The 113,816-nt window shown below is 70.2% G+C and carries 108 protein-coding genes and 9 pseudogenes (2 of these 117 cut by a window edge); 71 read left to right on the forward strand and 46 right to left on the reverse strand.

Going from position 1 to position 113,816, the window contains the following annotated elements:
* Window positions 1–773 carry the 3' portion of an FAD-dependent oxidoreductase gene (locus tag ACSMXO_RS24445; RefSeq protein WP_455413921.1) on the forward strand. Its footprint begins 646 nt before the window's first position, so the window shows 773 of its 1,419 coding nt (coding positions 647–1,419); its start codon lies off the left edge, out of view; the stop codon is at window positions 771–773.
* Window positions 774–918: 145 nt separating this feature from the next.
* On the opposite strand, the gene ACSMXO_RS24450 is transcribed toward ACSMXO_RS24445, so the two are convergent.
* Window positions 919–1,701 carry an LLM class flavin-dependent oxidoreductase gene (locus ACSMXO_RS24450; RefSeq protein ID WP_455413922.1) on the reverse strand — a complete coding sequence of 261 codons (783 nt, stop codon included), beginning with the start codon at window positions 1,699–1,701 and terminating at the stop codon, window positions 919–921.
* On the opposite strand from ACSMXO_RS24450, the pseudogene ACSMXO_RS24455 reads away from it, so the two are divergent.
* A pseudogene (locus ACSMXO_RS24455) lies at window positions 1,668–1,757 on the forward strand (DUF7919 family protein); the annotation flags it as partial. The gene ACSMXO_RS24450 and the pseudogene ACSMXO_RS24455 overlap by 34 nt on opposite strands.
* Window positions 1,758–1,955: 198 nt before the next feature.
* Here ACSMXO_RS24455 and ACSMXO_RS24460 read toward each other — a convergent pair.
* Window positions 1,956–2,207, reverse strand: a complete 252-nt coding sequence (locus ACSMXO_RS24460) for a hypothetical protein (RefSeq protein WP_455413923.1) — start codon at window positions 2,205–2,207, stop codon at window positions 1,956–1,958.
* Window positions 2,208–2,519: 312 nt separating this feature from the next.
* Between ACSMXO_RS24460 and ACSMXO_RS24465 the strand changes: the two genes are divergently transcribed.
* Entirely contained in the window at window positions 2,520–2,735 is a 216-nt protein-coding gene (locus ACSMXO_RS24465; protein WP_455413924.1) for a hypothetical protein, read from the forward strand.
* Here ACSMXO_RS24465 and ACSMXO_RS24470 read toward each other — a convergent pair.
* From ACSMXO_RS24470 to ACSMXO_RS24515, 10 genes are all read right to left on the reverse strand, one after another.
* The gene (locus ACSMXO_RS24470; protein ID WP_455413925.1) at window positions 2,724–3,377 is read right to left on the reverse strand and encodes a hypothetical protein; all 654 of its coding nucleotides are present in this window, start codon (window positions 3,375–3,377) and stop codon (window positions 2,724–2,726) included. The genes ACSMXO_RS24465 and ACSMXO_RS24470 overlap by 12 nt on opposite strands.
* 111 nt (window positions 3,378–3,488) lie before the next feature.
* A protein-coding gene (locus ACSMXO_RS24475) for an IS3 family transposase (RefSeq protein WP_455413926.1) occupies window positions 3,489–4,690 on the reverse strand; the annotation gives its coding sequence in 2 pieces (ribosomal slippage) (window positions 3,489–4,453 and window positions 4,453–4,690; 1,203 coding nt in all).
* Window positions 4,691–6,022: 1,332 nt separating this feature from the next.
* A complete protein-coding gene (locus ACSMXO_RS24480) occupies window positions 6,023–6,217 on the reverse strand; it encodes a flavin reductase family protein (RefSeq protein ID WP_455413927.1) in 195 nt (64 codons plus the stop codon).
* A gap of 205 nt (window positions 6,218–6,422) precedes the next feature.
* On the reverse strand, window positions 6,423–7,559 hold the full coding sequence (locus ACSMXO_RS24485; RefSeq protein WP_455413928.1) for an MsnO8 family LLM class oxidoreductase: 1,137 nt from the start codon (window positions 7,557–7,559) through the stop codon (window positions 6,423–6,425).
* Window positions 7,560–7,596: 37 nt separating this feature from the next.
* Complete coding sequence (locus tag ACSMXO_RS24490; RefSeq protein WP_455413929.1) at window positions 7,597–8,961, reverse strand: NtaA/DmoA family FMN-dependent monooxygenase; 1,365 nt, start codon at window positions 8,959–8,961, stop codon at window positions 7,597–7,599.
* 36 nt (window positions 8,962–8,997) lie between these two features.
* Window positions 8,998–10,203, reverse strand: coding sequence for an LLM class flavin-dependent oxidoreductase (locus ACSMXO_RS24495; protein ID WP_455413930.1), 1,206 nt, complete (start codon window positions 10,201–10,203; stop codon window positions 8,998–9,000).
* A 283-nt stretch (window positions 10,204–10,486) separates the two neighbouring features.
* The gene (locus tag ACSMXO_RS24500) at window positions 10,487–11,233 is read right to left on the reverse strand and encodes a GNAT family N-acetyltransferase (protein WP_455413931.1); all 747 of its coding nucleotides are present in this window, start codon (window positions 11,231–11,233) and stop codon (window positions 10,487–10,489) included.
* Between the two features lie 84 nt (window positions 11,234–11,317).
* Window positions 11,318–12,286: an ABC transporter substrate-binding protein gene (locus tag ACSMXO_RS24505; RefSeq protein WP_455413932.1), complete on the reverse strand. Its 969-nt coding sequence runs from the start codon at window positions 12,284–12,286 to the stop codon at window positions 11,318–11,320.
* 37 nt (window positions 12,287–12,323) lie between these two features.
* The gene (locus tag ACSMXO_RS24510) at window positions 12,324–13,088 is read right to left on the reverse strand and encodes an amino acid ABC transporter ATP-binding protein (protein ID WP_455413933.1); all 765 of its coding nucleotides are present in this window, start codon (window positions 13,086–13,088) and stop codon (window positions 12,324–12,326) included.
* On the reverse strand, window positions 13,085–14,098 hold the full coding sequence (locus tag ACSMXO_RS24515) for an amino acid ABC transporter permease (protein WP_455413934.1): 1,014 nt from the start codon (window positions 14,096–14,098) through the stop codon (window positions 13,085–13,087). The genes ACSMXO_RS24510 and ACSMXO_RS24515 overlap by 4 nt, the downstream gene beginning before the upstream one ends.
* A 397-nt stretch (window positions 14,099–14,495) precedes the next feature.
* Here ACSMXO_RS24515 and ACSMXO_RS24520 point away from each other — a divergent pair, with 397 nt between their 5' ends.
* Together ACSMXO_RS24520 and ACSMXO_RS24525 are read left to right on the forward strand one after the other, a co-directional pair.
* Window positions 14,496–14,651, forward strand: a complete 156-nt coding sequence (locus ACSMXO_RS24520) for a hypothetical protein (protein WP_455413935.1) — start codon at window positions 14,496–14,498, stop codon at window positions 14,649–14,651.
* Window positions 14,652–14,659: 8 nt separating this feature from the next.
* Window positions 14,660–14,899, forward strand: coding sequence for a hypothetical protein (locus tag ACSMXO_RS24525; protein WP_455413936.1), 240 nt, complete (start codon window positions 14,660–14,662; stop codon window positions 14,897–14,899).
* Window positions 14,900–15,332: 433 nt separating this feature from the next.
* Here ACSMXO_RS24525 and ACSMXO_RS24530 read toward each other — a convergent pair whose 3' ends face one another.
* Window positions 15,333–16,658: a diaminopimelate decarboxylase family protein gene (locus ACSMXO_RS24530; RefSeq protein ID WP_455413937.1), complete on the reverse strand. Its 1,326-nt coding sequence runs from the start codon at window positions 16,656–16,658 to the stop codon at window positions 15,333–15,335.
* Entirely contained in the window at window positions 16,655–16,999 is a 345-nt protein-coding gene (locus tag ACSMXO_RS24535; protein ID WP_455419303.1) for an Lrp/AsnC ligand binding domain-containing protein, read from the reverse strand. Before ACSMXO_RS24535 ends, ACSMXO_RS24530 begins: the two co-directional genes overlap by 4 nt.
* Before the next feature lie 473 nt (window positions 17,000–17,472).
* Here ACSMXO_RS24535 and ACSMXO_RS24540 point away from each other — a divergent pair, with 473 nt between their 5' ends.
* Window positions 17,473–18,534 (forward strand): FAD-binding oxidoreductase, encoded by a 1,062-nt coding sequence (locus ACSMXO_RS24540; protein ID WP_455413938.1) that lies wholly within the window; start codon window positions 17,473–17,475, stop codon window positions 18,532–18,534.
* 210 nt (window positions 18,535–18,744) lie between these two features.
* Here the strand turns inward: ACSMXO_RS24540 and ACSMXO_RS24545 are convergent, their stop codons facing one another.
* Together ACSMXO_RS24545 and ACSMXO_RS24550 are read right to left on the reverse strand one after the other, a co-directional pair.
* A complete protein-coding gene (locus ACSMXO_RS24545; protein WP_455413939.1) occupies window positions 18,745–18,882 on the reverse strand; it encodes a hypothetical protein in 138 nt (45 codons plus the stop codon).
* Complete coding sequence (locus ACSMXO_RS24550; RefSeq protein ID WP_455419304.1) at window positions 18,840–19,085, reverse strand: hypothetical protein; 246 nt, start codon at window positions 19,083–19,085, stop codon at window positions 18,840–18,842. Before ACSMXO_RS24550 ends, ACSMXO_RS24545 begins: the two co-directional genes overlap by 43 nt.
* 179 nt (window positions 19,086–19,264) lie before the next feature.
* Here ACSMXO_RS24550 and ACSMXO_RS24555 point away from each other — a divergent pair, with 179 nt between their 5' ends.
* The 4 genes and pseudogenes from ACSMXO_RS24555 to ACSMXO_RS24570 all read left to right on the forward strand — a co-directional run bounded on the left by ACSMXO_RS24555 (window position 19,265) and on the right by ACSMXO_RS24570 (window position 22,006).
* Window positions 19,265–19,669 carry a winged helix-turn-helix transcriptional regulator gene (locus tag ACSMXO_RS24555; protein WP_455413940.1) on the forward strand — a complete coding sequence of 135 codons (405 nt, stop codon included), beginning with the start codon at window positions 19,265–19,267 and terminating at the stop codon, window positions 19,667–19,669.
* Between the two features lie 75 nt (window positions 19,670–19,744).
* Window positions 19,745–20,584 (forward strand): annotated as a pseudogene (locus ACSMXO_RS24560) (sulfatase-like hydrolase/transferase); the annotation flags it as partial.
* Window positions 20,585–21,037: 453 nt separating this feature from the next.
* Window positions 21,038–21,661 carry a lactate utilization protein gene (locus ACSMXO_RS24565; protein ID WP_455413941.1) on the forward strand — a complete coding sequence of 208 codons (624 nt, stop codon included), beginning with the start codon at window positions 21,038–21,040 and terminating at the stop codon, window positions 21,659–21,661.
* 162 nt (window positions 21,662–21,823) lie between these two features.
* The gene (locus ACSMXO_RS24570; RefSeq protein WP_455413942.1) at window positions 21,824–22,006 is read left to right on the forward strand and encodes a hypothetical protein; all 183 of its coding nucleotides are present in this window, start codon (window positions 21,824–21,826) and stop codon (window positions 22,004–22,006) included.
* A 426-nt stretch (window positions 22,007–22,432) separates the two neighbouring features.
* On the opposite strand, the gene ACSMXO_RS24575 is transcribed toward ACSMXO_RS24570, so the two are convergent.
* Window positions 22,433–23,497, reverse strand: coding sequence for an LLM class flavin-dependent oxidoreductase (locus ACSMXO_RS24575; protein ID WP_455413943.1), 1,065 nt, complete (start codon window positions 23,495–23,497; stop codon window positions 22,433–22,435).
* A gap of 642 nt (window positions 23,498–24,139) precedes the next feature.
* Here ACSMXO_RS24575 and ACSMXO_RS24580 point away from each other — a divergent pair.
* From ACSMXO_RS24580 to ACSMXO_RS24640, 13 genes and pseudogenes are all read left to right on the forward strand, one after another.
* Entirely contained in the window at window positions 24,140–24,370 is a 231-nt protein-coding gene (locus tag ACSMXO_RS24580) for a hypothetical protein (RefSeq protein ID WP_455419454.1), read from the forward strand.
* A gap of 664 nt (window positions 24,371–25,034) precedes the next feature.
* Complete coding sequence (locus tag ACSMXO_RS24585) at window positions 25,035–26,687, forward strand: ABC transporter substrate-binding protein (protein WP_455413944.1); 1,653 nt, start codon at window positions 25,035–25,037, stop codon at window positions 26,685–26,687.
* Between the two features lies 1 nt (window position 26,688).
* Window positions 26,689–27,627, forward strand: coding sequence for an ABC transporter permease (locus tag ACSMXO_RS24590; RefSeq protein ID WP_455413945.1), 939 nt, complete (start codon window positions 26,689–26,691; stop codon window positions 27,625–27,627).
* 2 nt (window positions 27,628–27,629) lie between these two features.
* On the forward strand, window positions 27,630–28,520 hold the full coding sequence (locus ACSMXO_RS24595) for an ABC transporter permease (protein ID WP_455413946.1): 891 nt from the start codon (window positions 27,630–27,632) through the stop codon (window positions 28,518–28,520).
* On the forward strand, window positions 28,520–30,160 hold the full coding sequence (locus ACSMXO_RS24600; RefSeq protein ID WP_455413947.1) for a dipeptide ABC transporter ATP-binding protein: 1,641 nt from the start codon (window positions 28,520–28,522) through the stop codon (window positions 30,158–30,160). Before ACSMXO_RS24595 ends, ACSMXO_RS24600 begins: the two co-directional genes overlap by 1 nt.
* Before the next feature lie 77 nt (window positions 30,161–30,237).
* Window positions 30,238–30,492, forward strand: a complete 255-nt coding sequence (locus tag ACSMXO_RS24605; RefSeq protein WP_455413948.1) for a hypothetical protein — start codon at window positions 30,238–30,240, stop codon at window positions 30,490–30,492.
* Window positions 30,493–30,494: 2 nt separating this feature from the next.
* Window positions 30,495–31,901, forward strand: coding sequence for an NtaA/DmoA family FMN-dependent monooxygenase (locus tag ACSMXO_RS24610; RefSeq protein ID WP_455413949.1), 1,407 nt, complete (start codon window positions 30,495–30,497; stop codon window positions 31,899–31,901).
* Window positions 31,898–32,965 carry an LLM class flavin-dependent oxidoreductase gene (locus tag ACSMXO_RS24615; protein WP_346263110.1) on the forward strand — a complete coding sequence of 356 codons (1,068 nt, stop codon included), beginning with the start codon at window positions 31,898–31,900 and terminating at the stop codon, window positions 32,963–32,965. The genes ACSMXO_RS24610 and ACSMXO_RS24615 overlap by 4 nt, the downstream gene beginning before the upstream one ends.
* Before the next feature lie 33 nt (window positions 32,966–32,998).
* Complete coding sequence (locus ACSMXO_RS24620) at window positions 32,999–33,166, forward strand: LLM class flavin-dependent oxidoreductase (RefSeq protein WP_455419305.1); 168 nt, start codon at window positions 32,999–33,001, stop codon at window positions 33,164–33,166.
* Window positions 33,167–33,195: 29 nt separating this feature from the next.
* Window positions 33,196–33,276: pseudogene (locus ACSMXO_RS24625) on the forward strand (hypothetical protein); the annotation flags it as partial.
* Between the two features lie 330 nt (window positions 33,277–33,606).
* Window positions 33,607–33,816: pseudogene (locus tag ACSMXO_RS24630) on the forward strand (LLM class flavin-dependent oxidoreductase); the annotation flags it as partial.
* Window positions 33,773–33,919 carry a hypothetical protein gene (locus ACSMXO_RS24635; protein WP_346263123.1) on the forward strand — a complete coding sequence of 49 codons (147 nt, stop codon included), beginning with the start codon at window positions 33,773–33,775 and terminating at the stop codon, window positions 33,917–33,919. The pseudogene ACSMXO_RS24630 and the gene ACSMXO_RS24635, both read left to right, overlap by 44 nt.
* Window positions 33,920–33,940: 21 nt before the next feature.
* Window positions 33,941–34,114, forward strand: a complete 174-nt coding sequence (locus ACSMXO_RS24640; RefSeq protein WP_346263122.1) for a hypothetical protein — start codon at window positions 33,941–33,943, stop codon at window positions 34,112–34,114.
* A gap of 270 nt (window positions 34,115–34,384) precedes the next feature.
* Here ACSMXO_RS24640 and ACSMXO_RS24645 read toward each other — a convergent pair whose 3' ends face one another.
* Together ACSMXO_RS24645 and ACSMXO_RS24650 are read right to left on the reverse strand one after the other, a co-directional pair.
* Window positions 34,385–34,540 carry a sigma factor-like helix-turn-helix DNA-binding protein gene (locus tag ACSMXO_RS24645; RefSeq protein ID WP_455413950.1) on the reverse strand — a complete coding sequence of 52 codons (156 nt, stop codon included), beginning with the start codon at window positions 34,538–34,540 and terminating at the stop codon, window positions 34,385–34,387.
* A gap of 467 nt (window positions 34,541–35,007) precedes the next feature.
* On the reverse strand, window positions 35,008–35,208 hold the full coding sequence (locus ACSMXO_RS24650) for a hypothetical protein (protein WP_455413951.1): 201 nt from the start codon (window positions 35,206–35,208) through the stop codon (window positions 35,008–35,010).
* A gap of 584 nt (window positions 35,209–35,792) precedes the next feature.
* Between ACSMXO_RS24650 and ACSMXO_RS24655 the strand changes: the two genes are divergently transcribed.
* The 4 genes from ACSMXO_RS24655 (at window position 35,793) to ACSMXO_RS24670 (ending at window position 39,415) form a co-directional block, all read left to right on the forward strand.
* Window positions 35,793–36,140 carry an AbrB/MazE/SpoVT family DNA-binding domain-containing protein gene (locus ACSMXO_RS24655; RefSeq protein WP_455413952.1) on the forward strand — a complete coding sequence of 116 codons (348 nt, stop codon included), beginning with the start codon at window positions 35,793–35,795 and terminating at the stop codon, window positions 36,138–36,140.
* On the forward strand, window positions 36,137–36,958 hold the full coding sequence (locus tag ACSMXO_RS24660; RefSeq protein ID WP_455413953.1) for a tyrosine-type recombinase/integrase: 822 nt from the start codon (window positions 36,137–36,139) through the stop codon (window positions 36,956–36,958). Before ACSMXO_RS24655 ends, ACSMXO_RS24660 begins: the two co-directional genes overlap by 4 nt.
* 334 nt (window positions 36,959–37,292) lie before the next feature.
* The gene (locus ACSMXO_RS24665; protein ID WP_455413954.1) at window positions 37,293–37,967 is read left to right on the forward strand and encodes a response regulator transcription factor; all 675 of its coding nucleotides are present in this window, start codon (window positions 37,293–37,295) and stop codon (window positions 37,965–37,967) included.
* On the forward strand, window positions 37,964–39,415 hold the full coding sequence (locus ACSMXO_RS24670) for a HAMP domain-containing sensor histidine kinase (RefSeq protein ID WP_455413955.1): 1,452 nt from the start codon (window positions 37,964–37,966) through the stop codon (window positions 39,413–39,415). The genes ACSMXO_RS24665 and ACSMXO_RS24670 overlap by 4 nt, the downstream gene beginning before the upstream one ends.
* Before the next feature lie 206 nt (window positions 39,416–39,621).
* Here the strand turns inward: ACSMXO_RS24670 and ACSMXO_RS24675 are convergent, their stop codons facing one another.
* The 3 genes and pseudogenes from ACSMXO_RS24675 to ACSMXO_RS24685 form a co-directional block, all read right to left on the reverse strand.
* Window positions 39,622–41,769, reverse strand: coding sequence for an MMPL family transporter (locus tag ACSMXO_RS24675; RefSeq protein ID WP_455413956.1), 2,148 nt, complete (start codon window positions 41,767–41,769; stop codon window positions 39,622–39,624).
* 132 nt (window positions 41,770–41,901) lie between these two features.
* A pseudogene (locus ACSMXO_RS24680) lies at window positions 41,902–42,499 on the reverse strand (transposase); the annotation flags it as partial.
* A gap of 156 nt (window positions 42,500–42,655) precedes the next feature.
* Window positions 42,656–42,871 carry a hypothetical protein gene (locus ACSMXO_RS24685; RefSeq protein WP_455413957.1) on the reverse strand — a complete coding sequence of 72 codons (216 nt, stop codon included), beginning with the start codon at window positions 42,869–42,871 and terminating at the stop codon, window positions 42,656–42,658.
* A gap of 122 nt (window positions 42,872–42,993) precedes the next feature.
* On the opposite strand from ACSMXO_RS24685, the gene ACSMXO_RS24690 reads away from it, so the two are divergent.
* The 11 genes and pseudogenes from ACSMXO_RS24690 to ACSMXO_RS24740 all read left to right on the forward strand — a co-directional run bounded on the left by ACSMXO_RS24690 (window position 42,994) and on the right by ACSMXO_RS24740 (window position 56,126).
* Window positions 42,994–43,191 carry a transposase gene (locus ACSMXO_RS24690; RefSeq protein WP_455413958.1) on the forward strand — a complete coding sequence of 66 codons (198 nt, stop codon included), beginning with the start codon at window positions 42,994–42,996 and terminating at the stop codon, window positions 43,189–43,191.
* Between the two features lie 356 nt (window positions 43,192–43,547).
* Window positions 43,548–43,709 (forward strand): annotated as a pseudogene (locus ACSMXO_RS24695) (transposase); the annotation flags it as partial.
* Between the two features lie 365 nt (window positions 43,710–44,074).
* Window positions 44,075–47,107 carry a BTAD domain-containing putative transcriptional regulator gene (locus tag ACSMXO_RS24700; protein ID WP_455413959.1) on the forward strand — a complete coding sequence of 1,011 codons (3,033 nt, stop codon included), beginning with the start codon at window positions 44,075–44,077 and terminating at the stop codon, window positions 47,105–47,107.
* A gap of 361 nt (window positions 47,108–47,468) precedes the next feature.
* Entirely contained in the window at window positions 47,469–48,335 is an 867-nt protein-coding gene (locus ACSMXO_RS24705) for an esterase/lipase family protein (protein WP_455413960.1), read from the forward strand.
* Between the two features lie 124 nt (window positions 48,336–48,459).
* Window positions 48,460–49,965, forward strand: coding sequence for a glycoside hydrolase (locus ACSMXO_RS24710; RefSeq protein ID WP_455413961.1), 1,506 nt, complete (start codon window positions 48,460–48,462; stop codon window positions 49,963–49,965).
* A gap of 654 nt (window positions 49,966–50,619) precedes the next feature.
* Window positions 50,620–50,988 carry a hypothetical protein gene (locus ACSMXO_RS24715; protein ID WP_346263888.1) on the forward strand — a complete coding sequence of 123 codons (369 nt, stop codon included), beginning with the start codon at window positions 50,620–50,622 and terminating at the stop codon, window positions 50,986–50,988.
* 385 nt (window positions 50,989–51,373) lie between these two features.
* The gene (locus ACSMXO_RS24720) at window positions 51,374–52,327 is read left to right on the forward strand and encodes an alpha/beta hydrolase (RefSeq protein ID WP_455413962.1); all 954 of its coding nucleotides are present in this window, start codon (window positions 51,374–51,376) and stop codon (window positions 52,325–52,327) included.
* 382 nt (window positions 52,328–52,709) lie between these two features.
* Complete coding sequence (locus tag ACSMXO_RS24725; RefSeq protein ID WP_455413963.1) at window positions 52,710–53,555, forward strand: ABC transporter ATP-binding protein; 846 nt, start codon at window positions 52,710–52,712, stop codon at window positions 53,553–53,555.
* Complete coding sequence (locus tag ACSMXO_RS24730; RefSeq protein WP_455413964.1) at window positions 53,552–54,343, forward strand: ABC transporter permease; 792 nt, start codon at window positions 53,552–53,554, stop codon at window positions 54,341–54,343. The genes ACSMXO_RS24725 and ACSMXO_RS24730 overlap by 4 nt, the downstream gene beginning before the upstream one ends.
* Window positions 54,301–55,509 (forward strand): sensor histidine kinase, encoded by a 1,209-nt coding sequence (locus ACSMXO_RS24735; protein WP_455413965.1) that lies wholly within the window; start codon window positions 54,301–54,303, stop codon window positions 55,507–55,509. The genes ACSMXO_RS24730 and ACSMXO_RS24735 overlap by 43 nt, the downstream gene beginning before the upstream one ends.
* Window positions 55,506–56,126 (forward strand): response regulator, encoded by a 621-nt coding sequence (locus ACSMXO_RS24740; RefSeq protein ID WP_455413966.1) that lies wholly within the window; start codon window positions 55,506–55,508, stop codon window positions 56,124–56,126. The genes ACSMXO_RS24735 and ACSMXO_RS24740 overlap by 4 nt, the downstream gene beginning before the upstream one ends.
* A gap of 59 nt (window positions 56,127–56,185) precedes the next feature.
* On the opposite strand, the gene ACSMXO_RS24745 is transcribed toward ACSMXO_RS24740, so the two are convergent.
* Window positions 56,186–56,677: a transposase family protein gene (locus ACSMXO_RS24745; protein WP_455419306.1), complete on the reverse strand. Its 492-nt coding sequence runs from the start codon at window positions 56,675–56,677 to the stop codon at window positions 56,186–56,188.
* A 238-nt stretch (window positions 56,678–56,915) separates the two neighbouring features.
* Window positions 56,916–57,395 (reverse strand): hypothetical protein, encoded by a 480-nt coding sequence (locus ACSMXO_RS24750; protein ID WP_346263595.1) that lies wholly within the window; start codon window positions 57,393–57,395, stop codon window positions 56,916–56,918.
* A gap of 156 nt (window positions 57,396–57,551) precedes the next feature.
* On the opposite strand from ACSMXO_RS24750, the gene ACSMXO_RS24755 reads away from it, so the two are divergent.
* Both ACSMXO_RS24755 and ACSMXO_RS24760 read left to right on the forward strand, forming a co-directional pair.
* Entirely contained in the window at window positions 57,552–57,911 is a 360-nt protein-coding gene (locus tag ACSMXO_RS24755) for a transposase (protein ID WP_455413967.1), read from the forward strand.
* Window positions 57,908–58,834: an IS3 family transposase gene (locus ACSMXO_RS24760; RefSeq protein WP_455413968.1), complete on the forward strand. Its 927-nt coding sequence runs from the start codon at window positions 57,908–57,910 to the stop codon at window positions 58,832–58,834. The genes ACSMXO_RS24755 and ACSMXO_RS24760 overlap by 4 nt, the downstream gene beginning before the upstream one ends.
* Before the next feature lie 11 nt (window positions 58,835–58,845).
* Here ACSMXO_RS24760 and ACSMXO_RS24765 read toward each other — a convergent pair whose 3' ends face one another.
* From ACSMXO_RS24765 to ACSMXO_RS24780, 4 genes and pseudogenes are all read right to left on the reverse strand, one after another.
* Window positions 58,846–59,082 carry a hypothetical protein gene (locus tag ACSMXO_RS24765; protein ID WP_455413969.1) on the reverse strand — a complete coding sequence of 79 codons (237 nt, stop codon included), beginning with the start codon at window positions 59,080–59,082 and terminating at the stop codon, window positions 58,846–58,848.
* Between the two features lie 247 nt (window positions 59,083–59,329).
* A complete protein-coding gene (locus ACSMXO_RS24770; RefSeq protein ID WP_455413970.1) occupies window positions 59,330–60,718 on the reverse strand; it encodes an IS701 family transposase in 1,389 nt (462 codons plus the stop codon).
* Window positions 60,719–60,772: 54 nt separating this feature from the next.
* A pseudogene (locus ACSMXO_RS24775) lies at window positions 60,773–62,054 on the reverse strand (IS701 family transposase).
* A gap of 366 nt (window positions 62,055–62,420) precedes the next feature.
* Window positions 62,421–63,119 (reverse strand): alpha/beta fold hydrolase, encoded by a 699-nt coding sequence (locus ACSMXO_RS24780; protein WP_455413971.1) that lies wholly within the window; start codon window positions 63,117–63,119, stop codon window positions 62,421–62,423.
* A gap of 118 nt (window positions 63,120–63,237) precedes the next feature.
* Here ACSMXO_RS24780 and ACSMXO_RS24785 point away from each other — a divergent pair, with 118 nt between their 5' ends.
* On the forward strand, window positions 63,238–63,576 hold the full coding sequence (locus ACSMXO_RS24785; protein WP_455413972.1) for a winged helix-turn-helix transcriptional regulator: 339 nt from the start codon (window positions 63,238–63,240) through the stop codon (window positions 63,574–63,576).
* Entirely contained in the window at window positions 63,516–64,052 is a 537-nt protein-coding gene (locus ACSMXO_RS24790; protein ID WP_455413973.1) for a transposase, read from the forward strand. The genes ACSMXO_RS24785 and ACSMXO_RS24790 overlap by 61 nt, the downstream gene beginning before the upstream one ends.
* A 533-nt stretch (window positions 64,053–64,585) precedes the next feature.
* Here the strand turns inward: ACSMXO_RS24790 and ACSMXO_RS24795 are convergent.
* A pseudogene (locus ACSMXO_RS24795) lies at window positions 64,586–64,825 on the reverse strand (IS1634 family transposase); the annotation flags it as partial.
* 171 nt (window positions 64,826–64,996) lie between these two features.
* On the opposite strand from ACSMXO_RS24795, the gene ACSMXO_RS24800 reads away from it, so the two are divergent.
* A protein-coding gene (locus tag ACSMXO_RS24800; RefSeq protein ID WP_455413974.1) for an IS5 family transposase occupies window positions 64,997–65,865 on the forward strand; the annotation gives its coding sequence in 2 pieces (ribosomal slippage) (window positions 64,997–65,348 and window positions 65,348–65,865; 870 coding nt in all).
* Here ACSMXO_RS24800 and ACSMXO_RS24805 read toward each other — a convergent pair.
* The 3 genes from ACSMXO_RS24805 to ACSMXO_RS24815 form a co-directional block, all read right to left on the reverse strand.
* Window positions 65,860–66,177, reverse strand: coding sequence for a hypothetical protein (locus ACSMXO_RS24805; RefSeq protein WP_455413975.1), 318 nt, complete (start codon window positions 66,175–66,177; stop codon window positions 65,860–65,862). The genes ACSMXO_RS24800 and ACSMXO_RS24805 overlap by 6 nt on opposite strands.
* A 193-nt stretch (window positions 66,178–66,370) precedes the next feature.
* Window positions 66,371–67,546 carry an IS701 family transposase gene (locus ACSMXO_RS24810; protein ID WP_455413976.1) on the reverse strand — a complete coding sequence of 392 codons (1,176 nt, stop codon included), beginning with the start codon at window positions 67,544–67,546 and terminating at the stop codon, window positions 66,371–66,373.
* 214 nt (window positions 67,547–67,760) lie between these two features.
* Window positions 67,761–68,393 carry a DUF4386 family protein gene (locus tag ACSMXO_RS24815; RefSeq protein ID WP_455413977.1) on the reverse strand — a complete coding sequence of 211 codons (633 nt, stop codon included), beginning with the start codon at window positions 68,391–68,393 and terminating at the stop codon, window positions 67,761–67,763.
* 211 nt (window positions 68,394–68,604) lie between these two features.
* Here ACSMXO_RS24815 and ACSMXO_RS24820 point away from each other — a divergent pair, with 211 nt between their 5' ends.
* Window positions 68,605–69,279 carry a TetR/AcrR family transcriptional regulator gene (locus ACSMXO_RS24820; protein ID WP_455413978.1) on the forward strand — a complete coding sequence of 225 codons (675 nt, stop codon included), beginning with the start codon at window positions 68,605–68,607 and terminating at the stop codon, window positions 69,277–69,279.
* Window positions 69,280–70,084: 805 nt separating this feature from the next.
* Here the strand turns inward: ACSMXO_RS24820 and ACSMXO_RS24825 are convergent.
* The gene (locus ACSMXO_RS24825; protein WP_455413979.1) at window positions 70,085–70,744 is read right to left on the reverse strand and encodes a TetR family transcriptional regulator; all 660 of its coding nucleotides are present in this window, start codon (window positions 70,742–70,744) and stop codon (window positions 70,085–70,087) included.
* A 96-nt stretch (window positions 70,745–70,840) separates the two neighbouring features.
* Here ACSMXO_RS24825 and ACSMXO_RS24830 point away from each other — a divergent pair, with 96 nt between their 5' ends.
* The gene (locus ACSMXO_RS24830; protein ID WP_455413980.1) at window positions 70,841–71,743 is read left to right on the forward strand and encodes an SDR family oxidoreductase; all 903 of its coding nucleotides are present in this window, start codon (window positions 70,841–70,843) and stop codon (window positions 71,741–71,743) included.
* A gap of 301 nt (window positions 71,744–72,044) precedes the next feature.
* On the opposite strand, the gene ACSMXO_RS24835 is transcribed toward ACSMXO_RS24830, so the two are convergent.
* Window positions 72,045–72,977: an AraC family transcriptional regulator gene (locus ACSMXO_RS24835; RefSeq protein ID WP_455413981.1), complete on the reverse strand. Its 933-nt coding sequence runs from the start codon at window positions 72,975–72,977 to the stop codon at window positions 72,045–72,047.
* A 78-nt stretch (window positions 72,978–73,055) separates the two neighbouring features.
* On the opposite strand from ACSMXO_RS24835, the gene ACSMXO_RS24840 reads away from it, so the two are divergent.
* Both ACSMXO_RS24840 and ACSMXO_RS24845 read left to right on the forward strand, forming a co-directional pair.
* Window positions 73,056–73,727, forward strand: coding sequence for an NADPH-dependent F420 reductase (locus tag ACSMXO_RS24840; protein WP_455413982.1), 672 nt, complete (start codon window positions 73,056–73,058; stop codon window positions 73,725–73,727).
* A 2-nt stretch (window positions 73,728–73,729) separates the two neighbouring features.
* Complete coding sequence (locus ACSMXO_RS24845; protein WP_455413983.1) at window positions 73,730–74,674, forward strand: quinone oxidoreductase family protein; 945 nt, start codon at window positions 73,730–73,732, stop codon at window positions 74,672–74,674.
* Window positions 74,675–74,768: 94 nt separating this feature from the next.
* Here the strand turns inward: ACSMXO_RS24845 and ACSMXO_RS24850 are convergent, their stop codons facing one another.
* The gene (locus ACSMXO_RS24850) at window positions 74,769–74,960 is read right to left on the reverse strand and encodes a hypothetical protein (protein WP_455413984.1); all 192 of its coding nucleotides are present in this window, start codon (window positions 74,958–74,960) and stop codon (window positions 74,769–74,771) included.
* 19 nt (window positions 74,961–74,979) lie between these two features.
* Between ACSMXO_RS24850 and ACSMXO_RS24855 the strand changes: the two genes are divergently transcribed.
* From ACSMXO_RS24855 to ACSMXO_RS24870, 4 genes and pseudogenes are all read left to right on the forward strand, one after another.
* Window positions 74,980–75,546, forward strand: coding sequence for a hypothetical protein (locus ACSMXO_RS24855; RefSeq protein ID WP_455413985.1), 567 nt, complete (start codon window positions 74,980–74,982; stop codon window positions 75,544–75,546).
* Window positions 75,547–75,910: 364 nt separating this feature from the next.
* Complete coding sequence (locus ACSMXO_RS24860) at window positions 75,911–76,276, forward strand: cyclic-phosphate processing receiver domain-containing protein (protein ID WP_455413986.1); 366 nt, start codon at window positions 75,911–75,913, stop codon at window positions 76,274–76,276.
* Between the two features lie 77 nt (window positions 76,277–76,353).
* Window positions 76,354–76,994: pseudogene (locus ACSMXO_RS24865) on the forward strand (DUF6000 family protein).
* A 42-nt stretch (window positions 76,995–77,036) separates the two neighbouring features.
* Complete coding sequence (locus ACSMXO_RS24870) at window positions 77,037–77,399, forward strand: hypothetical protein (protein WP_455413987.1); 363 nt, start codon at window positions 77,037–77,039, stop codon at window positions 77,397–77,399.
* A gap of 1,224 nt (window positions 77,400–78,623) precedes the next feature.
* On the opposite strand, the gene ACSMXO_RS24875 is transcribed toward ACSMXO_RS24870, so the two are convergent.
* The 5 genes from ACSMXO_RS24875 to ACSMXO_RS24895 all read right to left on the reverse strand — a co-directional run bounded on the left by ACSMXO_RS24875 (window position 78,624) and on the right by ACSMXO_RS24895 (window position 82,299).
* On the reverse strand, window positions 78,624–79,085 hold the full coding sequence (locus ACSMXO_RS24875; protein ID WP_346263090.1) for a DUF6924 domain-containing protein: 462 nt from the start codon (window positions 79,083–79,085) through the stop codon (window positions 78,624–78,626).
* A 467-nt stretch (window positions 79,086–79,552) separates the two neighbouring features.
* Window positions 79,553–80,083, reverse strand: a complete 531-nt coding sequence (locus ACSMXO_RS24880) for a pyridoxamine 5'-phosphate oxidase family protein (RefSeq protein ID WP_455413988.1) — start codon at window positions 80,081–80,083, stop codon at window positions 79,553–79,555.
* 349 nt (window positions 80,084–80,432) lie between these two features.
* A complete protein-coding gene (locus ACSMXO_RS24885) occupies window positions 80,433–81,362 on the reverse strand; it encodes a hypothetical protein (RefSeq protein WP_346263092.1) in 930 nt (309 codons plus the stop codon).
* Between the two features lie 199 nt (window positions 81,363–81,561).
* Window positions 81,562–81,792, reverse strand: a complete 231-nt coding sequence (locus tag ACSMXO_RS24890) for a hypothetical protein (RefSeq protein ID WP_455413989.1) — start codon at window positions 81,790–81,792, stop codon at window positions 81,562–81,564.
* Window positions 81,793–82,002: 210 nt separating this feature from the next.
* Entirely contained in the window at window positions 82,003–82,299 is a 297-nt protein-coding gene (locus tag ACSMXO_RS24895; RefSeq protein WP_455413990.1) for a transposase, read from the reverse strand.
* A gap of 305 nt (window positions 82,300–82,604) precedes the next feature.
* On the opposite strand from ACSMXO_RS24895, the gene ACSMXO_RS24900 reads away from it, so the two are divergent.
* On the forward strand, window positions 82,605–83,042 hold the full coding sequence (locus ACSMXO_RS24900; protein WP_455413991.1) for a DUF2330 domain-containing protein: 438 nt from the start codon (window positions 82,605–82,607) through the stop codon (window positions 83,040–83,042).
* A 299-nt stretch (window positions 83,043–83,341) separates the two neighbouring features.
* Window positions 83,342–83,896: a hypothetical protein gene (locus tag ACSMXO_RS24905; protein ID WP_455413992.1), complete on the forward strand. Its 555-nt coding sequence runs from the start codon at window positions 83,342–83,344 to the stop codon at window positions 83,894–83,896.
* A gap of 153 nt (window positions 83,897–84,049) precedes the next feature.
* Here ACSMXO_RS24905 and ACSMXO_RS24910 read toward each other — a convergent pair whose 3' ends face one another.
* On the reverse strand, window positions 84,050–85,342 hold the full coding sequence (locus ACSMXO_RS24910) for a COG1470 family protein (protein WP_346262932.1): 1,293 nt from the start codon (window positions 85,340–85,342) through the stop codon (window positions 84,050–84,052).
* 203 nt (window positions 85,343–85,545) lie between these two features.
* Between ACSMXO_RS24910 and ACSMXO_RS24915 the strand changes: the two genes are divergently transcribed.
* From ACSMXO_RS24915 to ACSMXO_RS24940, 6 genes are all read left to right on the forward strand, one after another.
* A complete protein-coding gene (locus ACSMXO_RS24915; RefSeq protein WP_346262933.1) occupies window positions 85,546–86,169 on the forward strand; it encodes a helix-turn-helix transcriptional regulator in 624 nt (207 codons plus the stop codon).
* A gap of 157 nt (window positions 86,170–86,326) precedes the next feature.
* Complete coding sequence (locus ACSMXO_RS24920) at window positions 86,327–89,359, forward strand: hypothetical protein (protein ID WP_455413993.1); 3,033 nt, start codon at window positions 86,327–86,329, stop codon at window positions 89,357–89,359.
* 20 nt (window positions 89,360–89,379) lie between these two features.
* On the forward strand, window positions 89,380–90,084 hold the full coding sequence (locus ACSMXO_RS24925) for a DUF4255 domain-containing protein (RefSeq protein WP_455413994.1): 705 nt from the start codon (window positions 89,380–89,382) through the stop codon (window positions 90,082–90,084).
* A complete protein-coding gene (locus ACSMXO_RS24930; protein WP_455413995.1) occupies window positions 90,081–92,231 on the forward strand; it encodes an ATP-binding protein in 2,151 nt (716 codons plus the stop codon). The genes ACSMXO_RS24925 and ACSMXO_RS24930 overlap by 4 nt, the downstream gene beginning before the upstream one ends.
* A gap of 16 nt (window positions 92,232–92,247) precedes the next feature.
* Window positions 92,248–94,029, forward strand: coding sequence for an eCIS core domain-containing protein (locus ACSMXO_RS24935; RefSeq protein WP_455413996.1), 1,782 nt, complete (start codon window positions 92,248–92,250; stop codon window positions 94,027–94,029).
* A 125-nt stretch (window positions 94,030–94,154) separates the two neighbouring features.
* The gene (locus tag ACSMXO_RS24940) at window positions 94,155–95,975 is read left to right on the forward strand and encodes an eCIS core domain-containing protein (protein ID WP_455413997.1); all 1,821 of its coding nucleotides are present in this window, start codon (window positions 94,155–94,157) and stop codon (window positions 95,973–95,975) included.
* A gap of 40 nt (window positions 95,976–96,015) precedes the next feature.
* Here ACSMXO_RS24940 and ACSMXO_RS24945 read toward each other — a convergent pair whose 3' ends face one another.
* On the reverse strand, window positions 96,016–96,960 hold the full coding sequence (locus ACSMXO_RS24945; RefSeq protein ID WP_346262939.1) for an alpha/beta hydrolase: 945 nt from the start codon (window positions 96,958–96,960) through the stop codon (window positions 96,016–96,018).
* Between the two features lie 238 nt (window positions 96,961–97,198).
* Between ACSMXO_RS24945 and ACSMXO_RS24950 the strand changes: the two genes are divergently transcribed.
* From ACSMXO_RS24950 to ACSMXO_RS24965, 4 genes are all read left to right on the forward strand, one after another.
* Window positions 97,199–98,746: a phage tail sheath family protein gene (locus ACSMXO_RS24950; protein WP_346262940.1), complete on the forward strand. Its 1,548-nt coding sequence runs from the start codon at window positions 97,199–97,201 to the stop codon at window positions 98,744–98,746.
* 62 nt (window positions 98,747–98,808) lie between these two features.
* Window positions 98,809–99,252, forward strand: coding sequence for a phage tail protein (locus ACSMXO_RS24955; protein WP_203869023.1), 444 nt, complete (start codon window positions 98,809–98,811; stop codon window positions 99,250–99,252).
* A 108-nt stretch (window positions 99,253–99,360) separates the two neighbouring features.
* Entirely contained in the window at window positions 99,361–99,828 is a 468-nt protein-coding gene (locus ACSMXO_RS24960; protein ID WP_455413998.1) for a hypothetical protein, read from the forward strand.
* Window positions 99,825–99,983, forward strand: a complete 159-nt coding sequence (locus ACSMXO_RS24965) for a DUF6760 family protein (protein ID WP_346262942.1) — start codon at window positions 99,825–99,827, stop codon at window positions 99,981–99,983. Before ACSMXO_RS24960 ends, ACSMXO_RS24965 begins: the two co-directional genes overlap by 4 nt.
* Window positions 99,984–100,558: 575 nt before the next feature.
* On the opposite strand, the gene ACSMXO_RS24970 is transcribed toward ACSMXO_RS24965, so the two are convergent.
* Window positions 100,559–100,714, reverse strand: coding sequence for a hypothetical protein (locus tag ACSMXO_RS24970; protein ID WP_455413999.1), 156 nt, complete (start codon window positions 100,712–100,714; stop codon window positions 100,559–100,561).
* A gap of 3 nt (window positions 100,715–100,717) precedes the next feature.
* On the reverse strand, window positions 100,718–101,575 hold the full coding sequence (locus tag ACSMXO_RS24975) for a hypothetical protein (protein WP_455414000.1): 858 nt from the start codon (window positions 101,573–101,575) through the stop codon (window positions 100,718–100,720).
* 1,119 nt (window positions 101,576–102,694) lie between these two features.
* Between ACSMXO_RS24975 and ACSMXO_RS24980 the strand changes: the two genes are divergently transcribed.
* The 8 genes from ACSMXO_RS24980 (at window position 102,695) to ACSMXO_RS25015 (ending at window position 110,308) form a co-directional block, all read left to right on the forward strand.
* Window positions 102,695–103,141, forward strand: coding sequence for a phage tail protein (locus ACSMXO_RS24980; RefSeq protein ID WP_455414001.1), 447 nt, complete (start codon window positions 102,695–102,697; stop codon window positions 103,139–103,141).
* A gap of 41 nt (window positions 103,142–103,182) precedes the next feature.
* Window positions 103,183–103,950 carry a CIS tube protein gene (locus ACSMXO_RS24985; protein ID WP_346262946.1) on the forward strand — a complete coding sequence of 256 codons (768 nt, stop codon included), beginning with the start codon at window positions 103,183–103,185 and terminating at the stop codon, window positions 103,948–103,950.
* 5 nt (window positions 103,951–103,955) lie between these two features.
* Complete coding sequence (locus ACSMXO_RS24990) at window positions 103,956–105,773, forward strand: VgrG-related protein (RefSeq protein ID WP_455414002.1); 1,818 nt, start codon at window positions 103,956–103,958, stop codon at window positions 105,771–105,773.
* Window positions 105,774–105,808: 35 nt separating this feature from the next.
* Complete coding sequence (locus tag ACSMXO_RS24995; RefSeq protein ID WP_346262948.1) at window positions 105,809–106,153, forward strand: PAAR domain-containing protein; 345 nt, start codon at window positions 105,809–105,811, stop codon at window positions 106,151–106,153.
* Window positions 106,154–106,158: 5 nt separating this feature from the next.
* The gene (locus ACSMXO_RS25000) at window positions 106,159–106,581 is read left to right on the forward strand and encodes a GPW/gp25 family protein (RefSeq protein ID WP_203869014.1); all 423 of its coding nucleotides are present in this window, start codon (window positions 106,159–106,161) and stop codon (window positions 106,579–106,581) included.
* Complete coding sequence (locus ACSMXO_RS25005) at window positions 106,581–108,530, forward strand: putative baseplate assembly protein (protein ID WP_346262949.1); 1,950 nt, start codon at window positions 106,581–106,583, stop codon at window positions 108,528–108,530. Before ACSMXO_RS25000 ends, ACSMXO_RS25005 begins: the two co-directional genes overlap by 1 nt.
* Window positions 108,531–108,561: 31 nt before the next feature.
* A complete protein-coding gene (locus ACSMXO_RS25010; protein ID WP_346262950.1) occupies window positions 108,562–109,140 on the forward strand; it encodes a phage tail protein in 579 nt (192 codons plus the stop codon).
* A gap of 235 nt (window positions 109,141–109,375) precedes the next feature.
* Window positions 109,376–110,308, forward strand: coding sequence for an NADase-type glycan-binding domain-containing protein (locus tag ACSMXO_RS25015; protein ID WP_455414003.1), 933 nt, complete (start codon window positions 109,376–109,378; stop codon window positions 110,306–110,308).
* 16 nt (window positions 110,309–110,324) lie between these two features.
* On the opposite strand, the gene ACSMXO_RS25020 is transcribed toward ACSMXO_RS25015, so the two are convergent.
* On the reverse strand, window positions 110,325–111,143 hold the full coding sequence (locus ACSMXO_RS25020; RefSeq protein WP_346262952.1) for an AfsR/SARP family transcriptional regulator: 819 nt from the start codon (window positions 111,141–111,143) through the stop codon (window positions 110,325–110,327).
* A 338-nt stretch (window positions 111,144–111,481) separates the two neighbouring features.
* Window positions 111,482–113,816 carry the 3' portion of a helix-turn-helix transcriptional regulator gene (locus ACSMXO_RS25025; protein WP_455414004.1) on the reverse strand. 542 nt of this gene lie beyond the right edge of the window, so 2,335 of the gene's 2,877 nt are visible here — the last part of the coding sequence; its start codon lies off the right edge, out of view — the gene reads right to left on this strand; the stop codon is at window positions 111,482–111,484.

The raw sequence follows: 113,816 nt of genomic DNA on the forward strand, positions 1-113,816 counted from the left end.
TGGCCAAACTACTCGACCGGCTCCCCGAGCAGGACGTCATCGTCTTCGGCGGGTTCACCCGCGCACTCGCCGAAGCCAGACAAGCGGGCACCATCGATGTACCAGCCACCCGCGTCGTTGGCGTCAAGACCCACCCCACCGACGAGTTCGCGGCCGTCAGCACGAAAGTCGCCGACTTCGATCCCACCGACACCGCCGCGATCAGCCGGGCCTACACCGAGGCCTACGCCCAGATTCCACAGCTGCTCGCGTTCTTCACTAAGGCGATCCCCGGCTTCGCCGGTTGCCGCCTGCTTGAGATCGCACCCATGCTCGGTATCCGGGAGAGTCGGCGTGTCCACGGCGACTACCTGCTCACCACCGACGATGTCAGCACCGGAGCGACGTTTCCTGACGCTGTCGCCATCGGCGCCTACCATATCGACATCCACCGCCCGGACGGCTCATGGGTCGACTCCAGGAGTGTACGGCCCTACGACATCCCGCTGCGCTGCCTGACCGCCAAAGGGATCGAGAATCTCCTCATCGCTGGAAAGTGCGTGTCCGCCAGCCACGAGGCCTTGGCGTCCACCCGCGTCATACCAACCTGCATGGCCCAGGGCCAGGCCGCAGGCACCGTCGCCGCACTCGCCGCCGCCCGGGACACAGGCCCCCGCGAGGTTCCGTACAGCTCCCTGCTAAACCGCCTTCGGCACGACGGAGCGCAGCTGCGAGAGACACTCCCACCCGCCGACCCCGCCCTGATCGAACGGTACGGAGCACTGCCCACCTGACCGGAAGTGTGTCGATTTCCGTGTTTGGGCCCGTCGCGTGATCGAGGTTGTTAGAGCGGCGAACTTCCTCATCGAGGCCACCGGCTGGCACCGTGGCGTCCGGCGATAGCACGGCCTACGCCCCGGTCGCCGGCCCGGCGGCTGGCTATCCTCGCGAATCGCGCCTACCACCGCGACCTTGCCTCGCGGGCGGCCGAGAGCGGCTCCAAGCTGGAGCTGCGCCTCGTCGCTGCCGCACAGGCCACTTTGAGCGGCGCCAGCCAGTCGGCGTCCCCAGCGGGCGTGCGCCGTGTTGGAGTGGGGTCCGGCGTCGACCAGGTGGTAGCCGTAGGGCGGTCGCCCGCCGAGGTGCCGAACCTGATCGCGGGCTTGCGCGCGCATGGCCATCATGGTGCGGAACCGGGCACGGAGCACTTCCCGTTTCGACTGGTGCCCAAGCAGCATGACCAGGGCCTGGTGGGTGGGGTCGTTCAGGTCGACGGGGCCGCAGGTCTCGGGAAGCCACAAGCGCGGCGGGACTGTTGCCGCCGATCCAGATCGGGGGGTGTGGGACGCGGGCCGGGCGGGACGCGGGATGGACGTTGTCGAAGTAGACGGTTTCGCCGTGGAAGGACGCCAGGTCGGTGGTCCAGAGTTCGCGCAGGGCGAGGAGACATTCATCGGTGAGTTTGCCGCGCCGGGAGAACGGAATACCCAGGGCATCGAAGGCGTCTGTCGCCCAGCCGATTCCGACGCCGAGGATCAGCCGGCCACCGGAGAGCTGGTCGAGGGTGGCGGTGACGCGGGCCAGCTGTAGTGGGTGGCGTTGGGGCACCACCGCGACACTGGGCCCGAGTTCGATGCTGTGGGTGTGGGCGGCCAGCCACGCCAGGGTGGTGAACGCCTCGTAGAACGGTGCCGTCAGGGCCGGGCGCGATGTTCGCTGCACCGTCGCTCATCTGGCATTACGTCACTGCCCATTCCTACCGACCGCCGGCTGAGTTCATCGAGGCCGTGGGGCAGTATGACCAGGGCTGGACTTCGGGAGCAGGCCCCTGGATACCCCACGATGCCGCGGCGCATCACGTTCGACTGACCCGAGGCGCTCGTTGGCGTCGCGCCCATCGCGTAAGATCCGGACGCTGTCGGCAAGTCCGCTCGTGGCGACAGCCAGTCCATTGCCGGCCGGAGCCTGGTCCGGCGTCAAACGTCGAGCCGGCCCGGGACGGCGTCACCTCGGCCGGAGGTCAGTACCCTGCGCAGGCCCCGACCAAGAAGATTCAATTGGTGCGCGGGCATGTCGAGGACGAAACGCTGTTCGACCGGCAGGCCCAATATGGCGGCTGCTTCCTGGTCGAGCACGAGCCGCAGCTCGCGGTCCCTGATCTCGCATTCGCGCACTCCGCCGTAATGCGTGGCCTGGCCTGGGTCGACCACCAAGCAGTACGTATCCATGCCGAGCTCGATCTCTTGATCGTCGTCGGCGCCGTAGCTGTCGGCGTACGGGCTTCGGCGCAGAGCCAGGTACGCCAGACGTACACACCCCGGGAGGTCTGCCGCTTCGGCTCCGTCGGCCGCCTGCTGACCCCGTGATCTTCAAGCCGCTGCTCACGCTGGCTTACCACTGAAGTCGGTCGGCGCCCGGATCGCGACTAGAAGCGGATGTTGTAGGAGATCTCGGCCAATCATCTGAGCGGGGCTGCCCGGACATTGCGGGTAGGCGCTTCGATAACCCAACGTCTTTCCTAGATGTGCGATGCTCCAGGCATGAGGATCACGGCTGCAATCGTGGTGATCGTCCGATTGCTGGCGCTCGCCGTCCTGAGCTGGCTTCTGGTGGCCTTCGCCTCCCCGACACCGGATCCGTTCGTTGTCGGCGTTGGCTGGCTTCTGGCGATGGGGGTTGTGCTAACTGTCCCCCAGTCCCGCCGCTTCGTGGTGCGATGGGTGGGCACCGGCCAGCTGACGCGCTCATCCCAGTAGCCCTTTACACCCGTCAAGCATACGCACGTCGGCATGATCGGACGGCGCGCCAGCCGTACGACGCCCACGCTCTGTGACCCGTGCGCACCCACCGCCGCGCGTGCTCTGCGGCAGAAGCGGACGCCGAGACTGACGTGCGACGTCGGGCGAGGTGCCGATATAGTCGCCGCCCTGAATCCGTGAAGCGTAGGGACAGTGATGCACAGGACTCTTCGAGCTATCGGGTACCGGCGTGATTCGTCGGCGTCGGACAGCTTGCCGGACGTTCGTGACTTCGTCGATGAGAGCGTGCCTGCTGACGCGCGCACTGCCGTGGTTGGTATCTCCGGTCGGGCACCTGCTTCGTCGCGACGGCAGGGTTTTCGCGGTGCCGGATCTGCGGGGTGGCCAACGGTAGTACTGACTTGACTGATGGCTGCACGGCAGGAACTGGGCCTCGAAGACCGGCTCGAGCACGATCTTCACCGCCGCCTGCACGATGCGGTCACAAACCGCGGGAATCGACAACGGCCGCTGTTCATTGGTACCCGGCTTCGGGATGAACACCCGACGCGCCGGCAACGGCCGCCAGCTACCGTCCCGCAGTTCGCTGGCCAGCTCGTCCAGCAGCCAGGCCACCCCGTACTGCGCGACCTGGTCCAAAGTGGTCCTATCGATGCCCGGCGCACCGTTGTTCCGGCGAACCGCGACCCACGCACGCCACAAGACGTCCCTGCGGAAGACTGAGGTTCCCCCCGGGATGTGGACACCGGGTTATGCCGCGATCTGTTGCAGGGTAGCCGGTGTGAGGGTTTGTTCGTAGTCGGCGGGGCTGAGGTAGCCGAGTGCGGAGTGGCGGCGCCGGTGGTTGTAGAAGGCGATCCACCGGAACACGTCGCGGCGGGCGTCGGGTTCGGTGGTCCAGCGGTGGTGGTCGACATCCAACTCTCGTTTGAGGGTGGCGAAGAACGCCTCGGCCAGGGCGTTGTCGTACGAGGATCCGATCCGCCCCATCGAGCGGCGGATGCCGTGCCGTTGGCAGGCGTCGGCGAAGTCGCGGCTGACGTATTGGGCGCCCCTGTCCGAGTGGAAAATCACGCCGTCGACTCGGCCGCTCCGGGCGGCGACTGCGGCGTCCAGGGCGTCGATGATCAGGCTGGTGCGCATGTGGGTGTTGATCGACCAGCCGATCAGGCGGCGGGTGGCGATGTCGATGACGGTGGCCAGGTAGAGCCAGCCGCCGCCGACGCGGAGGTAGGTGATGTCGCCGCACCACCGCTGGTCCGGTGTCGTGGCGGTGAAGTCCCGGCCGATCAGGTCCGGCGCCGGCGGGGCGGCCGGATCCGGGATCGTGGTGCGTTTGCGGCGGCGTAGGTGCCGGCCCACGATCTCCCGCTGCCGCATGATCCGCTCGACTCGCTTGCGGTTGACCCGCACACCCCGGTCGCGCAGCTCGACGGTCACCCTCGGGGACCCATAGGCGCCACCGGAGTCGGCGTGGATGATCCTGATCTGCTCGGCGAGGGCGTCCTCGGCGGCGGCGCGGGCCTGCCGTGCGGGTTCGCTGGCGGCCCAGCGGTAGAACCCGGAGCGGGACACGGCCAGGATCCGGCACAGCCGCTTGACGCTCCAGGTGGCGCGGTGGGTGGAGATGAACCGGAAGCGGCTGGTCACCGATCCATCTCCTTCGCGAAATACGCGGCTGCCTTGCGCAGGATCTCCTTCTCCTGCCGCAGCTCAGCCACCTCACGCCGCAGCCGGGCGATCTCCGCGTCCTTGTCCGCCACCGACAGAGCGTCCCCACCCGATGCCGGACCCGTGCCGGTTTGCCGCTCCTGCTTACGGACCCAGTTCCGCAGCGTCTCGTGACTCATCCCCAACTCGCGGGCGACCTGGTTGATCGGCCGACCCGACGAACGGACCAGGTCAACCGCGTCACGCTGGAACTCTTCCGTGTACTTCGATGGACGCCCCAACGGGGACACCCCTTCCTCTGGACCAACGTCCAGTTTCAGGGTGTCCACATCTCAGGGGGAAGCCCAGACCTTGTCTCGCAGCGCATGGAACCGACGCCCGGGATCGGCCTTGGCCGCCCGGTACAGCGCATGCTGCAAAGCTCGGACCGGATCCAGCACGGACCCCGAAGCGGCGGAACTAGCCGAAACGGCACTCACCGGGCACCCCTTCATCAGCAGTACGCATCGACGAAGCAGCGGCCCTTCCCTCACCGGCGGTTATGTTGTCCACTCGGCTCAACCAGTACTACGGCCGCCTCCGACTCCCTCCCGGCACGGGATCCACTTCCCGGCGCGAACCGGTTATAGGACCCGACTCTCCGACGCGCATCCGCAGCACCCCGGGCCGGGGAGGGCCTCCCCAGTTCCCGCCGCCACCATCCGAACGTTCCGCGCCCCATACGCCGGGGAGTTCCTCGCGGCTGCAATCCAGGAACTACACCGCTTCCACGGCCTTCACCCTGAATTCGGGGGCTCGGCACTCCCTCTGCCCCACCCCAACGGGCAGGACCTCTAACGACGCCGCAGGCTTCGCGTCAAGCTACGGACCGCTCAGTCGCTCCCCCTGACAGGGCCTTCGACGCTGCGCTTCGACACCGGCCGTTTCCAACCGATGCCGGCAGCCTGCTACCGGGCCTCCTGGCAGCTACCCGGACCGGACTTCCACCGGCAAGCGACGACGAGCTTACGACCACGATGAGCTACACACTCACCTCCAGGTCCGCTGGGCGCACGAAAGACCGAGGCTAGTAGCAACCAGCATCGACATCCTCACCGGCGAACCTTGACAAACCAGATACCGGCCTAACTAAACGGCGTTGCGACTAGCGCGGCTCCAACTGGATGATGACGTTGCCATGCAGGGCGACGCCGGCCAACCGGCTACGCCCGACACCGCGCGCTGGCCGGACCGGATTCGGTCAGGCGCACGGCGGATGGGTGATGGTGAAGTGCGACGAGGTGCCGCCCCAGCCACCGTTGGGCTCCGCACAGCCCGACCAGCGCTGCCCGAGGATCTGGGACATGTGCGGCGTGGCGTACTAGGTCACGAGAAACCGGGTGTCGGCGGCGTCCGCCGCCGGGGCGGCCGGCGGGGACACGACGAGCGGTCCGACCAGGACGGTGACGAACCCGACAACGCCGAGTCTCCACATCGCCGTCAGGGCTAACCTAACTCGACACACAACCATCGATCCTCCTCGGAGCCGGGACGTCGCGTCGACGCCGCGCGGGACGACGGCTACCGGACGGCGGGCGTCCCCGCGCGGGACAGTTCCCAACGCAGTTGGACCGTCACCGTTCGAGGCTGCGGTACTGGCTGGCGTGGAAGACCAGCGGCGCGATCTCGACGTCGCCACCGAGGTCGTGCACCCGGAGCAGGACAATGTCGTGGTCGCCGGCGGTGATCTGCTCCAGCAGGGTGCAGTCCAGCCACGCGCTCGCCCCGTCGAGGAAGACCGCACCCCGGTCGGAGACCCGTCGGCGCACCGTCGACGACGGCGGCGATCGCGACGACGCCGGTGGGAAACGTGGAGAAGACCCGCCGCAGTTCGCGGTGGTCCAACGCCTGCCCCAGACTCATCCGAGGCTCCGGACCGCCGGCACCCGACACCCGTCCGGACGCTGCCACGACGTGTCGACGATGGTGATGAGATCCATGACTCCCCTCTCAACGCGTCGGCGAAGGTACCGGTCAGCCGTGCCGGCGTTGCCACTCCTGGGCGAGCAGCCGGTAGGACCGCACCCGGTCGGCGTGCTCGTGGGTGATGGTGGTGATGATCAGCTCGTCGGCGCCGGTCGCCTCGCGCAACAGGTCGAGCTGGTCGGCGACCTGTGCCGGGGTACCGACGAACTGGGTGTCGACGCGGTCGGCGACCAGCTCGCGGTCGGCGTCGGTCCAGGAGTAGGCCCGGGCCTGCTCCGGGGTCGGGAACGGGATCGCGCCCTCGGCGGTCCGGATGCTGCGTACCCAGAGCCCGTAGCCCGAGGCCAGCTCGCGGGCCTCCGCCGCGTCCTCGGCGACGACCACGTCGGCCGAGACGCTGACGTACGGCCGGTCCAGCTCCTCGGAGGGCCGGAAGGCCGCCCGGTATGCGTCCGCGGCTTCGAGGACGGTACCGGGGCTGACGTGGTAGTTGGTGGCGAACCGCAGCCCGTTCTCCCCGGCGACGCTCGCGCTCTCGCCACCGCTGCTGCCGAGGATCCAGATCTGCACCTGCGCACCCTCCCCCGGCACCGCGTGGGCCTCCTCCCCCTCGGCCGACCGGTAGGTGCCGTGCAGCAGGTCGAGGATGTCCCGGATCTGTTCGGTGTAGTTCTGCGACTGGGCACCCGGCAGGTGCAGCAGCGTCTTCTGCAACGCGAAGCGCGGCGACGTGAGCAGGTGCGCGAAGGAGAACTTCGGTGGGATCAGCAACCCGTTCGGGGCCCGACCGCCGACGACCCTGCTGCCGCCGACGAGTGCCGGTTCGGCCTTCGGTTCGGTCGGGCGTCCGCCGGACCGACCGAGACCGAGGTCCAGCCGACCCGGGTGCAGGGCGTCGATCAGCCCGAACTCCTCCACTGTCGACAGCGCGGTGCGGTGGCCGAGCTGCACCGCACCGGATCCGATCCGGATCGTCGAGGTGGCCGCCGCGGTGAGCGCCAGCAGCACCGCCGGCGACGTACCGGCGACCCCGGGATTGAGGTGGTGCTCGGCGAACCAGTAGCGGGCGTACCCGAATCGTTCGGTCTGCTGGGCGAGGTCGATGCTGTTGCGCAGCGCCTCGGTGGCGGTCGATCCCGAGGAGATCGGGACCAGGTCGAGTACGGCAAGTGGTGGAACGGTCATGGCAGCACCCTTCTCCGACGGCCGGTACCAGGAACGTTCATCGATCCACCCCGACGGCCACCGGGGCGCCGAGGCCGAGATGGTCGCGCAGGGTCTCGCCCTGGTAGTCGGTGCGGAACACCCCCCGCTCCTGGAGCAGCGGGACGACCCGGTCGGCGAACCCGTCCAGCCCGCCGGGGGTGATGTGCGGGACCAGGATGAACCCGTCGCTGGCATCGGCCTGCACCAGGTCGTTGATGCCGTGCGCCACGGTCTCCGGCGCCCCGACGAACGTCTGCCGGCCGGTCACCTCGATGATCAGTTCCCGGATCGACAGCTTCTTGGCCTCGGCGCGTTCACGCCACTCTCGGGCGGTGGCGATCGGGTCGCGGTACATCCGCACGCTGGCCCGGCCCCGGGAGACGGTGTTCTCGCCCGGGTCGGGGTCGATCTCGGGCAGCGGCCCGTCCGGGTCGTAGCCGGAGAGGTCCCGGTTCCAGAGCTGCTCCAGGAACTTGATCGCGGTCTGCCCGCTCACCTGGCGCAACCGCACCTCGTGCGCGAGTTCCTGAGCCTCGGTGTCGGTGTCGGCGAGTACGAAGGTGGAGGCCGGCAGGATCAGCAACTGCTCCGGCGTACGCCCGTATCGGGCGAGCCGGCCCTTGACATCGGAGTAGAACGCCTGACCGGCGGCGAGGGTGTCGTACCGGCTGAAAATCGCGTCCGCCGAGGAGGCCGCGAACTCGCGTCCCTCGTCGGAGTCGCCGGCCTGGAGGATGACCGGCCGCCCCTGGGGGCTGCGGGGCACGTTGAACTGCCCGGTGATGTCGAAGTCCGGGTCGGTGTGGTGGAAGGCCCCCGGCCGCGCGTCGCGGAGGAAGACGCCGCTCTCCTTGTCCGCGACGATCTCGTCGCCGTGCCAGGAGTCGAAGAGTTTCCAGGTGGTCCGCAGGAAGTTGCGGGCCCGCTCGTAGCGCCGTTCCTGGGGCAGGAAGCCGCCGCGCCGGAAGTTCTCGCCGGTGAACGCGTCCCAGGAGGTGACGACGTTCCAGCCGGCCCGGCCGGCGGAGAGATGGTCGAGGCTGGCGAACTGCCGGGCGACCTCGTACGGCTCGTTGAAGGTGGAATTGATCGTCCCGGCCAGCCCGAGCCGCTCCGTCACCGCCGCGAGCGCGGCGAGCACGGTGAAGGTGTCCGGCCGGCCCACCACGTCCAGGTCGTAGATCTGGCCGTTCTGCTCGCGCAGCCGCAGCCCCTCGGCCAGGAAGAGGAAGTCGAACTTCGCCCGCTCGGCGGTACGGGCGAGATGGGCGAACGAACTGAAGTCGATGTGGCTGCCCGCCTCCGGATCACTCCACACCGTGGTGTTGTTGACGCCGGGAAAGTGGGCGGCCAGGTGGATCTGCTTGCGTGGTCTACTCATGGTCGATGACCCCTTCCGCGATGCTCGGCACAGCGGTCACACGGCCGCGTAACGGTTGACGGGTCGGGCGAGGCCGAGCAGCCCGCGCAGGGTCTTCGCCTCGTACCCGCGGCGGAACGCCTGCCGCCGTTGCAGTTCCGGCACGAGTACCCGGGTGATCTGCTCCAGGTCGTGCGGCACGGTGCCCGGCCGCAGCCGGAAGCCGGCGAGCCCGGCCGCCTGCCATTGGCCCAGCAGGTCCGCCAGGTCGCCGGGGGTGCCGACGAACACCTCGGCGTCGCTGGAGAACTCGCCGCCGGAACGCTCGTCGAGACGCGCCCTGCGGGCCCGCGCGCTCGCCGCCGAGTCGTCGAGGAAGACGACCAGATCGGCGAAGACGTGTACGGTCTGTTCGGCCCGGCCGGCGGCGGCCTGCTCGGCGCGGATCTCGGCGACGATCGCCCGGGCCTGCTCCGGATCGTGCGGGGTCACAAAACCGATGTCGGCGCCGCGCCCGACCAGGCGGTACGGCACGCTCTGGTGTGCCAGCGCGCCAACCACCGGCTGCCCCTGCGGCGGGCGCGGTGTGATCGACGGGCCCTTGACGCCGAACCAGCGCCCCTCGAAGTTGATGTAGTGCAGCTTCTCCCGGTCGACGAACCGCCCGGTGGCGACGTCCCGGATCTCGGCGTCGTCCTCCCAGCTGTCCCAGAGCCGCCGGATCACCTCGACGTAGTCGGCCGCCTCCTCGAACAGGTCGGCGATCAGCCCCTGCACCGCCGGGCCGGTGAACTCCTCGGTACCAAGCCGGGGCAGCGTACGGCGACCGAAGTGCGCCGCCTCGTCCGATCGGACCGACACCCGTACCTGCACACCGGCCCGCCCGGTGGAGACGTGGTCCAGGGTGGCGATGGCCTTGGAGAGGTGGAACGGCTCGGTGTGCGTGACCACCGCCGTGGGGATCAGGCCGACGTGCCGGGACAGCGGGGCCACCCGCGCGGCGACCAGTACGGCGTCGAGGCGCCCGCGCACCTGGTCGGTACGCCCGTCCGGCTCGGTGTGGCGCGACGACTGCAACCCGAGCGAGTCGTCGATCGTGACGAAGTCCAGCAGGCCCCGTTCCGCCTCGGCCACCAGGTCGGCCCAGTAGCGGGCGGTGAGCAGCTCCGCCGGGCGGGCCCGTGGTTCCCGCCACGCCGCGGGATGCCAACCCGCACCGTCGAGCGCGACGGCGAGATGCAGTGGGTGCGGTGAATCGGCCATGGTGCTGCTCAACTTCCTGCTCGGAGGTGGCCACCGGACGCGGTGCCGCGACCGGTGGCCGGTCGCGGCACCGACCTGGGACGCCGTCGGGTGGCGGGGGCAGGGGCGGGCGCGGTCGGCTTCGCCTTGGCGGGCACGTCCACGATGGCGGTCACGCGTGCGCACCGGACGTGTCGTAACGGGCGCGCGACACACCGCGGTCGGTTGGCAGGCATCGGAGACTCTCCTCTCGGCCGTCGCACCTGATCCAACTCCGCCGCATTGCCTACTATTCCGATAGGCATTATTTGGGTGTCCGGGCCGCGGTGTCGGCGGGTACGCGCGCCCGGTCGGGCGTACGGACCGCGCTGAACCACGTGTGCCGGCGCAGCGTGAACCCGAGCGAGCGGTAGAGGCGGATCGCCCCGCTGTTGGCGGCCGACGCGTGCAGGAAGGGGATCTCGCCGCGCTCGCGGATGCCGGCGGCGACCGAACGGACCAGCCGGGACCCGAGACCGAGCCGACGGTACGCCGGATCGGTGCAGACCGCGCTGATCTCGGTCCAACCGGGGGGATGGAGGCGCTCGCCTGCCATCGCCACGAGCCGGCCGTTGATCCGGATGCCGAGGTACCTGCCCAACTCGATGGTGCGCGGCCGGAACGGCCCCGGCTCGGTACGCGCCACCAGGTCGAGCATCTCCGGCACGTCGGCCGAGTCGAGACGTACCGAGTCCGGGTCGGGAGCCGCCGCCAGGGTGGTGGCGACCATCTGGACGCCGGGGATCCGCTCCACGACCTCCCAGTCGGCCGGCGGGGTCGCGTCCACCCCGGCCAGTGGCACCACCGTGGCCGGACCGGCCAGCGCGGCCAGGTCGGCCCAGGCCCGCTCGTCGTGGTCGGCGGCCAGGGTGGCGAACGGCGCGACGTCCAGGTGGTAGCGGGCGGCCTGACCGCGCATCTCGGCCAGGTGGGCGTGCTGGCCGGTCAGCGCCGCCCAGACCGGGTTGTCCAGGATGTGCGTCGCGGTGTCATCGTGCAGGCTGCGGGTCACGGCGCCTCCCAAGGTGGTGTGCCGCCGGACGACGGCACCGGATGCCGGAATCGGAACGCGCGGCGGTGCCGGCGAGTGTCGACGTCACGAGCGGGGCAGCCCGGGCGGGTTGACCTGCGAGGTGGGGATGGCCTCGCTCTCCAGCCCCCACCGGGCCAGCACCTCGCGGTACTTTCCGTTCGTGATGACGGTGTTGAGCGCCTCGCCCAGCGCCTGGACCAGCTTGTTGTCCTTCTTGGTCATCGCGGCGATCTGGGCCGGCACCTCACCGCCACCCGGCACCAGGCCGACGATCTTGGTCTCCCCGCTGACCGCCGCGTGGTAGACCACCGCCGGGTTCGGCCCGAAGTAGGCGTCGATCCGCCCGGAGCGCAGGGCGAGTTGGTACTCCGTCGGACGCTGGTAGTAGACGATCTTCGCCGCCGCCAGTCCGGCGGCCTTGTTCTGGGCGTCCCAGCGCAGCAGGACCTGCTCCTGGTTGGTACCGGAACTGACCGAGACGGTGAGCCCGGCGATGTCGGCCGGCTTCTCGATCTTGTCGATCTTGCCGTCCTTCTTCACCTCCCAGCCGAGCGAGTCGACCCGGTACGACGCGAAGTCGTAGATGTCCTTCCGCTCCTCGGTCACGGTGATGTTGGAGAACCCCACCTCGTTCTGGCCTGAGCGGACCACCAGGAAGAGGTTCTCCCACGAGGTGGGTTGCAGGTCCAACTCCAGGCCGAGAACATCGGCGACCAACTGCGCGATGTCCGGCTCCACACCGATCAGCGTGCGGTCGTCGTCGGCCCGGAACGCCAGCGGTGGCGATCCTTCGCCGCTCACCCCGACGGCGAGCTTGCCGTCGGCGCGGATCGCCTCCGGCACCGTGGCCGCGATCGCCTCTACCTTCTCCGTCCGGACCCGCTTCTGGTCAGGGCTGGTGTTGATCACCTGTCCGCCGGCGCTCGCGGACGGGTCGACCGGCACGGCCCGCTCGTCGTCCGGGGTGCCACAGCCGGTCACCGCCAGTACGCCGGCCAGGGACACCAGGACGGCGTGCCGCCATCGGGGCATGGAGGACCTCCTTGGCTCGAAGGGCTTTCGGGGTTGCTCAGAGGACCTTCGCGAGGAAGGCGCGGGTGCGTTCATGCCTCGGGTCGTCGAGGACCTGAGGGGGTGAGCCCTGCTCGACGATGCGACCGTCGTCCATGAAGACCACCGTGTCGGCGACCTCGCGGGCGAAGCCGATCTCGTGCGTGACGACGATCATGGTGGTGCCGCCCCGGGCCAGGTTCCGCATCACGTCCAGGACCTCGCCGACCAGTTCAGGGTCCAGCGCGGAGGTGGGCTCGTCGAAGAGCACCACCTTCGGCTCCAGCGCGAGTGCCCGGGCGATGGCGACCCGCTGCTGCTGACCACCCGAGAGCTGGCGCGGATAGCTCCGCGCCTTGTCGGACAGACCGACCCGGTCCAGCAGCCGGGTGGCCAGCTCGACCACCTCGCGCCGACCCCGACCCTGCGCGGAGACCGGCGCCTCCACGACGTTCTCCAGCACGGTCAGGTGCGGGAAGAGGTTGAAGTTCTGGAACACGAAACCGATGTCGGTACGCTGCCGCAGCACCTCCCGCTCCTTCAGTTCGCGCAGCCGCCCGCCGGCCTGGCGGTATCCCACCAGTTCGCCGTCGATGCGCACGTACCCCCGGTTCACCTTCTCCAGGTGGTTGATGCTGCGCAGCAGCGTCGACTTGCCGGAGCCGGACGGGCCGAGGATCACGACCACCTCACCGGCCCGGACCAGCAGGTCGACGCCGCGCAGCACCTCCAGCGGGCCGAAGCTCTTGTGGATGCCGCGCAGCTCCACCATGGGCCGGCTCATCGATCTGCTCCCCCGTCGAGTTCGGCCGCGAGCCGGTCCCGGTCGGCCCGACGCTGGCGGCGGGCCGCCGCGAGGTCGTCGGCGAACCTACGGACCCGCTGCCACGGCGTCGGCGCCAGCGTGCGTACTGCGCCGCGCGCGTAGTGCCGCTCGACGTAGTACTGGACGATCGACAGCACGGTGGTCAGAGCCAGATACCAGATCGCCGCCACCAGCAGCAGGGCGATCACCCGGCCGTTGCGCGAATAGATCACCTGGACCTGGTAGAACAGCTCCGGAATGGCCATGATGTAGACCACGGACGTGCCCTTGACCAGGCCGATGATCTCGTTGCCGGCGGTCGGGATGATGGTCCGCATCGCCTGCGGCAGCAAGATCCGCCGGATCTGGCGCCGCCTCGGGATGCCGAGCGCCGTCGCCGCCTCCAGCTGCCCCTGGTCCACCGAGAGGAACCCGGACCGGACGATCTCCGCGCAGTACGCCGCCTGGTGCAGCGCCAGGCCAAGGGTCGCCGCGGTCAGCGGCCCGACCAGATCCTGGGTGCCGATGTCGAAGAAGGACGGTCCGAACGGGACACCGACGGAGATCCGGTCGTAGAGCAGGGCCAGGTTGAACCAGAACAGCAGTTGCAGGATCAACGGCACCGAGCGGAACAGCCACACATAGCCCCAGGAGATGGCCTGTAGCAGCGGGCTGCCGGACAGCCGCATGAGCGCGAGCACCGTGCCCAGGGCAAATCCGAGCAGGATGCCGAGGGCGGTCAGTTGCAGGGTGACGCCGACCGCTCGGAGCACCGTCTCGTAGAACAGGTACTGGCTGACGACGTGCCACTCCCAGGCCGGGTTGGTGACCAGTGCGTGCAGTGCCATCGCCAGCAGCACCGCCACCACCGCGCTCGCCACCCACCGCCACGGATGGCGGGCCGACACCACCTTTAGCGACCGCAGGTCGTCCGGGTCGTGCGGCGGGGTCCGCACGCCACTGACCGATGCCTCAGAGATCGCTGTCATCCCGGCTCCTCATATAGCCTAGTATCCCGATAGGAATAGGAGGAGACAAGATCTCTCGACGCTCTTGCCGTCAGGCGGTTGTCGTCGCGGTGGCCCCGGAGACCCAGCCCGGCGGCCCGGGACGACGACCGAACAGCGGCGCGGGTGGCCCCGGGAACGATCAGCTCGGACGCAACCGAAACCCGGCGACTCGGCGCGGAACGGGCGCCTCTACCGGGACGGACAGGTTTCCGACATCGGTCGACCGTGGCCGACCGGCGCCACCACGACCGGTCATCCGTCGCCCGTCATGGATGTCCGGGTGTCGGGGGCACCCCGCCGCCGGCAGTAGCCGAGAGCGAGGACCGTCATGCGCAATCGTCCGTCCCGAGTGGCCCGTTGGCTCCGTATCCTGCTCGTGTCCACCCTCGCCGCCGTCCTGACCGCCGCCTCCGGCACGGTCGGGTACGCGGCGGCGGAGCCGGCACCCGCCTGTGGCGTGCGGTACCAGGTCACCGGAGCGTTCCCAATCCTGCCCGACCATCGCCTCGTCGGCGCGGCGGAACCGCACTGACGAGGCAGATGACCACAGGGGGCGCTACCTCTGCTCGGGTTCATGCGAGCCTGCCCGCCGATGCCGATGGCCGGGCCGGGTCGTTCGGCCACCCAGGCCCCGGCGGATCGATCGGATTCACCGACCCCGACGCTGGTGTCGGCTTCGGCTACGTCACGAACCTCTGGAACTTCCGGCCCGACGACCCACGGGCGTCGAACCTGGCCAAGGCCGTCCGAACCTGCCTCGATGACGGGAAACTCGCGTGACGGAACCCCAGGCGGCGGTGCAGGAATGGTAGGCCGCAGCGGCATCCCGGCCCCGGGGTGGGCGCCGTCGAGGACGGACCGATCGAGGCCGAGACCGCCGGCAGCGCAAACCTGAACAGCGTGTCCGGCGTCACGATGACGCCGGACACACCGTTCCTGACCGGCCCGATCACCAGGGTCTGGGTCACGAAGCTGCTCATACTCTTGGTCGAGACGGATCTGGCGGATCTCGACGACGACACCGTCGAGGTCCGGGCCAGCAGTTCTGGACGACGGCATGATCCGCCGCGCCTGATCGATCCCGACCCGCGGCGACACCCTCCACACGACGAGAGACCAGGTAACGGGCCCTTCGCCGAGGCGTCGCCGGATCCGTCGGGTCGGTGGTTGGGCGCCCGCGTCGGCGCGACGGTGCGGCCATGTGGGTTTCGGCTCAGTCGAGGGTGTCGAGGTCGCGGGCGAGCACGTCTTCGGTGGTTTCGCGGCGTATCAGGGTGGTGCTGAGCGCGTCGCGGACGCTGATGAGGGCGGGCCGGCCGACGAGGTGGTAGTTGGACGCGCGCGTGTGGTGGTAGGCGCCCGTCCCGGCGACCGCAAGCAGGTCGCCGGGGTGCAGGTCGGACGGTAGGTTCTGGCTGGGGACGATGACGTCGTCGATGTCGTTGTGGCGGCCGACGATGGTGGTCGGGGCTGGTGCGGCGTTGCTGACCCGTCCGATCATGACAGCGGTGTGCCGACCGCCGCAGAGGGAGTCGTGCGGGCAGTCGGTCATGCCGCCATCGACAGCGACGAGATTGTGCCCGTTCGAGTCGTGGTTGACCGCTAGCACGCGGTAGATGGTGACTCCGGCGCGGGCCACGATCGCCCGCCCGGGGGAGACCGTGAGCCGTGGCGCCGGGATGTTCGACTGTTGTGCTGCCAGGTTCAGCACGCCGCGGATGCGGTGGGCGAAGGCGTTCAGGGCGAGGGTGGGATCGCCGGTGTTGTAGGCGACGGCGTGGCCGCCGCCGAGGTTGAGCGCGGTCAGCTCGATGCCGTGGCGGGCGCGTACGGCGGCGAGGAATTCGACGACGCGGCGTACCTCGCGTTCGTAGATGCTGAACCGGCTGACCTGGTGGCCGACCGAGCAGTCCAGCCCAACCAGCGTGAGACCTGGCTGGGCGGCGATGCGAGCCACCGCGGACATCGCCGCGTCGGAGGTGATACGAAGGCCGAACCGGCTGTCCGGGCTGTCGCCCGCAGGTTCGGCCAGTACCCGCAGGAGGATCCGCTGGCCGGCTGGCGCGGTCGCCGCGAGCCGGCTGATCTCGCTGGATGACTCCACCACGATGGCGCTGGCCCGGGCTCGGTAAGCGGCCTCCAGATCGTGGGGGGCCTTCGCGTTGCCATACATGACGATGCGGTCCGGAGGGAACGCGGCGGCCTGCGCCACCTGCAGTTCGCCTGCGGAGCCGACGTAGAGGCCCAGGCCCTCCTCGTCCAGCCAACGGGTGACTCGCCGGCTGATCAGGGCTTTGGCGGTGTAGAAGACGTTGCCATCGCCGAACGCGGTCAGGTAGTCGCGGCAGCGCAGACGCAGGTCGGTCTCGTCGACCGCGTAGGTCGGGGTGCCGTGGTGGGCCGCGAGGGCGGCCATGCCCACACCGCCGATGTACATGTCGCCGTGCTCACCCCATCGGGCGGTTGTCGGCCACACATCGCCGGTCAGGGGTGTCCGCAGTGAGGTGCGGAGCGAGGGAATCAGGTCGGCCAGGCTCATCGTGTCGCTCCGGCAGTGAGGTGTGTTCCGCGGTCTTCCGCTGGTGGGCGGCATGGTGCGTCAGCGGGCTCAGCCAGGTCGATCTCGCCGATCACGAGGTGGGTGATCGAGCTGATCGCTCCCTCGGTTCGCATGGCTGTCACCAGCCGATCCAGGTCGATCAGAGCCGGGCAGCAGACGTGTACCACGAGATCGATGTCGCCGACGACGTGCCAGCCGGCGGTGACCCCGCTTTGGGTGCGAAGAAACCGCTCGAACCGATCGAGTGCGCATCCAGGCAGACGAACGAGTACCAGTGCCTGCAGGGGTGGCCCCTCCGAGTACGTGGTCATGTCGACCATCGTCACGCCGGATGCCGTGCCGGTCGACCACGCCATACGGACCCGCTACACCGCTGGTGGCTTCCTTGACGATTCCGCTACGGCGACCGCCGCTTAAAGTGACCGGCGAGCCTCAACCAGCGGCGCGTGCGGCGGTCTGACCGCCGCGATGACGTCGGCGGCCCGCCAGTACCAGGCGTACCTCCTGTTCCTGGCGGGAGCGGCCGGGAAGGAGGTGTGGGTGAAGTCCTCGGAAATCTGCCAGATCCGCTCGGCCTCGTGCTCACTTCGCAGCCGGGAGTAGACGGGCTGTTCTGCGGGCGCGCCGGACAGGTGCCCGAGACCGCTGGGACCGTAGAACCGGCCGCCGCGTGCGTCTGGGAGGTGGCGGTGTACAGGGCCGGCAGTGCCGCGCTCTCGACTGTGCCGAGCAGGATGCCGCGACGTGACAGCGGGCGGATCAAGCGCACGCCGCCGGTGTCCTTTGCCCCGCGATGCACCGGGTCGAGCTGCTCGACCAGCGGACTCGCCGGGTCCGGGTCGAGGCGGGAGCCCGCTGGGCCCAGGTGGCCGAGACGCTCAGCCGGTACGGGCTGGCGATCAGCTCCGGCGGCCACGGCAACGTCGGCGTCGGCTGGCTGGCCACGGCCGGCGGCGTCGGCTGGCTGGTCCGCCGGTACGGCCTCACCATCGACCACGTCCAGGCGGTCGACGTGGTGCTCGCCGACGGCACACTCGTGCACGCCGACGCCGCACACGAGCCCGACCTGTTCTGGGCGGTCCGCGGCGCCGGCGCCGGAGTCGGCATCGTGGTGGCGTTCGAGATCGAGGCGCTGGAGCTGAGCAGCGTCGGGTACGCCCAGATCGTGGTGGAAACCGACCGGCAGGGCCGCACCCTGACCCGGTGGGCCGAGCTGATGGCCGAGGCGCCCCGAGACCTGTCCAGCGCGGTGATGCTGGTGCCGTACGGGAACGGTCTGGCCATGTCGATCACCGCCGTCGTGGCGGCGGAGAGCGCGCGCCGGGTCCGGCCCGCCGTCGCACCGCTGCTGACGATCGGGGTGAAGCTGCTGGACCAGCGGGCCCAGCTGGTGCCTTACCCGGCCCTGGTGTCCACCGCCCACCTGCATCCCAACATCGGGCAGCAGCCCCGCATCACCACCAACGGTCTGCTGACCATGACCGACGACAACGCGCGGGCGATCATGGGGGTGGCCACCGACCGGCGGCAGCCCCTGATCCAGATGCGGTCGACGGGCGGAGCGGTCAACGACATCGCGCCGGAAGCGACCGCCTACCCCCACCGGCACCAGAACACGCTCGTGATCGCCAGCATGTTCCCGCCCCGGGACGCCGCCGCCCTGGACGCGGCCTGGCGCCCGCTCGCCGAACGGGTCGACGGCGCCTACCTCAACTTCGAGAGCCGGCCGAGCCGGCGCACCTTCGACCGCATCTATCCCGGCGACACCGGGGAGCAGGTGAAACGGCTGTGGCGCCGGTACGACCCGGACGGCGTGTTCCAGCCCCAACTGAACGGGATGGGGCAGCAGACGTGATCGTCGACCGGCGGGGCCGATCGGGGTAACCGAGACAGCCCCGCCGCGGCGAGTGACGAGGCGCCGGTGCCCGAGGCCCGGCCGGGAGCCGACCAAACCCTCCTGTGCCAGAAAGGACCGACAGTGAGTCTTCCGGTACCGATCCCGACAGCAGCGACCCGCGGTGGACCAATCGCGGCGGCATCCTCGTACGTAACGGCGAGGGAATCGTCAAATGGGTCGCTGGTGCGAGCCGCCCCACTCCTCGGGGTTATCCCAGGCCACGATCGCCTTGTAGGTGCCCCCCGAGTACCCGAACTTCGCCCCTAGCTGGTCGGCGTAGGCCGTGGCCTGCCCGATACCCCGCACCTGCTGCACGACAAGCTGCGCCTGCACCGACCGAAGTCCCCCTGCGCCAACTGCCAGAGCTGGTCGGCGTACTGGACCGCCACCGGGCGATCCAAGCCGTACTCGTGCCGCAGCGCGTCCAGCTGCGCCGACGTGACGTCCCGGCCGATCTCCGCCCCGGCCATAACCGCGACGGGGTCGCCGGGCAACGCGTACAGGATCAGGAACGAAACGGTGCATGCCGCCTACAGCACGAAGATCGCCTGCGCCAACCGCCGGGCGAGATAGCGCAGCACCGATCGGCCTCCACGATATTTTCCACTAACCCTATCGGAAGGCTAGGGTATGCTTCGGCGGTGCGGAAGACGGCACCCTTTCCTGCCTCAGTGAGGTGGAGGTAACCATGGCCGCGTACACCTCAGCCGAGGACCCATGGCGCGAGCGGACGCCCGCGGTCCTCGCCGCCCGCGACGACACGACGTGCCGGGTCAGGGAGGTCCTGGACCGGGTCGGCGAGAAGTGGGCGGTGACCATCATCGCGGAGCTCGGCAAGGAGCCGCAGCGCTTCACCGAGCTGCGGCGTGCCATCCCGGGCGTCAGCCAACGCATGCTCACCACGACACTGCGCGGCCTCGAACGCGACGGGCTCGTGTCCCGCACCGTGCACCCGGTGGTGCCGCCCCGCGTCGACTACGAGCTGACGCCGCTGGGCGAGACCCTGCTCGACACCGTGTCGGCGCTGCTGGCGTGGGCCCTCCGGCACATCGACGAGGTCGACAAGGCTCGTGCCGAGTACGACGCCCGATGACGTCACGGACCCGGCTCGAGGACGCCCGGACCGGGCCGGGTCAGGGTCGACGAACGCGTCGTACACAGCAGCGAACGGTGGATCGACGTGGCCCGCGCCTTCCTCGCCGACGTACGCCCGGCCGAGCAGCCCTTCTTCCTCTACGTGGCGCTGCACGCGCCGCACGACCCGCCGCAGGCGCCGCGCGCCTGGCTGGACCGGTATCCGCCGAGCGCCGTACGGCTGCCACCCAACCTGCTGGCGGAGCATCCGTTCGACCAGGGCGACCGCCCGATCCGCGACGAACTGCTCGCGCCGTTCCCGCGTACGCCGGAAGCGGTGCGGTTGCACCGGCGGGAGTACCTGGCCATCGTCAGCCACGCCGACGAGCAGATCGGCCGGTTGCTCGACGACCTCGACCGGCGCGGGCTGACCGACGACACGATCGTGGTCTTCTCCGGCGACCCCGGTCTGGCGCTGGGCGAGCACTGCCTGATGGGCAAACAGTCGATGTACGACCACAGCACCCGAGTGCCCCCGATCATCGCCGGCCCCGGGATCCCGGCCGGACGACGGATCAACCGCCTCACCTACCAGGCCAGCATCTACCCCACGCTGTGCGACGTGCTCGCCATCCCGCTGCCAGACACCGTGCAGTTCCCCAGCCTGGCCGGCTGGTTGTCGGACACCAGGGACAAGGCCACGGCGGCCGCCGGGGACCGGGCTGCGGCCGACGACACCGGGGCGTCTCTGCGGCGCGTACCGCCACCTCCAGCGGTTGATCCGCACGTCTTGTGGCCAACCCATGGCAGCGCATCGACCTCGCCGGGGCGCCCGAGCACGCCGACACGGTGGCCCGGTTGCTGGCCGCCTGCGCCGAATGCAGGATCAGTTCGGCGGCACCGACGGCGCGTGGACGGCCGAGATCGACGGTAGTTGGCGGCCCTCAGCATGAGTCCGGAACTGTTCCCCAGGTAGGTCCGTTACACCTGGCGCGGGGTCCAGCCCGGCCTGGGGCGACGATCTTCCACACGGCGCTGGCGGCTACCCGGTAGCCCAACCGACGAGTTCGCCTGAATGCGACGGTCAGCTCGTGGCCGCCTGGCCCGTCAAGCGACTCCCGGGAACGGCGTTCTTCAGCTCGCTGAAGTGCCGGGAACGTCGGCCAACTCGCCGATCACGGTCAACGCCCACTTGTCGCCGATCCGGTCCAGGATCTCCGGATCCGGCAGGTGGCGGAGTCCCGGGCGGAGAGCCCATCCGACGCCCTGTTCGCGGCCATGGTGACCTTCAGGTAACTGAGGCAGAAGAAAGTGCCGTCTTCCGCGCCCCTTCACGGTTACCCAGAATGGGCTCGGTTACCAGATACTACCGATAGGAATAACAGAGATGACCACTGTGACCCCTGACGAGTCGTTCGCCACCCCGGCCGGCGCGGCGCAGCTGGACCGCACGGCGAAGGCCCTACGGGCCAACGGATACACCGTCCACCTTGTGGACACTACCGAGGAGGCCCGCAAGCTGGTGGTCGATCTGGTGCCGCGGGACCAGAGCGTGTTCACCGCCACCAGCGAGACGCTGCGGCTGTCCGGGATCGCCGCTGACCTGGACGAGTCCGGCAACTTCCAATCGGTACGCGCGAACGCCAGCGACCTGTCCGCCGATGTGTACGACCAGATCCGCCTCGGTGCCGTGCCGGACATCGTGGTCGGCAGCGTGCACGCGGTCACCGAGGAGGGCCAGCTAGTCGTCGGTTCGGCCAGCGGCAGCCAGTTCGCGCCGTACGCATCCGGTGCCCGCAAGGCGGTCTGGGTGGTCGGCGCGCAGAAAGTTGTGCCGGACCTGGAGACCGGGCTGCGCCGGCTCCGCAGCTACAGCCTGCCCAAGGAGCACGAACGGATCCAGCGCTTGTACGGGCAGTCGTCGTTCCTCGGCCGGATCCTGATCCTGGAGCGGGAAGCATTTCCGGACCGGGGGACCGTGATCCTGGTCCGCGAGCCCATCGGTTTCTAGTGGAGTTTCTGGCCAGTACGCTGCTGGCGACCGCAGGGCAACGAGCGCGACCCGCTCCGTGCTGGTCGACCTCGCGGTCTGGGCGGGGCGGGTCGGCTCTGACGGTTTCGGGGTGGCGGAACGCCACAATCCCGCGTTCCTCTCCTCCTCCCCTGCCAGAAGGTGGCCGCCATTGGCGTCGCCGGCTGGGTCCGCACCGCCCCTGGCGCCGACGCCCGTAGCAATAAGGTGGCCCTCACCTGGAAGGCGTGCCGCATCGTCGGCCGACATGCCGCCGAATGGCGTGCCACCGGGGCCGCCACCGAGGAGCTGGCACTGTGCCGCCAGCGCGGCGACGAGCGGTAGCAGGCAGCAGAGGGACCGGACAGGCAGATGCCACGGCTTGAGCGCGCCCACCCCGGCGCGAGCCTAGGGGGTGTCTCGTGGATCTACTGGCGGGCTGCGGCGGGCCCGGACGGCGCCCGGCGGCGTTGTCGGCTCGCCCGGATACAACACCTAGCCGGCAACCGCAACACCTCTCGCGGCCTTCGCAGCCCGGCCGGTCGGGCCGGTCGGGCCGCGAAGGCCCCGGCGAGGGGCGAGAGCGTCACCACACCCGCTGACCGCCGTTCGCGAAGCCCCGAGACCGGCGGTCAGCGGGATAGGCCCAACCCGGGAGCGGCCTGGATCAGCGTGCCGTACCCGGAGGTCTGGGCGAGCGCGGACGGCGGCCAGTCGTCGCCGGCGGATTGTGTCCAGCGGTGCGGTGATGGAAGGAACAGGCGCCAGCGCTCATTTGGGCAGCAGCGGTAGGAGTTGGCCGCCCTGGCGCTTGATCTCTGGCAGGTACGGGGTGTCGGAGAGGACGAAGTGGGTGATGCCGAGGGCCTGGTACTTGCGCAGCGAACTTGCCACGTCTTCGGCCGAGCCGACCAGCCAGGTGGTGCCCGCGCCACCGCCGCCGAACTTGCCCGGCGTGGTGTAGAGGTTGTCGTCGAGCACCTCTCCCCGCGCGGCCAGGTCCAGCAGCCGCTGCTGACCGACGGCGGCCCGCCGGATCGGGTCGCGCAAGCTGATGCCCTTGCCCTTCGCCATCTCCGCGACCCTGGCCTCGGCGTCGGCCCAGGCCTGCTCCGTGGTGTCCCGCACCAGTGTGGTGACCCGCAGCCCGAACTCCAGTGGAGCGTGCTCGCGTCCCAGCTCCGCGCTGAGTTTCTTGAGCCGTTCGATCCGCTCACGGACACCGTCGAGTGGCTCACCCCAGAAAAGCTGTACGTCGGCCTCGGTGGCCGCCACCTTTTCGGCGGCTTCGGAGGCGCCGCCGAAATAGAGCCGGGGATGCCGGCGATCGCCCCGGACGACAGTTCGTGGTACCACGGTGGAGTCGGTGACGCCGAAGTGCTCGCCGTGGAAGGTGACGTTCTCCTCGGTCCACAGCTTGCGCACGATCTGGATGAACTCCCTGGTACGGGCGTAGCGGTGGGCCTGGTCGCCTTCGCTGTCGCCGTACGCTGCCAGGTTGTCCCTACCCGACACGATGTTGATCAGCACTCGCCCCCGCGTGAGGTGATCCAGGGTCGCGGCGGCGGACGCGAAGTTGGCCGGATGCCAGTAGCCGGGCCGGATCGCGATCAGCGGCCGGAACGTCATCGTCCGCGCCGCCAGCGCGGTGGCGACCGTGAAGGTGTCGGGCCGTCCCCAGCCGGTGCCGATGAGCGCGCCGCCCCACCCGTGCTCCTCGAGAGCCCTGGCGTGGCTGGTGAGAGTCTCCAGGCCGTTGTGGTTCTCGACGACGTCGTCGCCACGGTGACCGGGCTGGACCTGATTCGGGATGTACCAGAGGTACTCGAAGCTCATGAACGAACCCTCCTGTTCCCTTCGGTGATCGGCATGTGAAGTGCGTGAGTTGGGCCTCGCGGACGGTGGTCGACTGGCCCTGGGCCAGGACGAGAGCGCCGACACGTGCCCCGGCAAGGGGGCTCGTGCAGCCGCCGGTCGGCATCGCGACCGAGTCCGGCGCCGCCGTACTCGCCGGGGCGAGGTGGTTGAGTGCGCCCAGCTCGGCGAAACCTTCGACGGCCGCCGCAGGCACCTCGGTGTGGTCGGTCTCCAGCGCGGGGTGCCTCTTCGGCGTACTGCCCGAGCCTGGCGACGAAGGGATGCCCGTCCACGTTGGTCACGGCCTGGGCCGCGCTGGTTGCCCCCGTCCCGGTCACTGTCATCGCTTTCCCCGGCTCGAGTCCGCTCTCCCGGCCTGTCGTTCATCCGCAGCCATACCGGAGCCAGACCCGTAGCCTGGATCACAGGTTATACCTATCAAGTCGATAGGTATAGTGTGGATCCTGGTCAGGTCGCTCCTCTACTCCAGACAGGAGATCGACTTCGCGTTCTTCGTCAGCGCGCAGTGAACCTTTTTCAACCTCCCCTTGCGGTCCGTCGGAGGGCGAGGTCCGACGCGGTGTGTGAGCGCCGCGCAGTTCAGGTTGAAAAGGTTCAGTGATGCTGGCCCGCGTGCTGGTCGACCGTGCTGTCGAGGTGGACCATCTGACGGTGTTTCACACGTCCGCGCGACGGCGCCTGCGGGCGACCGGAGCCGCGCTGAACGGCGGTACGGCCGACGGGCTGACCATCGCACCCAACCTCTGGGCCGGCATCGGACTGGTCCGCGAGGCGCCGGTACCGCACTGGTCGGCAGCTACGCCGCGCGGATCGGCGCCGTCGGCTGACTGACAAGCGTCGCCGGCCGATCTCCGCCGCGCGCGACTCAGCGTCGCCGGCCGACTGCGGGCGAGGGTCCCGAACCGTCAGGGCAGAAACGCGCACCGTCCATGACAGTCGCCGCCTGCCGCTCGCAGCAGCGAACGAAAGCGGTCGGGCTGACCAACCGCGTCGACTCGGGATCCACCTCGGAAGCTTCCACGGCGAGCGTCATCGCGCCCTCCCCACTCCTTCCGGCGGTGCCGCGACGGAGTTGGTCGCGGCAGCGACAGCAAGGCGAGTAACCCTCAAATCCTATTGTTATAGTAGGTATTTGGTCAACGAAAATCCCCATCGACGTGCGAAGACCGACATCGACGGGCCCAGACATTGACATCCACGCACCTCACGGACTGAACTCGATCCATGTCCAGCGAGCTGCGGCTGACCATCCGCGGCCACATCGACTTCGGTCGGGTGTGGTCCAGTTCCTGTCTGAGCTGATCCGGCACTCCGGGTTGATCCCGAGCTCCACCGCCTCGTCACGGCGCGCCGTCCCGGCGTCCGCCGCCGGTGCGGCTCGCCGCCGAGCTATCCGCCGGTCCCCTCCACCACGCCGCCGCGCCAGCGCCGAGCGCCGCACGCCCGAGCACCGCACCGGTAGCTACCGCGTTCCCTGCTGGACAGGAGACCCGCCATGTCCACCGCCCGCTTCCAGCCGTCCCTACTCGCCGCCCTGGCCAGTTGCCTGGCCCTCACCCTCGCCGCCTGCTCCCCCGGGACAACCGGCGAGACCCCGGCTGGCGCCGCCGGCCCGCCCCGGTCCGGCGGCTCGCTGACCTGGGGCATCGAGACCGAGCCGATCACGTTCAACCCGCACCTGTACGCCCAGGCGAAGGCGCGGCTGCTGGTCTGGAACTCGTTCGAGTCGCTGCTCACCCACGACCGCACCGGGGCCCCCGTCCCGTGGTTGGCCACCGGGTACCAGGCGTCGCCGGACGGACTCGCGTACACCCTGAAGCTCCGCACCGACGTCACCTTCCACGACGGCGAGCGGTTCGACGCCGCCGCGGTGAAGGCCAACATCGACCAGCTCCGCCAGCCCGGCTACGCCCCGACTGTCGCCGCGGTCCAGTTGCGTAACCTGAAGACCGTCGAGGTGCTCGCCCCGGACACCGTACGGTTCGTCCTCACCGCACCCGACGTACTGATCCTGGACTTCCTCGCCTCCCCGCAGGGCGCACAGATCTCGCCGCAGTCGCTGCGCACGGCGCGGAACATCAAGGCCGGCGGGACCGACGTGGTGGGCACCGGGCCGTTCATCCTGGACCGGTACGTGCCCGGTCAGGAGGTGCGGTACCGGAAGAACCCGGCCTACAACTGGGCGCCGCCGACGGCCGGCCACGCCGGACCGGCGTACCTGGAGCAGATCACCTACCGCTTCCTCAAGGAATCCTCGGTGCGGGTCGGCGCGCTCACCGCCAACCAGGTCCAGCTCATCGAGGGGGTACCCGCGACCGACCAGCAACTGATCACCGGCAACCCCAACCTACGGCTGATCCGGGAACTGAACTCCGGGTCGGCGTACTCCTACTACTTCAACGTCTCCCACCCGCCCTTCGACGACGAGCGGGTCCGGCGCGCCTTCCGGGACGCCGTGGACGTGGACACCGTGCTACAGGCCGTCTACCGGGACACCGCCACCCGGGCGTGGAGCGTGGTGAGTCCAGCCAGCCGGCTCTACGACAAACGGTTCGAGGGGACGTACGGCGGCAACGCGGCCCGGGCGAACGCCCTGCTGGACGCGGCCGGCTGGACCGGGCGGGACGCGGCGGGCTACCGCGTCAAGGACGGCCGGCGACTCACCGTACGGCTGCTACAGTCCGCGCCGTACGTCCGGGATCGCCGCGACATCCTCGCCCAGGCGGTGCAGGCGGCGGTCAAGCAGAGCGCCGGCATCGACCTCGCGATCTCCGTCGTCGACCAGGGCACCGCGACCGAGGCGCTCAACGGCAACCGGTACGAGGTGTTCGACAACTCGCGGGCGGACACTGACGCCGGCGCGGCGCTGAACCTGCTGCTGCACTCCGCCGGCGCCATCAACCGCACCCAGGTCAACGACCCGGAGCTCGACCGACTGTTGGCGGCCGGCCAGGCGACCGGCGACCCCGTGCAGCGGGCCAGGATCTACGCCGATCTCCAGCAACGGGTGGTGGCCGACCAGGCACTGCTGCTGCCGCTCTACGCCCCGGCCGACCAGATCGCTGCCAGCACCGCCGTCGGCGGCATCGGCTTCGAACCGACCGCGGGCGTCCCGGCAAGCGCGTACGACCTGTGGATCGGCCGTTGAGATGGACCAGGTACGGCGACTGCGCCCGGTGCTCCGCCGGTTGACCTCGGCGGTGGTGGTGCTCTGGGCGGCCGCCACCGCAGCCTACCTCGCCCTGGTCCTCGCCCCCGGCGACACGGTGGACAGCATCATCGGCGACGGCGCGGACAGCCCGCAGATCCGGGCCCAGGTCATCGCCGAGTGGGGACTGGACCGGCCGGCACTGGTGCAGTACCTCGACTACCTGGCGCGGCTGGCCGGCGGCGACCTCGGCCGGTCGTACCTGCTCCAGCGGCCGGTCACCGAGGTGATCGGGGCGCAGGTCTGGCCGACGGTGAAGCTCGCCGTGGCCGCGGCCGGCCTCGGCGTCGGGCTGGCCCTGCTCGCCGCGGTCGTCACGGGCGGTGGGCGACGGCCATGGCTGCGCCGGGCCACCTCGACCGCCGAACTGGTGCTGGTCTCCACCCCGGCGTTCCTGACCGGCATCATGCTGCTCAGCGTGCTGTCGTTCCGGTTCGGACTGTTCCCGGTCGCCGGCGACCAGGGGCCGACCGCCCTGGTCCTGCCGGCGGTCACCCTGGCCCTGCCGATCGCCGGACTCCTCGGCCAAGTGCTCCGGGACGGCCTGGACCGGGCCCTGGACGAGCCGTTCGTGGTCACCGCCCGCTCGCGTGGCGTGCGGGAGCGGGCGCTGCTGCTGCGGCACGTGCTGCGGCACGCCCTGCTGCCCGCGGTGACCCTGGCCGGTTGGCTGTTCGGGATCCTGCTGGGCGGCTCGGTCATCGTCGAGCAGGTCTTCGGCCGGCCGGGACTGGGTCAGGTGACCCTGGCGGCCGTGTCCGGCAAGGACATGCCGGTCGTACTGGCGGTGGTGGTCCTCTCCGCGGCCGCCTACGTACTGGTCAACACCATGGCCGACCTGGCCTACCTGCTCATCGACCCCCGGCTGCGAAGGAGCTGACGATGACGGTGACCATCGACGGCGTGGCGCTGTCCACCGCCATCACCAACCGGTCCTCGTCGCCGCCCCAGGCCGACCGACGCCGGATCGCGCTCCGGCCCGGCCTGGTCGCCGCCGCCGCGTTCCTGGCCGTGGCGCTGGTCGCGGCGCTCTGGCCAGCGGCACTCCTCGCCGGGGACCCGTTGGCGGCCGATCCGTTCGCCGTGCTGCGCCCGCCGAGCGGAGCACATTGGTTCGGCACCGACCACCTCGGCCGCGACCTCTACGCCCGGGTGGTGCACGGGGCCCGACACTCGCTGACCATCGGCGCCGCGGCGACCACAATCGCGGTGGCCGCCGGCCTGTTGCTCGGGGTGGTCGCGGGCATGGCCACGCGGCTCGCCGATGAGGCGCTGAGCCGCTCGTTCGACGCGCTCTCGGCGTTCCCGACGCTCCTGCTGGCGCTGCTGTTCATCGCCATCGCCCGCCCGGGCACGGTCAGCCTGATCGCGGCGATCGGCATCGCCACCCTCCCGCACTACGCCCGGGTCGTCCGGGCGCAGACCCTGGTGGTCCGCCGTGCCGGGTACGTCGAACAGGCCGTCGCCTTCGGCCTGTCCAGCACTCGGCTCGTGCTGCGGCACGTCCTGCCGAACGTCATCGCCCCGATCCCGGTACTCGCGGTGATCGGCCTGGGCGAGGCGATCCTGGCGGCGTCCGGGCTGAGTTTCCTCGGCATGGGTCCCCAGCCGCCGTCACCGGAATGGGGCACGATGCTCTCCGAGTCCCGGGCCTACCTGCGGATCGCCTGGTGGACGGCGATACTACCGGGGGTAGCGGTGACGCTGACCGTCATCTCGCTGACCGTGCTGGGCCGTCGGCTCCAGCGCCGCTTCGACGGGCGGGACGCCTGATGGCCCCGCTGGTGGCGGTCGAGGACCTGCACGTCACCTTCCGCACCGCGCGGCGGGACGTCCCGGCCGTCCGGGGAGTCAGCTTCACGGTCGACCCGGGCGAGTGCCTGGCGATCGTCGGGGAGTCCGGCTCCGGAAAAAGCGTCACCGCCCGTACCCTGGTCGGGCTCGCCGGTGCCGGGGCGCGGATCCGGGCCGAGCGGCTCGAACTGGCCGGTGCCGACCTCCGCCAGTACGACGAGCAGCGCTGGCGGCGGGTGCGGGGCCGGGTGGCCGGCCTCGTCCTGCAGGACGCGCTGGTGTCGCTGGACCCGCTGCGTACCGTCGGTGCGGAGATCGCCGAGGTGCTGCGCACCCACGACCTGGTACGCCGTACCGAGCGGGCCGGACGAACGGAGTACCTGCTGGACCAGGTGCACGTGCCGGAGCCGGCCCGCCGGGCCCGGCAGTATCCCCACCAGCTCTCCGGCGGCCTGCGCCAGCGCGCGCTGATCGCCTCCGCCATCGCCGGCGAGCCGGCGCTGCTGATCGCCGACGAGCCGACCACCTCGCTGGACGTCACGGTGCAGGCCCAGATCCTGCGGCTGCTCGCAGAGCGCCGTGACGCGGGCACCGGCTTGCTGCTGATCAGCCACGACCTCGCGGTCGTGTCGCAGATCGCGGATCGGGTGCTTGTGATGCGGAACGGTGAGATCGTAGACCGAGGTCGCACCGACGAGCTGCTGCACACGTCCCGCCACCCGTACACCCGGCAGTTGCTCGACGCGGTGCCGTCGGCTTCCTCCCGCGGTCGCCGGCTGGCGGCGCCGGTACGGGTCCGGGACGGCTGCGCGGTCCCGACCCGGGTCCGGGATGAGCTGCCGGCTCGGACGGTGGAGCCGAACGACCGGGTGATCGAGGCAACCGCCCTGAACAAGCGGTACGGGTCGCACCAGGTGGTCCGGGACGTCTCCCTGACCATCGCCCGGGGCGAAACCGTCGGTCTGGTCGGCGAATCCGGGTCGGGCAAGACTACGGTCGCGCGGCTTCTCTTCGGCCTGCTCGCCCCGGACACCGGCACAGTCAGCTTCTGCGGCCGGCCCTGGACCGACGTACCGGAACGGGAGCGCCGCCCGCTGCGGCGCCGACTGCAACTGGTCTCCCAGGACCCGCTCGGCTCGTTCGATCCCCGCTACTCGGTGGCCCGGATCGTCGCCGAGGGCCTGGACCGGACGGTCGATCGGGCCGACCGACGGGAACGGGTGGTCGGGCTCCTCGACCGGGTCGGGCTGGGGCCTGAAGTGCTGGACCGCCACCCCCGGCAGCTCTCCGGCGGTCAGCGGCAGCGGGTAGCGATAGCCCGGGCCATCGCCGCGCGCCCCAGCCTGATCATCTGTGACGAACCGGTCTCCGCTCTGGACGTCTCGGTCCAGGCCCAGGTGCTCGACCTGCTGGCGGAGATCCGCGCCGTCGATGGGACCGCGCTGCTGTTCATCTCGCACGACCTCGGGGTGGTGCACCACCTCAGCGACCGGGTCCTGGTCATGCACGAGGGCGCCGTGGTGGAACAGGGACCGGTCGGCGACGTCTTCAACTATCCCCGCCACGACTACACGAGGTCCCTGCTCGACGCGCTGCCCAGGCTCGTCACCGCGGGTTGAGCAAGGTCGCCCCGGCTGACCAACGACACTGCCGGCCGGCCTGCATCAGCACCGGCTGACCACACGGGAGGAAGCCCATGCCCCGACCATTCCTGCAGCTCGCCGTCGCCTTCGACGCGCTCGGCTGGCATCCCGCCGCCTGGCGGCGCTCCGCCCTCGACGCCAAGGCGCTCTGGTCCGGGTCCCACTGGGCCGGCCTGGTCGCCGAGGCGGAGCGCGGACTTCTCGACTTCGTCACCTTCGGCCTGCCCCGACCGGCGAACCGGTATGCGCCGACACCCGACCAGGACCGGTCCCCGTCCGTTGCCGCGCCCCTGGCGAACCGGAGGTAGCCATGCCCAAGCAGATCATCCTCGCCGCGCACTTCCCCGGAGTGAACAACCAGACGGTGTGGAGCGATCCGGCCGCCGGCAGCCAGATCGACTTCGCCTCCTTCGTCCACCTGGCCCGCACCGCAGAACCCGGCAAGTTCGACTTCTTCTACCTCGCCGAAGGGCTGCGGCTGCGCGAGCAGCGGGGAAAGATCTACGACCTGGACGTGGTCGGCCGGCCGGACAGTCTCACCGTGCGGGCCGGGCTGGCCGCCGTCACCACGCACCTCGGGCTGGCCGGCACCATGAACGCCACCTTCCGGGAGTCGTACGAGTTGGCCCGGCAGTTGGCCACCCTCGACCACCTCTCCGGCGGGCGGGCCGCCTGGAACGTGGTCACCTCCTCGAACGCCTTCACTGGGGAGAACTTCCGCCGTGGCGGCTTCCTCGACTACTCGCAGCGCTACCAGCGGGCCGCAGAGTTCGTCCGGGCCGCCCGGCTGCTCTGGGACTCCTGGCCGGCGGACGCGGTCGTCGGCGACCGGGAGACCGGCCGGTTCGTCCGGTCGCCGGACCCGGGCGCCTTCGCCCACCACGGAGGGCACTTCGAGATCGCGGGGCACTTCACCGTGCCGCGCAGCCCGCAGGGGCACCCGGTGATCATCCAGGCCGGCGACTCGTCCGAGGGACGGGAGTTCGCCGCCGCCGACGCCGATGCGATCTTCTCCCGGCACGGCACCCTGGAGTCCGGCCAGGCGTTCTACGCCGACGTGAAGTCCCGGCTGACCCGCTACGGCCGGTTACCCGACGACGTGAAGATCATCCCGGACGTGACCTTCGTGCTCGGCGACACCGACACGGAGGCGGAGGCGGAGGCGCGCGCCCACGACATCCGCCGCCAACAGGTCAGCCCGCAGACCGCGATCCTGCTGCTTGAACAGCTGTGGAACCGGGACCTGTCCGGGTACGACCCCGAGGGCCCGCTGCCGGCCGAGGACCCAGACGTCTCGGACTCCGCCATCATCCAGGGCCGGGCCCGGATGTACGACGACACGGTGGGAACCGTGCGCCGGTGGCGGGCGCTGGCTGCCGAGAAGGGGCTCGGCATCCGCGACCTGATCATCGAGGTGACCGGCCGGCAGTCGGTCATCGGCACCCCGGCCCGGGTAGCCGAGGAGATGAACCACTTCGTCCAGTCCGACGCGGCCGACGGGTTCATCCTGGCACCGCACCTGACGCCCGGTGGTCTGGACGACTTCGTCGACCGGGTGGTGCCACTATTGCAGGAACACGGCGTGCTCCGCGCCAACTACACGACTACCACCCTGCGCGGTCATCTCGGCCTCGGCCCGCCCCGCGCCGTCGGCCCGCCTCGCCCCGTCGGCCCGCCGCGTCTCCGGCCCGACGCGGAACGAAAGGTGCTGGCATGAACTTCCTGCTAATCACCCTGATCACCCACCTGCCCGACCCGGTCACCGGCCGACAGCCGTCGACCACCGAGCGGTTCCGGGAGGTGGTCGACGGCGCGGTGCTCGCCGAGGAACTGGGCTTCGACGGGTACGGCGTCGGCGAGCGCCACGAGCGCCCGTTCATCTCGTCCTCACCTCCGGTGGTGCTCAGCCACATCGCCGCGAAGACCTCCCGGATCCGGCTGTTCACCGCGGTCACCACGCTCAGCCTGCTCGACCCGGTCCGGGCGTACGAGGACTATGCGACCCTGGACCACCTCTCCGGCGGCCGGCTGGAACTGATCATCGGCAAGGGCAACGGGGCGGCCCAGGCGCAGCTGTTCCACGTCACCACCGAGGACCAGTGGGACCGCAACCGAGAGGGCTACGAACTGTTCCGGAGACTCTGGCGGGAGGAAAAGGTCACCTGGTCCGGCCGGTTCCGTCCGCCGTTGACCGAGGCGGAGACCTGGCCTCGGCCGCTGCAACAGCCGATCCGGGTGTGGCATGGGAGCGCCACCAGCCGCGACTCCGTCGACCTGGCTGCCCGTTACGGCGATCCGCTCTTCTCCGCGAACGTGACCAACCCGATCGAGCCGTACGCCGAACTGATCCGCTACTACCGGGAGCGCTGGGCGCACTACGGCCACGACCCGGCCGATGCCCTGGTCGGCGCCGGTACGGCTGGGTACTACGCCGCGCGGACCTCGCAGCAGGCGATCGCCACCTACCGGCCGATCTTCCAGGCCCGGCTCGCCACCTTCCGCCGGCTCGGCATCGAGCCGGTCTTCCCCACCCTCGAGGACGCGCTCGAACGCAGCTCGATCCTGGTCGGCAGCCCACAGCAGATCGTGGACAAGGTGCTGCGCTACCACGAGCGGTTCGGACACGAGGTGATCCACCTGACCGCCGATCGCGACGGGCTGACCGAGCGGCAGCACCGGCAGACCCTCGAACTGTTCCAGGCCGAGATCGCCCCGGTGTTGCGCCGGAGGATTCCCAGCCGCCCCTTCGGCCGCTCAGCGCCGGCCGCCGTCACGACCTGACTGGACCGGGAGGTATCGACGTCATCGACACCACTGTCCGTACTCGACCTCGCCCCCGTGCCCGGCGGCGGCACGGTCCAGGAGGCTCTGCACAACACCCTCGACCTGGCCCGCCATGCAGAGCAGTTCGGCTATCGGCGCTACTGGCTCGCCGAGCACCACTGCACCGCCGGGGTGGCAGCTCGGCGCCGGCGGTCCTGATCGGACAGGTCGCGGCCGCGAGCAGCCGGATCCGGGTCGGCTCGGGTACTGCACAACCGGGGCACCAGACGACGCTGGCGGTCGTCGAGCAGTTCGGTACGCTCGACGCCCTCTTCCCCGGCCCGATCGACCTCGGCCTCGGGCGTTCCGGACAGCGGCAGGCCGAGGCGGCCCGGGAGCTGGCGGCGGACAGCCCGCCGCCATCACCCGCCGCGGCCCGGGTGGTGGACGGGCTGCTCATCCCGCCGCCGCCCTCGTTCGCCAAGCTGATCGCCTCGCCCCGGTTCGCGCTCCACGCGGCGCTGCTGTAACAGCCTGGCGCCCAGTCGCCAGACTTCGCCGAACAGGTCGGCGACATCCTGGCCCTGCTGCGGGGGGACTAGCACGACGCCTCGGGGCTGGACGCGCACGCGGTACCGGGTGAGGGCACGGATCTCCAGGTGTGGTTGCTGGGCAGCAGCGGCGGCGAAAGCGCCCGGCTCGCCGGCGAACTCGGTCTGCCGTTCGCCGCCAACTACCACGCCAGTCCCGCCACTGTGCTGGAGGCGGTACAGGCGTACCGGGCCGCCTTCCGGCCCGGACCCGTGCTCGCCGAGCCGTACGTCGTTGTCTCGGCGGACGTGGTCGTGGCCGGCGACGACGAATCAGCGCGGACCGCTGGCCGCGCCGTTCGCGCTCTGGGTCCGCGGCATCCGCAGCGGGAACGGCGCGATCCCGTACCCCACCCCCGAGTACGCCGCCGACCAGGTATGAAGCGCCGAGGATCACGACCTGGTGGCCGACCGGGTCGCCACCCAGTTCGTCGGCTCCCCCGCCACCGTCGCGGCGAAGCTGCGGATCCTGCACAACGTCACCGGCGCCGGCGAACTGCTCGTCACCACGATCACCCATGACCACGCCGACCGGGTCGACTCGTACCGCCTGCTGGCGAAGGAGTGGTTCGCTTGACGTCCGCCCAGCCGGGCGTCGTGGCAACAGCCTCGACAACCCGGTCAGCACCGCCCGGTCAGCCGGTTCCAGATCCAGCCGGCGTACCTGCCGCCGTAACACGGCGACCTGATGCCGCAGCACAGCAACCTCGATCGCGTTGGCGTGCCCACTGCGGGCCAACAGGATGATCAGCTGCAGTGCCTGACGAAGAATCAGGTAGCCGAACGACAGAATCATGACCGGCGGCATCCCGCCATCCATCGATCCCACAGCGGACAAAAGCGCACATCAGCGCCTACAGCCGAGTTTCCGAACGGTACAGGCTGCGGGGCTCTTGCCGACGGCGGCCGCGATCTCGTCGCCGCTGACATCGAAGGCCTCCCGCAGCACGAAGACGGCGCGCTCGGTCGGTGACAGCGTCTCCAGGACGATCATGAGCCCCATCGACACACTCTCGGCTCTCGGCGAGGTCGACGTCCTCGGCATCGTCCGGCGCGGTGAGCAGCGGATCGGGCAGCCGGGGGCCGACGAAGGCCTCCGTGCGGCGTTTCATCGCGCGCAGCCGGTTGAGCGACTGCCGGGTGGTGTCCGGACCAGGTAGGCGCAGTGTCGTTTTGGCGCGAGTGATCCGAAGCAGAGCCGCCCCGGCGGCGACGACCAGGGCCGACCGGCCCGCTACGCCCGGCCAGGTCGACGCCGTCCGCACCGAACTCGGCCTCGACGCCCACGCCCCGCTGCGGTACCTGCCATGGCTCACCCGACGACTGCGGGGGGTCGTTACGAACGAACATACCGACGCGAACGGAGACCGCGGGCCGGGGTGAGCACCACGCTGGGGCTGGCGGCCGGCTCCGCCGTACTGACCCTTGTGGTCGGCACTGAACACCGAGGCGCCCGACCACCACCACGAATCAACAGTCGACAACCTTGCCGATATCTACAACGCCAGCGAAAGCCTTCGGTGTTTCCGGAAGCAACACGTCCCGGTCCCGGAGATCCAGCAGGCGATGCTGCACGACGACCCCGAAGATGTCCAGGCAAACACCAAGATTGAAAGTATCCGCCTCGCAATCCGCTCTGGCGTCACACTCCCCGGAGTCGTCTTCGTACACAACCCAGCGGATCGTAGTCCTTTGCCACGCCAAGGCGGGCGTTACATCGGCTCCTACCACCTACTCGAAGGCATGCACCGTTACACTGCTACACACCGCGACGAGGCGCCGCAGATCTATGCGTGGGTGGCTCATCTGGGATGTTGCGGGGGACCACAGGCTGACCTTGAGGACGAGCCGCTCAAGGCATGAAATGCGTCCGGCGCTCGGCACTGTGAGGCATGCCCGACAGATCCGAACGCCGCGGGCCACACAAAATCGGAGTCGATTCTTTTCGCTACGTAAGCATCAATTCCTCGCGCAGGACAAACATGTAGTCAAGGTCCAACTCGGGCCTCGGACACAGATTTTTTCACCGGTGCGCAGTCCCCGTGTGGGTGTTCAAGTCCCCTTGAACACCCAGTTTTCCGTCTTCCATCACTGTGGGTAACCACCGCGCAAGGGCGGGGGTGGTCGCGATGACCGCCTCCGTGCCGCCGGTAGTTCCCAAGCCGACCTCCCGAGGCGCCGCTGCTGACCCAGGGCCGCTGGGTCGGGCACGACGACCGCTTCCCGTGCCAGCCTCGGATTCCCACTTCGCACGAGTGACCGGCACCGTCTACGCGTTGAGCGCGGTAGGCAGGAGCGGCCGGGTCGCTGATCGCAGCATCGTCCAGGTACTTGGTTGGGTACCGGGTACCCGCCTGGACGTACGCGAACGGGCCGGGATCATCGTGGTCCGCACGGCCGCCGATGGTGTGCACCGCGTCGACGACCGCGGTCACCTGTTCCTGCCGGGGGCGGTGCGTCGCTGGTGCCGACTCACCGCCGGGGACCGTGTCCTGCTTGCCGCCGACTCCGCCACCGGTGTGCTGATGGCGCATCCCCTGGCGACGCTCGACCGAATCCTGGCTGGCGTGCACGAAACCGTGGCGGGAGGTGAGGTGGCGTGAGCCAGAGCATCGCCGGCCGGCCCGAGTTGGAGGCCGCCCGGCTGCTGCTTGAGCGGATGGGCATCTCCCCCGCCGACCTGCTCGAAGTACGGCCGGCCCGTCCGGCGGCTCCGACGTTCGCCGAGTACGTGCCGGTCGTCGCCGGCTCGGTGTCGCCCGGCACCCGCAGGGCGTACGGCACGTACTGGAACCGGGTGGTGCAGGCATGGGCTGACCGTCGCATCGACGAACCCCGTCCTTCCGAGATCGAGCAGCTACGCGCCCAGGTGCAGGCCAACGTGGTGGCGCGACGCAACAACCGGGGCGGCCGGTCCGCAGCCGAGCACGTGGTGGCCGCGCTGCGCTGCCTGTACCGGCGGGCGGTCGCGGACGGGTACCTGGACGCGGCTGACAACCCGGCGTTGAAGGTGAACAAGCCGCGCCGCCTGCCCAGCACCAGGCGGGCGATCGGCGACGCCCGCCTGGCGGAGATCAACGAGGTGGCGGTCAGCACGGGCGATGACCCGGGCCTGGACAGTCTGCTGATCCGGCTGCACACCGAGACCGCCTGCCGCCGCGCCGGTGCGCTGGCGCTGCGCCCACGGGACCTGGACACCGACGAGTGTCTGATCTTCCTGCGAGAGAAAGGCGGCACGTCCCGCTGGCAGCCGGTCTCCCCCACGTTGATGCGGCACCTCCTGGCGCATCACGCGGAACGGGGTGACGGCGACCGCGACGGCAGCCTGCTGCGCTACCGCGACGGTCGCCCGTTGACCTACCGACGGTACGACCATCTGTGGGCGCGCATCGGGCAGCACCTGCGGTGGGTACACACCTAGCAGATCAGTACGCACTGGCTGCGGCACACCACGCTGACGTGGGTGGAGCGCACCCATGGTCATGCTGTGGCCCGCGCCTACGCTGGCCACACCGACGGCGGCGGGAGTGGAGCGACGGCCACTTATGTGCGGGCGACGCTGCAGGAGGTCGCGGCCGCGTTGGCTGCGTTGACCGGCGAGGACCATCCGCTCGCCCCGGAAGTCTAGATCGTTTGGTGGCCTCCCTCGGTCTCACGAGGGAGGCCACCGATTTCATCTAATCCTGGCCTCAGGTTGATCGGGCAGGATGAGCGGAAAAGCATCGACTGGAGAGGGGCGGGCCGGCGTGCGAATCATGATCGCGGATGACGAGGCGGCCATCCGTGAGTCGCTGGAGCGGGTGCTCCAGGTCGAGGGTTACGACACCAGCACCGTCGCCAACGGTCTCGCCGTGCTCGACGGGGTCGGTGGTGACGCGCCGGATCTGCTGATCCTCGACGTGATGATGCCCCGCCTCGGCGGGTTGGAGACCTGCCGGCGGTTGCGGGCGGCGGGTCGGGATCTGCCGGTGCTGATGCTGACCGCCCGGGATCAGGTCTCCGACCGGGTCGCGGGGCTGGACGCGGGCGCCGACGACTATCTGCCCAAGCCGTTCGCCACCGAGGAGTTGCTGGCCCGGGTCCGGGCTCTGCTGCGCCGCCGCGCGCCGGGCGACGACGAGTCGCAACTCCTGACGTTCGCCGACGTCCGGCTGGATCCCGACAGGTTCGAGGCGTGGCGGGGTGGGCGGCCGCTGCACCTGACCCGGACCGAGTTCTCCCTGCTGCAGGTCCTCGTGCGCAACGCGACCCGGGTGTTGACCCGTGACGCGCTGTTCGAGGCGATCTGGGGCTTCGACATGAGCACCACCGCCAACAACCTCCAGGTGTACGTGAGCTACCTGCGCCGCAAGATGGAGGCCGAGGGTGAGCCGCGATTGATCTACACGCTGCGCGGCTTGGGATACACGTTGCGGGAGACTCCTCCGTGAGCAGGCCCGCCGGCCGGGAACCGCGCAGGCTGACCCGATGGTGGCGCCGGCGGTCCCTGCGGACCAGGCTGACGGTGATCGCGGCGACGGCCATCGCGGTCAGCGTGTTCGTGGCCTTGCAGGTGGCCATCGAGCTGCTGGACTGGGAGCTGCAGGACAGCGCGGAGGATCAGCTGCGCGCCGACTCCCGCGTCCTGGCGACGAACGCGGAGCGCGCCGGTCTGGCGCAGGTCCAGCTACCGCCGTATCCCGGATCCGGTCGGCTGGTGCGGGTCATCCTGCCCGACGGCTCGACCCGGACGCCGGCCGGCCAACCCGCGCTGCCCCCGGTCAGCGAGGACGCCGGGCGCGTGGCGCAGGGCGCGTCGGCCGACCTGATGGAGTCGAACGACAGCGACGACGACGGCTACCTCATCTACACGCTGCGGGCGGGCGACGGCGGGGTCCAGGTGGCCCGCGTCACCGACGACAGCCCGATCAACCAGTTCGGGTTGGGCATGCTGCTGATCGGGCTGCTCTGCGTGGTCGGGGGCGCCCTTGTCGGGCGGACCGTGGCGCGGACCGGGCTGGCACCGATCGACCGGCTGACCGCCGCTGCGGTCCGTGTCGCGCACACCCAGGATCTCGACGCCGACATCCCGGATGAGGGCGGTGGGGAGATCCGGCGGCTGATCCAGTCGATCAACGACATGCTCGCCGCGCTCCGGGACTCCCGTCGGGCCCAGCGGCTGCTCGCCGAGGACGCCGCCCACGAGCTCAAGACCCCGCTCACCAGCCTGCGCCTCAACGTCGAACTGCTGATCCGGCTCGATCGGCGCGGCACCCTGGACAGCGCACTGCCGACGGAGAGCCGGACCCGGCTGCTCAACGATCTCGGCGCCCAGGTGGCCGAGTTGAGCACCCTTGCCGCCGAGCTGACCGACCTGGCGCGCGGTGACGTCAGCGACGAGAGCACCGAACTGCTCGACCTCGCCGACGTGGTGGTGGCCGCCGCGACCCGGGCGCGTTCCCGCGTGCCCGACATCGAGGTCGCGCTCGACGTGACCTCCGTGTGGGTGAGCGGGCGTCCCGCTGCGCTCCAGCGGGCGGTGCTCAACCTCATCGACAACGCCGGCAAATGGTCTCCCGCGGACCAGCCTGTCCAGGTCCGGCTCCTCGCCGAGGGCGCGTCGGCGGTGCTCGACGTCGACGACGCCGGGCCCGGCATCGACGCCGCCGACGTGCCGCGGGTGTTCGACCGGTTCTACCGTGCCGACAGCGCCCGGGCGCTGCCGGGATCCGGCCTCGGGCTGTCGATCGTGCAGCGGGTCGTCGACGCCCACGGCGGCCGGGTCACCGTCGCCCGCTCCGCACGCGGTGGCACGCTGCTGCGGGTCGACCTTCCGGCCGCGGCCCCGCCCGCCCCGATCGCGCGGCCCACCGCCGGCGAGGACACCGCGGTGCGCTGACCCGCCCCGGCGGCGCGGCGCAGGACAAGGGACGGCGGCCCTCGGGCATGGCCCCGCGCGGCTCACCGTCCCGGCAGGAAACCGCGGTGCGCCGACCCCAGCCCCGGCCGCACGGCGCAGGCCCAAAGGGCGGCGAGTGTCGGGCCCATGAAAAGATCCGGGACGGGCCTAAGTCCCCGTCCCGGATCTCGTCCGTGCCGCCGCGCTCACCGTTGCAGCGCGAGCTCCTCATCGTCCACGAGCGGCCGTTGACCGTCCGGCGGCTCCACCGGTCGGGACAGCCGGCTCGGCCACCACATCCGCCGGCTGATCAGCAGGGTGAGGGCGGGCACCAGGACCGACCGCACCAGCAGGGCGTCGAGCAGCACGCCGAAGGCGACCAGGAACCCGACCTCGATCAGCATCACCAGCGGAAGTGTGGCGAGGACCGCGAACGTGGCCGCCAGGACCAGGCCTGCCGAGGTGATGACGCCACCGGTGGCGGAGAGGGCTTTGAGCATGCCGTCTCTGGTGCCGAGACGCACGGTCTCCTCCCGGGCCCGGCTGGCCAGGAAGATGTTGTAGTCGACGCCGAGCGCCACCAGGAACAGGAATGCCAGCAGCGGCACCGAATAGTCGATACCCTTGAACCCGAGGATCGTGTCGAAGACGAACACGCTGCCGCCGAAGGCTGCGGCGAATGAGACGATCACGGTTGCCATCAGGACCAGCGGGGCCACGATCGCTCGGAGCAGCAGCCCGAGGACGATCAGGACGACGGTGAGCACCAGCGGGATCACCAGCTTCTCGTCGCGGCTGGTGGTGACCTCGGTGTCGAGGTTCTCCGCGCTCGGCCCGCCGACGATCGCCTCCGCCCCGCTCACCGCGTGCACGGCGGTGCGCACCCGCTTGATCGTGTCGTACTCCGCGGTGGAGTCCGGCGCGTCCGTCGGGAACACGGAGATGTCGGCCCAGCCACCGCTGGTCTGGCCCGGGATGGCCTCTGCCACACCGCGGGTGCCCTTGACGATGTCGAGCACCCGCTCCTGGTACGCCGGCCGCGTGAAGATCGTCATCGGCTGGCCGCCGAGCTCCGGGAAGTGCTGGCGGAGAACGGTGAAGCCGGTGACCGATTCCGGCGCGGACAGGAACTGGTCCTGCTCCCGCAGGGCGCCGGTGTTGCCCGCCAGCCCGATGGCGAGAACACCCATAATTCCGAGCGAGCTGAGCGTCGCCACCCACCGGCGGCGGCTGATGGCGGTGCCGAGCCGTCCCCACAGCCCCGGCTTCTCCTCCACTGCCGTGCTGAACCGCGGGATGGCCGGCCAGAAGATCCGCCTGCCGAGCACCACGAGCACCGCCGGGAACAGCGTCAGCATGGCGATCAGCGCGCACAGGATGCCGGCCGCACCGATCGGGCCCAACCCGCTGGTGCTGTTCAGGTCCGCGACGAGCAGGCAGAGCAGGCCGGCGACCACGGTGGCCGCGGATGCGACGATGGCCGGCGCCGCGCCGCGTAGCGCGTGGACCATCGCAACCCGGACGTTCTCGTGGTGGTGCAGTGCCTCCCGGTACCGGGCGATGAGCAACAGCGCGTAGTCCGTGCCGACGCCGAACACCAGGATCGTCAGCAGCGCCGAGTTCTGGTCGTTGACCACGATGCCGAAGCCCTTGACGAGCAGGTAGACGGTCGCCATCGCAGTCAGTGCGGCCGCGCCCACGACCACCAGCGGGATCAACCACAACACCGGGCTGCGGTAGGTGAGAATGAGCAGGAGCGTGACGACGACGACGGTGGTGAGGAAAACCTGCAGGTCGATGCCGTCGAAGACGGCGTCCATGTCGCCGTCGACCGCGGCCGGGCCGGTCACGTCGAGTTCCAGGCCGGCGGGGCGGTCCTTCGCGGCCTCACGCAACGGGCCGACGATGGCCTCCGGTCCGCCGTAGGTCGTGCTCACATCGAGGGTGAACATCATCGCCTTGCCGTCGGTGGAGGGTCTCGTCGGTGAGTCCTCGTCGTCCTCGCCGGCCGCCGCCGTCGCCGTCGGCGGGTACCGCTTGGCAAGGGTGTTGTAGTGGCGCTCGACCGTCGCGCGGTCGGCGTCGGTCATCCCGCCGGCGCGGTGGTACACGAAAACGAACGTGTTGTCCTCACCGCCGGGCAGACTGTCCTCCAGCACCGCCACCTTTGTGGACTCGGCACTGGCCGGCAGCGTGTCCACGGCTCTGTCGGTGGTGACCGAGCTCAACTTCCCGCTCAGCGGCACCATGACCGCCGCCAGCGCCACCCACAACCCGATCACCAACCACGGCACCCACCGCCCTGCCAACCGACCGGCCGACGCTTCCCCGGACGGCGCTGCGTTGACTGCCATCACTAGCCTCCTACATACGGGTTACATCGCTTATCTGATGCCGACTTCGTACCGAGCGAACCTGAGACGACCGTTAAAACGGCACTCAGGCCGGTTGGCCGACCCAGGTGCCCAGCGCACGCACCAGCGCGGTGGCGCCCAGAGCCGGGCGTCGAACACGACCAGCACGTCAGGATCGCCCATCACCCACTGTCTGGCCGCGATGAGACGTTGCATGACGTCGCGGACCTGGGCCGCAGTCACTTCGGCGACGTCGTCGGCCGGGCCGGGCCGCACGGCGTCGAGGATCGCGGTCCATGAGGTCCGGCCCGGTTCCAGGGCGGCGATAAACGAGTACGGCCAGCCCGGGTTCAGCTGGGCCTGGTTCTTGCCGCAGCCGTAGAGGTGGCAGAACAACCTGTCGGGGCTGGTGGCGGCGTCCGGGCGCAGCCGGGCGCTGACGTACACGGCCAGGACCAGCCGTCCGCCCCGCGCACCGCGGTAGCGGCAGCCCTGTGAGGACGCCACAGAGCCGTTCGACCTCGACCCAGCGCTTGTTGTTCAGCGCGTCGTACAACGCGCCGTGCCCGCGCCGGCGCTCGGGCGGCAACGACAACCCGACCAGGGTTCGTACCGGCCCATCGGTACAGAGCACCGCGTCGGTGAGCTCGAAGAGCGCGTCGACCCGCGCGGTCAGGCAGGCGTAGCAGTCGGTTCTGAGCTGGGAGTTTGGCTCCCGTCCATCGCCGATGGACTTTTGTGGGCGTGAATTCGGGCCCAGTTGCGACGGGCCTTGATTCTCGTGCGGGTGTCGAACGGCGCTCCGGAGAGCAGTACCGTGGTGCCACCTCCCTCCCGAGGATGACGACTGCAGTACGACGAAACAGGACGGAATCGGGCCTAGCGTTCAGGCCATCACGCGGGCGGGTCGTCGGCTCCACCGCAGCCGCTGCGCGCCGGCGAGCGGTTCGTCGACCTGAAGATGGCCGAGGCCTACACGCCCGCGCCGCCGGAGGGCGGCGGCACGGACGAGTACCGGTGCCAGGTGATCGATCCGGGCCTGACCAAGGCGCAGTACCTGACCGGGACTCAATTCATGCCGGAGAACGTCGCCATCGCGCACCACGCCATCGTGTACGCGGTGCCGCCGGGCGGCGCTGCCGCGGTGCGCGAGCCAGGACGCGAAGACCCCCGGCCTCGGCTGGCAGTGTTAGCCGCGGCCTCCGAGAAGAATGCACCGACCACATGCTGCTCTACAACGAGCGGCACGCGCAGGCCGTGGCCAACGAGTACGTCGACCACTTCAACAACCACCGACCACACCAAGGACGACACCAGCGTCCACCCAACCACGACCCAGCCGTCATCATCCCCATGGACAAGCCCGTACGACGCCGAAGACGACTCGACGGAGTGATCAACGAATACCACCGAGCAGCCTGAACCGATCTCCAAAACACCAGGTCACCGCCATGAAACGAGTTTTGGCACGGTACACGGCGTGGCGTGACCTGCCGGCCCGGTACGGGTCCTGGCAGTCGGTCTACACCCGGTTCCGCCGGTGAGCGTTGGATGGCACGGTCACCCGGATGCTCGCCGGGATCCAGGCGCCGCGGGGAGCCGCTGCGGCTTCGCTGGGCGCGCTGGCGCCGCCCGCGGCGACGGGCGCGCGCGAGAGAGGGCCGGGGATTCGGCCCGGAGCCAAGCCCGAGCGACACACGTCCTTCGGTCCGGTCAAGCAGATGAACGCCGACGAACTGAGCATCGGGTACGCCGAGGCCGGACCCGCCAACGGCCGGGTGGTGGACGACACCGGGTTTCCCAAGGACGGCAACGCCTCGGCGTGCGTGGGCCGGTAGTATTCCGGCACGCTCGGTAAGGTCGCCAACTGCCAGATCGCAGGCAGGGTCCACGCCGCGACCGACGCCGCCTCGGCGGTGCTGGACTGGCAGCTGTTACTCGGCCGGTTTATCCTCGCCGCGACCTGGGAGAACGTGCGTGAGCATGCCGCTGGGCCACCGGACTGCCCTCTGCACAGCTTTCGCTCGAAGTCCTCACGGGCGCCGGTCCACCGGAACGAGAAGTCGTCCCCGCAGCGGTGCGAACGCACCACGTCGCGATGCCCCGCAGCCGGCCGTCAGCGTCAGCGGCCTCGACCGTCCAGCGCACCACGTCCGCAGCTTGCTCTTCGCCCTGCCACACATCTCCACCCTGTCGGCGGAGACACCGGGCAGCGGGCAGCGGCGAGGTCGATGTACGGTTAGCTGCGGTCTCCTACAAGGAGCGACGACGGCCACGAGGACGCAGTCCGAGGCGGTGACGGTCGGTGAGTGAGGCACGGCTTCCCGGTGTCCTTCGCGAGTTCCGTGAGCGCGCCGGTCTAACCCAGCAGGATGTGGCCGAACGGGCCGGGCTGAGTGTCGGTGGGCTGCGTGATCTGGAGCAGGGACGCGTCGCCGCACCACGTCCGGCCACCCTACGCCGGCTCGCCGCCGGCCTTGGTTTGTCCGATGCGGAGACGGCCGAACTCGTCCGGTTGGGTCAGCGCACCCAGCGGCCCGGGTACGACCTGCGGTTGCGGGTGTTGGGTCCGCTTGCTGTCCTCGTAGACGGAGTGGGCGTGGATCTGGGCTCGGCGAAGCAGCGCACCCTGCTGGCCGTGCTGGCGTTGACCCCGAACGCACCGGTGCAACTGGACACGCTCGTCGAGGTGATGTGGGGCGGGCGACCGCCGGACGGCGTCGCCGGTCTGGTGCAGAGTCACGTGTCCCGGCTACGGCAGCGGCTGCAGTCGAGGCGGCTGGCCGGTGAGCCGGATCGTTTGTTGGTCGCCACCCGGGGTGGCTACCAGCTGGCCGTCACCGACGACCAGCTTGACCTGCTCGAGTTCCGCCGCCTCATCGAGGCTGCTCGGGGTGCCCACCGAGACGGCGAGCCAACCCCCGCGTACGAGTCGTACCGGCAGGCGATCGGCCTGTTCCGGGGTGCGCCGCTGGCCGACCTGGCCGGCCTGCGGGTCCTGCCGGAGGTGGTGGCGCTGGACCGGGAACGGCAGGCGGTCGTCGTGGAGTACGCCGACGTCGCCACCGCGCTCGGCCATCATGAGCAGGTGTTGCCGGTGCTGCGGCAGGCCACCGAGGCCGATCCGTTGCACGAGGCTGTCCATGCGCGGTTGATGCTCGCGTTGGCGGGCAGCGGTCAGCAGGCTGCGGGGCTGCGGGTGTTCGAGGCGCTGCGCCGTCGGCTCGCCGACGAGTTGGGCGCGGACCCGGGACCCGAGTTGGCCGACGCGCACCGGCGGGTGCTGCGTCAGGAGGTGGCCCCGGCGGCTGGGACCGGCCCGGCGCCGGTGAGCGCGCATCGCCAGCTACCGCCGGACCTCGCCGACTTCACCGGCCGCGAGGCCGAGCTGCGTACCTTGTGGTCGGCTCTGCCGCCGCCCGGGGACGCGGGCGGCACCCTGGTGATTTCCGCGATCGAGGGAATGGCAGGGGCCGGCAAGACCCGGCTCGCCATCCACCTCGCCCATCAAGTGGTACGCGCCGGGCGGTACGCCGATGTCCAGCTCTACGTGGACCTGCGGGGTCACGCCGACGAGCCGCCGGCCGATCCGGCGACTGTGCTTGCTTCCTTTCTTTACCTGCTGGGTGTGCCCGGCGCCCAGATTCCCGATGCGGTGGACGCGCGGGCAGCGCTGTACCGGGACCGGCTGCACGGCCGGGATGCCCTGGTCCTGTTGGACAACGCCGCCAGCGACGGGCAGGTGTTGCCGTTGCTGCCGGCGAGCGCGACCAGTCTCGTCCTGGTCACCAGTCGTCGGGTGCTGGCTCTCGAGGGTGCCCGCACGCTGAGCCTGGATGTGTTCACCGCGCAGGATGCGCACGCGATGCTCGGCCAGCTCGCCGGTAGGGATCGGATTGCCGCGGATCCGTCCGCCGCTCGCCGGGTCGCTGACCTGTGTGGGCGGTTGCCGCTGGCGGTGGTGTTGGCTGGCCGGCGGTTGCGTTCTCGGCCGGCCTGGACGTTCAGCGATCTCGCCACCCGGCTCGACACGGCGGGCAGCCGGCTGGGTGAGCTGGCGATCGGGAGCCGGCAGGTCCGGGCCGTCTTCGACCTGTCCTATCGGGCTCTCGATCCGGCGGAGCGGCGGCTGTTCCGGTTGCTCGGGCTACACCCTGGCGACGACTTCACCGCCGACTCGGCCGCCGCGCTGGCGAACGTGGCGCCGCCGGCGGCCCGCCAGATGCTTGAACGGCTGGTGGACGAGCACCTCGTCACTCCGGTCACCGCCGACCGCTACCGGCTGCACGACCTGCTCCGCGACTACGCCAGGACGCGAGCGACAGCGGATGACGGTGACGGCGGCACCGATGCCGCCGTCGATCGGATCCTCACCTGGTACCTGCACGCCGCCGACGCGGCCGTCCGAACGCTGGCGCCACACAATAGAAACGTCATCCTGGACGAGCGGTCCCGGCCATCCCATCTGCCCGTCTTCGACGCGGACGAGCAGGCGTTCCAATGGCTCACCGCCGAAGAGGCCACCTTGATCGTCGCCATCACCAGCGCCTTCAGCCACGGCAGGTATGACGTCGCCTGGCGACTGCCGGCGCTGCTCGGGCCGTACTTCGAGCGACGCAGCAACTGGCACGACTGGCTCGGCACCAGACACATCGCGCTCAAGGCGGCACGCCGGGCGGAGGACCGGGCCGCCGAGGCACTGATCCTCAGCGGCCTCGGTACCGTCTACGGGCAGATCAACCAGACCGAGAAGGCCATCGAGTGCCTCACCCACTCGCTGGAGATCCGCCGCGCCATCGGCGACCGGTACGGCGAAGGTCGGACGCTCAACAACCTTGGTGTCGCGTACGGCCGGCAGGGCAAGTTTCACGATGCCATCGAGTACCTGACCGCAGCCCTGGAGATCTGCCGGCAAACCGGCTCCGAGTACGAATGGACCATGGCGCTGGGAAACCTCGGCCGGGCGTACACCGGTGCCGGGCAACACGAGGAAGCGATCCGCTGCCTGCGGGAGGCGCTCGAGATCCGGCGGCGGCTGGCCGATCCAGTCGGCGTCGCCTCGGCGCTGTTCAATCTCGGCGAGGCGCTGTTGCGCGCGGGGCAGCACCAGCAGGCCCTCATCCACCTGTCCGAGGCTCGCGACCTCTTCCACGAGAAGCACTGTCCCGGGCTCGAGGCCGAGACCCTGGAGATGCTCGGAGACGCCCGGCTGCTCTCCGACGAGCCGGTTCAGGCCCGGGAGTGCTGGCGGCAGGCGTTGGACCTGTTCGACTCGCTCGGCCACCCGCGCGTCGAAGGGCTGCGTACCCGGTTGGCGCCGCACGCGGCGCACCCGTAGTCAACCCGTAGTGGGTCGGTGACGATTTTCTCGTTACCGTCGCTGACCAGCGCCGCCAGCGGCCGGGTAGGTCCGACGAGATGCCAGGACTCGGTGAGCGTCGTTCGTCACCATGGGTGGGACAGCGATGTGGGCCTGGGGAGGACGAGATGCCGGGAGGTCGCACCGACCTCGCAACGCCGCTGTGCGTCGTGGGTCGGGAGGTGGGCGTGATGGATAGGCCGTTGCTCGATGGCCTTTGCGATCCGGTCTGGGAGCGGCTGTTGCGCGAGTCCCTGGAGGAGCAGGCCAGCGACAAGGGTGGAGGAAGGCCGGTGAGCTCATGAGACAAGGCTGGGTAAGACGCGCTATCAGCGCAGTCATGATCGGGGTGGTCGCGTCGCTGTCGGTGGTCGCGCCGGCGTCAGCGGCGCCGGGTTCCGCATCGGCGGCGCCGGTACGCGACGACAGTGTCAACGAGCCCGTGTACTTCATTCACGGCTTCGACGGTCAGCCGAACACGGCGGGGTTCGACTGCGACGCCTACTGGGGCGACGCCATAGCGGCGATGCGAGGCTGGGGCTGGATCGGCGTCCCACTAACCGTCGGCTACTACTCGAACGACAGCAACTGTGCCGAACCCTTGGAAAGCGGTAGTCGCAACACGAGTCTCAGCGAGCTCGGCAAGATACTGGCGTGGACGATCCACCACCGGTTTTCGTATATCGGCAGATCGGTTGATGTGATTGCCCACTCCATGGGTGGGCTCATCATCCGGGACGCCCTCACGGGGGTGCAGGAGGGGCAGGAAGGGTACCCGCCCTACCTCTATGTCGAGGATGTCGTCACGCTGTCGACACCGCATGCGCGGGGTTCCGCGCTCGCTAATCTGTGCGCGACCTTCATGTTGGCGATCCAATGTCTGGACATGGCGGGTCGCACCGGCTTCTTGGATAGTCTCGGTGGAAATCCGCAGGGCTCGCACGGCACCGACTGGACGGTGGTCGGTTACGAGGACGACTTCGTCGTTCCCGCCAGCGTGGCCACCAATATGCAGGCCAAGCACAAAGTGATCTACACCGGCGGGCAGCACGGCATGAATCACGACAATATGCGTTGGCAGACCACTGGTACGTGGAGGCACAAGTATTCTAATAACGGCGGGGGCACATGGACCGGACCGGTCGGCAATCAGGCGGCACCGATCCGGGTAGCGAACAACGGATGCTACTGGCATTCCGCGTGGTAAGGCTCCGCCGAGTAGTCAGCTCGTCGTCCTGCTGTGCGACCACCGCCCGCTGTCGGCGACGGCGGCGGGCGGTGGTGCGTCCAATCCTGGTTGACCGCTCAAGGCGATCCGGAGGCGTTCACTGATGGTGACGAGGCGGCGTCTGGTCGGGGGTACGGTCGCGGCGTCGGTGGGCGGTGCGCTGCTGTCCACCCCCGCATACGCCGATTACGCGACCACTGTCGACCCCTCGAAGAGTTACGGCGCGTGGGAGGGTTGGGGGGCGGCCCTGTCCTGGTGGGCAAACGTCTTCGGTGCCGACGACACCCTCGCCGACCTGTTCTATACCCGGAAGGCCGTGTCGTACGGCGGCCGCAGCTATCCCGGTCTGGGCTTGAACATCGTCCGGTACAACCTGGGCGCTTGCACGTCGCGTACGATTGGTACTCCGCCGGTGGGCATGGTCGCGTCCCCGAACATTCCACGGTACAAACAGCTGGAAGGTTTCTGGCTGGACTGGTACAGCGGCGACCCGACGTCAGACAGCTGGAACTGGCAGGTCGATGGCAGGCAGCGGCAGATGATGTGGAAGGCTCGCGACCGGGGCGCGGACCTGTTCGAGCTGTTCTCGGTCTCGCCGCTTTGGTGGATGTGTCTCAATCACAACCCGTCCGGAGCGGCGGACGGCGGGAATAACCTGCAACCGTGGAATTACCGCCAGCACGCGGTGTATCTGGCAACGGTGGCGCGATACGCCTACGACAACTGGGGGGTCGATTTCTCCTCGGTCGATCCGTTCAACGAGCCGGCCGCGCCCTGGTGGAGGGCGGACGGGCCGCAGGAGGGTTGCCATTTCGACCCCGCCGCCCAGCGGGAGGTTATCCGGTACCTACGTGCCGAACTCGATGCCCGGGACCTGACCTCGACGCAGGTCGCCGCCTCGGACGAGAGCACCTACGCCATGGCGGCCGCGACCTGGAACAGCTTCCCGCCGACGGTCAAGTCGCTGGTGGGCAGGGTCAACGTGCACGGCTACGAGTACGGCAACACCGGCGGTCCGCGGAGCACGCTCTACGACGCCGTACGTGCCGACGGCCGGCGGTTGTGGCAGTCCGAGTACGGCGAAGGTTGGGACCACGGCCTGTACCTGGCGTACAACCTGAGCCTCGACCTGCGCTACCTCCATCCGACCGCGTGGTGCTACTGGCAGCCGGTCGACGGCGCCACCTGGGGCCTGGTCGCTGCCGACTATCCCGACCCGACCGCCAACATCGGCACCCTGGGGGCGGTCAGCAACAAGTACTTCGTCTTCGCCCAGTACACCCGGCACATCCGCGCGGGAATGCTCATCGTCGACAGCGGCGACCAGGCGACGGTCGCGGCCTACGATGCGGCCAACCGCCGGCTCGTACTGGTCACGGTCTGCGGTGACTCACCGCAACGGATCACCTATGATCTGTCCCGGTTCGCCACCGCCGGTGGGGCCGCGGGTGGAGTCGTCCGTGACTGGACCACCGACGCGAACCCGGATGGGAGCATAGGGCGGCAGTACGTCGCCGGCAGGTCCACCCGCCTGGACGGCATGCGGTTGACGGTGCAGTTCTCCGCTCGCAGCGTCTCGACCTTCGAGATTGACGATGTGACAATCTAGCCGGAGGCTGCGGGATGCCGATCCGGCGTCCCGCGGCCAATCGCCGACGGATGATGGGACAAGGTCCGGTTCTCTCCCTGAAGAAGCGATCAGCAAAAGTACGGCGTCCTCGCCGAGCACCCCTGGGACGTACACGGCGAGCCGTACCCCAATTGCTGGTTAGGCAGAGGTGGAGAGACGTGGCGGACTTTCGAGTGCTCGGCCCCGTCGAGTTGTGGGATTCCGGTCGGTCGCTGAGGCCAGACCCTCCAAACAGCGGACGGCCTTCGCCGCGCTGGTGGTGGACGCGGGTCGGCCGGTGTCAGCGGCAACGTTGGTGGACCGGGTGTGGGGCAATGATCATCCGGCCGACTCTGAAGCTAATTAGCTTCCGACAGCCGACTCGATCACCGGCTGCCCGGCTTGGTCTGGAACCAGAGGATCACAGTCGCGGCGAAGAACAGCAACACGAAGAACGCGTACGGGCACAGCAGGAGCCACGCCATCCCCTCCATGGCGCACAGCCTAGGCCCACCACACACCGAACTCGCTCAACCTGCCTACGGTCACGGTGGTCCTCGCCCGGCTCTGGCGAGTATCCACATCTGGCGATACGAGTGCTGCGCTCCCGCAACTCTGTCGCGTACGTGGCGAACACCACTGTACGGTCGGGGCGTGGACGGCACGGTGCTCTGCGTAGATCGAGCCGACGTCCGGCAGACCGATGACGAGCTGACACTGATCCTCGGCGCCGCGGAAGTCCACGTTGTGCTGATCCGGTTGCGCTACGACGGCTGGGTGGACGAGGTGATCAATAGCGCCGGATCGGTTGCGAGAGGACCGGCTGCCTGGACCCTCATGGACCACAACCTTTCCCTCGAATTCGGTGCTCGGTCCGCCGCCATCCTCGGCTTTCCTCGCGACTGCCGACTGCAACTCGATCTGGACGAGGACACGATCCGGCGGGTCCGTGCCGCGCTTCTGGAGATCCTGCAATGCGCGTGCTTCGTGGTCGATACTCCGGAGGGCCGTATCGTCGGCTGAACTCCTCGGGACGAAGGCCGACCCGCCGGGTCCATCGGCACGCCAACCAGGGTCAGATACGCGGATCTGCCCGCCGACCGTGCGCGCTGGGCCTCGGCGCGCCGGTCACGCCGCATCGAGGTCGGCCTTGGTGCGGTTCCCTTGCGGACATGCCGAGAAGAGCACACTGGATCATGCCGAGTCGAGAGTGTCGGAGTGGTGGAACGACTTGGGAAGCCGGGGCGCGGGCGGAACAGCAGCAGTCGCGGACCAGTACACGATTTCCCTGACCCGCCTTCATAGCGAGTGTAGGGTCCGGTACGGGTCATGCCCCGATGTGCCTGACCACGCGGTGAATGATGCTTGCGCCATGATACGAACTGGTATTCGGCTAGCGGCGAGTCTGTTGTTGCTGCCGGTGGTGGTGGCAGCGATCGGTTCTGCGTCGACCGGCGTCGCCGTCGCGTCACCCGGCTCGACGTCAGCGGTTGTCTCCGAGGAGCGGATCGGCGAACGCTTAGTCGACCTGACGATCGATTCGGCTGCACTGGGCGGCCCGGCAACGGTGCGGCTGCTCACGCCGGACGGGTGGGATGAGCGCCGCGCCGGCGATCGATGGCCGGTGCTCTACCTGCTGCACGGCATGTTCGGCACGCATGAGGACTGGACAACGTACAGCGATGTCGAGACCCTTCCGATGCTGCGCAACGTGTTGGTGGTGATGCCAGACGGCGGATCCCCCGGCGGGTACTACACCAACTGGTGGAACGGCGGGCGGTACGGGGCGCCAGCATGGGAGACGTTCCACCTCGACGAGGTACGCACCACGCTGGAACGCGACTACGGGGCGGGCACCCGTCGCGCCGTGGCGGGAGCGTCGATGGGTGGATACGGCGCGCTCGTCTACGCGGCACACCGCCCGGGCATGTTCCGCGCGGTGGCCAGCTACAGCGGCCCGGTCCACCTCTTGCATCCGGACTCGGTCGACTCGTGGCGCACCGCGTTCCAGGAGGCCCCGGAGTATCTCGGCCTGTGGGGCGACCCGGTCGCGCAGCGCGCGAACTGGCAACGACACGACCCATACCACCTCGCCGGTCGACTGCGGCACACCCCGATTTTCCTTACCTGCGGCGACGGAGAACTCGGCCCGCTGGACGGGCCGAACACCACCCCGTTCGACCAGCAGACGGAGGCGTTCGACCGGGTCCTCAACAAATCACTCGCGGCCGAGATGCGGAAACGGGAAGTCCCCGTCACCACACACTTCTATCAGGGCACTCACCAGCCGCCGTACTGGGAACGGGAGCTGCACCACTCACTGCCGATCCTGCTGGCCGCCCTCGACAGCGGCCGACACTGACAACAGCCGACCAGGATGGTCGAGTCCGTGAGCAGAAGTCCCTCGGCTCGTGGCCGAGGGCTCCTGCCCGCCACGCGCTCATCTGCCGCGGAGCACGCGCGGCGGCCGGCTGCGCACGGATCACAGAGCGTGGCGGCGTACGGCTGGCGCGCGCCGTCCGATCATGCCGATGGCAGTGCGTCGTGGGCGTGAGTGGGGCTGCTCGTCGTGGGTTGGCGTGGTTTCACGCCATGCGGTGGGAGCCGGTGGCCGGCCGGTTACTGGGCGGTTCGTTGGGTGTTCACGGCCGCTTGGTGCTGGGGTTTGTGTCCACCGGTCGGTGGACAGGCTGTTCCGTCTGCCGATTGTTTCGGCGGGTTCGGGTGGGGCTGACGATCGGGGCATGACGACGGCTATCGAGGTGCGGGGTCTGCGCAAGCGGTACGGCGGTGTGTGCGCGGTGGACGGTGTCGATCTGGCGATTGGGTGCGGCGAGGTGTTCGCGTTGCTCGGAGCTAACGGTGCTGGCAAGACCAGCATGGTGGAGATCCTGGCGGGCTTCCGCCGCCGGGATGCGGGCACGGTCGCGGTGCTCGGCGAGGATCCGCAGCGGGCTGGGGTCGGCTGGCGTCGCGGCATCGGTGTCGTGTTCCAGGATGCCGCCGACGCCGCCGAGCTGACCGTTGCGGAGACGCTGCGGCACTTCGCCAGGTACTACCCGGCGGCGCGGGACCCGGACGAGGTCCTCGATCTGGTTGGGCTGCGCGACAAGGAGCACGTCCGGGTACGGACGCTGTCCGGCGGCCAGCGGCGCCGGCTCGACGTGGCGGTGGGTGTGATCGGCCGGCCACGGCTGCTGTTTCTGGACGAGCCGACCACCGGGTTCGACCCGCGGGCCCGCCGACGGTTCTGGGCGCTGATCCAGTCGCTCGCCACCACGGGTGGCACCACGATCCTGCTCACCACCCACTACCTGGAGGAGGCCGAGGCGCTGGCCGACCGGGTGGCGGTGATCGCTGGCGGCCGGATCGTCGCCAGCGGCGATCCGGCCTCGCTCGGTGGGCGGGCCACCGCAGAGGCGACGGTGAGCTGGCACGACGGAGACACGCCGCGCACGGCGCGTACCGCGGATCCGGGCCGGCTGGTCGCCGAGCTGACCGCCCGGCACGGCGGCACCCCACCGGGTCTGACGGTCACCCGACCCACGCTCGAAGAGGTGTACCTGGGCCTGATCGGGGGTGCCGGATGACACGCCTCGGACTCGCCCGCGGCTCGGTGGAGCTGAAGAGCTTCTTCCGCGAACGCGAGGCGGTGGTCTTCACGTTCTCGATGCCGGTGGTGCTGCTGCTCCTGCTCGGCTCCGTCTTCGACGGAGCGTACCCCGGCACCGGTGTCACCGCCGCCCAGTATCTGGTGCCGAGCATGATGGCCGCCGGGGTCGCCTCGACGACGTTCGTCAACCTGGGCGTCGGCATCGCCGCGGACCGGCACGACGGGACACTCAAGCGGCTGCGAGGGCTGCCGATGCCACCCTCGGCGTACTTCATCGGAAAGGTCATCCTGGTGCTGGTGGCCAGCGTCGCGGAGGTGGCGGCGCTGCTTGTCGCCGGGGTGTTCTGGTTCGGTCTCGGGCTGCCGGGCACGCCTGCCCGGTGGCTGACCTTCGGCTGGGTGTTCCTGCTCGGCGTGGTGAGCTGCGCTTTCATCGGTATCGCCGCCAGCGGGCTGGCCCGATCCACGCGCGGCGCGGGTGCGGTGATGAACCTGCCCTACCTGGTCCTGTCCTTCGTGTCGGGCATCTTCGTCACACCGCTCGGTGCGATCCCGGAGCCGCTGCTGCGGATCGGCTCGGTGTTCCCGCTGAGGTGGATGGCGCAGGGGTTCCGTTCGGTGTTCCTGCCCGACACGATCCTCGGCGAGGAGCCGGTCCAGTCGTGGGAGCATGGGCGCATGGCCGCGATCCTCGCGGTGTGGTGTATCGGGGGTCTGGTGCTGTGCCTGGCGACGTTCCGCTGGCGTTGCCGCCGCGACGGCTAGAGTTCGAGTCGTGGGCGGACCGCTGGCCGCTGTGGGACGCCTACTTCGCGGTTATCGCCCTGGCCACCGCTGTCCTCGTGCTGAGCGATCGGCCGGAGTCCGTCCCCGCGAAGGCGGGCACGGTCGGGCTGCTCGCCGGCCTCGTCGGGTGGTATGTGGGCTTCGGCCGGGCACTGATGCGCCACGACGGCGAGGACTGGCGGGGGTATGCCTACCTGGCCGGAGTGTTGGTGCTCTTCGTACCCGCCGCCGCGCTGGTCGACTCCAGCACTGTCGTCCTGTTCGCGGTCTGCCCGCAGGCGTACATGGTGATGGCGGCACTGCCGGCCACGGGCGCGGTCGTCGTGTTCGCTGCCGCCCAGACCGCGCTGTTCCTGATCCGCACGGACGATCTCGCGCAGACGGTTGCCATCCAGTTGCCGATCGCGGCGACGATCGTGGCGCTCGCCGCGTTCGTCGGCACCTGGGCGCGACGGGTCGCCGGGCAGAACGCGGAGCGGGCCGCGCTGATCCAGCAGCTCGACAGCTCGCGCGCTGAGGTGGCCCGGCTCTCCCACGAGGCGGGCGTGACCGCCGAACGGCAGCGGCTGGCCAGCGAGATCCACGACACCATCGCCCAGGGCCTGTCGAGTGTGGTCATGCTCGTCCAGGCCGCCGACGCCGAACTGGACCGCGACCCGACCCAGACCCGCCAGCACCTCGCGCTCGCGGCGCAGACCGCGCGGGAGAACCTGGCGGAGGCACGGGCCTTGGTCGCGGCGCTCACCCCGGCCGCCCTCACCGGTTCCTCACTCCCCGAGGCGCTGGCCCGCCTGGTCGACCGGCTCGATCGCGATGGCGGGACGGTCGGCACCTGGTCGGTCGCCGGTGCACCCCGGCCGCTGCACACCTCGGCCGAGGTGGTACTGCTGCGCGCTGCTCAGGAGTCGCTGGCCAATGTGCGCAAGCACGCCGGGGCCGACACGGTGGCGGTCACCCTGCGGTACTGCTCGGACAGCGTCGTGCTCGAGGTCACCGACGACGGCTGCGGATTCACCCCGTCCGGGGACCGCAGCGGATACGGCCTGGTGTCGATGCGCGCCCGGGTCGAGCAGATTGCCGGCACGTTGGAGGTCCAGTCAACCCCAGGCGGCGGAACGACCATCCGGGTACGGGTGCCGTCATGACCATCTCCGTGCTGCTCGTCGACGACCACCCGGTGGTACGCGCCGGGGTGCGCGGCATGCTGGCCGGCGAGTCCGACATCGTGGTGGTCGGCGAGGCGGCCTCCGGCGCCGAAGCGGTCACCGCCGTCCGCGTAGCAGCCCCCGACGTCGTACTGATGGATCTACGGATGCCCGGCCTCGACGGCGCGCAGGCAACCGCGCAACTGCTGGCCGCCGCACCACAGACCCGTGTGGTCGTGCTGACCACCTACGAGACCGACGGCGACATCCTCCGCGCGGTCGAGGCAGGCGCCACCGGCTACCTACTCAAGGACGCCTCCCGCACAGACCTGCTCAACGCCATACGGGCGGCCGCACGCGGCGATACCGTGCTTGCGCCGTCCGTCGCCACCCGCCTGCTGCACCAGATGCGGCGCCCACGGCACGACGCGCTCTCCCCGCGCGAGGTCGAAGTCCTGCGCCTCGTCGCCCGCGGGATGTCCAACATCGAGATCGGCCGTGAACTGCACATCACCGAGGCCACCGTGAAAACCCACCTGCTGCGCACGTTCGCCAAACTCGGCGTCGCCGACCGCACCGCCGCGGTCACCACCGCCATGGCCGAAGGGCTGCTCTAACTACTTACGATCTCGTGCGCAATTGCGCGGGGCGCTGAGCTGCGGTGATCCGTGTTCTCCTACCAGGTGATCAAGCGGTCGGAGACCAGGCCAGCGACGGCGTCCATGGTCTCGGGCAGCAACTCGCCGCGGCCGGTGAACCGTTGGAGTTGGCGCCACCACTTCAATTCGGCAATGGCATGTTCGACGGGGAAACATTGTGACGACCGCTGCTTGCGCTCGGCTTCCCACTGAACCTGCCGAGCCGATGGCGCACCGGGGCGCAGCTTCAGCGGCGGGGCGGTGCCCTGGCCGGCATGGGTCCTGGCCAGCCCTTGGTAGCCCGAGTCGACCAGGACCCTCACCCGCGGGTAGGCGTCCAACAGCGCATCGATGCCCTCGATGCGGGCAGCGGTGCTGTCGTGCATCCGGCCCGGTCGGTAGCCGCCACACCACAGCGTCACCCCATACTCGTCGGACACCACGGTGGCCTTGATCGTGTTCTGTCTGTCCTTCCCGGACACGAACGCCTTCCTGCCCGAACGCCCAACCCGAGGCCGGCGGACCCGAATCTGGCGTGGCGTCCAGTCGCAGCGTCACACCCTCCCCGGCGGCGTAAGCGAACACATCCGCCAAGGTACGCAGTCGTACCCCGCCCGGGCGGCCGAACCCGCGACGGGCCAGCAACGGCCGGACCTGCCCGATGGCACGGGTCACGGTCGACCGATCCACCCCGAACGCCGCCGCCAGAGCCTCGAACCCGGCCCACCGGTGTTGGCCGACCGGTCCGGGGCGAGCTGATCCACCAGCTCAGCCCTTCCTGCGTTTGGCATAGACCAGCTGGTGCTCCCAGCCGCGATTGGACATCAACCTGACTCCGTCTGTGTGCCACCACATGAAGACACAGAGCAGGAACGCGGCGATCCCGAGACCGGCCGGTATGAAGGACAGCTCGACCCACAGCGGCGTGACGTAGGGCCTGTTGTCCGGAGGCGGACGGTCGAACTGGACAAACACGAAGATGGCGGCGGCCGTGAGGAGGAGGCTGGGCACAGCCGCGGCCAGCCATACCCTGCGCGCCCATCTCGTACCTGCGGCATTGCGGACTCGGACACGCAAACGCGTACCGCATTTGCCGCAGCTCAGCTCCGACACGCTGGCGCCATGAGCCGGCCTGCGGACCGGAATGGGAAAGGTAACGTAGGTATGAATCGTCTTGTTGCCCAGACGCTCCACGCGTACCTGATGACCCAGCCGCTTGCTCGCGTAATCGCCGACTGCGCCGCGCATCTCACCTCCGCCGTGCAGAGGTACGAGCATACAGCGAGCGCTGGTTTCACGGCGTCAGTGAACTGGTCGCCGTAATCGAGGAGCATCTGGGTCGTGTTTCAAAGCTCCTAGCCGTGGCGACAGGTGATCCTGTGGTCCTGAGCTACCCCCGCTTTCATGGAGCTTCTTGATCATGGTCTGATGGCCGTGGGGAGGAAGTCATCCGTGGCAGCACCGAAGAAATACCCCGACGAGCTACGCCAGCGCGCTGTGCGCTTGTACCGCGAGTCGGACCCGAAGCCGGTGATCCGGCGCCTTGCCGAGCAGCTCGGCGTGCATCACGAGGCGTTGCGGAACTGGATCCGTCAGGCCGAGGCCGACGCCGACGAGCGTCACGACCGGCCTACCAGCGAGATGGCCGAGGAGAACCGTCGGCTGCGTAAGGAAGTCGCCGAGCTGCGGCGGGCGAATGAGATCCTGAAAACGGCGAGCGCGTATTTCGCGGCGGAGCTCGACCCGACCCGGCGACGGTCATGAGGTTCATCGACGAACACCGTGATCAGTTCGCGGTCGCGCTCCTGCTACGGGTCCTGAACATCGGCGCCTCGACCTACTACGCGTGGGTCCAGCAGGCCGAGCAGCCCTGCGACCGCGACCTGGTCGACCTGGGGCTGATCTCCAACATCCACGAGATCTGGGACGCGTCCGGGCACACCTACGGGGCGGACCGGGTGCACCGGCAACTCCGCCGCGACGGCATCCGTGTGGGTCGCAAGCGGGTCGAACGGTTGATGGCCGACCAGGGCTGGCAGGGTGCGTTCCTGCGCCGAGGCTGGCGCGGCGGCTCCACGAAGCAGGACCCACGGCACACGCCGGCACCGGATCTGGTCAACCGGCAGTTCACCGCTGCCGGACCGAACCGGCTCTGGGTTGCCGACGCCACCCGGATCCCCTGCGGCGAGGGCGTGTTCTGGCTGGCCGCCGTGAGGGATGTGTTCTCCCGCCGGATCGTCGGCTGGAAGACCTCCGACCGCTGTGACACCGACCTGATCCTCGCCGCCCTCGAGTACGGCATCTGGTCCCGCGATGTCCGAGACGGCCAGTTGATCCATCACAGCGACCGCGGGTCGAACTATACGTCCTTTCGCTTCGCCGAACGCTTACAGGACAACGGGATCCTGCCTTCGATGGGCTCTGTCGGCGACTCGTACGACAACGCCCTGATGGAGAACTTCTGGTCGACGCTGAAGATCGAACTCGTCTACCGCACGAGCTGGCGGACCCGAGACGAGGCTGAAAACGCGATCTTCGCCTACATCGACGGCTGGTACAACACCCGACGCATCCAACGCGAGCTGGGCTACCTCAGCCCCGACGAGTACGAGACCGCATGGCACACCCGCCAGAAGCATCCGGCCCAGCCAGCTATCACCACCCCTGCACCAGCCGGCAGCAGGTAACCACCGCTCCGTCAAAGCGGGGGGAGCTCACCCACGAGGTCGAGGACCTCAACCAGCGGATCACCGAGGCCATCAACGCCCACACACCCGAGCTGCTGCAGCGTCACGGCGTCGGCTCCGACACCGCAGCAGCTCTGCTCCTGGCCGCCGGCGACAGCCAGCAACCCGGTCACGAACTCCGCCGCTGCACGACGCGGCTCCACCCGTCCGAACCGGCCCGCGAAGCACCCCAGCACGCCGGCCAGCACCCGTTCCCACCGGACGACGGCTACGCTGTGGCACGCGGCCACCGCAAGATCTGATGTTGTGTCCACAACGCACAGACGATCACGCGGTGGCCGTCTCGCGTCCACCCCACCCGAACAGCAAGATCCCAAACGGCGGCTGCCGTACTAGTAGGACTTTGTTAGGTCGGTACGGGTTGGTGGCAGTGTGGGCAGAAGCCGAGCCAGGTGGCGAGTTGGTATTGCAGGTGCCGTAGGACGGCGTAGAGGCTCAGGGCCGCCCGGTTGCTTTTGGGTCGGTTAGCCGCGTCTGGGTGAGGAACAACTGGGCGGCGCTGGCCAGGGTGACGTGGCGGTGCCAGCCGATCCAGGAGCGGCCTTCGAAGTGGTCGAGTCCGAGGCCGGTTTTGAGTTCGCGGTAGTCGTGTTCGATGCGCCAGCGGCTTTTCGCCAGGTGGACCAGGTCGCTGAGGGTGGTGTCGGTGGGCAGGTCGGACAGCCAGTAGTCGGTGGGTTCGTCGTGGCCGGGTGGCCATTGCACGAGCAGCCAGCAGTCGGGCAGGACGCCGTCGCCGTGCTGGGGAAGGCCTTCTCGGACGGTTCTGCCGGCGGGGCGGATCCGCAGGGCGAAGAAGTGTCCGGACAGCGTGTCGGCGGGTCGGTCGTCCGCGCTGTCAGCTGCGGGTAGTCGTTGCCGCCAGTGCACGAGTACGGCGCGCTCAGCGCCGTGGTCGAGGGCGAGGTCTTTGATACTGCGGGCCGGATGCGGATATCGCGGCGTGGGATGTTTCCCGACTCCGGCGTAGGCGACCTCGACAGGTTCGGCATGGCCGGGCTGGGCGGTCGTGCTCGAGGTGGTGGCCACGATGTAGGCGATGCCGCGGTCGGTCAGGCCTTGCCGGAACTCGGCGACCTGGCCGTACCCGGCATCGGCGGTCAGTAACGGCGGATACAGGTCCCAGCCGGCCAGTTCGTCGATCATCTCCAAGGCCATCAGCCATTTCGGCCGGTAGCGTTCGCCGTCGGGCACCTTCGACGCCGCCCTGCGGCGCAGGATCTGCGCGATCTGTTCCTCGCGCGGCGCCTCTTTGCGCAGGTGAGGCTTCTTCTTCCCCGCTTCGTCCAGGGTGACTGGCTGCCGGCGCAGTCGACGGGCGTGAGTGTTGGCGACTTTCCCGGCCTCATCCGGCACGCAGGTCTCATCCCAGGACTCCGGGACGAACAACCGCCAGTCCAGCACCGCCGACGCGACATCGGAGGCCGCGTGCACACTGACGGCGATCTGGCAGTTGCCGACCTTGCCGAGCGTCCCGGAGTACTGCCGGGCGACACACGCCGATGCTGGCCCGTCCTTGGCGAACCCGGTGTCGTCGACGACCCACACCCTCGGCGCCACCACCTGCACGGCGGTCCTCGCTACTCGCCGTCGCACACCGACCACGTCCCACGTCGACGATGTCAGGAACTGTTGCAACTGCTGATGATCCACCCCGAGACGAGCCGCCATCGGCTGCATCGACTTACGACGCCCATCCAGCATCAACCCGCGCAGATACCGCACACCCGTCTCGCGCTGATCCACCCGAGACAACCCGGCGAACACCCCCGAGGCGAACTCCTGCAGCTGATCCCGGACCCGCGCTAGCCCACCCTTATCCACACCCGCCAGCCAAGCATCACCAGCAGACACCTACAAGCGACACACCACAACGACCTAACAAAGTCCTACTAGTACGACAGCCGTGGTTTGCCGAAGGTGCGTCTTCGCTGGTAATGGCTGTTCTTGGCCCGGAATTGATGGCGGCGGCGCCATCGTGACCATCGATCGACGAAGTCGCGGCAGCGCCGCTCGGTGATCAGGTGTGCCAGGAGACGACGGGTCTCTGCGAGGGTGATGGGGATGAGTCCTTCGTCGCGGCGAAGTGATCTTTTCCCATTGCGGCGGCGGTGACGGCGAGGTAGGCGTGAGCGAGCATGGCCAGGGTGATGTGGCGGTACCAGGCGTCGTAGCGGCGGACCTGGTACTCGTCGAGACCGACTTGACCTTTGGCGGTTTGGAAGCATTCCTCGATGGCCCACCGGCTGCCCGCGACTTTGATCAGGTGCTCGTCGGTGGTGTCGGCCGGGCCGTAGCAGAGGTAGTAGGCCAGGTCGGCCGGATCGGTGATGCTGCGTCGCACGAGCAGCCAACGGTGGTGGCCGTGCTCGGCGGTGCCGGTGTCTGGCAGGGTCGCGGCGGCCCAGTCGTAGAGGCGTTCGCCCTTGGCGCCGGGTCCGCAGCTTCGTCGCTTCCACGCCGGCGCAGGTGCGGCAGCGGCCAGGGCGTCAGCGCGTGCGCTGCCGGTCTCGGTGGGGATCTTCTGCCGGCAGGCGACGGCCACGACGTAGCCGATACGGCGCTGTTGCAGTGCGATGCGAAACTTCGAGTCGCTGCCGTATGCCTCGTCGGCGGTGACCCATCTGGCTGGCATCTGCGCGTCCAGCGCTCGCTCGATCATCCGCAACGCCAGTTGTGGTTTTGTTGCGAATCGCACCTGGGTGCCGACGCCGGCCTCGGTGCGCCGCTCGGCATCGTCACACCACTTAGTCGGCAGATACAGCTCTCGGTCGATCAGCGTGCGCCCTCGAGTGCTGGCGTAGGCGAGGAACACTCCGAGCTGGCAGTTTTCCACGCGTCCAGCGGTGCCGGAGTACTGGCGCTGAACACCGGCGGACTTGACGCCTTTCTTCAGGAAGCCGGTCTCGTCGATGATGAGCACACCATCGGGGTCGCCGAGTTGCTCGGCGACGTAGCTACGCAGATCGTCGCGCACACCGTCGGTGTCCCACCCCGAGCGGTTGAGCAGTGCCTGCATGCCGTCCGGGCTGACGTCACCGGCGGCCTCGGCCAAGGTCCAGCTGTTCTTGCCCGCGAGGGGCGACAACAGGCCCAGCACATACGAGCGGGCCCGACGGCGCGGCTCTACCCGGCCGAACCGGCCCGCTACCCGGGACATCAGATCGTCGAGGCCGGCGGACCAACCGTCAAGATCGCTTACCGTCACGAGCCGAAAAGTCTACGGAGGACGGCCAGCCTTCTGGTCGCGGACTCGCAGGCACACCTGATCACCGAGCGGCGCTGCCGCGACTTCGTCGATCGATGGTCACGATGGCGCCGCCGCCATCAATTCCGGGCCAAGAACAGCCATTACCAGCGAAGACGCACCTTCGGCAAACCACGGCTGTCGTACTAGCTCAGACTCCGGCCTACGCGACGCATTGGTCGCGTAGGCCGATGGTCGAACGCACTGGTTCATCCACGTCCACGATCGGGCGGATCTGGCGGATGTTCGAGCTCAAGCCGCAGCGACCGGGCGGACACGCTAGACCGCCTCGAGCAGCAGCCGGGCGAGCTCGACAGGCATGGTGATCATGCAGTCGTGGCCGGTCGGTAGCTCCCGTACCCGGTCGCCTGCTGGGACGGGACGCCGGGTGATGCCCGCCGGCCGACCCTTGACGCAGTGGATGTGTGTACGTGGGATCGTGCGCGCGGCCGGGTTGTCCAGCCGGACCGGCTCTTGGAGGGACCGCACCGGGTGGTCCGACAGCATCGAGCGTAACCAGGCGACGTCGTCGGGATCGGTGACCCCGAACAAGCCGATCAGCGGCGGCTGCTCCGGCATCGGCGGAACCCGCCAGCCGTCCACGGCGACGTCGATGAGCTGCTTGGTGACCGGAAGGACGTCGACCGCGGTTTCGCCGTCTTCGGGGACCATCGCGTCGAGGAACACCAGGTGCGCGATCCGCTGCGGGGCCCGGTTGGCAACTCCCGATATGACCATCCCGGAGTAGCTGTGCCCGACGAGCACGACGTCGTCGAGACGCTCATCTTCGATCAGGCCGACGATGTCGTCAATGTGGGTGTTGAGCCCGACCTCGGGGCCCAGCAGGTGTGCCTTGTCGCCGTAGCCTGTCAGCGACGGCGCGAGCACCCGGTGCCCAGCCGACTCCAGGAGCGGGACCATCCGGTCCCAGCTCCGCCCGCTGTGCCAGGCGCCGTGTACCAGTAGAAATGTGGCCATGGCCGTTTGGTTCCTCCTCGTGCCTCGGTACCGTTGGGTAACCGGAAACATCGTGATCCCCGCGACGCGCCCCGGCAATACGGCGCATTTCGGTGCCCCGGTTCTCAGGAGGTAACCAGTGCAGGACCCGTGTCAGGCCCGCGAAGTCCTCGGCATCGTCGGGGATAAGTGGGCGCTGCTGATCGTGCGCATGCTCAAGGACGGGCCGCAGCGCTTCACCGAGCTCAAGCGGACCATCGACGGCATCAGCCAGCGCATGCTTACCGTGACGCTGCGCGACCTCGAGCGCGACGGAATTCTGACGCGCACGGTCCGCGAGGTGATGCCGCCGCACGTCAGCTACGAGCTGACCACGATGGGCCGGACCCTGCGCGAGGCCACCGCGCCGCTGCTCGAGTGGAGCATCACGCACCTTCCCCACATCGACGCCGCCCGTGCGGCATACGACAACCGGTAACGTGCGCCTGCTGGCTCGCCGGATCATCGAACTCACCCACGAGATCGAGGACCTCAACCAGCGAATCACCGAGGCGATCAACGCCCACACACACCCGAGCTGCTGCAGCGTTACGGCGTCGGCCCGACACCGCAGCATCTCTGCTCCTGGCCGGCGGCGACAACCCGCAACGGCTCACCAGCGAAGCGTCCTTCGCGGCCCTCTGCGGAGTCAGCCCCATTGAGATGTCCTCCGGCAAGACCCAACGACGCCGGCTCAACCGCGGCGCGGATCGCCAAGCCAACTCAGCCCTCTACAAAATCGTCATTGCGCGACTCCGCTGGGACCTGCGCACCCGCGCCTACATCGACCGCCGCCTCAGCAAAGGCAAAACCAGACGCGAAGCGGTCCACTGCCTGAAACGCTACGTCGCACGCGAGCTCTACGAACTCATCGCCCAGACACCACAGCATACGAGCGCGCCATCGACCGCTTGACATCCATAGGGGCATCAAACTCGCCGTCCGCTACGAGGCCACCGTCCACGTCGCCGCGATCAAAGAATGGCTCTGACTAACTTCTATACAGGCCCTAGATGTGAGCTACGGCTTGATGGCAACGTCTGCGAGCATCGCGGTGGGCGCAAATCCTGTCGCTGCAACGCTCCTGGGAGCGAGCGGGCCGGCGCTGAAGCTGTCGCACCGGGTTCTCGCACGAGCACGAGATCGCCGAGAAGATCGAGCGGCGCGAACGTTCGAACAAGCTGCCGCGCGCACTCCGCTGGAGCAGAAGATCACGGCTCTCGCTCGTGTGCTCGCAGAGGAACTGCGGGACGGCGGATCCACGGCCGAGGCGGTTGCGATCGCTGCCGCAGTCACAGGTGTTGATGGGGTACACGTCGCCGCTCTACAACATCTCGCTGTACAACCATTGCCGCCTGAGGAGGTATGGACAGAGCCGGGCAAGGCCCCGCGTGGGTGGGACCGGGACCAACTCGCACGTGCTCTGCCTGAGTCCCGACTTGGCTCATTTAGTGCGTGCCGCGGATCGCGTCGAGTGCGGCGCGGAGGTCGTCGGGGATAGGGTCGGCGGCGGTGATGGTGTGCGGCCCTGCCTGGACCTCGATCGTCCGGTAGCGGCGGGTGGTGGTGACGAAGCGTTTGATGCTCCAGCCGGTGGTGTTCTCGATCCAGCGGGACACGGCCAGGGCTGCGAACACGATGGTCGGGTGTGCTTCGATCGACTCGCGGCTGTGGTGGTAGACCGGCCGTGGGGGCTCGACGAGGTACTCAGCGCGCAAGGGGCCAACGCGGTGGACATCGGCCGGTGGCCAGGGACGAGCCAGGCGGGCAGGACACTCCGCAGACTCGCGCCGGCTCGGGCGCCCCGGCTAGGGCGTGTCCTGTCGATCATGTAGCGGTGGATCGTTGACCATGTTCCGGTGGTACGTCGTGGTGAGGTGACCGACGAGGCGTGGGCGGTGATCGCGCCGTTACTTCCCGAGCCGGGAATACGGTCCGGGCGGTGGCGGGATCACCGGCAGGTCATCAACGGGATCTTGTGGAAGCTGCGTACGGGTGCGCCGTGGCGGGACCTGCCGGAACGTTACGGACCGTGGAAGACCTGCCACGAACGCTTACGGCGGTGGACAGCTGACGGCACCTGGGATCAGGTGCTGGCTGCGGCGCAGGTGCATAACGACGGCACACCGGTGCAGTGGAGGATCAGTGTCGACTCGTCGATCGTGCGGGCGCACCAGCATGCCGCTGGCGCCCGTAAAAAAGGGGCTGTCCGGCCAGTGCGGCGACGCCTGGTGCGCAAGATGGCGAGGCCATCGGCCGATCACGTGGGGGGCTGAGCACGAAGATCCACCTCGCGGTCGACGGACACGGCCGGCCGTTGTCGATCCTGCTCACCCCGGGCCAGGCCGGCGACAACCCCCAACTCTTGGCGTTGCTCGACGCGATCCGGGTCAACGTGCCTGGGCCGGGCCGGCCCCGCAAACGTCCTGACGTGCTGATCGCGGACAAGGGCTACGCCCACGACTCCACCCGCCGTGCCCTACGCGCTCGCGGGATCCGGCACGTCATCCCGGAACGCTCGGACCAGATTGCCCGCCGCACCGCCAAGGGCAGCAACGGCGGACGACCACCAGCGTTCGACCGCGCGGTCTATAAGAAGCGCAACGTCGTGGAACGCTGCTTCAACCGGCTCAAGCAATGGCGCGACCTGGCTACCCGCTACGCGAAGCGGGCATCCCTGTACCGAGCCAGCCTCGTACTCATCGCCACCATCATCTGGCTCTCATGAGCGCTTGGATGCGTCATCCGGGACCACAAGCTCGTTCAGCTCACCGATGACCCGAACGTCGAAATCCCAACGTCGCGCGAGATCGGTGATCACCGCGTGTTCCTCGCCTGTCAGCCGCACCCGGTAGTCGAGGAGGTTGACGCAGAGCGTCTCCAGCCCGAGTTGCTCCTCGCCCGCCATCACATCCACCAGCGAGTCCTCGAGCCGTGGATCGAGAGGTGCACCCATCTCGGCCTCAGCCCGCGCATCCGCCCGTCCCGACAGCGCCTCGACCAGACGCTTGAAACGCCGGCGATCCTCGGTCCAGTACACGACAGAAGCATGCCATGACCAGGACCGCCGACTCATGATCGACAGGACACGCCCTAGTACTGCAACGGCACTTATTTGGGTTGTCGTCGCCGGTAGTGGCTTTGTTGGGCTTGCCATTGTCGGCGGCGGCGTAGTCGTGACCAGGTGATGGTGTGGTCGTTGGTCGGGTAACGGGCCTGAAGCAGTTTGATGATCAGCCTGCGGGCTTCGGGAACGGTGATGGGGATGAGCTGCTCATCATTGAGCGATTTGCCCCCTTTACTTCCTCGGCGCGGATGACCGCCAGCCAGGCTAGGGCCAGCATCGACAACGTGATGTGGGCGTACCAGCCCCGCCAGGTACGCACTTGGTAGTGGTCCAGGCCCGCTTCCTGCTTGGCCTGCTTGAAACACTCCTCGACCGGCCACCGCCGACCCGCGACCCAGACCAGGGTGGCCAGACTGGTTCGCCTCGGCGCGTAGCAGATGTAGTACGCGATCTCGATCGGGTCGCTGACGCTGCGTCGGGCCAGGAGCCAGTGTCCGCGCCCTGGCGCCCACCACGGCCGGATCGGCACTCTCACCCAGTCGTAGTCCCGCGGCCCATGCGCACCATCCCCACAGGACAGACGCCGCCAAGCCTTGGTCGGCAACTGGGCGACGATGGCGTCGACCCGGCCACGGCCGATCCCACGCGCGGACACGTCGTCGTTGCAACGGGTCGCCACGACGTGGAACACGTCCCGCTCCTCCAGCCACACCCGCAGGTACTTGGCCTGCCCAAACGCCTCGTCGGCGGTGAACCAGGTAAACGGCACCTCCGCATCGATCGCCCGTTGCACCATGTCGATGGCGATACGCGGCTTGGTCCGCAACTCGACGTCGTCGGGTACCCCGGCGTCACGGCACCGGTCCCGGTCGGTGGTCCACGACTCCGGCAGGTACAGGTGCCGGTCGATCAACGCGTGTCCGGTCGGGGCGACATAGGCCAGGAACGTGCCGATCTGGCAGTTGTCCTTCTTCCCGCTCGTGCCGGTGTACTGCCGCTGCACCCCGGCCGACCGGATGCCCTTCTTGATGAACCCGGTGTCATCGGCGACCAGCACCGCCCCGGTATGCCCCAACCGGCCGACCACGTAGTCGCGGATGTCGTCACGCACACCATCGACGTCCCAGTCCGCCCGGCGCAGCAGACGCTGCATACCATCCGGGCCGGTCTCACCAGCATGCTCGGCCAACGTCCAGCCGTTCTTACGCTCCAGGCCGGCGATGAGCCCGTCAACGTACCGGCGGACCCGTTGACGCGGCTCGGACCTAGCAAAACGCCCGCCTACCTGATCCAGCAACCCATCAAGCTCGCCCTGCCACGACACGACATCAACGTACGACACACAAAATCAACGCGCGGGCAGCGGCAACGACACTACAAGTGCCGTTGCAGTACTAGGCGACTGTGTCGATGCTCCATCACGCCCGGGAAATCCGGCAGTTTCCCCGATCTCACCTTCGAGAACCGGGCGCGGGGCGGCCGGGTCCGTGTTGACTCTGCGAACTGCTTGCGGGCATGAACATCCGGGTGTGACAGGGCCTTCGTTCCTCCTCGTCCTAGGCCGACGCGTTGTCGGGACGGTCGGCTGTTCGAGCGCGCATCAGCCGTACGCCGGTCGCGAGCAGCCACACGAGCCAGGCGGCGTAGCCGGGCATCCCCACGAACAGGAACGCCGAGCCGTCCGCGATCGCGAGGTTGGCCGCCCCGGCGGCGAGCAGCAGGCCTCCCCCGGCCACTCCGAGTAGACGCTGCCACCGCGGCGTCAGCCCGCTCGTATGCGCCGCCAGCGCAGCGCCGATGAAGGTGGTGCCGAGCGCCGGCAGTGCCAGCGCGAACGCTGCTGCATGCAGCTGCCAGGCGAGCTCGAACGCCGGGCTCGGCTCAGCGAGCTCGCCGGCGGACAGCACGACTCCGTTCCACAGAACGGCGTAGAGCGCGAAGACCGCCGAGAGAGTCGCGCCCGCGGCGACCGCGAGGCGCGACCAGTCCGCGCCCGCACCCCCGCGGCGCCCGACGAGCCCGTGGAGACCGGTCACGAACCCCAGCAACAGCGGCAGGTTCAGCGCCTCCAGGCCGACCGCGATCGCGACCGCGAACCGGTTCTCTGCGTGGAATGCGAGCACCTCCTTGATCGGGTCCCCGTAGGCGGGCGCTCCGGCCCAGACCACCACCGCGTTCTGGATCGCCACCGACGCTGTCAACGCGATCGCCGTCGCGCCGACGACCCGCTCTCGGAGCGCTCGGGGCGGGGTGGTACCCGTCGTTGTCGCTGCCGCACCCATTCGAGGCTTCTCCGGCTTCCTAAGCTGGTCCATGATGGCTCGTACACCGTACGTCGTACGCCGTACTATGGGCGTACGACGTACGATTGTCAAGCCGTGCGAGGGAGCGAGGAGACCTGTGGCCGCCAGGGAGCAACGCCAGGTCGCGTCGGACGCGGGGCTGAGCAAGCAGCGGGTGGTGGTCGAGGCGATCCGGCTCGCCGACCGCGAGGGGGTCGACGGGCTGAGCATGCGCCGGCTGGCCGGCGTGCTCGGCGCGGGCGCGATGTCGCTCTACCACTACGTGGCCAGCAAGGAAGAGCTGCTGGACGCCATGATCGACGTAGTGTTCGAGGAGATCGAGCTCCCGCCCGAGCAGACCGACTGGCAGTCGGCGATGCGACGGCGGTCGGCATCCGCCCGGCAGGTTCTCGCACGCCACCCGTGGGCGATCGGCCTGATGGAGTCGCGGACATCGCCGGGGCCCGCGAACCTGCGCCACCGCGAAGCGGTCACCGCCTGCCTGCGCAGGGCCGGCTTCTCGGTCGTGATGGCGACGCACGCCAACTGGTTGCTTGACAGCTACGTCTACGGGTTCGCCCTACAGGAAGCCAGCCTGCCGTTCGACACCGCCGACGAGCTCGCGGACATGACCGAGGACGTCTTCCTGCCCCAGCTTCCTCCTGAGGAGTTCCCCTACCTCAACGAGTCGGCCGCGGCGCTCGTCGCTGCCGGCTACGACCCGGCGGAGGAGTTCACCTTCGGCCTCGACCTCGTCCTGGCCGCCCTCGAGCCCCTGAGAGCCTCCGCCTAGCCACGCTCACGGACCGTCGCGCGGCCCTCTGCACGGCAGATCCTTTCCGCAAACGCCGCACCGAGAAGGACGGTGCCTCTACCACTCGGCGAGCCTCAGGCGGGGTACCGCCGCCTCGATTCCCACGACATCCGCGGCGACCTCTGTAAGGGGCCGACCGTCGCGGTCCACTCCCACTGGGGTCGAAGCCGATCGAGACGGAGAGCCGGTTCGTCAAGGTCGATCCGGGCGTCCACGACTCACATCCTCCACGACGCTCGCTCAACTCGGCATTAGTGTGCACGCTGGAGACACCGCCTCTCCACGGCCCCTGAGCGCCCGGCTCAGTGTGCATATCCGCCGCGGCAAACCCACGAAGCCCCAGGTCACGATCCCGTTATCGCCAAGATCGCAGCGTCGTGAGCCAAGTCGGGGCGGATCCACGGCCGAGGCGGTTGCGATCGCTGCCGCAGTCACAGGTGTTGATGGGGTACACGTCGCCGCTCTACAACATCTCGCTGTACAACCATTGCCGCCTGAGGAGGTATGGACAGAGCCGGGCAAGGCCCCGCGTGGGTGGGACCGGGACCAACTCGCACGTGCTCTGCCTGAGTTGGCGGCGGTCCTTGATGGTGTTCTGGCAGTTCTCGAAGGGCATGGGTTGGTTCGCGTTCACTCTGACTCGACTTATGACGGAGTCGCCGCGATCGGGCAACGCACGATCACGTCGCTCGGCCACCGTTTGTCTCTTCCTGCTGGCGGAAGCCTGTCAGAAGCCGATAGGCAGGCTTGAGGATCCTCTGCCCGGTTTTCATCTGAAGTAGCTTTATTGCTGTTGCGCGAGCAGTCCGGCCGCGGTCACCTCACCACTCCGCCGCACCGCGTCGGCGAAGTCGATGCACATGGTGGCCAGGCTCGGGTCCGCCTCGTAGGCGGCGAGCAACGCCTGCGGAGGCCGGCTCGCCGGCCACGCCGCCACCGCTGTCAGCATGACGGTCTGCAGCAGGGCGCTCGCGTCCTCGTCGCCGAGCTCGGGCAGGTACCGGAGGACCAGCCGGACCAGGGCCTGCAGCGACTCCCGGATCTTCCGCTTGTGCCGGATCGCCGTCTCCACCGAAATGTTGCGCTCCAGCACGGTCGCCTGAGAGGCGATCAGGTCGCACAGCATCGGCCGCGCGGCCAGTGAGACGGCGAAGAGGTCGGCCAGCCGGTCGCCACGCTCCCGCGCGGAGCCGTCCGGTGCGGGAGCGGATTCCAGCTCCGTGATGCACTCCGCCATCTGCGCCTCCAACAGTTCCAGCAGCACCGCCTCGCGCGAGTCGAAGTAGCGCAGCACGTTCGCCTTGGCCAGGCACACCCGGCGGCTCAGCGCGGTGAGGCTCAGCTCGGCCACCGGCATCTTCGCGAGCATCGCGGCCGCGGCGTCGAGGATCTGCCGCCGCCGCTCGGTGCGCTGCTCGTCGGTGCGCGCTCGCTGGAAGGTCACGTGTCTCATGTTACAGACTGGCGGTACTTTATTAAGAGACCGGCGGTACGTTACCTTGGGTTGATAACAGACCACCGGTACGCAAAGGGGTTCGCCATGTACGAGGTTCCTGACCAGCACGGCAAGCGCATCGTCGTCACCGGTGCGAACAGCGGCACCGGCAAGGAGGCAGCTAAACGGCTCGCCGGGGCCGGAGCCGACGTGGTCCTCGCGGTGCGCACCGAGGCCAAGGGCGAGCAGGCGAAGGCGGAAATCCTCGCCGCGCACTCCGGCGCCATCCTGGAGGTTCACCGGCTCGACCTCGCCGATCAGGCCTCGGTGCGCGAGTTCGCCGACGGGCTCGTCGCGGACGGCAGGCCGGTGGACGTGCTGGTGAACAACGCCGGCGTGATGAACGTGCCCGCGCGCACGGAGACGGTGGACGGCTTCGAACTCCAGCTGGCCAGCAACTTCCTCGGTCCGTTCGCCCTCACCGCCCGACTGCTGCCGTTGCTGCTCAAGGCTCCCGCGCCCAGGGTCGTCACCATGAGCAGCGGCGCCGCGACCGGCGGCCGGATCAACTTCGCCGACCTGCAGTCGAGCCGGCGGTACAGCCCGATGCGCGCCTACGCCCAGACCAAGCTCGCCGACCTGTTGATGACGGTGCACCTGGCCGACCTCGCGACCGAGCGCGGCTGGCCGTTGCTGTCGGTCGGCGCGCACCCCGGCTACACCCGCACCAACCTGACGACCGCCGGCCCGCACCTCAACGGCGGCCGCCCCGGCCTGCTCGAGTCCATCGGCTACCGAGTCGTCCCCTCGCAGGACGCCGTCCAGGGCACCGAGCCGCTCCTATACGCCGCGGCCGACCCCGGCGCCGTTCAGGGCGGTTACTACGGACCCCGCTGGGCCCTCGTCGGGCCGACCAGGCCCGTCCGGGTGCCCTGGCGCGCGCGAGACAAGGAGGCCGCCGCGCGGTTGTGGGCCGAGGCCGAGCGCCTCACCGGAACATCCGTCTGATTCGCAGAGTCGAAGGTCCCGCGTAGGACGGAAAAGGCCATCGATCCATGCCTGGAAATCACACGATCGGGCGACCCATATCGACACGAGCGGCGGCAAGCGCAACCGTGATTGCAGGATTCTGGTGCAAAACAAACAAAAGAGTAACGTCGCGTCAAGCCTTACGAGTGACGGTTGAAACTTCAAGTCACGGTACGTAAACAGGGGCCGAGATCATCCCGACAAGACGGGCAGTGCGTTCGGCACCAGATGAATCGAGTCGGGAGATGTCTTCATGAACTCCGCAACCGCGCCAAACCGCCTATCTGGTGCTCGCTGTGGTTCCGCTTGCCGTGGAACGGGCGTAACGCCGGGGCGGTATACCCATGACGCGCTTGAAGGCGGTGTTGAAGGCGTGCTCGGACACGTAGCCGAGAGAACTCGCGATCCGGGCGATGGTGTCGTCGCTGTGCCGGAGTTTCTCGCCGGCGAGCATCATGCGCCAACGGGTCAGGTAGGCGATCGGTGTCTCGCCGGCGCGGGCGCGGAAGCGCTCGGCGAAGGTGGTGCGGGACATGCCGACGAGCGCGGCAAGCTCCTGCACGGTCCACGGGTGGGCAGGGTCGGCGTGCACCGCGGCAAGGGCCGCGCTCATCTGCGGGTCCGCGAGGGCGGCGAACCAACCGATCTCGTCGCCGGAGCGGATGGACAGGTACAGGCGCAGGGCCTGGACCAGCATCATGTGGGCCAGGTGCTGGGCCATCAGGTCCGAGCCCGGCCGCGCCTCGCGGAACTCCTCCATCATCAGGTCGATGGACCAGCGCAGCCGGGTGCGGTCGCCGAGGGTCTCGACCAGCATGAGCGGTGGCAGGGTGCGCAGGAGCACCTCGGCGTGCGGGCTGGCGACCTCGAAGCGGCTGCCGACCAGGTAGACGTCCCCGCCGCCGTTGTAGGTGACGACCTGGCCGCTGCGGTCGGGATCGAGCACGTCCGACGCTCGCGCCGGTTCGACGTCCGGGTCGCTGCCGATGACGGCCGTGCGGCCGGTGGGCAGCACGAAGCACGTACCCTCCCGGACCCGCACCGGTTCGCCGCCTTCGAGCGTCAGCCAGCAGGAGCCCCGGACGACGGCGTAGCACTTGATCCGGCCGGCCAGGTCGTCGAGCTCGAGCGCCCAGGGGCCACCGGCGTCGAACCCGGCCGTGAGGTAGCTGCGCGGCTTCAGCAGTGAGAGCACCTCGCTCAGCGGGTCCATCAGGCCTCCGGACGATCGCGAACAAAACGCGTTCTTCTAAGCATAGGTCGTTCGCTCTGATCCGTTTAGATTCGGATCATGACAACGATCGGCTTCATCGGTAGTGGAAGGATCGGCAGTGCACTCGCGCAACTGGCCGTCGGCGCCGGACATGACGTCGTCCTGAGCAACGACAAAGGGCCGGAGTCCTTGCGGGACCTCGTCGCACAGCTGGGATCGCGGGCTCGCGCGGCGACTCCGGCCGAGGCCGCGGCCGCGGGTGACGTCGTCGTGGTGACCATCCCCGTGCGGGCCTACCGCCAGGTGCCGGCCGAGCCGTTGCGCGGCAAGGTCGTCATCGACACGCTCAACTACGACCCGGCCCGCCAGGGCAGCGTCCCGGAGATCGAGAACGGTGACACTCCGTCCCATCTGCTGCTTCAGACGCACCTGAAGGACTCGTCCGTCGTCAAGGCGTTCAGCACCGTGTACTTCAAGCACCTGCCCGAGCTGGCCCGCCCGGCCGGAGCGCCCGACCGCAGTGCGGTGCCCATCGCGGGTGACGACGCCGCGGCCAAGACCGTGGTCGCCGGCCTGATCGACTCACTCGGTTATGACACCTACGACGTGGGCCTGCTCGCCGAAAGCCGTCGCTTCGCGCCCGGCACCCCGGCGCAGCTCGCGTACCTGGACCCGGACGGCATGTTCACCGCCCCCGGGCGCCCAGCGGGCGTCGCCGAGCTCGCCGCCCTTCTCGACGAGGTGAAGTGACGATGAAAGCAGCTGTGGTCACCGCGTTCGGCACCGCGCCGCGGTACCTGGAGCTCGACGAGCCACAGCCGGCGGAGGAGCACGAAATCGTGGTCGACGTGCTGGCGGCCGGATTACACCCCCGCGTTCGCATGCAGGCCGTCGGGTCGCACTACACCAGTTCGCGCGACAGCCTGCCCGTCGTGCCGGGCATCGACGGTGTGGGGCGTGGCAGCGACGGCAGGCTCTGGTACTTCATGTCTCTCGGCGGCCGGTACGGTTCGCTTGCCGAACGCGCGGTGATCGACACCCGGCGTGCCTTCGTCCTGCCCGACGGCTCGGATCCGGTGCCGGTGGCCGCGACGCTGAACTGCGCGATCGCGTCCTGGCTCGCGCTCACGCGGCGGATCACCTTCGAGCGCGGGCAGAACGTCCTGGTCCTCGGCGCCACCGGCGGCACCGGGCGGATGGCGGTGCAGGTGTGCCGGCTGCTCGGCGCCGGTCAGGTGATCGCCGCCGGGCGCGACCCCGAGCGCCTCGCCGCGATCCCCCGCGCCACCGCGACCGCCCTGACCGGCGACCCGGAGACGATCGGACGGCTCGGTGCCGAGGTCGACGTGGTGCTCGACTTCCTTTGGGGTGAACCGGCCGAGACCGCGATGGCCGCCTTGGTCGCCGGACGCACCGACCTCCTCCGGCCGCTGACGTGGGTCAACCTCGGCGAGATGGCCGGCGCGCAGGCCACGCTGCCTGCCGGAGTGCTCCGGTCGTCCCGGCTGCAGCTCGTCGGCAGCGGACAGGGATCGCTGACCGCCGCCGAGATGGCGGCCGAGATCCCCACCGTGGCCGCGGAGATCGCGCGTGGCACGTTCGCCGTGGAGCCCGACCCCATCGCGCTCAGCGACGTCGAACGCGCCTGGTCGCGGCCGGTCGACAGCAGCAAGCGCATCGTGTTCACACCGAACTGAACGGCTACCGGCGCACGCGCAGACCGTCGAACGCCACCGCCACCACCACCATGTCGGCGAACTCCGCCGCGCCGAGACCGCCCTGCGGCCGGTATCACTCGATGACCGAGTTGACCATGCCGAACAGCAGCTGGGTCGTCACGCCGGGGGCGATGTCCGCGCGGAGGTCACCCTCGGCGGCCGCTTCGGCGACGAGGACGGTGGTGATCTGGTCGAACTCGCGGCGGCGGGCGAGGGCGTCCCGTTCGGTCTTGCTATTGCCGTGCACGCGCAGGAGGAGCGTCACGAACGGGGTTGAGTAGCCGATGCGCAGCGACGGCAAATCCAGGCAACACGCGAGCGACGTTCCCGGCAACGCATATATGGCCTCCCCGGAAGCCGCCATCGAGGCGCAACGAGACCAGTTGACAGCTCTGGTCGAGCGGGCGCGGATCGAGGTCGTGGGTGGGAGCCCGGACGGCCGCATCAAGGGTGTCCGGATTTGTGCGGGCAGCCCCGAAGAACCGCTGTCCACCAGGGCGACGGACCTGGTGGCACAAGCGTTTGGCTATCTCCCGGCCGTGTACCGGCTGCTATCGGGCATGGTTCACGGTCTGCCGTGGGGCATCGCCGACAGCGCTACGTTCTCGGGGCGGGAAGCCCGGTGGGAGCCGAATCCGGTAGAAGCAGCCGGTTCGGTACTCGTCGCGATGACTGCGGCCGAGCGGGTTGCCGCGACGCTCGCACGCTACCGAGGCTCCCGCGACCATGTGCTCGTCGGGCGAATGCAGGCTCGGATCCGCTCGTGCGACGAGGCGATGGTGCAGTTCGGCCGTGTCCACGGCGTCCTGGCCGGGGTCCGGCCGACCACTACCCGCTTCCTCACCCCGTGATCCGGTCGCCGGACAAGCCAGGCCGGCTGCGACGGCTGCGGACCTCCAGGACCGCCGCAGCCAGCGACGCGCCTCAGACAAGCGTCCGGACAACCTGCCCTGACACGCATCTCGGCGCGAGCGCTGAGACGCGGCGACCCCAAGGTACAAGGCCTACTCGTGTCGGCGTACGGGTTCCAATGCAGAGCCAGGTACGCCAGACGTACACAGGCGCCGGGATGTTTGCACTTCGGCTCCGTCGTCGGCCAGCCAGCCCGGTAGCCCACATCGGCCGCTCACGCTAAGTTACTAACAGAGTCCGGTCGGCGCGCGGATCGCGGCAAATCCGGATGTCGGATCATGACCGTCCAGGCATCATCATCGTGTGAACGCCGCCCCCCGAACGATCGTCCTGGTGGATGACCTCCGTTCGTTCGTGGATGGCCGTAGCGCCGAGGTGGCCCGGACCAGCGCCGCTGGAGTTGAACTCCTCGGTCGGTACCGGGACCGGCGCTTGGACGAGCTGTGGTTGGACCACGACCTTGGCGGGGACGACGCGATCTGGCCGGTCGTGGAGGTCCTGGAACGGGCGGCCTTCGACGAGCGTCCCTTTGACGTCGGCGTCATCAATGTCCACTCCGCCAACCCGGCCGGCGCTGCGAAGATCGCTCTGGTCTTACGGCACTGGGGGTATCGCGTCCGCATCGCGTCGGGCTCCACGGAGGTCGGCTATCTCGACGGCACGGCGTGAGCTGACCGGCTCGAACGCGCCGACCGACGGCTGTCACACTCGGACGGCGGCAGATCCGGATATGCACGGCGGCAGCGATGGCGCGTCGAGCCAGGGAGGATGTTGCCGTGGACTACCTGCCGCCGATACCGGATCCAGCTGACGGCACCATCCGCCGCTACGTCATCGTCGCATCAGAGCCGCGATGCCCCCGCTATCTGGACCTTCTGCACGGCAATCTCGGCGGACAGGACGCACCGAAGAACGTCTCGACTGTCGACGCCCTGCGCCAGGATGCTCGCCGTATCAGCGATGAGGAACTTGTCTTCCTGCTCCAACCCGGCAGAATGCCGAACTGGCGACCGCGGTTGGTGGCTGCCTACCTCATCGGGATCGGCAGACGTACCCGGTTTCGGGAAACCATCGGTGACCTGCTGCTTGCCAGCGAGGCTGCTTCAGCGGCCAGGCCTACTGCTTCGCCCTCGCCGCCTTCGGCGACCACCAGGACGCCGAGATCCTGATCGCCTACCTCGACCGCTATCTACCTAGACTCGATCTTCGCTACGACCAGCGCTGGGCGCTGGGCGCCCTACAGCACGTCGACCTTCGGCTCGGCACGAACCACGCTGACCGCTACCTCGCCCCGGACGGCCTGTGGGAACGCTGGGCGGGCGCTGTCTCCGGCCAGCCAAACGTCGACACCTACCGAGACTTGATCAGCAACCTGTGCAGGGTGTGAGTCGGCGTCGGTGAGCCGCAGCCGCGGGAGGATGATGTGGGGGTGGACAGGTCAAACGACGAGGCGCAACTGGGTGAGGTGGACTGGTTCTCCGTGCGGTGTGTCTTCCGCGTCGGGTCCAGTCCGACGGGTCAGGCGTACGAGGAGAGACTGACACTGTGGCGGGCGGAGACTTTCGACCAGGCGGTTGCGCTGGCAGAAGCGGAGGCACTCGGGTACGCGGCTGAGCAGCCTGACACGGTCTTCGCGGGGCTCGCCCAGGCATACCGGATGTTCGACGAACCGGGACACGGAGCGGAAGTCTTCTCACTGATCAGGGACAGTGGCCTGGACCCGCAGGCATACCTGACGGCTTTCTTCGATACCGGTCGAGAGAGACAAGGAGACCTCTCTCCCGGTATCTGAGGAGCGCGCCACCCTGAGCAAGCTTGCTGTCCATGCCGCGCACGGGACTTTCAGCAGTTACGGCTCTCGACCGATATGGAAGGCAGTCACGTGGTGTGGCGGCTCCCATCGGGTGGCCGCGCACGGACGGCGGCATGAGCGGATGTTGATCGCAACCCGACACTGGCTTGGCGTCACCGACCAGAGCCTGGCCTGCAGACAGCAACGGTGGCGTAGCAAGTTTGGCCCTTCGCGAACAGCGTCGCGACGCCGGCTTTTGACAGCTGACCTTACGATCTTGGCGTGTCTCGTACCCGCCGCTCATTAACCCGCATGCGGATCGTATTCACCCTCGGACTCCTACTGGGTCTAGGTATCACCACAGGACTCGTCTCGTCGACTCTGAGCGATATGAGGGGATCCGACGTTCTTGCTGAGATCGTAAAGGTCGAGCATCGCGGATCAAAAACCTTCCTGACCGTCCGCTTCAGAGCGAGTGGCGGCGAGCAGTGTGAGTCGAACTTTCGATCGTCCACGGACCGACCGGCACTCGGCGCGCGCGACCACATCCGGATCCGCCATCCGACCGGCAATCCTTGCGTCAACGTTCACGAAACGAGCGAGCCGAACTCGTGGATGCCGGTCGTCCTCGGGACGTTGCTCACCATCGGGATGGCAGTAGGTGCCTACTTGGCGTGGCGCCCGCCCACCACCCCGCCTTCCCGGTATGCCGACATGCCGTAGCGGGGCCGGAGCGCAGTTAGTCCTTCAATCCACACGCCTCGGTACCACCGGGCGGCAACCGGACTTGCTCGACACGACATCGCGTAGCGCGGCATTGCAGGATCTCCAAAAGGGCGGCACGGACCCGTCGGATCGCGTCGTCGTCCACATCGAGGGCAGGCGGCAGTCGCGCGGGAAGCTGAGGGTCGCGACGGCCGGTGTGTCAAATTCGAGGGAGAGGTCGTGGCCGATGAGGGCCCAGGCGCCTAGCCCTCTGGCGACCGACCCGGCGCTGTTGACCACCTGTCCACCCAGCGTCGTAGCGCAGCCGGATCAGCAAAGGTGGACACCTGCCGCGCCAAGGATCAGTGTGAGCGTCATCGGTCTGCCGCCGGTCCGCTCGGTCGACGCGGAGCGGCGTGTGATCCACGTCGCAACCGTGCAGTGGCGTCGACCGCTCACGCGATAGAGATACGGCGGTGCACGCACGCAATGCGGCAGATGTGGGCACCAGGTTGTGTGTTACTCGAAGCCGCGGAAGATGCCGTCGCTGTCCACGTTGTCGGCGAACTCTTCCCAGTCCATGTTCGAGATCGTGAGGTTGTTCTGAATCGACCACATCTCGGACGGTACGACTCGGAACGTGGCACCGTACTGCGGCCCCTTGCCCTGGTCCTCCAGATCTTCCGTGTAGTCGTAGAGGTTGACCACCAGAATCGGCCGGTCAGGGTGAGTCAGCGCCTTCGTGTCGACGAGGAAGGCGACGGCATGATGCACGTCTGCGGGCGCCATCTCCAGGAGCTGCGACGGCGTGATCCCCTCGTACGCACGATCATCGACGAACGTAACGAACGCGGTGAACCCCTCGTCCGTCTGTGGTTCAGCGATCGCTGCCTGAATCTCTATCCATTCCTGCGGATGAGCAAAATCGGTACGGATGACCATGGAAACGTCGGAGCCCTGGTGCCACATGCGCTCATCCACGCACGCAAGGATAGGCCAAACTGACAGCATCGAACGCACTCTCATCGGCTGACTCGAAAATGTTGAGTGGGTGGGCAGGCGGCAGCACTTGACCGCCCCCGCTCCTTCATGGATGACACAGAGGGGAGCCAGTTCCGGACGTTGACAGGCACGGGGGCGGGCCACGGGGCGTGGCGGCTGCCATCTGGGTGGTTCGTGGGTGGCTGCGCTGCGACGGCGCGACCCTGCCGGCGCAGTGATCGATGGTGATGATGGTGTGCTGTACTGCCAGGCATGAGGCAGCGGGCAGGTTGGTCATCGGTGTGGTGGTGCTGCTCATCGGGGTAGGCGGTCTGGCCGGCTGGTGGTGGTGGCGTAGCCTGCCGCCGTACGGGCCGGAGGTGCTGGCGGCGACAGCCCTGCTAGGCGGTAACGAGACCTCTGACGGAACGGGCCTTGGACGCGCATCGGTTGGCCCGTGCTGTGGATCAGGGCTGGGACGCCATGGTGAGCTTTGCGATGTCTGGGGCATAGACGGTCATCCAGTGCGGATGCAGCCGGTAGTAGACCACGTCGTTGTCCCAGTCGAAGAGGTCGTCGCCGTAGAAGTCCTTCAAGTACGCAAGCACGTCCGGCCAGTCCCTGGCCTGGTCGCCGTTCTGGGGGTTGAGGATCTCCACCTTGCCGTGCGTGAAGACGCCGAGGTCCTCACCGCGCATATGTGCGGCGCTGACGGCGGGCCGCGCCGAGAGGTGGCGCGCCTTGGCCGCGTCGCGCGCCGTGCCGAAGTACCACTTGCCTCGCAGGAAGTGCCCGTCCACACCGCTGATCCGCGGCTCACCCTTCGCCGTCACGCTGGACAGAGCGAGGGTGCACATGCCGGTGAGGACCTGGGTGAGCTGCTCCGCGTTCAGTGTTCGCGCGGTGTTGATGATCGAGCGGAGGTGGGAGGTGGAGCGGGCGAGGGAGGCGTCAAGGAGGGCCTGGAGCTCTTCGAGATCTTCTGGAGTTTCGCGCATGGAGGTCCTTGTCTTTCCGCATCTATCTGTGCCGCGGTCCGCGCCCATCACCGGCGCCGACCGATGAACCTATGCTCCACCCAAAACCTGACACCTTGCGTCATATTTCTTCAACTGGCTTGCGGACGCCAGCGGGCCGCGCGGCAGCCGGCGTGAGAGGCCGGCGGCGCGACGTGACGGCTCCCGGCTGGCGACACGCGCGCTGCGGCATGTGAGGATGGCCGGGAGTCGTGCGCGGGTCCGGTCGTGACGAACCGAAGAGCTGCTGATGAGCGTGGACGTCCGGCAGCGCAAGAGGCTCAGCTCCGCCCGATAACGCGGCTGCTGAATAACGACCTTCCAGCCGTTCTCAGTCGGTCGTCCAACCGACTGAGCGCTGCCAGTCGGTTCCGGGTAGTTCGGCAAGTCGCTGTGCCGGTACCCGTCGAAGGGTGACCTGCGGTGCCAGCAGTGCGAGGCTCGGCATTTGTGGGTCAGGTCGTATGTGCATTTCAAACCCTTTCTCCGCCAAGCAATAGACCAGGCCCCCGTCGCTGGACACGAGTCGATCGTCCGCGCGCCCCCAGCAGGACACCCTTCCGGAGGTCGGGTAGCCAGCGCCTGCCGTCCTCTGGACGAGCACGGTGACCGTGCGGCCGGGCCTGGTTGGTCGATCGGAGAGCTCGAGGAAGAGGTCCGGATGGCCCGGCTGGCCGGGATACGCGTACGTCAGTTCGAAGCCGGGGATCTCCGGAACGACCAGCGGCACGCCGAGAGCGCGAAAATCGTCGACTCGCCACCGCAGTTGACTGGCTCGCTCGATGCCGACGACGGCGACGAACATGGCCGCCACGGCGAGCACAGCGCCCACTCGGGCCAGGCCAGGCAGCCGGCGACGAGTAGCCAACGCCAATGCGAGGTGCACACACAACGTAAACACGGCCCAGAAGCCGGTGGTTTCCCACCGGTCGCGTACCGGCCCGCCGATGGCCACCCCAACCGGGATCAGGACTACCAGCAGGATCGGCACCAGGGCATGCGTCAGATAGGCTCCAAGTCCCCTCCGTCGCATCACCAACATCCATAGCAGCGGTGACAACGCGGCGATGACACATACGGCGCAGAGTGCCACGGCGAGGGAGATGAACATCGGACCTATTGACATGGTCCAGTCCTGGTCTGCCGTCCACAGCCCGACAGCCAACACGGCCGCGACCGAGACGGCCCCACATGCCAACGCGTGGAGCGTCACGATCCGCATGGGCGGAACGTCGGCGCCGTCGCCGCTGAGGTCCGTCATGTCTTTGCCACCCTCATTCTGAGTGCTCAGCCATCCCGTACTAGAACGCTGTTCGATAGCGGCGGGCAGGAACCAGCCGCCGTGACGAGGTAGATCGAACCCGTCAGCGGCCCCTCTACACGGCTCGGTTAAAGACTGGACCACGGTCCGGTGAGGTCCATAGTCTGCAACAGGTCCTCGCCAGGCGCTCTCCGTACGATCAGGTGGTTGTCGTCGTACCGGTCAAGGACGACCTCGCCGCCGCCGAACTCCCCCCGGGTACCGTTCCATCGGCGAGGTCCACGATCCGGGCCAGTCCGGCCCGCGAGTGGGTCCACATCGCGGCGCGGTGTCCGTCCCATGCCATCGGCAACCACGCCGAGCGCAGCAGCCGGGGCCACGCCACCGCCACGTACGCCTGGGAGTCGGGCACTGCCTCTGTCTCGTCCACTATCCCCCCACCCGTCAATCAGGGCGGCACCCGGAAGTGGTTGCCACGCTTGTCGAACAGGCTCTTTACATCGAGTAGCGGGAGGGATACCACCGCCCCGGCTCTCGCCGATCTGGGCGTGACAGTCTCCCGTCACCCGACTCTGGTCACCCTGAGCACCGCCGCACATGGCACGGCCCCTCCGCCACCGCCGGGCCGGTGTTCCCCGGATCAGCTCAAGATCGGATATCCGCACATCGGCAGATCCGGAAGCGAGCGGCTCGCGACACTCGGGGAGATCCGCCACGCACGGTTATCATCGGGGACACCTCGCGAGTTCCGATGGTCGGCAAGGTGGTCGATCACTGGAGATGGGCTGACGTGCCCTGGGGCCTGCGCTTCGAGCCGTACCTGGCTCAGGCCGCGCTTCATCCACCGCCAGACGCCCTCGGCCGGGCTGAGGTCCGGGGCGTAGGACGGCAGGCGGATCACGGTCAGCCATGGCCGGGCGGCGATCAGGGTGTGCATGCGGCGGCGCGTCCCCCACCCTCACGCAGGACCCGCTATCGTCGTGGCAGGCTGTAGTATCTGCGCATGCGCACTCAAAAGTGCGCACCGGTGTCGATTGTGGGGGTTCAAGTCCCCCTCGGACACGTTATTTCCACACGAAGCGTGATGGTTCTTCGTCTTGTGCCTGATCCCCGTCCCGTTGGTCGGGGATCTTCGCTGACGTGGCGAAGAAGCTCCCCGAAGGGGTGAGCGGGTAGATCGCGGTCTCGGCTTCGATGGTCCATGCGCGGTGGTCACACCAATGATCATGCGGACTACCGCCGATGCGGCTGGAGTTCGAGACCGACGCACCGGTCTATCCGATGCGACTGTCGGCCACGGCCGAGGGCAGTCAGCCGCTGCGCCTGTACGTGCTGGCGGATCGCCGGATGGATACCAGCAATCCGGCGCCGAAGGGCAACGCGCCCGATCTGACGTTCGCGGGCGAGGTGAAGCCGGACCCGCAGTACCCGAGGCTATCCGCGGCGTTGCTCGGCCCGCGTTTCCTGACTCGCTACGACGGGAAGTTCAGACCGACGCAGATCACCGACGACATCCGCTTCACCCGCTCCGCGACCGACGAGCCCCACCGCGCGGTCGTGATCGTCAGGGAATACGTCCACTCGCCGTGGCCGATGCCCGCAGTGCCGCTGATCCTGCTGGGCCTGGCGCTGGTCGCTGGCGCCGTCGTGGTCGTACACCGCTGGTCGGCCAGGACCTGACGGTGTACACCGCCGCGGCAACGGCGTCGGTCCGGATCGCGTCTGCCCGCCGATCAAGGGACTCAACGACGCAGGTTGGGTTGTCAGCCCTTGTTACGATCTTGGCCGTGAACCCCGAACCCGCACCACCGGGCCGGATCCAGCCCGCCCACGGGTGGCCAGCCGACCAGCGATTCACCGGAAGGACTCCCGCCGGGTTCGGTTCGCACGGATTCGCCCCGGCCGGGGCGCCATCGACCGGTTCCGCCCGGTGGGCGGGAGCTTGGACGGCGGGCAAGTCGGCGAGAAGGACGGCGCTGGTGGTGCTGCTCGGCCTGGCTTTCATCGGGCTGAACACCGCCATCGCGTACGCCACCGTCGGGTCGAGGGTCATTTCGATCGTGACGGGACTCGCCTTCTGTCTGGTCTTCATGGTCGTCGTACGTGTCCTACACCGGGCGATGTGGCTGTCCCTGCTCTCGTTCCTTCCCGCCCTGTTCGTACTCGTGGGATCGGTGGGACTCGCCCCCGACCTGGCGCTGGAGAAGCGCGGCGTCCGCCAGGAGGTAACCATCGTCGACGCCGAGGTCGCCGGTAAGCGGCACACGTTCACGCTCCGGGGCGACGATGGTCCGCTCGACGAGCCACTGACCTATCAGGGCAGCAACCCCGGCTACCAAATCGGCGACACCCTGACCGTACTCACCGACCCGGACGGGGTGATCGCGCTCGAGGAGGCCGATCGGGTCGATTCCGGCGGTACCCTGGGGTCGCTGGTCCTCGGTGGCATCGGCTGGACTGTCATCGCACTGCTCGCGGGATGGCGTGGGCACGTCCGCCGTCGGGAAGGCCGGTTCGACACCCTGGTGATATAGCGCGCCGATCCAGCACGAGCGAATGAGCCGCTCCGCGTTGATGCCGAGTTCGGCATTACACACCCTTCTCGTCCGGCGATCGTCCGCAACGATGCCACGTCGGCGCCGCTGACGCGACGCACCAGCGCCGCGACCGTCGGCCGGTACGCCTCGTCAGGAGCCCGTCCCGGCGGACCGTGCGAGGGTGCCGTTGAGGTAGAGCCCTTCCTGGCAGGTCCTCGGCGCGGGAGCGCCTACCGGGGTGCCTGGTTGCCGGCAGACGACGGTGAGGGTCACCCGGGCCCCGGCCGGCACCCTGATCGGGGTGACCGAGTGGTAGTCCTGGTTACGGAAGTTCTCCAGCCCGTAGGTGACCACCCGGACGTCGTCGGCGGTCACGGTCAGGGTCCCGGTGTCTCCCTGCGGGTTGTCGACCAGGAAATCCGTAATCAGGAGCACCCGGTTGCGGGGCACGGTGTAGCTGCGCGACGCCGACCCGCCGGGGTTGGTCCGCAGCACCAGCGCGGTGGCGAACTGTCCGCTCCCGCTGGCACCGTCGTTACTGCCGGCGGTCCCCGGCGGCGTCGTCGGTGCGGCGGGGGCCACGGTGCGTTCCTGTTCGATGGCGTCTCGCGCCGCCGCGCCGGCAGCCTCGCTCGCCGCCTCCTCCGCCTCGGTCGCGACCCGCGCCACGCCCTCGTCGACGGCCTCCCGGGCGGCGGACGTCACCGCCGGACGCAGCAGCCCGAACCAGAGGGCGAGCAGAAGCAGCAGCAAGGCCAGCAGCAAGGCCAGCAGTTTGAGCAGCCAGGCGGAGAGAACAGGCTGCTGCACCAGTGTGCCGTCCAGGGTGACGGCCCGGCCCGTCGTATCGCTCAGCACGGCCCGGAACGGCAGGTGTCTTGGGGTGCCCCGCCAGAGCAGCCGCCGGGCCCGTACGCCGAGGACGGCCGCGTACCGTTCGCCCGCCGCCAGGGTCGTCGTCCTCGGTCGGGGCGCGAAGCGTAGCTGTTCGGCACCATCGACGGCGGTGACGGTCAGCGTCTCCTCGACATTGCCGCCGTTGACTCCGGCGAGGCGGTAGCGGGCGCCGAGTCGCGCCCGGCGCACCTGCGGCCGTAGTTCCCCGGTCACCTCGGAGAACGGCGCGATGGTCAGCACGGCTTCCTCGACCGTGGCGGTCTGCGGCGCCTCGGAGGGCACCACCCGGACGCCGTACGGCAGCTCCCCGGCGCGGACCTCGGAGGACCGGGGCGGCCGGACGGTGAGCGTGACGGTCTGGCTCGCGCCGGGATAGAGGGAGACCCTCGGTGGGTCGAACGTCGCCCAGGTGCTCGGCATGCCGACCACGTCGAGGTCGTACCCCTCGACGACGTCACCCGAGTTCCGGACCGTCACCGGGATTTCGACGCTCTCGCCCGGCACGACCACCGCCGGAGTCTCCACCAGGCCCAACGAGATGCTCATGTCCCCGACCGTAGGCGCGGCGGGAGCGGCCGGGACCGGCCGCCGGGGTACCGGCGCGGGCAGAACCGCTGCCCGTTAGGTCCGCGTTAGGTGCCCGCGAAGTCCCGTCCGGCACCCTCTGCCGTATCGCCGTGCACCGGCGCGGCGGCACCGTCCGGACCGGACGCCCCGACAGGGGCGTCGAGCTGTGCTGGGAGGTTGTTGTGCACCGTGTCACGGTAAGCGTCCACGCGGAGGACCCGATTTCTCGGCTGGGAGTGGAGAGTCAGCTCCGTTCCCGGCCGGACCTGTGGGTGGTCGAGCCGGGCCAGGAGACATCCGAGAGTGTCGCGCTGGTCGTCATCGACGCCCTCGACGAGTCGGCCGCCCGGCTGCTACGCCGACTACACCGGGCCGGCCGGGCCAAACTGGTGCTGGTGCCGGCCAGGATCGACGATGCCGGGTTGTCTCTCGCAGTGGAGCACGGCGTGGTGGGAGTGGTCCGGCGCGCCGAGGCGAGCGCGGAACGGCTCAGCCACATCGTCCTGGCCGTCGCCCGTGGCGAGGGCGCGCTCCCCGCCGACCTGCTCGGTCGGCTCATGGCCCAGGTGGGCCGGCTCCAGCGGCAGATACTCGAACCGCGCGGCCTCACCCTGCTCGGGTTGAGCACCCGCGAGGTGGACGTGCTGCGGCTGGTCGCGGACGGGCTCGACACCCGGGAGATCGCCAGCAAGCTCTCCTACTCCGAGCGGACTGTGAAGAACGTACTGCACGGCGTCACCAGCCGGCTGCAACTGCGCAACCGGGCGCACGCCGTGGCGTACGCCCTGCGCAACGGGTTGATCTGACCACCGGGGCGGTCCCGCCGCAGGCGGGTTGCCTGAACGGGCCGGCACCGTTGCCCCCGACGGTGCCTTCCGGTCCGCACCGGCCGGCCGGAGACCGCCGGACGATGGTGGCTGGCCGCCGGTCACCTCCATCCATCGCACGCCCGTTGAGGTCCACTTGCGACGTTCAATCGGAATCCCCGCCGTACTGGCCGTACTGCTCGTCGGTGCGCTGCCGCCCACCGCCGGGTTCGTCGGCCAGGGCCGGGCCGCGCCCGTGCCAGCCCCGACGGCAGCGCCCGGCCCGGGGCCGAACCCCGAGGTGAGCCAGCGGATCGCGTACGCCGGCACCGGGCACCGCAGCCTCGGGATCGTCCGGGGCGAGGGACCGGCAGCGACCGCGGCCCCGCTCAACGAGTCCGGACCCGACCATTTCGATGACGAGATCTCGGCCCGCGGGTCGGCGACGACCTGGGTGAGTCGACGCGACGAGCGCACCACCGAGGTGTACCTGCGCCGAGGCACCGGCCCGGTGCGCCGGGTCACCCGGAACTCGACCGACGAGTGCCGGCCGGTGCTCTCCCCGGACGGCACTCGGATCGCGTACAGCTCGGCCGCCGGCCGGGACGACGGCGGGCAGGACATCTATGTGGTCGACGTCGACGGCGGCAACACCCGACGGGTGACCGACGGGACCGGCGACAACACCTGGCCGACCTGGTCGCCGGATGGTCGCACGCTGGCCTTCGCGGGGCGACGCGGCACCGACACCCTCCCCCAGATCTACCGGGTGGCCGTCGGCGGCGGCCCGGTCACCCGGGTCACCGCCGAACCCACCGGGGCCACCGAGCCGGCCTGGGACCCGAACCCGACCCACGCACGCATCGCCTACACCGTCGGGCCGGCCGGCCCGCATCCCGAGGTGTGGCTGATCGCGCCGGACGGCACCGGCCGGGTGCGGATGCTGCTGCCCGGCTGGCAGGCCCGGCAGCCGGCGTGGACGGCCGACGGGGCGACCGTGGCGTTCGTGAGCCGTACCTTGCCGGACGGCGAGACGACCGGGAACGTCGACCGGATCTACTCGGTGCTGGTCCGGGACGATCCGTGCGAGTGCGTGGTGGTGCCACGGCTCGCCGAGGACCGCGACGTCAGCCACCCCACCTGGTACGCCGCCCCGGGCGCCGACACCGAATCGCTGCTGGTCGCCCGGACCAGCGCCCCGGACCGGACCACCGCCACCCTGCAGGACATCCGTCCGGACGGGGTGGATCCCCGCGACCTGCGCGTGCCGGTGCTGCGCGAGGATCCCGGGGCGGCCACCGACTCCCGACTGCTCTGGGAGCCGGTCGACGGCGATCCGTGGTTCGAGCGGCAGGCGTACTCGCCGGACGGGCAGCGGATCGCGGTCAGCCGGTTCGAGACGGTCGACGGCGTCCGGACCGAACGGATCTGGATCGCGGACGCCGACGGCGGCCGGCCACGGCTGCTGCCGGTCGTCGGGCGGGGGCGCGGTGACCGGGAGACGGACCCGGCCTGGTCGCCGGACGGCACCCGGCTCGCCCTGGTCCGCAACTCGCCCGGGAACGGGTCCGGGGCGCCGCGCACCCCGTCCCGGATCGAGGTGGTCGACGTCGACACCGGGCGGCGTCTGCTGGAGCTGCCGGTCCCGGACGCCCTGGCCGGACTCGACGACACCCAGCCGGCCTGGTCGCCCGACGGCAGCCGGCTCGCCTTCACCCGGGGCACCTACCGGGGCGACGTGTCGACGCACATCTGGACCGCCAACGCTGCGGACGGACTCGACCAGACGGACCTGACCGCGGCGATCTGCGGCAGCGGGTGCCCGGTCGTCGACGACAGCGCCGCCTTCTCCCCGGACGGCACCCGGCTGGTCTTCAACCGGGAAGCCGACGGCCTGGTCCTGGTCGACCTGGACGACAACCGGTGCCGGCTGCTGCTGCCCGGCGGCGGATCCTGCGCCGTTGCGGTGCCGGACCGCGAGGACGGTCCGCACCAGCCGCGGGACGTCGCCTGGTCGCCAGACGGCGAGCAGCTCGCCTTCTCGGCGCGACGGGCCGAGGACAACAACTCGCCCGAGGCGCTGTGGAGCTATGACCTCGGTGACGGCAGCGTCCGGCCGCTGACCGGGCACCTGCCGGGACGGCAGAAGGAACCGAGTTGGCAACGCCGCTTCGACATCGCCACCGCCGTGTCGGCACCCGCGCCTGGCACCACGGTGGGCGGTCGGACCACGCTGCGGCTCGCTGTCACCGACCAGGGGCCGACCGCGGCCGACGACGTCCGGGGCAGCCTCGACGTGCCACCCGGGCTCTCCGTGACCGGCCTCGACACCCCGGTCGGCGAGTGTGTACTCGCCACCCTGAGCTGCGCGTTGGGCCGCCTTGGCGTGGGACGCACCGTCGAGATCGGGGTCGACCTGGTGGGCACCGCCCCGGGCGACTTCGAACTGACCTGGTCGGTCGAGGCCGACCCGATCGACACGGACCCGTCGGACAACCGCGCGGCGACCACGGTCCGGGTGGTCCCCGCGTCGCCGGGCAGCCCGGCCGACCCGGCGTTGGCTCTCTCCCTCGACCCGCAGCCGGGGTACGTCGGCGGTACCGTCACCATCAGGTACACGGTGCGCAACGCCGGTGGGACGACCGCGACCGGTCTGCGGGTCCGGCCGGCTCTGCCCGGCGGGGTACCGGTCGGCGGGGCCCTGGCCAACTGCCCGGCCGACGGCTGCCCGGTGCCGGACCTCGCCCCGGGAGCCGCCGCCACCGTCGCCGGCGTGCTCTCCCCGGGCGCGGCACTGCGCACCACCGTCCGGGGCACCGTCAGCACCACCGGCGGCAACGCCGACCCGGACAACGACACCGCGCGCGGACCGCTGCGGGTGCTCGCCCCACGGATCGTGGCGGTGCCGCCGATCGGGCCGCCCGGGTTCGTCGCCTCGATCCGGGGCGTGGACTTCCCGCCCGGGCGGCCGGTGCGGCTCTCCTGGGACCTCGGGATCACCGCCGCCGCCCCGCCGGTACGCCCGGCGGCCGACGGCAGCTTCACCGCCCAGTTGCCGGTGCTGCCGAAGGACCGGCTGGGCGGCCGGCAGGCGGTGGCCACCGGCGCCGGATTCCGTCCGGCGCGCACACCGTTCCTGGTGGTGCTGCCGGCCCAGCAACCACCCGGACTGCTACACCGGCGTTGGTGACGAGAAATGGGGACGGACGCGTGATACACGAGATCGACGAGGGACTGCGCGGTCTGGTCGTGGACGAGATGCTGGCGGACACCGGGGTGGACGTGTCGTTCGACCCGCCCACCCGGCAGTGGGCGACCCGGCGCAATGCACCGACGGTGAACCTGTTCCTCTACGACATCCGGGAGGACCGGTCACGGCACTTCCAGGGTCGGGTCGCTGAGCGGGACGCCAGCGACCGCACGGTGGCCTGGCACGACGCGCCGCATTTCTTCGCGCTGTCCTACCTGGTCACCGCGTGGACCAATCGACCCACCGACGAGCACCGGCTGCTCGCCGCGCTGCTGGCCGGTCTGGTCCGGTACGACGAACTGCCGGCCGCACGGCTGACCGGCTCGCTGGCGGCGCTGCGCTTGGCGGTGCCGATGGCGGTCGCCGCACCACCCGGCGAGGGGCGGGCGCTGGCCGACGTGTGGACCGCGCTCGGTGGAGAACTCAAACCCTCGTTGGACCTGGTGGTCGTCGCACCGGTGTCGACCCGCCGGATCGTGGCCGCGCCGCCGGTCCGGGAACGGATTGTCCTGGTCGGCGACACCGCCGGGCGCCTGGCGCGCCTTCGCAGCCACACCGCCGCGCCGCGCCGCGGGGACGACGGCCGGGACGGGGCGGAGCGGGTCGAGGCCGGTTCGCGACCCGAGCCGGACGGCCGGCAGCGGAACCACCGGAACGACCGGTGAGCGGCGTGGACGGCATCGGGTACCTGTGGGACCGGCTCGGGCTGGTCGCGACCCGGGTCGCTCGACTGGTCGCCGATCGGCGCCGGGACGACTCCCGGCCGGACGACCCGTTCCGGGGTCTGTATCTCTCCGCGGACGACGCCGACCGCCTGGTGGCCCGGTCCCCCGGATCGGGGCCGGTGGATCCCGCCGAGCAGCGGGCGCGGGCGGCGGCGGAGGAGCGGGCGGACCGGGCGGCCGAGGTCGGAACCGAGCCCCGGCTCCGGCGACTGGCCGACGCCTTCGGACTCACCGGCCTGGACGTGGAGGTGTTGCTCGTCGCGCTGCTTCCCGACGTCGAAGCCCGGTACGAGCGGCTCTACGGCTACCTCAACGACGACGTCAGCCGGCGCCGGGCGACCGTGGGGCTGGCCCTGGAACTGTGCGGGGCGACGCCGGGCGACGCCGTCGGCCGGTCCCGGTTCACCGGATCGGCGCCGCTGGTCGCCGGCGGGCTGTTGATGGTCGAGCAGCCGGACCAGCCGTACCTGTCCCGCTCGTTGCGGGTGCCCGACCGGGTCGCCGCGCACCTGCTCGGCGACGACACGCCGGACCCCCGGCTGGTCGGGGTGGCCTGGCCGACGGAGGACCATGCCGCCGCCAGACCGCCCGGCGAGGTGTCCGACGGATCGGAGCGGGCCCGGATCGCCGAGCGGCTCGGCGACGCGCTGCGCTCCGGGGTGAGCCTGGGCTACCTGCGGGAGCGTCCCGGCAGCGCAGCCGACGATCTGGCCGTCGCGGCGCTGGTCCGGGCCGGCCGGTCCGTGCTACGGCTCGACCTGGACGCGCTGGCCGCCGACCCTGCCCCCGCGGAGTTGCTGGCCGCAGCGGTACGGGAGGCCCGGCTGCGCGGTGCCGGCCTGGTCGCCGGCCCGATCCAGGCACTCGACCCGGTCGGCAGGCCGGAGCACGCCCGGCTGCTGCGCCGACTCGCCGACCAGCCGGTGCCGGTCCTGCTCACCGGATCGAACGAGTGGGATCCACACTGGACACAACGGGCACCGCTGCTGGTCACCGCCCCGCCACTGGACGAGCAGGGCCGGGCCAGGCTGTGGCGGGCTGCCGGTGGGACCCAGGACGCGGACCGCCCCGCCTGTTGGGCCGACGGCGTGGACCCGGCGCGCGAGTTGGCGCCGTACCTGCTCGGCGCCGACCAGATACGCCGGGCCGCGCAGGCCGCCGACCAGCTCGCCCTCCTCGCCGGCGCCGACCAGGTCGACGCCGACCACCTGCACGCCGGGGTACGCGGGCAGAACGCCGGCGGCCTGGCCCGGCTGGCGCGACGTATCGAACCCGGTGTCGGCTGGATCGACCTGGTGCTCCCCGATCCGGTGCACGACCAACTCCAGGAGCTGGCGCTCCGGGTGCGGTACCGGGACCGGGTGCTGGGCCGGTGGCGGATGCGCCCCGGCGGCGGGCGGGGCCGGGGCGTACTGGCGCTGTTCGCCGGCGACTCCGGCACCGGCAAGACCATGTCGGCGGAGGTGGTCGCCGCCGACCTCGGCCTGGACCTGTACGTCGTGGACCTCTCCACCGTGGTGGACAAGTACGTCGGCCAGACGGAGAAGAACCTGGAGCGGATCTTCACCGAGGCGGCCGGGGTCAACGGCCTGCTCCTGTTCGACGAGGCGGACGCGATCTTCGGCAAGCGGTCCGAGGTCAAGGACGCCCACGACCGCTACGCCAACCTGGAGAGCGCCTACCTGCTGCAACGGATGGAGTCCTTCGACGGCGTCGCGGTGCTGACCACGAACCTGCGGGCCAACCTGGACGAGGCGTTCACCCGGCGACTCGACCTGATCGTCGACTTCGCGATGCCGGACGTGGCGCAGCGGCGCGCGCTCTGGGACCGCTGTCTCGGCACCGAACTGCCCCGCGACGATGACCTGGACCTGGACTTCTGTGCCCGCAACTTCGAGCTGTCCGGCGGCAGCATCCGGGCCTGCGTGGTCACCGCGGCTTACCTGGCGGCGGAGGCGGGTCGACCGGTACGGATGGCGGACCTGATCGGCGCGGTGCAGCGGGAGTACCGCAAGCTCGGCCGGTTGCTCCTGGAGAGCGAGTTCGGCGAGCACCGACCGCGCGGAGAGCCCGCGCGGGTCCACTGAGCACGGGAGGACAGCCATGCGCGCCCACGACCCACCGGACCGCGACGTCCGGCCCCGCCCCGCCCAACCGGGCCGCGCCGCCCAACCGGCCCGGCCGAACGCCGGCCGCGCCGCGCTCACCGATCCGACGGCCGCGATACTCACCCTGCAACGCCGAGCGGGCAACGCCGCGGTCGCCCGAGCGATACAGGGGTCGACGGCGCACCAGGTGCTCCGCGCCGCCGGCAGCCCGTTGCCGGAACCGGTACGTCACGACATGGAAGCCCGCCTCGGCGCCGACTTCTCCGACGTACGACTGCACACCGACGCCCTGGCCCAACGCTCCGCCACAGAGCTCGGTGCCCGCGCCTACACCTCCGGCCACCACATCGTCGCCGGGGCCGGTGGCATCGACCGACACACCCTCGCCCACGAGCTCACCCACGTCATCCAACAACGCGGCGGCCCCGTCCCCGGAACCGACAACGGCCACGGCCTGTCGGTGTCCGACCCGGGCGACGCCTTCGAACGCGCCGCGGAGGCCAACGCGACCCGGGCCCTGGCCGCGCCCAGACCAGAGGCCACGCCCAGACCAGAGGCGGCGCCCAGGCCAGAGGCCGGAGCCGAGAACCGGACCGCGAGTTCTGGAGGCGCGGGGCCGACCGCACACACACCGGTCCAACGCTGGGCGTGGATCAAGGACGATCTGATCACACCGGACGACACCAGCGTCGTCAAGAACGACGACATGCGGAGTAGGGCCACCGAGCAACTGGTGCACGTCTACGAAGACGAGAAGGAGTTCCGCGACCACGCGGCCGACCGGACGGACCACATCGGCAACCTGCCGCCTGGCGCGCCCAGCGCCGACACCTGGGTGCGCTTTCCCACCACGGGCACCAACGTGCTCGGCGAGCAACACGACCACGTCACGCTCGATCACGTCCTGACGGCGGTCGGGTCGAGAAGTTTCACCTACGAGGGATTCGCGTTCGACAAGATACCCTCGGGCTCGGCGCTGAAGACGGCGTACAAGGATGCCAACCAGTCCCGCTTCAACGATTTCGGGATCGCCGGCGAGAAGAAGAAGTCCCGGTTCGGCGCCGAGTCGCTGTACCCGAAGATGGGCTACCTGATGACCGAGGTGCTGCCGTCTCTCAAGAAACAGGAGACCGCCGGACTCCGGCAGGGCTCGCACACCGGGCAGATGGGCCAGCGCGGTGTCAAGATGGCCTGGGCCTATGCTCGCGACGCCACGGAGTCGAGGTCGACGCTCGTCTCGAACGTTTTCAAGGGGGTCTTCCCGACGAAGGGGGAACTGGAGGCCCGGGAGAAGCTGGCTGAGGCGTTCAAGGCGGATGAACGGACGCTCGACGGGTTCATCACCAACCTTTCGACCAATGGCTATCTGGGTACCTCTCTGCAAGCCCTCGGCGCCCAGGAGCGAGCAGCCGTGTTCGCCGCACTGACGCGGTTCTCCGAAGCGTTTATCGAGGCGATGTTCCTCCAGGTCAGCACCGACAAGAACCTGGACAAGAATGAGCATGCGACCCTGCAGGGCGCCCGTGAGCAAAACGTCACCTATCGAGGAATCTTCCTCGAGGCGCGCGATATGCATTTCGGGCACGCCGCGCGGGACGCGATGAAGAAGGGCGTCCGCTATATCGGGATGGGCTCGCTACACCTCGAGGAGTTGATCGAGCGCGGACACGTTGCGAGGGACCGGGCGTTCGACATGACGCCGGACGGCAAGCACCTCAACGAGGCCGAGGACCTGACCAGGGACCGTACCGCCAAGGCCCAGGCCGCCGGTCTGTAGTGAACCTTTTTCAACCTCCCCTTGCGGTCCGGCGGACCGCAAGGTCGGACGCGGTGCGTGAGCGCCGCGCGGTCCAGGTTGAAAAAGGTTCAGTGAACGGGTCCAATGACCACAGGAGAACGGCCATGCGCGCGCACGATCCAGCGTCCCGCGACGTCCGGGCCCACCCCGCCCAGCCGAACCGGCCAGCGAACGGCCCCGCTGCGCCGACCGGTTCGGCGGCCGCGATACTCGCCCTGCAACGCCAAGCCGGCAACGCCGCGGTGAACGAGGCGATACAGCGGCTGCGTACCGAGATCGAGCCAGGTCAGGAAGACGGCCACCACGAACCCGACAGCGGTCTCCAGCCCGGACCGGAGCCGGTACAGCGGTCGGCGGTGCACGAGGTGCTGCGCTCGGCCGGTACCCCACTGGCCGAGCCGGTACGGCGGGACATGGAGGCCCGACTCGGCGCGGACTTCTCCGACGTACGACTGCACACCGGCGCCCTCGCCCAGCGTTCGGCGGCCGAGGTCGACGCCCGCGCGTACACCTCGGGCAGCCACGTGGTGATCGGCCAGGGCGGGGCCGACCGGCACACCCTGGCCCACGAACTCACGCACGTCATCCAACAGCGCTCCGGCCCGGTCGCCGGCAGCGAGGACGGTCACGGCCTGCGAATCTCCGATCCGGGCGATGCGTTCGAACGGGCCGCCGAGGCGAACGCGCGGCAGGCCCTCGGTCAGCGACCGGCGCGGCCGGAAACCCACGAGACGGCCGAACCGGCCGGGCCGCCGTCGGGTACCCCAGCGGTCCAACGGGTGATGGTGACAACCCACGACGAGCTGCACAGCGAACCGCCTGGCCCGTCGATCACGCTCCGCGGCCCGGGCCAGCCGGGCACCGCTCACCAGGTGGGCGATCAACAGACCTGGGACATGCTGAGCCTCGCTCACCGGGCTTCCACCGGGCGGACGCCGGGCACCAATCAACCGATCGACCTCGACACCGACCTCACCTCGCTGATCGAGATGAGCCCGGAGACGGCGACCGGGCAACAGCTCGGCCGTTCCCTGGGTAGCGTGGCGGAGCAGGCGGGTATTCCGCGTACGGTCGGCTCCCGCCGACGCGACAACGCCGAGATGATGGAACTACTGGGCCGCGAGGATCCGGCGACCCGCCCGTACTGGGAGGCTCAGGCCGCGCGGGACCAACAGCTCGCCCACGACGCGGTGGCCCGGGCCGGGCGGTACCAGCAGGAGGACGGCGCCCAGGACGCGCAGGCCACCAGGAACGAGACGGCCATGCTGCTGGACGGGATCTCGGCGCCCGCAGACGTCGCCGCCGGCCTGCTCCTGCTCGGCAGGGACGGTCTGGTCGTCGGCGGGTCGCACACGGCGGAGGCGTTCTTCCCCTGGGCCACGGACAACATGGCGAAGCTGTACACGCACGGGGTGCGGACCCTCTACCTCGAGGCGTTCCGGGAGGACGCGCACCAACGCCTGGTCGACGATTACCTGAGCAGCGGCACGATGAGTCCGCAACTGGCCAACTTCTGCAAGACCTACCAGTCGAAGTGGGACCTCGTCCCGTTCCTGGCGGCGGCCCGCGCCACGGGTATGCGGATCAAGGGCATCGCCAGCCGCCCGGCGCGCCGGGCCGGAGCCAGCATGGAGGAACAGCAACACCGGCGCGCGGTCATGATGAACACGTACGGCGAGCAGGTGATCCGGTGGGACCGGGCGATGTTGGGCGGGGGAGGCAATCCGTCCAACGACCCTGGAAAGTACCTGGTGCAGGTCGGCGCGGCGCACGCCCGTACGCACACCAACACCGCGCCGAACCCGGTCGAGGTGGAGGAAGTGCGGCTACCCAACCAGTTCCCGGGCATCAACGAACTGCTCAACGTCCCCGCCGTGCGCCTCGAAGACCGTACCGACGGCGACCGGTCGTTCCACCCCATCTGACCCGAGCACGGCCTGCGGACGTGCGCCGTGGGTCGGCGGGTCAGGCCAACCGCAGTGCCCGCTTGAGGAAGATGACCGCCTGGGTGATGGCCGCCTCGGCCGCCTCGGTGCCGCGCAGCGCGTCGAGCATCACGAAGTCGTGGACGATGCCCTGGTACCGGGTCGCCGAGACCGGGACCCCGGCCGCCCGCAGCCGGTGGGCGTACGCCTCGCCCTCGTCGCGGAGCACGTCGGCCTCGGCCGTGATCACGAGTGCCGGAGGCAGCCCGGCGAGCTGCCCGAGATCCGCCCGCAGCGGCGAGGCGGTCACCTCGGCCCGGACCGCCTCGTCCGGCGCGTACTGGTCCCAGTACCAGCGCATCGCGTCGCGGCGCAGATGGAAGCCCTCGGCAAAGGTCCGGTACGACGGGGTCTCGAACCGCGCGTCGGTGACCGGGTAGAAGAGCACCTGCCCGACCGGTCTCGGGCCGGCGTGCCGCTTCGCCAGCAGGGTCACCGCGGCGGCCAGGTTGGCGCCCACCGAGTCGCCGGCCACGGCCACCAGTTGGCCGTCGAGGTCCGCCGCCCCGGACCCGGCGAGCCAGCACAGCACCGCGTAGCACTCCTGCACCGCCAGCGGATAACGCGCCTCGGGCGAGAGGCTGTAGTGCGGAAAGACCACCGCCGCGCCGGTGCCGACGGCCAGCTCCCGGATCAGCCGGTCGTGAGTGCGGCAGTCGCCGAAGACCCAACCGGCGCCGTGCAGGTAGAGGACCACCGGCAACCGGCCGATGGCGCCCGCCGGCCGGACGATCCGGATCGGCACCGCACGGGCCGGATCCGCACGTACCGTCCGGTCCTCCAGATCCGCGTCGGGCCTGGCGAGGTTCCCGGACTGGAGTTCGGCGAGGAACCGCCGGCCCCGCTCCGGGCCCAACTGGTGCAGGTACGGCGGGCTCGCGGTCGCCTCGACGAACCGCCGGGCGGCGGGCTCCAGCACGATCATCCGAGCACTCCGGGAATCCGGGCCGCGAGCGCGGCGGGAAGGGCCGAGGTCACCCCCGGGTACGCGGAGTCTCCCGGCACCCGCCCGGGCAGACATCCGCCATTTGACGGTGCCCGCCCGGAACTGCCCCATCGGGTAGCAACGACTTCCCCCGTGCCCGCCCGTCGGGTCGTGGTTCCCGGTCCCGCGCCGACCCAGACTTCTCCCACGGATCGCTGTCGTGCCCGAGGGAGCTGTCATGCCGTCGTACCTGTCACCCGGGGTGTACGTGGAGGAGGTGCCGAGCGGCTCGCGCCCGATCGAGGGGGTGGGTACCGCCGTCGCCGCCTTCGTGGGCTTCGCCGCCAGGGGGCCGTTCAACACCGCGACCCTGGTGACGAACTGGAGCCAGTTCATCCAGACGTTCGGGGAGATGGTCTCCGACGCCTACCTGGCGCACGCGGTGTACGCCTACTTCGCCAACGGCGGCGGCGCCTGCTACGTGGTCCGGATCGGTGCCCCGGCGGCGTCCACCGGCGGGAGTGCGGCGGGCACGGCGGTCACCGGTCCGCCGGTGCCGCTCGGCACCTTCACGGTCACCGCGCTGGCCGGCTCCGGCGACGCCGGTGAGCTGACCGTGGAGGTGGCCGACGTCGAGGGTGAGTCCGTGCCGGAGGACCGGTTCAGACTGGTGGTCCGGCAGAACGGCGCGGAACGGGAGACGTTCGAGGTCTCCGCGAAGCGGAACACCAAGGCGTACGTGGTCAACCAGGTGCGGGAGCGGTCGAGGCTGATCGCGGTCGAGGAGGCGGCGCCGGCGAACGCGCTGGCCCGGCCCGCGAAGCAGTCGGTGGCCGTACCACCGGCACCGGCCGACGGGGCCGGCCTGCCCGCCCGGGTTTCCGCCGACGACTACGTCGGCGACGCGGACGCCCGGACCGGCTTCGGCGGCCTGGAGGCGATCGACGAGATCACCATGGTCGCGGTGCCCGATCTGATGAGCGCGTACCAGCAGGGGCGGATCGGCCTCGACGACGTCAAGGCGGTCCAGTTGGCGGTCATCTCGCACTGCGAGCAGATGGGCGACCGGATGGCGATCCTCGACCCGCCGCCGGAGCTGACCGCCCGCCAGGTGCTGACCTGGCGGCAGGCCGAGGCAGGGTACGACTCCCGGTTCGCCGCCCTCTACTACCCGTGGGTCAAGGTGTTCGACCCGGCCAGCGGCCAGCACCGGTTCCTGCCGCCGAGCGGACACGTCGCCGGGCTGTGGTCGCGTACCGACGCGGAGCGCGGGGTGCACAAGGCACCCGCGAACGACGTGCTCCGGGGCGTGATCGAGGTGCAGAACGCGGTGACGAAGGGCGAGCAGGACCTGCTCAACCCGGTCGGGGTGAACTGCATCCGCGCCTTCCCTGGCCGGGGGATCCGGGTGTGGGGCGCCCGGACCCTCTCCTCCGATCCCTCCTGGCGCTACATCAACGTGCGCCGGCTGTTCAACTACATCGAGGAGTCGATCCTGCTCGGGACCCAGTGGGCGGTCTTCGAGCCGAACGACGAGCGGCTCTGGGGCACGATCCGGCGCAACATCGCCGCGTTCCTCATCGAGGAGTGGCGCGGCGGGGCGCTGTTCGGCAGCACCGCCGCCGAGGCCTTCTACGTCAAGTGCGACCGGGAGACCAACCCACCGGAGTCCGTCGACCGCGGCCGGGTGGTCTGCGAGGTCGGGGTCTCCCCGGTGAAGCCGGCCGAGTTCGTCGTCTTCCGGCTGTCCCAGTACTCCGACAGCAGCAGCCTCGTCTCGGAATGACCCGGGACACGCTCTCCATAGTGGACGTCGACGTGGCGGCTAGGAAAGGACGGTAACCAGCGATGGCGGAGACGGGCGACACCTTTGTGACCCACCGGTTCCAGGTGGAGCTGGGCAAGGCCCGGGTCGAGTCGGTCCAGGAGGTCAGCGGCCTCACCGTGGAACTCGACGCGATCGAGGTCACCCAGGTCACCCCGACCGGGGAGTACATCATCCGCAAGATTCCCGGGGCGCGGAAGGGCGGCGAGGTGACCATCACCCGCGGCCTGGACAAGAGCAGCGCGTTCACCGAGTGGATCAAGGACACCTACGAGAAGGGCGCGATCAACACGGCCCGGCAGAACATCAGCGTCATCATCGTGGACGCGGAGAACGCGGAGCAGCGCCGGTGGGACCTGACCAACGCCTGGGTGAGCCGGTGGGAGGGGCCCAGCCTGCGGGCCGGCGACACGTCGCCGGCCACCGAGAAGATCACGATCGTCTTCGAGGGCATCACCAGCTCCTGAGGTGCGACGGCGGTTCCTGACGTCCCGGTGCACCCGCACCGATTCTGTGAAGGGAGGTAGCGGCGGTTGTCCGGCCCACCACGGCCGGGCTCGCCCGCCGCGAGGTCGATGAGGCGACGTACCGTTTCGCACACCGCCCGGGACGAGCCGCCGGACGGGGCGGACTCCGTCCCCGTCTCCGGGGCGGCCCCGCCCGCGCCGCCGAGGCTGCAGACCGAGTTCTCCTTCGAACTCCCCCGGGGCTACGTCGACGAGGCGGGCACCCTGCACCGGGACGGCAGCATGCGGCTGGCCACCGCCCGGGACGAACTCGCCCCGCTGGTCGACCTGAGGGTCAAGGACAATCCCGCGTACCTGTCGGTCGTGCTGCTCAGCATGGTCATCACCCGGCTGGGCACGGTCACCGAGGTACGGGCCGAGCAGGTGGAACGGCTGTTCGCCTCGGACCTGGCCTTCCTGCAGGACTTCTACCGGCGAATCAACGCGGAGGGGCACAGTCGCGCGGCGGTCACCTGCCCGCACTGCGCATCGGGCTTCGAGGTGGACCTCGCCGGTGGTCGCCCGGGGGAATCGTGACGTACGCGACCGACCGGCTCTACGAGGAGGTCGCGTACGTCGCCTACCACTTCCACTGGTCCCGGGACGAGATCCTCGACCTGCGTCACGACGAACGACGGCGCTACGTCACGGAGATCGCCGCCATCAACAACCGCGTCAACGAAGGGCGGTGACCGGCGATGGGCGTACGCGGCCTGCTCCGGCGGTGGCGTGGACCGGTCCGGGCCACGGTGGCCCCGACGCCGGAGCCGGCTCCGGAACCGGGCCGGGACACCGCCGATCCGGGCTGGCGGGGTGTGCCACCGATGGCCGGTCTGGTCACCGGTGCCGAGGTGTCACTCAGCGACCCGGCCGGGTTCCGGGGCCGGTTGGCCACCTGGCAGAACCCCGCCTTCCGGAGCCCACTGGCGCACCTGGTCAGCCCGGACGCGCCGAGCGGGTTGGCGTACGACCTGCTTCGTCCGCTGCCACCGGCACCGGCGGCGATGACCCGGCCCGTCCTGCCGGTGCGCCGCGGGCCCGACCCGGGACCACCGACCTCCCCGTCCCTCGGTGAACCGCCCGACTCCGACGTCCGTCCGACAGCCGGGGCCGGAGGTGCAGTCCCGACCGGTGCCGCCACGACGCCACCCGCCGGGGCGACGCCGGTACGTCCCTCCCCCGCTCGTCGGACCGGTACGCCGTTGACGGTCGCGCGGGTCGCCGCCGCGCCTCGGCGACTGCCCGCTGCCTTGCCCGACCTCACCGGTCACCCCTTCCGGCCGCCGGCCTCCGCCGCCCGGACCGGGGCGGACCTCGGCGGCTCCCTCGCGAACTCCGGCGGTTCCGGCAACGCCTCGTCGGCGCCGTCCCGGGTGACGTCGCAGCGCAGCACGTCGCCCGTGGCTCCGGACTCCTCCGCCACGGATCAGTTCCCGCCCCTCCCCCCGCCCGCGCTCGGGCCCGCCATGGCCACCCCGCCGGTCGTCGCGGCTCCGGTCCGGCCGACCGGGCGTGGCACGACGCCCGACGCACCGGCCGCGCCGGTGTCACGGGCCCGCCGGACCGGCGCCTCGGCGCCGCGACTCGGTCTCGGCGAACCCATCGTGTTGCCGGCCCCCGACCCGGCCGCTCCGGCCACGGTGCCGACGGCGCTCCGGCCGGCCTCGAACCGCTCCGTGCCCCGGTCGACGCGTCCGGAGCCCGGTGCGGGAGCGTCCGGTGCGGGCGGCAGCGCCGGGGTACCGCTACAGCGGTCTGATGTGGAACGGGGCCGCGGGCCGTCGGCCGGCAGCACGTCCGGCACGTCGGGGCGGAGCGGGATCGCGCCGGTCGACCGTCCCGGCGTCGCCGCGGCCCCGGGTGGTCCCACCGTCCCCGCACCCGGCCCGGTCGCACCGATCCGTCCCGGCCCACCCGGTCCCGGCGGTGCGACGCCGCGCCCCGGCCCGACCGCCGCCAGCCCGACCGCCGCAGCGGAACTCTCCGGCCCTGGCGGCGAACGGTCCCGGGGCGTCTCGGCGGGCCCGGGCGGTCCGCCGGCCCGCCGGCCAGGGCCGCCGTCCGGATCGCCCGTCGGCCTCGGTGCCCCGCTCGGCCCGGAGGCCCGGCCCCGGCTCGTGATCCGGCCCCGACCGCCGGCCACCTCCAGGCCCGCCCCGACCGACCCGCCCGGACCGTCGACCGCGCCGCCCAGCCGCTCCGCCGCCGCGCCCAAGCTGTCCGAGCCGTCGGCGGTGCCCTCGCTGCCGGGGACGCGTCCGGCCCCGAGGGGCGGCACGGCCACGGCAGGGTCCGACGCTCCGGACCGAGCGGCCCAGCCGGTGCAACGGTCCGTCGAACCGCATCCCCGGCCGCCGGTCGGCCGGCCGCACCCCGAAGGGCCCACCGGGCAATCCCGCACCCGGCTGCCGGCCCCCCGACCGCAGTCCCCGCCGTCGAGCACCGCCCCGCCACCGCCGGGCACCGGCATGCCGGCGGGCGGTGCCGGTCCGGCCGCGACGCCGTCGGGTCGAGCGGCTCCGTCCCAGGATGCCGCCGGGACCGGACCGGCCGGCCGGCCGGCGAACCTGGTTCCGCTGCTCGGCGGACGGCCCGGACTGCCGATCCTGCGCCGGACCGCCGCGATCCCGGCGGCGCACGGCGCGGACTCCGGAAGGACGATGCCCGCCGACGCCCGTAGCCCGGCCCGACCTGCGGTGCCGATCCGCTGGACCAGTCCCCCGGGCAGCAGGTCGGACCCGTCGGCCAGCACCGCCACGACGACCGGCCGAACACCGGCAACCAGCAGGGAGGTGCCCGCCATGGTGGGGCCCGCCGCAGTTTCCGCCGATGCCGGGATCCGGACCGCCCCGGCCCTGGGCCCTCGTCCGGCGCAAGCGCGACCTCTCCCCCGGCCCGGCGCCGGCCCGGCGCGGCCGCCATCCACCGTTGCCGTGTCGGTGCCTCCGCCGCCCGTTCCGGTTCCGGCTGCCGGGCTCCGGCCGGCACTGGCCGGCACCGCCGGGTCCAGGGTCGGAACGGGTCCTCGGGGTGCCGCCTCCGCCCGAACGGCCGACGCCGCGCTGCCGGTGCAGCGGACCTCCCGCGCTTCCACCGCCGGCAGCACGGCGCCGACGGCACCGACCCGATCCGGACCGATCGTCCAGAAGCGATCGGCACCGGCCAACCCACCGACCGCCAGTCGCACGGCAACCGCCGGGGGCAGCGGTGGGACGGCAGGTCCCGACTCGGCGGGAGGTCGTCCGCGCGGCTCCTCTGGCCCGGGACGCGACGAGCGGGACAGCGCCGAACGGTTCCACCATCTCGACCGCCGGGCCCTGGACGAACTCGCCCACCGCCTCGTCGAGCCGATCTCCCGGCTGCTGCGGGCCGAACTCCGGCTGGGCCGGGAGCGTACCGGTCGATGGCTGGACGGTCCACGATGACCGGTACCGATCCGGGCACCAGCGTCCACTTCCGGCTCCGCATCGACGGGATCGACCTCGGCGACTGGAACTCGTGTGACGGGCTCGGCTGCGAGGTCGAGGTGGAGCAGCACCAGGAGGGCGGCAACAACGGCTTCGTCTGGCAACTGCCGTCCCGGGTGCGCTACACCAACGTCACCCTCACCCGGCCGCTGATTCCGGACACGGCCAAGGTGGCCCGACTGCTCTCCGCCCTACCGCAGGGGATCACCCGGGGCACCGCCCAGATCGCGGCGCTGCGGCCCGACCGGGCGCTGCTGGTGCAGTGGGGCCTGGCCGACGTCGTACTCGTCCGCTGGACCGGTCCGTCCTTCGGCCCCGATCTCTCCCAGGCGGCGACGGAGAGCATCGAACTCGCGTACAACGGTTTCCTGGAGGTGGGCTAGGTGCCACGACCAGGGTGCCGGACCGGCGGGGCGGTGGCGCCATGACGAGACCGACCGGCAAGGTCTCCGCGTTCCTCCAGCGCTACCACCCACCACCGGGCGGCGGCAACCGTCCCGGCGGTCCGCTCGGCGGCCCGATCGCCTTCATGTTCAACCCGAACCAGCTGACCCTGACCAAGTCGGCCTCCTGGATCCCGCACGTGGTCCGCGGCGCGGAGCAGGTCGGGGTCCCGGAGTTCAGCGGCTCGGAGCCGCGCACCCTCGCCCTGACGGTGTTCCTCGACGTGACCGACACGCACGGCCGCACCGTGCAGCAACGGGTCGAGACCCTGTTGTCCTGCTGCACGCCGACCACGGCCAGCATCGCGGCCAAGGCGCCGTCGCCACCGTGGGTGAAGTTCACCTGGGGCCAGTTCCAGACCGTCTCGTTCTACTCGTACGCCAGCCAGGTCACCGCGACGTACACCCTGTTCAACAGCTCCGGTACCCCGCTGCGGGCGACCTGCGAGCTGACCCTGACCGAGATCAGCGGCAGCAAGCCCGGCCAGAACCCCACCTCCGGCGGTCGCTCCGCCCGGCGAATGCACCGGGTGGTGGACGGCGACTCGCTGCCGCTGCTGGCCCACCGGGAGTACGGCGACCCGACGGTGTGGCGGGTGATCGCCGAGGCGAACGATCTCGACGACCCGACCCGGCTCCGCCCCGGCACCGAGCTGCTGCTGCCCTCCGCCGACGAGTTCCCGCCCGTGCCGTCCCGCGACCCCGGCCCGGCGGCCGAGACGGTCGCCCCCGCTGGCGAAGGTAGGTAGATCGCGTGTCCGAGGGGAACCTCACCAATCTGCTCAAGGTCGGCCTGCCGGTGGACGGGCTCCCCGATCCGTGGCCGGACGAGTTGGTGTACGGCTCCGTCGACGACGGTGCCGGCGTGCCGGCGGTGGCGACCCTGCGCTACCGCGACCCCGGGTCGCTGCTGCTGCAACAGACCGGGATCGCGATAGGCCGGAAGCTGACCGTGGCGGTGCGGGCCGGGAACCGGAACGGCGAGACGGCGCTGTTCACCGGGGAGGTGGTCACCGTCGAGACGGAGTTCGACGGCACCGGCACCTACACCACCATCCGGGCCATGGACCTGTCGCACCGGCTCATGCGCGGTCGACGGGTCGCCAGCTACCGCAACCAGAAGGCCTCCGACCTCGCCAGGCAACTCGCCCGGTCTGCCGGCCTGCCGATCGGCCGGATAGATCCCACCACCGTGGTCTACGAGGTGGTGTCGCAACCGAACGTCAGCGACTGGGAGTTCCTCACCATGCTGGCAGCCGACAACGACGCCGAGGTGGCGGTGGTCGACGGCAAGTTCGAGTTCCGTCGACCCGTCCGCGCCGCCTCCGCCCCTGGCCCGCAGACGACCGCCGAGCGCAGCGACTTCGTGGCGGAGGTGGACGGGAACGTGCTCACCATGCGCGCCACCGTCACCTCGGTCGGCCAGTTCACCGACGTGGAGGTGCGGGGCTGGGATCGCCGTACCCGCGAGCCGGTGATCGGGCGCAGCCCGGTGCGCGACAGCGACGAGGTGCGCATCCCGGTGACCGCCGGGGAGCTGGCGGCCCGGTTCGGCAGCGCAGAGATGCTGGTCGCCGACGTGCCGTACGAAACCGTGGCCGAGGTCGGTACGGTGTCCCGCGCCCTGGCCGCCCAGGTGGCGGCCGGCGTCGCCGAACTCGAGGTGGCCGTCCGGGGCAACCCGCGGCTGCGGGCCGGCGTGCCGTTCGCGCTGACCGGGGTGGGGCAGCCGTTCGCCGGCAAGTACACCACGACCGCCAGCCGGCACGTGTTCGGCCCGGCGCGGTTCTACCAGACCTGGCTGACGGTCAGCGGCGGCCGGGACCGGTCGCTGGCGGGGCTGGCCGCCGGCACCCTGGCCCCGGCCCGGTCGGCCCGGATGCCGGGACTGGCCGTCGGCGTGGTCACCGACGTCAACGCCGCCCTGGACCGCAACCACCCGGAACGCCGGGACCGGGGCTGGGTCAAGCTCCGGTTCCCGTGGCTGGACGACAAGTACGAGACCGACTGGGTCCGGACGGTGCAACTCGGCGGCTTCGGCGGCGGCGGGGTCTGCTGCCCCGAGGTCGGCGACGAGGTGCTCGTCGGGTTCGAGCAGGGGATGCTCGACCGGCCGTACGTGGTCGGCGGGTTGTACAACGGCCTCGACCAGCCGTCGCCGCACGACGTACCGCTGGTCGACCCGACGAGCGGGGCGGTGAACCGGCTCTCGTTCGCCTCCCGAGCGGGCCGGGCAGCCGGCCGCCGGAGCACCGGCAACTGGGTGGAACTGCTCGACGGACCCACCGTCGCCGCCCCGCAGGGGGTGCGGTTACGCACCCGCAGCGGCACCGACAACCTGCTGCTGCACCTGGACCGGGCCGGCACGTCGGTGGTGGTCCGCAGCGACGGCAGCGTGGTGATCGAGGCCAAGACCGAGGTTGTCGTCGAGGGGACCCAAGGCGTGTCGGTCGAGTCGGGTGGACCGGTCTCGGTCAAGGGCCGGGGCGTGTCGGTGGACGCTGGAGCCGGCGAGCTGAAACTCACCGGGGCCAGCGTGTCCGTCTCCGGCCGGATCGTACGGATCAACTGAGAGCGCAGCCCCAGCGGAGAGGGAGGGAAGACGCGATGCCACCAGCAGCCCGGATCGGGGACAGGATCGGCCACGGCGCCCCCACCGGTACCGTCGGACCGGTCGGCGCCGGCGCGCCGGCGCCGACCGCCGGACCCACGCTCGGCGTGTCCAGCGTGCTGATCGGTGGCCTGCCGGCCGCGGTGGTCGGCACGCTCTGCACCTGTCCGATCCCGCCGCCGCACCTGGCGCTCGGGCCGGGCAACGTCGTGCTGCCCGGCCCGCCACCGGTACGCGGACAGGTGCTGATCGGCGGCTTCCCCGCCGCCCGGATGGGCGACCGGACCACCTGCTCGGCGACGATCCTGACCGGCGCCGGCACCGTTCTCATCGGGGGCTGAGCGAGGTGGCGGAGCAGTTCATCGGCGCCGGTTGGGCGTTCCCGCTCCGGTTGGACGCCGGCGGCGGCATCGCCCTGGTCAACCGGGAGCGGGAGATCGTCGAGGCGATCCGGCTGATCCTCGGTACCGCCCCCGGCGAGCGGCCGATGCGTCCCGAGTTCGGCTGCGGGGTGCACGACTACGTCTTCGCTCCGGCGGACGAGAACACCGCCGGGCAGATCGCCTTCGAGGTGCGGGCCGCGCTGGACCGCTGGGAGCCGCGGATCGAGGTCACCGACGTGCTCGTGGGCTTCGACGAGGTGCACGTCGGCACCCTCTACATCGACATCCGGTACCTGGTCCGGGGCACCAACGATCCACGCAACCTGGTCTTCCCGTTCTACGTGATCCCGTCGCACGACGGGCCCGAGACGGAGGCGACGAACTGATGGCCCTGCCCGCGCCGAACCTCGACGACCGCCGCTTCCAGCACCTGGTCGACGACGCCAAGCGATTCATCCAGCAACGCTGTCCGGAGTGGACGGACCACAACGTCTCCGACCCGGGTGTCACGCTGATCGAGGCGTTCGCCCAGATGACGGACGAGCTGCTGTACCGGTTGAACCGGGTGCCGGAGAAGAACTACCTCGCCTTCCTCGACCTGATCGGCGTCCGGCTCTTCCCGCCGACCGCCGCCCGTGCCGACCTCACCTTCTGGCTCGCCGCCCCGCAGGCCGAGGCGGTGCTGCTGCGGGCCGGCACCGAGGCCGGCACGGTCCGTACCGAGACGGAGGAGGCGATCGTCTTCGCCACCGCCGCCGACCTGGCGATCGTGCCGTGCGAGCTGGTTCACCTGCGCGTCCACCCCGCCGACGGGCCGGCGGCCGATCGTACCGACCAGGTGTGGGACGGCCACGACGTACCCTGTTTCGCCACCCCGCCCGCGGTCGGCGACGCCCTGCTGCTCGGCCTTGACTCGGCGGTCCCGTCCTGCGCGGTGGTGCTGCGCCTGGAGAGCCGGGTCCAGGGCATCGGGGTCGACCCTCGGCAGCCGCCGCTGCGCTGGGAGGCGTGGGACGGTGCCGGCTGGGTGGAGTGCGACGTCGACAGCGACTCCACCGGCGGACTCAACCGGCCCGGCGACGTCGTGCTGCACGTGCCGGCCGGACACACCACCTCCACCGTCGGCGGCCAGCGGGCCGGCTGGCTGCGGTGCCGGCTGGTGGCAGCCGAGCCCGGACAGCCGTTCTACGCGGCGTCGCCGACGATCCGGGCGGCGTCGGCCTTCACCATCGGCGGCACGGTCGCCGCGGTGCACGCCGAGACGGTGGTCGGCGAGTTCCTCGGCGAATCCGAGGGGGTGCCGGGGCAACGCTTCCGGGTGCTCCGGCCGCCGGTGATCCCCGACGACGAGCCGTTTGTGGTCGAGGTCTCCGACGGCACCGGCTGGCAGGAGTGGGCCGAGGTGGACGCGTTCGGCGGCACCGGTCCGGACGAGCGGTGCGTGACGGTGGACCGGACCACCGGCGAGGTGGCGTTCGGCCCGGCCGTCCGCGAACCCGACGGAACGCTCCGCCGGTACGGCGCGGTTCCGCGCAACGGCGCCCGGTTGCGGGTCCGCCGGTACCGCACCGGCGGCGGGCGACGCGGGAACGTGGCCCGGGGCGCGATCTCGATGCTGCGCAGCTCGGTGCCGTACGTGAGCCGGGTGGAGAACCGGGAGGCCGCCGCCGGCGGGGTGGACGGCGAGTCGGTACAGAGCGCCCGACAGCGGGGTCCGGTGCAGCTGCGGGCCCAGGACCGGGCGGTCACCGCGCGCGACTACGAGCTGATCGCCGCAGAGGCGGTGCCCGCCGCGGCCCGGATCCGCTGCCTGCCCGCCGGGGGCGGCGCCGACGCCGGCGGGGTACGCGTCCTCGTCGTGCCCGAGGCGGTCGCGGACGCGGGTGACCGACTGCGCTTCGAGCAGTTGATCCCGCCCGACGACATGCTGGCGACCGTTGCCGAGCATCTGGACGCCCGCCGGCCCATCGGGGTACGCCTGGCCGTGGAGCCACCGTTCTACCAGGGCGTCACCGTGGCGGCCCGGTTGACCGCCCGGCCCGGGGCGGCCGTCGAGCGACTCCGGACCGCCGCGCTCGACGCGCTCTACGGCTATCTCAACCCGCTGCGTGGCGGGCCGGACGGGTCGGGCTGGCCGTTCGGCCGGCCGGTGCACTCCGGCGAACTCTTCGGAGTACTCCAGCAGCTGCCCGGCGTCGCGTTGGTGGAGGAGGTGCTGCTCTTCTCCGCCGACCCGATCACCGGCCGGCGTGGTACGGCGACGCCCCGGATGGCACTCGACCCGCACGCGTTGGTCTTCTCCTACGAGCACCAGGTCCGGGTGGAGGAACGCTGAGACCGGCCCCGGCCGGAGAGAGGAGCGTCCGATGCGTGGCGCGGTGCCGGGCCTCGGCACACCACATCCGTTCGGCAGCCGGCTGCCGACGATCTACGGCACCGACGAGCTGGCCGGACGGCTGCTCGCCGCCTTCGACGAGGTGCTGGCCCCGGTGCACTCGACGCTGGACAACCTCGCCGCCTATCTGGACCCCCGGCTGGCCCCGGCCGACTTCGTCGACTGGCTTGCCGGCTGGGTGGCGGCCGAGACGGCACCGGGGTGGACGCTGCGGCAGCGTCGCGAGGCGGTCGCCAGCGCGGTGGCGCTGCACCGGGTACGCGGCACGGCTCGGGGCCTGGCAGAGCAGGTACGGACGGTCTTCGGGGTGCGGCCGGAGGTCACCGAGAACGGCGGTACGGTCTGGTCGTCGACCCCGGGCGGGCCGCTGCCGGGTACGGCGGCGCCCGCCCTGACGGTGACCGTGCGGGTGCCCGGCCCCGACCTGGTTCCGCTGGCCCGGCTGCGGGCTCTGGTGGAGGCCAACCGACCCGCGCACGTGCCGTGCACCGTTCGGGTGGTCATCGAGGACGAGCGGGTGGCCGGGGGTGACGACGATGGAACGCTGTGACCGGTGCGCGCCGGCCGAACCCGGCAGTGCGTTCTGCGCGGTCTGCGGATCGTTCCTGGAATGGGAACAGGCCGGGGATGCGCTGCCTCCGGCCCGGCCGTCGACTCCGACCCCTGCCGTCCGGCCCTCGGCCACGACGGTCCCTCCGCCGGACGTGCGGCCGACCGGAGCGACCCGACCGGCGGCGGACGGAGACGGCGACCGGCCGGCTGCCGTGGCCCGTCGCCTGCAGGACGTGGAAGGCGTCGCCGACAGCGCCACCGACCCGGCGACGGCCCGCCCGGCGGAAGCGGGAACCACGGCGGAGGTCGGGACCGCGCCGGACCGTCTGGCGGGCTCGGCCGTGGAGGCTGTCCAGCCGGCTCGGCCGCAGATCCGCCGACCCGTGGTACGACGACGTCAGCCCGAGCCGGACGAGGGTGCCGGCGACGTCGTCTGCCCGGCCTGCGCGACCGGCAACCCACGGGACCGGAGGTTCTGCCGGCGGTGCGGCGCGGCCCTCGATACCGTCCGGCCCGGACCGGCGGCCCCGGTCTCGTGGTGGCGCCGACTCTGCCGGGCCCTGGTCCGTGGGGCGCGGTGGCTGGCCCGGCCCCGCTCGGGCGGCTGGGGTCTGGTCCACCGGATCGGCATCCTGCTGCTCGCCGTCGCCCTGCTCGCCGGCCTCGGCTACGGCGTGGTCCGGCTCGGCACCCGGGCCAGCGACGCGGTACGTGACCGGCTCGCCGATCCAGAGCCGGTGAGTCCGGTGTCGGTGGGCGCGTCGAGCCAGGCGCGGAGCCACTCCGCGGAGTTGGTCGTGGACGGACTCAGCAACAGTTACTGGGCACCGGCGAGAAACGGCCCGGGGCGCGGCGAGTACGTGGAACTGACCTTCGGCACGCCGTTCCGGATGCTCAACCTGATCGTCCATTCCGGTGTGTCGGCCCAGCGCGACGTGTTCCTGCGGCAGGCCCGACCGGCGGAGCTGGAACTGACCGTCTGGACCAGTCAGGGCGAGCCGGAAACCACCACGTTGCGGCTTGCCGACCGAGCCGGTCCGCAGACCTTCCGCCGGGTCTTCCCTGACGTGGTGCGGATCCGGTTGACCGTCCGCCAGAGCTACGGCGGCGCCGCCGACCGCCGTACCGCGATCGCCGAGGTGGAGATCTTCCGCCGTTCCTCCTGACGACGCGGGGCTGCTCTCACGCGGCCCAGGCCGGTCCGGACACCCCGAGCGTCCGCAACACCCGGCCGTACGCGCTGCGGGTCCGCGCGGCCGCCGCCGCATCGCCGGAACGCTGGTGCGCCTCGGCCAGTACCCGCCAGGCGTCGTCACGGAATCCGTCGATCTCCAGTCCGCGCCGTGCCGCCGCGACCGCCGCCGCGAGGTGCCCCGCCTCCAGTTCGAGCGCGGCGAGCATCGCCGCCGACTCCGCCGCCGACGTGCGGTAGCGGTCGCGTTCGGCTACCACCCACTCGGCCGGCCCATCCTCCGGCAGCAGGTCGCCCGCGTACTGGGCGAGGGCCTCCCGCAGGGCAGCCGCCTCGGCGGCCCGCTGCCCCGTACCGACGGTCCGGCGCCAGGCCGCGACCGCCTCCTGGAAGGAGCGCACGTCGCAGAGCGCGGCGTGCGGCAGCGCCAGCCGGTAGGACTCGCCGTCACGCCGGACGAACGTGGACTCACCGCGCCGCACGCCGGGTTCGAGGAACGCCCGAAGCGTGGAGACGCCGACGTGCAGATTGCGAATGCCGGACCGGACCGGTAGTTCCGGCCAGAGCGCCGACAGGATGATCTCGCGGTGCACCGGCCTCCCCCCGTGGGCGGCCAGAAAGCGCAGCAGGGCCCGGACCCTCGGCCGTACCGTCGTCCAGTCCAACTGCCGCCCGGGGATCGTCAACTGGAACCCGCCGAAACAGCGCACCACGAGCGACGGACCGGCGTACCCGGACAGCGCCCCGACCTCCGGTGCCAGCCGCTCGGCCGTCCGACTCCGGATCGTCTGGTGGATCGAATACCCCATCCTCGGAACTCCTCCGTCCTGGCATCGGTCGCTCTCGCGTAGACCCAGCCTGGCTCAGCGGGCCGCCGCGGACATCGGCTAGTTGACGTGAACCGATCCGGCCCCGGCGGTAGCCGGATCCCCCGACCCCGACCGCTGCCCGGTCACGTCCAGCCGTCACCTCGGGCCGGTCGCGGGCCTGCGGCGGCAACCTGACCGACGGACGTGCCGGCGGTGTGCCCGAGCCCAGGAGACCGGCCGGACCGTCCGGTCCGGCGCCACCAACTCCACGTGAGATGACGGATGTCCCCGGCGGAGCCGTGCGCCGTGGCCTCCGACCGGCCGGTGGTGTCCGGGCGTCAGGCTCCAGGGTTGGAGGCGGTCTCCCGGCGCAACGCCTCACGGGCGATCTCCACCCGGCTCCGTACGCCGAGCTTGCCCAGCACGTGCGAGATGTGGGTCTGCACGGTACGCCGGGAAAGATACAGCTCTCGGGCGATGTCCGGTGTGGACCGTCCTTCGGCGACCAGGACGGCCACCCGGGTCTCGGTCGGGGTGAGCGCCTCCCAGCCGAGCTGCGCGCGGGCCGGCCGGGGACCGCGGACACCCCGACGGACGCCGACGCGCCGTAGTCGTCCCTCGGCCCGACGGATGTCCCAGAGCGCACCGAGGGCGTCGTACCGATCGACCGCCTCACCCAGCAGCGTCCTCGCCTCCGCCTGCTGGCCGCCCCCGGCGAGCACTGCGGCCAGGTCCTCCAGCGTCCCGGTCAACTCCACCGGTGAACCGACCGACTGGTAGTACGCGACCGCCTCGCGCAGCGGCGCCGGATCCCCGTCGAGCAGGCCCTGACACCGGCGCGCCGCCGCGGCGGCCCGACCCGGCCGAGACTCCGCCGCAGCCTCCGCCTGGCAGGCCTGCAACGCCGCCCGCGCCGCCGGCCGGTCGTCCACCGCCATCCCGAGTCGCACCAGCTCGGGCATCCACTGGTGGAGCAGGGTCATTTCGCCGGGTACGCGTTCCAGGAGCGTCGACAGCAGCGACAGCGCCCGTGCCGGCTCCCCCTCCTGCTCGGCCGCGAGCGCGCGGGCGGCGAGCAGGAAGTCACGGTTCTCCCGGTCGGCGACGGTCCGGACGGGCAGCGCGAGACCCGCCCGGAGGTGCTCGGCCGCGGTGCCGTTGTCGCCCCGGTGTCCGGCGATGAACGCGGCGACACCGTGCCAGAGCAACGCCGGTCCTCGCTCACGGAGCCCGGAGTAGGTGATGCCGGTGGTGTCGCGGTCGACGGTGTCGAGTTCGGCCAGGGCGTCGTCCCACCGACCGAGCCAGTACAGCAACACGGCTGCGGTGAGCGCCGAGACGCCCTGACCGGATCCGGCGGCCCGCTGACCAAGGTCGCGGGCGCGGCGCAGGGTCGCCTCCGCCTCCGGCCACCGGTCGAGGTTCTGCAGGCTGAAGATTCGGCCGTCGAAGGCGAAGGTGCGCAGGTCGGTGTGCTCCGGTGCGTCGCCCAGCACCATCAGCGCCCGGTCGACGTAGCCGAGGGCGGCGTCGTGGTCCCGCCGGATCGAGTTCGTCAGCCACAGGTCGGTCAGCGCGTAGGCGGTGGCGAACGCGTCCCCGGCCTCCTCCCCCACCCGCAGCGCCTGACGCGCGGTGCCGTCGGCGGTGTCCAGCTCGCCGGTGCTGGCCCGCTCGAACATCGACAGCGAGGCCAGCAGGCGGGCCCGCCACACCGCCGGCACGTCCGGGCGGCCGAGCGCGCTTCGGACGACGTCCACGGCCTCCTCGTTGCGGCCCTGGTGGAACAGTGTGCGGGCCAGTATCGAGGACATCTCGACCCGGTGTTCCGGCCGGGTCGCCACGGCGAGCGCCTGCCGGGCCCGGTCGGCGGCCTCCGGATGGCGCCCGACGCCGAGCAGTACCCGGGCGAGTTCGACGGTCAGGGCGGCCCGGTCGGTCCGGTCGAGTTGGCCCGCCTCCAGTTCCCGCTGCAGGAGTTCCATCGCGATGTCCGGGGCCCTCGCGGCCAGTGCCGGCACCGCCTCGACCACCCAGGTACGTGTCCACTCGTCTCCCGGACGGCCGGCCGCCAGCAGTTGTTGGGCCACCCGCAGCGGTTCGGCGCCGGCGGACACCAGCGCCTTCGCCGCCTCGCAGTGCAGCGCCGCCCGCAGCGCGGCCGGCACGCTGTCGTAGAGGGCCTGACGGATCAACGGATGCCGGAAGGCGAGCTGGTCGCCGACGCCGACGACGATGCCGGCGGCGACCGCGTCCTGCAAGCCCTCCGCCAGGTCGGAGGCCGTACGGCGCAGCAGCGCGGCGAGGTCGGTGACCGCGAACTCACCGCCGAGCAGTGAGGCGGTGCGCAGCATCTGGGCGGTCGCCACCGAGACCACACTGAGCCGGTCGCTCAGCGCGGCCGTGAAGGAGGCCGGAACCCGTTCGAACGCGTCGTCGGAGAGTTCGCCGTCGGCCAGCGCGGCGCCGGCCGTCTGCTCCCGGGCCAGGGCGTCGAGCAGTTCACGCAGGTACAGCGGATTACCCATGGCTCGCCCGAGCAGGCGGTTGAGCGCGGGTCCCGGCGGCACCCCGAGCATTCCGGTGACCAGGGCACGGACGTCGTCCGCGTCGAGCGCGCCGAGCGGGAGCAGGGTGCCACCCCGGCGTAGCGTCGCCGCCCGCAGCGTCTGC

It is taken from the genome of Plantactinospora sp. DSM 117369 (assembly GCF_053764795.1).

Excerpts from the sequence above, each read along its gene's own strand:
- ACSMXO_RS24460 (WP_455413923.1), bottom strand. The coding sequence starts at position 2,207 with ATGGATACGTACTGCTTGGTGGTCGACCCAGGCCAGGCCACGCATTAC.
- ACSMXO_RS24465 (WP_455413924.1), top strand. The coding sequence starts at position 2,520 with ATGAGGATCACGGCTGCAATCGTGGTGATCGTCCGATTGCTGGCGCTC.
- ACSMXO_RS24485 (WP_455413928.1), bottom strand. The coding sequence starts at position 7,559 with ATGACCGTTCCACCACTTGCCGTACTCGACCTGGTCCCGATCTCCTCG.
- ACSMXO_RS24490 (WP_455413929.1), bottom strand. The coding sequence starts at position 8,961 with ATGAGTAGACCACGCAAGCAGATCCACCTGGCCGCCCACTTTCCCGGC.
- ACSMXO_RS24495 (WP_455413930.1), bottom strand. The coding sequence starts at position 10,203 with ATGGCCGATTCACCGCACCCACTGCATCTCGCCGTCGCGCTCGACGGT.
- ACSMXO_RS24505 (WP_455413932.1), bottom strand. The coding sequence starts at position 12,286 with ATGCCCCGATGGCGGCACGCCGTCCTGGTGTCCCTGGCCGGCGTACTG.
- ACSMXO_RS24510 (WP_455413933.1), bottom strand. The coding sequence starts at position 13,088 with ATGAGCCGGCCCATGGTGGAGCTGCGCGGCATCCACAAGAGCTTCGGC.
- ACSMXO_RS24515 (WP_455413934.1), bottom strand. The coding sequence starts at position 14,098 with ATGACAGCGATCTCTGAGGCATCGGTCAGTGGCGTGCGGACCCCGCCG.
- ACSMXO_RS24525 (WP_455413936.1), top strand. The coding sequence starts at position 14,660 with ATGACCACAGGGGGCGCTACCTCTGCTCGGGTTCATGCGAGCCTGCCC.
- ACSMXO_RS24530 (WP_455413937.1), bottom strand. The coding sequence starts at position 16,658 with ATGAGCCTGGCCGACCTGATTCCCTCGCTCCGCACCTCACTGCGGACA.
- ACSMXO_RS24535 (WP_455419303.1), bottom strand. The coding sequence starts at position 16,999 with ATGGTCGACATGACCACGTACTCGGAGGGGCCACCCCTGCAGGCACTG.
- ACSMXO_RS24540 (WP_455413938.1), top strand. The coding sequence starts at position 17,473 with ATGCACCGGGTCGAGCTGCTCGACCAGCGGACTCGCCGGGTCCGGGTC.
- ACSMXO_RS24555 (WP_455413940.1), top strand. The coding sequence starts at position 19,265 with ATGGCCGCGTACACCTCAGCCGAGGACCCATGGCGCGAGCGGACGCCC.
- ACSMXO_RS24565 (WP_455413941.1), top strand. The coding sequence starts at position 21,038 with ATGACCACTGTGACCCCTGACGAGTCGTTCGCCACCCCGGCCGGCGCG.
- ACSMXO_RS24575 (WP_455413943.1), bottom strand. The coding sequence starts at position 23,497 with ATGAGCTTCGAGTACCTCTGGTACATCCCGAATCAGGTCCAGCCCGGT.
- ACSMXO_RS24580 (WP_455419454.1), top strand. The coding sequence starts at position 24,140 with ATGCTGGCCCGCGTGCTGGTCGACCGTGCTGTCGAGGTGGACCATCTG.
- ACSMXO_RS24585 (WP_455413944.1), top strand. The coding sequence starts at position 25,035 with ATGTCCACCGCCCGCTTCCAGCCGTCCCTACTCGCCGCCCTGGCCAGT.
- ACSMXO_RS24590 (WP_455413945.1), top strand. The coding sequence starts at position 26,689 with ATGGACCAGGTACGGCGACTGCGCCCGGTGCTCCGCCGGTTGACCTCG.
- ACSMXO_RS24595 (WP_455413946.1), top strand. The coding sequence starts at position 27,630 with ATGACGGTGACCATCGACGGCGTGGCGCTGTCCACCGCCATCACCAAC.
- ACSMXO_RS24600 (WP_455413947.1), top strand. The coding sequence starts at position 28,520 with ATGGCCCCGCTGGTGGCGGTCGAGGACCTGCACGTCACCTTCCGCACC.
- ACSMXO_RS24605 (WP_455413948.1), top strand. The coding sequence starts at position 30,238 with ATGCCCCGACCATTCCTGCAGCTCGCCGTCGCCTTCGACGCGCTCGGC.
- ACSMXO_RS24610 (WP_455413949.1), top strand. The coding sequence starts at position 30,495 with ATGCCCAAGCAGATCATCCTCGCCGCGCACTTCCCCGGAGTGAACAAC.
- ACSMXO_RS24615 (WP_346263110.1), top strand. The coding sequence starts at position 31,898 with ATGAACTTCCTGCTAATCACCCTGATCACCCACCTGCCCGACCCGGTC.
- ACSMXO_RS24645 (WP_455413950.1), bottom strand. The coding sequence starts at position 34,540 with ATGGGGCTCATGATCGTCCTGGAGACGCTGTCACCGACCGAGCGCGCC.
- ACSMXO_RS24665 (WP_455413954.1), top strand. The coding sequence starts at position 37,293 with ATGATCGCGGATGACGAGGCGGCCATCCGTGAGTCGCTGGAGCGGGTG.
- ACSMXO_RS24675 (WP_455413956.1), bottom strand. The coding sequence starts at position 41,769 with ATGGCAGTCAACGCAGCGCCGTCCGGGGAAGCGTCGGCCGGTCGGTTG.
- ACSMXO_RS24690 (WP_455413958.1), top strand. The coding sequence starts at position 42,994 with ATGCTGCTCTACAACGAGCGGCACGCGCAGGCCGTGGCCAACGAGTAC.
- ACSMXO_RS24705 (WP_455413960.1), top strand. The coding sequence starts at position 47,469 with ATGATCGGGGTGGTCGCGTCGCTGTCGGTGGTCGCGCCGGCGTCAGCG.
- ACSMXO_RS24710 (WP_455413961.1), top strand. The coding sequence starts at position 48,460 with ATGGTGACGAGGCGGCGTCTGGTCGGGGGTACGGTCGCGGCGTCGGTG.
- ACSMXO_RS24725 (WP_455413963.1), top strand. The coding sequence starts at position 52,710 with ATGACGACGGCTATCGAGGTGCGGGGTCTGCGCAAGCGGTACGGCGGT.
- ACSMXO_RS24730 (WP_455413964.1), top strand. The coding sequence starts at position 53,552 with ATGACACGCCTCGGACTCGCCCGCGGCTCGGTGGAGCTGAAGAGCTTC.
- ACSMXO_RS24740 (WP_455413966.1), top strand. The coding sequence starts at position 55,506 with ATGACCATCTCCGTGCTGCTCGTCGACGACCACCCGGTGGTACGCGCC.
- ACSMXO_RS24750 (WP_346263595.1), bottom strand. The coding sequence starts at position 57,395 with ATGCGCGGCGCAGTCGGCGATTACGCGAGCAAGCGGCTGGGTCATCAG.
- ACSMXO_RS24755 (WP_455413967.1), top strand. The coding sequence starts at position 57,552 with ATGGAGCTTCTTGATCATGGTCTGATGGCCGTGGGGAGGAAGTCATCC.
- ACSMXO_RS24760 (WP_455413968.1), top strand. The coding sequence starts at position 57,908 with ATGAGGTTCATCGACGAACACCGTGATCAGTTCGCGGTCGCGCTCCTG.
- ACSMXO_RS24780 (WP_455413971.1), bottom strand. The coding sequence starts at position 63,119 with ATGGCCACATTTCTACTGGTACACGGCGCCTGGCACAGCGGGCGGAGC.
- ACSMXO_RS24830 (WP_455413980.1), top strand. The coding sequence starts at position 70,841 with ATGTACGAGGTTCCTGACCAGCACGGCAAGCGCATCGTCGTCACCGGT.
- ACSMXO_RS24835 (WP_455413981.1), bottom strand. The coding sequence starts at position 72,977 with ATGGACCCGCTGAGCGAGGTGCTCTCACTGCTGAAGCCGCGCAGCTAC.
- ACSMXO_RS24840 (WP_455413982.1), top strand. The coding sequence starts at position 73,056 with ATGACAACGATCGGCTTCATCGGTAGTGGAAGGATCGGCAGTGCACTC.
- ACSMXO_RS24845 (WP_455413983.1), top strand. The coding sequence starts at position 73,730 with ATGAAAGCAGCTGTGGTCACCGCGTTCGGCACCGCGCCGCGGTACCTG.
- ACSMXO_RS24855 (WP_455413985.1), top strand. The coding sequence starts at position 74,980 with ATGCGCAGCGACGGCAAATCCAGGCAACACGCGAGCGACGTTCCCGGC.
- ACSMXO_RS24880 (WP_455413988.1), bottom strand. The coding sequence starts at position 80,083 with ATGCGCGAAACTCCAGAAGATCTCGAAGAGCTCCAGGCCCTCCTTGAC.
- ACSMXO_RS24885 (WP_346263092.1), bottom strand. The coding sequence starts at position 81,362 with ATGACGGACCTCAGCGGCGACGGCGCCGACGTTCCGCCCATGCGGATC.
- ACSMXO_RS24895 (WP_455413990.1), bottom strand. The coding sequence starts at position 82,299 with ATGCACACCCTGATCGCCGCCCGGCCATGGCTGACCGTGATCCGCCTG.
- ACSMXO_RS24900 (WP_455413991.1), top strand. The coding sequence starts at position 82,605 with ATGCGGCTGGAGTTCGAGACCGACGCACCGGTCTATCCGATGCGACTG.
- ACSMXO_RS24910 (WP_346262932.1), bottom strand. The coding sequence starts at position 85,342 with ATGAGCATCTCGTTGGGCCTGGTGGAGACTCCGGCGGTGGTCGTGCCG.
- ACSMXO_RS24935 (WP_455413996.1), top strand. The coding sequence starts at position 92,248 with ATGCGCGCCCACGACCCACCGGACCGCGACGTCCGGCCCCGCCCCGCC.
- ACSMXO_RS24940 (WP_455413997.1), top strand. The coding sequence starts at position 94,155 with ATGCGCGCGCACGATCCAGCGTCCCGCGACGTCCGGGCCCACCCCGCC.
- ACSMXO_RS24945 (WP_346262939.1), bottom strand. The coding sequence starts at position 96,960 with ATGATCGTGCTGGAGCCCGCCGCCCGGCGGTTCGTCGAGGCGACCGCG.
- ACSMXO_RS24950 (WP_346262940.1), top strand. The coding sequence starts at position 97,199 with ATGCCGTCGTACCTGTCACCCGGGGTGTACGTGGAGGAGGTGCCGAGC.
- ACSMXO_RS24955 (WP_203869023.1), top strand. The coding sequence starts at position 98,809 with ATGGCGGAGACGGGCGACACCTTTGTGACCCACCGGTTCCAGGTGGAG.
- ACSMXO_RS24960 (WP_455413998.1), top strand. The coding sequence starts at position 99,361 with ATGAGGCGACGTACCGTTTCGCACACCGCCCGGGACGAGCCGCCGGAC.
- ACSMXO_RS24980 (WP_455414001.1), top strand. The coding sequence starts at position 102,695 with ATGGCTGGACGGTCCACGATGACCGGTACCGATCCGGGCACCAGCGTC.
- ACSMXO_RS24985 (WP_346262946.1), top strand. The coding sequence starts at position 103,183 with ATGACGAGACCGACCGGCAAGGTCTCCGCGTTCCTCCAGCGCTACCAC.
- ACSMXO_RS24995 (WP_346262948.1), top strand. The coding sequence starts at position 105,809 with ATGCCACCAGCAGCCCGGATCGGGGACAGGATCGGCCACGGCGCCCCC.
- ACSMXO_RS25005 (WP_346262949.1), top strand. The coding sequence starts at position 106,581 with ATGGCCCTGCCCGCGCCGAACCTCGACGACCGCCGCTTCCAGCACCTG.
- ACSMXO_RS25010 (WP_346262950.1), top strand. The coding sequence starts at position 108,562 with ATGCGTGGCGCGGTGCCGGGCCTCGGCACACCACATCCGTTCGGCAGC.
- ACSMXO_RS25020 (WP_346262952.1), bottom strand. The coding sequence starts at position 111,143 with ATGGGGTATTCGATCCACCAGACGATCCGGAGTCGGACGGCCGAGCGG.